The following is a 115,343-nucleotide window of genomic DNA, read 5'->3' as shown; positions in this document are numbered from 1 at the left end:
CAGGCGCGCACCGCGGTTGAGCAGGCGCTGGGTCGAGGCGTCCAGGTCGGAGGCGAACTGCGCGAACGCCGCCATCTCGCGATACTGGGCCAGCTCCAGCTTGATCTTGCCCGCGACCTTCTTCATCGCCTTGGTCTGGGCCGAGGAGCCCACTCGGCTCACCGACAGGCCGACGTTCACCGCCGGGCGGATGCCCTGGTAGAACAGGTCGGTCTCGAGGAAGATCTGGCCGTCCGTGATCGAGATCACGTTGGTCGGGATGTAGGCGGACACGTCGTTCGCCTGGGTCTCGACGATCGGCAGCGCGGTGAGCGAGCCGAGACCGCTGGCCTCGCCCAGCTTCGCCGCACGCTCGAGCAGGCGCGAATGGAGGTAGAACACGTCGCCAGGATAGGCCTCGCGGCCCGGCGGGCGGCGCAGCAGCAGCGACATCTGGCGGTACGCAGTGGCCTGCTTGGACAGGTCGTCATACACGATCACGGCGTGCATGCCGTTGTCGCGGAAATACTCACCCATCGTGCAGCCGGTGTACGGCGCCAGGAACTGCATCGGCGCGGGCTCGGACGCGGTGGCGGCCACCACGATCGAGTATTCCATGGCACCAAAGTCGGTCAGCGTCTTGACCAGCTTCGCCACGGTGGAGCGCTTCTGGCCGACCGCCACGTAGATGCAGAACAGCTTCTTCGTGTCGTCGCCGCCGGCGGCCTCGTTGGTGGCCTTCTGGTTGATGAAGGTGTCGACAGCGATGGCCGACTTGCCGGTCTGGCGGTCGCCGATGATCAGCTCGCGCTGGCCACGGCCGATCGGGATCAGCGCATCGACGGCCTTCAGGCCGGTCTGCATCGGCTCATGGACGCCCTTGCGCGGGATGATGCCCGGCGCCTTCACCTCGACCAGGCGACGCTCGGTCGACTGGATCGGGCCCTTGCCGTCGATCGGGTTGCCGAGACCGTCGACCACGCGGCCGAGCAGGCCCTTGCCGACCGGCACGTCCACGATCGCGTTGGTGCGCTTGACGACGTCGCCCTCGCGGATGGCGCTGTCGTTGCCGAAGATCACGACGCCGACATTGTCCTCTTCGAGGTTCAGCGCCATGCCCTTGATGCCGTTCGGGAACTCGACCATCTCGCCGGCCTGGACGTCGTCCAGCCCGTAGACGCGGGCGATGCCGTCACCCACCGAGAGGACCTGGCCGACCTCGGCCGTCTCTGCCTCGGCGCCGAAGTTCGCGATCTGGTCCTTCAGGATCGCCGAAATCTCAGCGGCACGGATGTCCATCAGCCCAACCCTCTCATCGCGACGTCAAGTTGCTGAAGCTTGCGCTTCAAGGATGCATCCACCTGGCGGGAACCCACGGTGACCACCAGCCCGCCGATGAGCGAGGGGTCGACCTTGGTGTCCAGCCGGACTTTCTTGCCGGAATACGCGGTGACCGCGTCCGTGAGCGCTGCGAGCTGCTTCTGGTCGAGCGGCTGGGCCGAGGCGACCTCGGCGGTCACCTCGCCACGCTGCTCGGCCAGGCGCGCCCGGAACGAGCTCACAATCGAGGGCAGCGCGAACAGCCGGCGCTTGGCGGCGAGCACCCCCAGGAACTTCCGGGTGATCTCGCTCAGGTCCAGTTCGTCAGCGACCGCCGAGACGGCGCTGGCATGCTGTTCGCGAGTAACGACCGGGCTCGCGATCAGACGCGCGAGGTCCGGACTTTCGGCGATGGCACGGTCGAGCTTGTCCAGGTCGGTCCCGACCTGATCAAGCGCACCCTGCTCGCTCGCCAGCTCGAACATCGCCTGCGCGTAACGCGCAGCCAATCCCGAACTCGTGGCTGTTCTGGCAGACAAACGGAACCCCGTCTTCGGCTAAGGCGGCACGCGTATTGCGTCGGCATCCAGCCGCCCGACTTTCGGCGGTGCGGCGGATAACACGACCGTGTGAGCCCTGCAAGCGACCCCCCGCCGCCCGCACGCATCCTGATCGGATTCGACGCAGGCGGGAAGCCCGATGAGCGCGATCGGGCGGGCAGGGAATCACACTGCCTGTCGTGGAACAGGCCCGGCCCATGCGGATCGGGCCCCTTGCCGGCTCAGGGGGCCAGGACCGGCCCCGAGTCCAGCACGAAGTCGCTCTTCGTCACCGAGGTCACGCCGTACAGGGTCAGGGTATGGCCGGAGCCCACCAGGTCCGGCGCCACCGCATTGCCGAAATCGATCACCAGCGACCCGCGGGCGGCCATGCCGTCCGGCTGGACATCGCGAAGCTCCACCCAGTCGTCCGCTTCGGTGAGGCTGCCGTCGTGGTTGCTGTCGAGCCGGGCGAACACCTCGTAGCTGTCCAGCCGGGCCGACGGATCACCTTCGGATACGGCCGCATAGAGCTTGTCCTCGCCGCGGGTGAAATCGAGCGCGATCGTGTGCCCGGAGATGAAGGACAGCTCGGAGGGATCCTCCGGAATCTCGACCAGCATGTCGAACCGGTCGTTGCCGGCCCCGCCCGTCAGGAGGTCGGTGCCGGCATCGCCGAACAGGATGTCGTCGCCCTCGCCGCCCAGGATGCGGTCGTCGCCTGCACTGCCGGACAGGTTGTCGTTGCCGGCTCCCCCCTCGATGAGGTCGTTGCCGGCACTTCCGCCGATGAAGTCGTTGCCGCCGAGCCCGAAGATCTCCAGCCCCTGCCCTAGCACCACGTTGGCTGGCCCCGCATCGTCGCCCGTGACGGCGGTCGCGGTGATGACGTCGCCCGCCCGGCTCCCATAGAAGCGTTCGATCGAGACGAGCTGGTCCTTGCCGTCGCCGTCGAAGACCTCGCCGGCGAACAGGTCGGCCACGAGCATCTCGCGACCATCGGAGTAGTCGACCGTGTCGATCCCGTCGCCGCCGTCGAGCCGGTCGTCGCCGGCATCGCCCTCGAGCAGGTCGTCGCCGGCCCCACCCTGTAGGATGTCGTTGCCGTCGCCGCCCAGCAGGAGGTCGTCGCCGTCGCCGCCCAGCAGGCGGTCATGGCCGGCGTCGCCGGACAGGCCGTCGTCGCCCTCGTTGCCCTGGAGATAGTCGTTGCCGATCCCGCCGAACACGAAGTCGTCGCCGCCGAAGCCGAACAGGGCCAGGCCGCGGCCGGGCTCGACATTGGCCCCCACTTCCCCTTCCTCGCCGGCACCGGTGATCACGTCGCCCGCAGCGCCCCCATAGAAGCGCTCGATCGAGGACAGCTGGTCGATGCCGTGCGCCGTGACGACCGCGCCGGTGAACAGGTTGGCGAACAGGCCGACCGTCTCGTCCGAATAGTTCGCCGTATCGACCCCGGCACCGCCGTCGAGCCGGTCCGAGCCGGCACCGCCATGCAGCAGATCGTTGCCGGCACCACCCTTGAGCCGGTCGTCGCCGGTACCGCCATAGAGCCGGTCCCGGCCCGTCCCGCCCAGCAGGCGGTCGGCACTGCCGCGGCCGAACAGCAGATCATCCCCGCCGAACCCATAGATGCCGTCGGGCGAGTTGGTCCCCGACAGCCGGTTGTTGCCGGCATCGCCCCTGATCGTAGCCAATGATCGTCTCCATCACCGTCGACTGATTCGACAGAACAGGAAACGCAAGCACCGCATTCTTGTTTACCTGCGGTTCTCCGCAGGTTTGTACAGCTGCGCAAATGAATTTCCGGTTCTATAGCGGCAGGCTGCATCGCTATTTCCGGATGGTCAATGGAAACGCAGTAACCGCATCAATGCAGAGATCCCGCAGCCGGCTGCCCGGGATGCGCCGCAGCGGCCGGTGCCGGATCGTCAGAGGAAGTCGTAGGGGTCGACGTCGATCGTGAGCTGGATGGCCGACGGCAGGCGGACCGTACCGGTCCACAGGCGCAGATAGTCCGGCAGGTCGACGTCCAGCCGCGCGCGCACCAGCAGCCGCTCGCGCCAGCGCCCGCGCAGCAAGGCGATCGGCGCCGGTGCCGGCCCCAGCACCCGGACCCCCGGGTCGACCGGTGCCGCCAGCGCCAGGTGCCGGGCGGCGGTCTGCACGTCGACCTGGCGCGCACCCGACAGGATCAAGGAGGCCAGCCGGCCGAACGGTGGCAGCAGGCCGTCCTCGCGCTCGGCGATCTCGGCGGCGACGAACCGGTCGCGGTCGCCGGACGCGAGCGCGCGCATCACCGGGTGGCCCGGCAGGTGGGTCTGGATCAGGACCCGGCCGGGCTTGTCCGCGCGGCCCGCGCGGCCGGAAACCTGGTAGAGCAGCTGGAACGAGCGCTCCGCGGCGCGCAGGTCGCCGCCGCCCAGGCCCAGATCGCCATCGACCACGCCCACCAGGGTCAGGTCCGGGAAATGGTGGCCCTTGGCGACCATCTGGGTGCCGATCAGGATGTCGACCTCGCGCCGCTCCACCGCCCCCACGATCGCCGCGGCCTGCCCTGCCGTGGTGGCGGTGTCGCTGGTGAGCAGTGCGGTGCGCGCCTTGGGGAACAGGTGGCGCACCTCGTCCGCGATCCGCTCCACGCCCGGCCCGGACAAAGCCAGCGCATCGGTCGTGCCGCATTCCGGGCAATGGTCTGGCTCCGGCATCGAGAAGCCGCAATGGTGGCATTGCAGGCGCCGGCGCAGCCGGTGGGCGGTGAGCCAAGCCGAGCAGTTCGGGCAACGGAACCGGTGGCCGCAGGCCCGGCACAGCGACAAGGGCGCATAGCCGCGCCGGTTCAGGAACAGGAGCGCCTGCTCGCCGCGCTCCAGCGTCGCCTCCAGCTCGCCGACCACGCGGGGGGCGAGGAAGCCGGCACCCCGGCGCGGCCTGGCCGAGCGCAGGTCGACGATGTCGACCTTGGGTGCCGGCGCGCTGCCATGCCGCTCGGGCAGCACCAGCCGGTGGATCCGGTCGGGGCCGGTGCTGCCCGTCGCCACCACCGTCTCCAGCGACGGCGTGGCCGAGGCCAGCACGACCGGGCAGTTCTCGAAGCGCGCCCGGGCGATCGCCGCGTCGCGTGCCTGATAGGTTACGCCGTCGTCCTGCTTGAACGAGGGATCGTGCTCCTCGTCGACCACGATCAGCCCGACATCCTGCAGCGGCAGCCAAAGCGCGGAGCGGGCGCCCACCACCAGCGGGACCTTGCCCTCGATCGCCGCGCGCCAGATCTTGCGCCGCCTGGCCGAGCCGACATCGGCATGCCAGGCGACCGGGGGTACGCCGAAGGTGCGGGTGAAGCGGGCCGACCACTGGCTGGTGAGCGCGATCTCGGGCAGCAGCACCAGCGCCTGCCGGCCGGCCCGGATGCAGGCGGCGATCGCCGCGAAATAGACCTCGGTCTTGCCAGCACCCGGGACCCCGTCCAGGAGGAAGGTCGCATGGCGGCGCTCCTGCACCGCCTCCTCCAGCCGCCGGGCAGCACTGGCCTGACCCTCGTTCAGCTCGACCCCGATCCGGGCGGGATCGGGTACCGGCCAGCGCTCCTCGACCACATGGGTCTCGGGCAGGAGTGCGCCCGTATCGATCAGCTTCTTCACGACCGCACTGGACACCCCGGCGGCCCTGGCGAGGTCCGCAGGGGCCAGCGGCTCCGCGGCCGCCGCGGCCAGCACCTGGTGCTGCTTGGGTGTGAGCCGCCGTGCCTGCGCGTCCTCGGCCGGCCGGTACAGGTCGACGGTGCGCGGCTCCTCCAGGGCGGCATGGGTCGAAAGGGCCAGCTTAAGCACCTGGCCGCGCGGGCTGACCGTTTCGCGCGCCACGTGATCGACCAGGCGGCGCAGCGGCAGGGGCAGTGGCGGGACCGGCAGGAGCGGGCCCAGCGGCCGCAGCCGGCCGGGATCGACCGGGCGCTCGGGCCTGGTGTCCCAGACCACGCCCGGCAGGACCTGGCGGCCGAACGGCACGGCCACCACCTGGCCCGGCTCCGGCCGGGGCCGGCCGTCGGGCAGGAGATAGTCGAACGGTCCGTCGAGCGGTGCGGTCACCACCACGGACACGGTCGCGAAGGAATCGGCAAAGAGGTCGGGAGTCATGCGCCCGCCTAACATAGGTATCCTGCGCGCGCCGTGCTACCGCATCGCCTCATGCTGCACGGAACCGACGATCTCGACGACGCCCTGCGCGCCTGGCTCGTCGAGCTGGCCAAGGAGCGGCGCTTCTCGCCGCAGACCGTGGCCTATTATGGCGACGAGCTGCGCCGGCTGTGTGCGTTCCTGGCAAGGCATCTGGGCGAGCGGCCCTCGCTCGCCAGCCTGATGGCGCTGCGCCCCGCCGACTTTCGCGCCTGGCTGGCCGACCGGCAGGCCCAGGGACTGTCGCGCGGCTATGTGATGCGCGGCGTGGCGGCGGTGCGCTCGTTCTTCCGCTGGCTGGACCGCCGCCGGGGCCTGCACAACCCTGCTTTGTTCGCCCTGCGCACGCCCGCCGTGCCGCGCCGGCTGCCCCGCCCGCTCACCGTGGAGCAGGCGGGCGAGCTCACCGCCATGCTGGGCGACGGTGCGGAGCCCTTCGTGGCGCGGCGCGACCTGGCGCTGCTCCTGCTCCTGTGGGGCTGCGGGCTGCGCATCGGCGAGGCGCTGGGCCTGACCCGCTCCGCCATCCCGGCGGATGCCGCTTCCCTGCGCAGCCTGCGGGTGCTGGGCAAGGGCGGGCGGGTGCGCGACGTGCCGGTGCTGCCGGTCGTGGCCCAGGCCCTGGCCGACTATCTCGCCGCCTGCCCCTTCCCCCAGGAGCCCGGCTCGCCTTTGTTCCTGGGCGTGCGCGGCGGGCCCATGGCCGCCGATTCCGTCCGGCGGCGCATCCGCCATGCCCGCAGCATCCTGAACCTGCCCGACACCGCGACCCCGCATGCGCTGCGCCACAGCTTCGCCACCCATCTCCTGGAGAACGGTGCGGACCTGCGCTCCATCCAGGAGCTGCTGGGCCATGCCAGCCTGTCCACCACCCAGAAATACACCCAGGTCGACCAGGAACGGCTGTACCAGCTCTATGGCGCCGCCCATCCCCGCGCCTGACCGCCGGGACCGGGCACGGTCCGCGCTGCGCATGTCCGGTTTGCGTTGTGCATCCCGCCTTCCTAGGGTCGGCCCGTTCCTTGTCCGGCCGAACCAGAACGATCGATGCGCCTGCGTGCCGTCCTCCTGATCCTGGCCGCGGCGGCGGCACTGCTCGGCGCGCTGGCAGGCGGGTTCTATTTCCTGTCCGACCCGGAGCGGATCCGCCAGCAGGCCGAGGCGTCGCTGGCAGCCGTGCTCGACCGGCCGGTCCGGCTGGAGGGCCGGATCGGGCTGAGCTTCCTGCCGGCACCCCGGGCGGTGATCACCGAGCCCAGCCTGGTGGCGGAGGGCGCCACGCTGGCCCGGGCCGACCGCATCGACCTGGCCCTGTCGCCGCTCCGGCTCCTGACCGGGCAGCCACCGGTGCAGGCGCTCACCGCGGTCCGCCCGGAGCTGGCCGCACCCGTGGCGGTCCAGGACCTGCTGCACCTGGCGGACAGCGGCGAGACCGGCACGATCGAGGTGGCTGATGGCCGTCTGGCCATCCTGGTGGCACCGGGCACGCCGCCGCTGGAGCTGGCCGCGCTGGCGCTCGACCGCCGGGAGGACGCGGACGGCATCGTGCGGCTCACCCTCGCTGCCGAAACGGCCGACGGCCCGCTCGCCCTGGACGGGACCTTGCGGCGCGCGGACAGCAGCGGCGCCGTGCCCGCCGAGCTGGAGCTGCGCTTGGGGACAAGCCGGATCGCGTGGCAGGGCTTGCTCGCCGTGGGGCGGCTGTTCGGCCGGCTGGAGGTCGAGGCGGCGGGCAGGCTGCCAGCCTGGCTCGGCCAGTGGGCAGCGCTCGGGCCCGATGCGCCGTGGCGGGGCGAGAGCCGCGTGGACCATGGCACTGCCGGCTTGAAGCTCACCGATCTGGCCGCCTCGTCGGGCAGCACCACGCTGGCCGGCACGTTCGAGCTCCGCCATGCCGAGCAGGCCGGCGAGCTGCGCCTGGATCTGCGCGACGCGACGCTGGCCGCACCGGACCTGGACCGGCTGGCGGCGGGGACCAGCCTGTTCGGCGGCAACCGGATCGAGGTGAAGCTCACCGGCCACGGGCTCGACCTGCGCGGCGTGGCGCTGCCGGCCGTGGACGTGGCTGGCCGCGTCCTGCCGGACGGCCAGATCGAGATCGACCGGCTGGCGGCCTCGGTCGGCGCCGACGGGGCGTTGCGGCTGGAGCGGGCGCGCTTCGCGCCAAGCGAGGAGCTGGCGGGTACGATGAGCCTCGACCTGCCGACCGCCATGCCGGTGCTGGGGCAGCTGGGTGTCCTGCCGGACTGGCTGCCGCCGGACCGCCCGGCGGGGCTGCTGGTCGAGGGCGAGCTGCACTGGCAGCCCGGCAGCTGGGCGCTCGAGCAGGCGACGCTGCAGGCCGACCAGAGCCGGTTCGCCGGCAGAATCGGCCTTGCCGCCGATGCGCTCACCCTCGCCGGCGAGATCGACCGGCTCGACCTGGCGCAATGGCTTGCCGAGCCCTCCGAGCCCTTGGACCTGCTCCGCCACCTGCCGGACGGGGAGCTCGACCTGCGGATCGGCCGGCTGTCGCGGGGCGATGCCTGGATCACCGACGTGGCGCTCGAGGCGCGCTGCCAAAACGGCCGCCTGACAGTCGCCGAGGCGTCGGCCGGCGACCGGGCCGAGCTGCACGCGACGCTCGCCGGCACGCTCGATCTCTCCGGCCAGACGCTCGACATGGTGCTGGGGCTGAGCGCGCTCAGGCCCCAGCGGATCGCCTCGGTGCTGGACTGGGACCTGCCCTGGCTGGGCCGCCTGCCGGGGCTGGAGGGCGCCCTGTCGCTGCAGGGGCCGTTCGACCGGCTGGAGCTGGCGCTGGACCTGGCCGGCGACGGGCGGAGCATCACCGCCAGCGGCACGCTCGGCCAGGGCGACCAGGTGGCGGCGACCGCGCTGGAGGTCCAGGCCCGGGCACCCGATCTCGCTGCCCTCCTGGCCGAGCTGGCGCTCCTGCCGATCGAGCCGCGTGCCCTGGGCGGCGCAGTGGCGACCGATGCCCGGATCGGCCGCAGCGAGGACGGGCGCTGGCAGGGCAGGATCGAGCTTTCGGCCGGGCCGCTGCGTGCCCATGGCCAGCTCGGCCTGCGCACCGGCAGCGAGGTGCCGCGCCTCGCCGGGCAGCTGGCGCTGGCCGTGGCCCCGGGCTCGCTCGCCGGGCTCTACGACTTCCTGTCCACCGCCCTGTCCTTCGCGCCGGGCTCGCCGCTCCGCTGGCCGGGCGCCTGGCCGGCCATGGACCTCCGCTGGCACTGGCTGTTCGGGGCCGAGCTCGACCTCACGCTGCGCCAGCTCGCCGATCCGGAGGGCCAAGGGCTTGGCCGGGTGCGCCTGGCGGAAGGGCGGCTCGACCTGGAACGGCTGGACCTGCCCCTGCCGCAAGGTGGCCGGCTGCGGGGCGACCTCGCCCTGGACGGCCGCGGGCTGGTACCGCTCATGGAGCTGGACCTGGCACTGGACGATGCCGACAGCGCGGCACTGGGCGGCCTGCTCGGGATCGACCGGGCACCCCGGGCGAGGCTCGCCGCCGAGGCCAGCCTCACGGGCCAGGGCAGCTCCGTGCGCGCGATCGTGGCGGATCTCGCCGGCGAGCTGCGCCTGGCGATCGGGCCGGGCACGCTGCCACCGGCGGTCGGCAGCGATGCGCCGCCCTTCGCGTTCGCCGGCATCCACGGCGCGCTCACGGCCAGGCGCGGCATCCTGGAAAGCAGCCCGCCCCATCTGGCAATCGACCTGCCGGACCGGTCGCGCCGCTACCTGACGGCACGGCTCGACCTGCCGGTCTGGTTCCTCGACGCGACGCTGCCGCCGGATGGCGATCTGCCCGGCTGGCACCTGCTGGGGCCGCCCGGGCAGGTGCAGGCGCTGCCGCTCAGTCCGATGGGCCCAGCATCAGCTCAGGGCGAACCAGCCGGTCGAACTCCTCTTCCGTCAGGAGACCCAGCGCCAGCGCCGACTCCTTGAGGGTCGTGCCCTCCTTGTGCGCTTTCTTGGCGACTTTGGCGGCGTTGTCGTAGCCGATCTTCGGATTCAGCGCCGTGACCAGCATCAGGCTCTCGTTCATGATCTGGGCCAGCCGCTCGCGGTTGGCCTCGATCCCGACCACGCAGTTGTCGGTGAACGAGCGGCAGCCGTCCGCGATCAGCCGGATCGACTGCAGCACGTTGTAGATGATCACCGGCTTGAACACGTTCAGCTCGAAATGGCCGTTCGAGCCGCCGACCGAGGCCGCGACGTGGTTGCCCATCACCTGGGCGCAGACCATGGTCAGCGCCTCGGACTGGGTCGGGTTGACCTTGCCCGGCATGATCGAGCTGCCGGGCTCGTTCTCGGGCAGGGAGATCTCCCCTAAGCCGCAGCGCGGGCCGGAGCCCAGCAGGCGGACGTCGTTGGCGATCTTCATCAGCGAGACCGCCAGCGTGTTGAGCGCACCCGACAGCTCGACCATGGCGTCGTGCGAGGCCAGCGCCTCGAACTTGTTGGGGGCGGTCACGAACGGCAGGCCGGTGATGGTCGCCACCTCCTCGGCGAAGCCCTCGGCAAAGCCTTTCTTGGCATTCAGCCCGGTGCCGACCGCGGTGCCGCCCTGCGCCAGGTACCAGACCCGCGGCAGGGCCGCCTTCACCCGCTCGATGCCGTACGCGATCTGGCAGGCATAGCCGCCGAACTCCTGGCCGAGCGTCATCGGCGTCGCATCCTGCAGATGGGTGCGGCCGATCTTGATGATGTCCTGGAACTCGTCGGCCTTGGCGGCCAGGGCCGCGTGCAGATGCTCCAGCGCCGGGATCAGCTCCCGGACCGCCTGCTCGCCCGCCGCGATGTGCATGGCGGTGGGGAAGGTGTCGTTGGAGGACTGGCCGCGGTTGCAATGGTCGTTCGGATGGACCGGCGACTTGCCGCCCTTGCTGCCGTTGAGCAGCTCGTTGGCGCGGCTGGCGATCACCTCGTTGGCGTTCATGTTCGACTGGGTGCCCGAGCCGGTCTGCCAGACCACCAGCGGGAACTCGTCGACCAGCTTGAGGTCGGCCACCTCCTGGGCGGCCGCCGCGATGGCGTCGCCGAGCTTGGGGTCGAGCTGGCCCAGCCGCACGTTCACCCGTGCTGCGGCGAGCTTGACGATCCCGAGTGCCCGGACCAGCGGGGCCGGCATCCGCTCGCCGCCGATCCGGAAGTTCTGCAGGGAACGCTGGGTTTGGGCACCCCAGTGCCGGTCCGCCGGAACCTCGATCGGCCCGAACGTGTCGCTCTCGACCCGGACCTCTTTGGCAACACTCATCACAAACGCTCCTGCGCCCCATGTTTGCGGCTCAGGTCGCGGCTTTCGGGCCATCCGTCAACGGTCGGGTAGGTCGGGACACGCTGTGCGGGTGCCGGGAGCTGCTTGCCGGGTCAGCCCGAGAAACGGGGTTGCGACGTCGAGAACAGTCAGCGCTTGCGGAAGCGGTCCAGGGAGACGATCTGGGCGCCGCCGGATGCCGCCTCGTCGGCGGGCTCGGCCACATCGTCGCCGGCGGCGCGATCGCGGACCGGTGCCTCCCGGTCGCGGCCGGCCAGGAGCGGTACAGTCTCGGCGAGATTCTCCTCGGCGGGCGGCTCGATCGTGAACTGCAGGCCGAACTCGACACCCGGGTCGGCGAACACCTTGAGGGCGGCGAACGGGATGACGATGCGCTGCGGCTGGTTGTTGAAGCTGAGCGTGACCGCCACCGCCTCGTCGTCGACCTGCAGGTCCCAGTACTGGTGCTGGAGGACGATGGTCATCTCGGTCGGATAGCGCTCGCGTAAGGAAGCGGCGAGACCCACGCCCGGATGGTCGGTGCGGAAGGTGATGTAGAAATGATGCGGCTGCGGCAGGCCTTCACGGGCAACGCGGGACAGCACGTCGCGCACGACGCCGCGCAGGGCCTGTTCGACCAGCTGGCCGTATTGGATGCTGTCCTTGCTCATCTCGACCTTGAAGCCGCACCAGGACCGGAGAAACCCGGAAGAAGTCGTTTGAAGTGGGGGGGCTTCTGTTGCCCGGCGCCCCCCCGAACCGCGCTTACCTAATGATTAGGCAGCGAGGGCCAGACGGCTATTGTCGTTGGCACTTGTGTTTTAGCCCGATAACGGCGGTACCATGCCGGGCAAAAATCACACCCTTACTACGCACGTCGATCCTAATTCGCCCCCGCGAGCGCCGCGGCCTGCCTCGAGCTCCAGGCCGGCCGCGGCGATGTTTGGTGGAGGCGCCGGGCTCTGCCCCCGGGTCCGTAACGCCTATGCCGTGTGATGTTTATCGCCATAGTCGGCTCGCGCCGACGCCTCGAATATAGGAGCGAACCCGTCCGGATGGAAGGGTGCGGTGCAGCGATATCCGCAGGTCATGCTTCCCATGATGCAGAGCAGGCCGGCCTTCCCTTGTGTCGGGCGGGAGGTCTAAACGCGCGGCACCGGGATCGTGCCCGTTGCGCGGCCCCGTTTGAACGACGCTGCGCATCCATTCCTGCCGGAGGCCATGATGCGGTTGAATGAGCGCCAGTCGGCGGAGATCGAGGAGCTGCGCCAGGCCCAGCCGACGGCGACCCGGCGGCCGGTGGCCCCGGCGCTCGAGGAGATCCTGTTCCAGGCGCTGCCGGTGCTCGACCACGGCTTCGTGCGGGTGGTCGATTATATGGGTGACGACGCGGCGGTCGTGCAAGCGGCCCGGGTCTCCTACGGCAAGGGCACCCGCAAGGTCTCCGACGACCGCGGCCTGATCCGCTATCTCATGCGCCACCGCCACACCTCGCCGTTCGAGATGTGCGAGATCAAGCTGCACGTGAAGCTGCCGATCTTCATCGCCCGGCAGTGGATCCGCCATCGCACCGCCGCCGTGAACGAATATTCGGCGCGCTACTCGGTCCTGGACGACGAACTGTACCTGCCCGAGCCGGAAGGCGTGGCGGCCCAGGCCGTGAACAACCGGCAGGGCCGCGGCGGCGCGCTCGATCCGGACGCCGCGGAGGCGGTGCGCCAGGCGATCCGGGACAGCGGCGAGGCGGCGTTCCGCTGCTACCATGAGCTGCTCAACGCGGATGCGGAAGGGCAGCCGCTCGATCCCGAGCGCAGCGGCGTGGCGCGCGAGCTGGCCCGGGTGGTGCTGCCGCTCTCCACCTATACGCAGTGGTACTGGAAGACCGACCTCCACAACCTGCTGCATTTCGTGGCGCTGCGACTTGATCCCCATGCCCAGGCGGAGATCCGGGCCTATGCGCAGGTGATCGCGGAGATCGTCCAGCGCTGGGTCCCGATCACCTTCGAGGCGTTCACCGACTACCGCCTCAATGCCATGGAACTGTCGGGTCCGGCCCTGGCGATACTGCGCCGGATGCTTGGTGGCGAGAAAGTGACAGTCGAGGACAGCGGCCTTTCCCCGCGCGAATGGCGGGAACTGATGGATGCCCTGGCTGTTTGACACGCACAAAGCAGCAAAATTGTGCTCTCCGTCCGTCAGGACGTTGCTTCGTTGTCGCAACCGGTCCAGAAAAGCGGGGACGAACAGGGTGTTACCGATCTATTTAACGCCAGAGCCCTTATGCTGCACCCCGCTCACGGCGCCTGCGGCGTCCGAGGCGTTAGGAAATTTTTGCTACGGACGAACGCGCGGAGGTATCATGAAATCCAAGATCCGCCAGATCGCCGGGGTTGGAATGCTTGCGCTCCTGACCGGGTGCTCGGCCTTCACCTCGACCTCTGGCCTGAACGAGTTGAAGCAGACCAGCGCAAGCGGTGATGCATTCACCCAGGCACTCTTCCAGGAGTATTCGGCGCTCTCGCAGTCGGAGTACGATCAGTACGACTGGCGTGATTCGCTGTTCTACACCGAGCGCGCCAAGATGGCCGCGTCCGGCACGGCGCCCGAGCCGACCCCGATCAGCGCGCGCAACCTGCCGGCGGACATGGTCGGCACGCTGACCGAGGCCCGTTCCACCCTGGTGAGCACGCTCGGCACCGAGGAGGCCCAGGCCGATCCGGCTACCGCCGCCAAGGCGCAGGCCAGCTTCGACTGCTGGATGGAGCAGCAGGAAGAGAACTTCCAGATCGAGGACATCGCGACCTGCCGCAAGGGCTTCGAGGACGCCATCGCCGCGCTGACGCCGGTGGAAGAGGTCGAGGTCATCTCGATTTCCTCCGACGTGCTCTTCGACTTCGACCGCGCGGTCGTGAAGGAGGAGTTCAAGCCGCAGCTCGACGCGATCGCCGCTGAGCTGGTGGCGGACACCAACAAGCGCCTGCTCGTCTGGGGCCACACCGACACGGTCGGCACCGAAGAGTACAACATGGGCCTGTCGGTGCGTCGCGCCGAGGCGGTCGCGGCCTATCTGGAAGGCCAGGGCGTCGATGTCTCGCGCCTGACGATCCAGGGCTTCGGCGAGACCAAGCTGGCCGTGCCGACCGGCGACCAGGTGCCCGAGCCGCGCAACCGGCGCGTGGAAGTGCGCCAGCGCTGATCGTCTCGACGGACGGAACGACCCCGTCTGGCGATCTTGGAGAACCCGCGCGGCAACGCGCGGGTTTTTCTTTTGCCCCGGCTGAACGACATGAACCCGGCCAACCGCGACTACGCGCTGGAGCTCGCACGCGCTGCAGCCGGCGCCATCCTGTTCGCCTTCCCGCTCCTGATGACGATGGAGATGTGGTGGCTGGGCTTCGGCATGGACCGGCTCCGCCTGGCCCTGTTCGTCAGCCTGGGCCTTCTGCTGCTCATCGGCCTGTCCACGCGGGTCGGCTTCGGTGCGGACACGGGCTGGCGCGACGATCTTCTCGATGCGTTTTCCGCCTATCTGGTGGGCGTGCTGGTGAGCCTCGGCCTGCTCGTCCTGTTCGGCGTGCTCGATCCGGCCATGTCGGTGGGCGAATGGGTCGGCAAGCTGGCGGTCCAGTCGATCCCAGCCGGAATCGGTGCGATCCTGGCCCGGGCGCAGTTCGCGGCACCGCCCGAGGAGGGGCAGGAGGACCAGCCACCGGCCAGCTACGGGGCCGAGCTGTTCGTGATGCTGGCGGGTGCCGTCTATGTCGCCTTCAACGTGGCGCCGACCGACGAGATCCAGCTCATCGCGCACCTCGTCACGCCCTGGCACGCGATCCTGCTGGCCCTCGTCTCCGTCCTCCTGCTCCATCTGCTGGTCTATGCGCTGGGCTTTACCGGCCAGGAGGCATGGCCGAAGGACACGGGCTTCTTCACCGTGTTCTTCCGCTTCAGCCTGGCGGGCTACGGCCTGTCCCTCGCGGTCAGCTTCTACATCCTGTGGACCTTCGGCCGGACCGACCTCACCGGGCTGGCCGAGGTGCTCACCATGACGGTGATCCTGGGCTTCCCGTCCGCCCTCGGCGCCGCCACGGCGCGCCTGATCGTATGAGCGGAGCATGAGCAGCAAACAGCCGGACCGGAACGAGGCGGATCACGCCAGGCCCCATCCGTCCACGCCCCTTCTCGAATGGATCGCCGCCGGCCTGGGTGCCGCGGTCGCGATCTTCATCGTCGGCTATCTGGCCTGGGATGGGCTGACGAGTGCGGATGCACCGGCCGACCTGGTGGTCCGGGTGGACGCGGTCGAGGCCGCTACCGAAGGCTTCCGGGTCGACCTGACCGTCACCAACCTGGGCGGCGAGACGGCGGCCGAAGCCAGGATCGCGGTGACCGCCGCCAGCGACGGGGAGCAGGAAGCCGGAGAGATCACCTTCGACTACGTGCCCGGCCATTCCAGCCGGCGCGGCTCGCTGCTGTTCCAGAACCGCCCGGACCCGGCGGCGCTGGCCGCGCGCGTCCTGGGCTACCGCGAGCCCTAAGCCTTCAGCGCAGGGCGAAGATGATCGGTGCCGCGACGTCGCGATGGGCACCGGTCATCATCTCCGGCGGGGGCGGCGGTAACGGGCTGACGCGCTCCACCACCGCCACGGCCTCCTCGTCCAGCACCTCGGTGCCGGAACTGTCGATCAGGCGGACCCCCAGCACGTCGCCGTTCCGGTTGACCCGGAACAGGATGGTGGCAGTCCCCTCCTTGCGGCGCATCTGGGCTGCCCGGGGATAGCGCAGCGCCCGCTGGAACTTGCCCAGCACGGCACCCTGCCAGCTCGGCGGGGCGCTGGCGAGCGACACGGCCTGCTGGCTGTTGTGCGAGGAATCCGGTGCCGCCGCGGTCACGGACTTGTTGGGCTGCGGGGGTGCCGGCCTGGGCGGCTCCTTCGTCACCCGCTCGACCTGCTCGACCGGCTTGTCGGGCGGCGGCGGGCGGCGGGTCGGCGGCTTGGGCTTGCTGCGCGGCGGCGGCGGGGCGACCACGGGAGGCGGCGGCTCGGGCAGCACCACCTCCGCGGGCTCCGGCAGGTCCAGCGCCAGCTCCGACACTTCCGGCGGCAGCTCCACCGGGGGCGGCTCGGGCAGCTCGATGTCCAGCTCGGTGACCGGCTCCGGCAGCTCGATCGGCGCAGGCTCGGCCAGGTCGATCTCCAGCTCGCTGATCGGGTCGGGCAACTCCACCGGGGCCGGCTCCGGCAGCGGCAACTCGTTCAGGATCTCCTCGACGTTGGGCGAAGCCGGCAGCGGCGCCAGGTCGATCATCACCGCGGCGGGCGGCTCGCCCGGAATCTCCACCGGCCGGCGCCAGTTCAGCGCCACCAGCGCCACCCCGCCATGCAGCGCCGCCACCACCAGGAAGGCGGCGACCCAGCGCCGCAGGTCGCCCGCCCCCCCGCCCTCGGAAATCTCGTAGGGAAGCACTGCCGCGCTCACTGAGTGGGCACCACCTCGAGGCCGACCAGCCCGACCTTCAGGTAGCCCGAGGCCCGCATCAGGTTCATCACGGCCATCACCTCGCCATAGGGCACGCCCTCGTCGGCGCGGATGAAGATCCGCTGCTCCTTGTCGCCCGAGGTGGCCCGGTCCAGGCCGCTGCCGAGGGCGGCCCGGTCGATCTGGTCGCTGTTGATCGCGACCGAGAGGTCCTTTTGCAGCGACACGAAGACCGGCGCTTCCGGCCGGGGCGACGCCTTGGCATTGGCGGGCGGCAGGTCCACCGCGATGTCCGCGGTCGCGAGCGGGGCTGCCACCATGAAGATGATCAGGAGGACCAGCACCACGTCGATGAACGGCGTGACGTTGATGTCATGGTTGTCGCCGAGATCGTCGCCGTCGTCGAGCTTCGCTGCCATTGCCACTCACTCCGCTGCGCGGGCATAGCCGCGGCCACGTGCACCGCGGCGATCGAGGTCGCGCGACACGAGGCGCATCACCTCGGCCGACATGTCGCCGACCAGGGCGCGGTAGCCGGAAATCTGCCGGGCGAAATGGTTGTAGACGACCACGGCCGGGATCGCGGCCACCAGGCCGATCGCCGTGGCGAGCAACGCCTCGGCGATGCCCGGCGCCACCACGGCGAGATTGGTGGTCTGGGATTCCGAGATGCCGATGAAGCTGTTCATGATCCCCCAGACGGTGCCGAACAGGCCGACGAACGGTGCGGTCGAGCCGATGGTCGCGAGCACGCCGGTGCCGCGGATCATCCGCCGGCCGACCGCCGCCTCGATCCGGTCGAGCCGCGACGCCACGCGCTCCTTGATGCCGGCCTTGCCGTCGCTGGCGGCTTCCAGGTCCTCCGACATCTGCAGCTCGGTCTCCGCGGCAGAGAGCAGGCTGCCGGCCACCAGGTCGTCGCTGGCCACGCCTGCCAGCGCCTCGCCCAGGTCGGGTGCCCGGGCCAGCCGCGCGGCCGCCCGCCTGGCCCGGCGCCTGGCCATCGCCAGCTCCAGGAACTTGGCGAGGCAGATCGTCCAGGTGACCACGGAGGCGAAGGCGAGCCCGACCATGACCGCCTTGACCACCAGGTCGGCGGCCATGAACATGCCCCAGGGCGACAGGTCGTGGGGCAGGGTGGCCGATGCGGCGCCGAGCTGCTCCTGCTCCAGGTCGAGGATGCCCATGCCGTCGCCCAGGCCCGGCACGATCGGCCGCTCGGCCGCCGTCCCGTCGGGCAGGGCGGGTTCGCGCGCGGGCGAGGCCTGGTCCTGGCCGCCGACCTCGGCAGGGCCGGCACCCGCCACGCCGGCGGTTCCGGCCGCAGGGGCCGGTGGCGGCTCCTGAGCGTGAGCCGTCCCGGCAAGCACGGAGACCAGGGCGAGGACCATCATCGGATACCGGAGGCCCGGAAGATCCAGCCGTGCAGCCACCGTATCACGAACCATGAACCGCTCTCTAGTTTAGAACCACTTTACTTTGTCTCTACCCCTCGGATCTCTGGCATGAGCTGAGCGGGCGGCAAGACTCGCGCATCGTCTACGACTCCGCGCAGCGCATGTCTTCCACCAATTTGAGCAGGCCTGTCTGGCCCATGCATGACCGGCGCCCGAAAATACGAGAGGCACCCGGGCCGAGCCCGGGCGCCTCCCAAGAAAACCCGACGCTGCGTTGCGCTTCAGCTCCGGGCGTCGTCCGCGAAGATGTCGCGGTCCTTGGTTTCCGGCACGAACAGCACGCCGATGACGACCGTGGCCGCCGCGATGATGATCGGGTACCAGAGCCCGAAATAGATATCACCGCGCCAGGCAATCATCGCGAACGCCGTGGCCGGCAGCAGGCCGCCGAACCAGCCGTTGCCGATATGGTAGGGCAGCGACATGGCGGTGTAGCGGATGCGGGTCGGGAACAGCTCGACCAGGGCGGCGGCGATCGGGCCGTAGACCATGGTCACGTAGATGACCAGGACCGTCAGGATCAGCACCACCATGAAGGTCCGCCCGTCGAAGATGTCGAACGGGTGGTCGAGCTTCACGATGTTCGGATCACCGGGTGCCGGATAACCCTGCGCGACCAAGGCCGCGGTGACATCGGCGGTGAACTGTTCGCCCAGTGCTGCCGCATCGGCCCCGGCCCGCTCGGCGTCGAAGGCCTGGATGGTCTGGTCGCCGATCTTGACCGAGGCGATCGTCCCGGGCGGTGCGGCCTCGACCGTGTAGTTCACCGCGTTCCTGGCGAGCAGCGCCTTGGCGATGTCGCAGGAGGTGGTGAACTTGGCGGTGCCGACCGGGTTGAACTGGAAGGAGCAGCGGGCCGGATCGGCGACCACGGTGACCGGGGCCGAGGCCTGCGCCGCGGCCAGGGTCGGGTTGGCCGTCTGCGTCAGCATCTTGAACAGCGGGAAGTAGGTCAGCGCTGCGAGCAGGCAGCCGAGCAGGATGATCGGCTTGCGCCCGACCTTGTCCGACAGCCAGCCGAAGAACACGAAGCCTACGGTGCCGATCAGGAGCGACCAGGCGATCAGCAGGTTGGCTGAATAGCCGTCGACCTTGAGGATGCTCTGCAAGAAGAACAGCGCGTAGAACTGGCCGGTGTACCAGACCACGGCCTGGCCGGCGGTAAGGCCGAACAGCGCGATGATCGCGAACTTGGCGTAGCGCCACTGGCCGAACGCCTCGGAGAGCGGTGCCTTGGATCCGGTGCCCTCTTCCTTCATCCGCTTGAACGCCGGGCTCTCCTGGAGCTGCATCCGGATCCAGACCGAGATGCCGAGCAGCACGACCGAGATCAGGAACGGGATGCGCCAGCCCCAGTCGGCGAACGCTTCCTCGCCGAGCATCGAGCGGACCATGAGGATGACCAGGAGCGAGAGGAACAGGCCGAGCGTCGCGGTGGTCTGGATCCAGGACGTGTAGAAGCCGCGCCTTCCCTGCGGCGCGTGCTCCGCCACATAGGTGGCGGCACCGCCATACTCACCGCCCAGCGCCAGGCCCTGCAGGAGGCGCAGGATGATCAGGATGGTGGGTGCCAGCAGGCCGATGCTGTCGGCCGTGGGCAGGATGCCGACCAGGAAGGTCGAGACGCCCATGATCAGGATGGTGATCAGGAAGGTGTACTTGCGCCCGACCAGGTCGCCCAGCCGGCCGAACACCAGTGCGCCGAATGGCCGGACCAGGAAGCCCGCGGCAAACGCCAGCAGCGCGAAGATGTTGCGTGTAGTCTCGTCGAACTGGGTGAAGAACTTGGCGCCGATGATGACCGCCAACGAACCGTAGAGATAGAAGTCGTACCACTCGAAGACCGTACCTGCCGAAGAGGCAAAGATCACCTTGCGTTCTTCCGCCGTCATCGGCCGGGTCTTGCTGCCCATTCCGGGACGACCGGCTACTGAAGCCATGGTCTTGATTCCCTGATCGACCGGATTCGCCGGCGACAGCCTGCCTGCCGACATTTCCATGGCCGGCGGGATCGATCAGCGGCGGAACTGCCGGCCTTATGGGCCCGATCCTGCTCGATCCCGTTTCCCTGATCTCCCTCCGGTGCCCCGGGAGCCCAGGCTCCCGCCGGCACACCGCCTTCCGCCGCGGTGGCACAACGCTAGCCTCATATACGAGGCTTCGGTAGCGGCCAGCAGGTGCATCCGTGGCGCGAAATCGATCTAGCGAACTGCGGCACGGTGGATTTGGCGGGATCGCCACAGGTGGCGTCAGACATGGACGTTGCCGAATGCCATCTCGCCCTGGCTTTCCGGCCGGCGCAGGGAAGCCACCGCTATCCAGGCGTAGAACCCGGCCACGACCAGCATCACGATCCAGCCCGGGACCGGGCCGATCGCAGCATTGCCCAGCCATTCGCCGAACGACTGCACCAGGCGCAACCGCACGCTGTCCTCGGGCGGGGCGGTGGTGCTGGTCTTCACCAGCCAGGCGAGCAGCAGGATCAGGAACATCCAGCAGTAGTTACGACGCAGCCGGCGCGCCATCGCCCGGCGCAGGTCGATCAGGAACAGCGGCCGGCGCAGGTCCTCGCCCAGCGCGCGCACCCAGTCGTCGCTGGTGTCGGGGGCGGGCGCGAACACCTGGGCGAAATAGTTGCGCTCCATGCGGCGCACCCGGTTGCGGTACACGTCGAAGAACCGGTAGCGGCGCGCCTCGATCACCAGGAGCAGCAGCACCAGCAGCATGGCGAACAGGAGCACGCCGTGATGGGCGGTGGGCGTGGACAGGGACACGGACAAGAGGGCTGCCACCACCGTGATCGCCCAGTTGGTGGTCCGGTCGATCCGGTCGCGCCAGCCGGCCATGCGGGCGATCTCGGCGCGGTGGAAATGCGCCAGGACGGTGATGAACTCGTTCGGCGTGCCGGGGAACACCGGCGCCTGAACGGCCGGAGTGAGGTTGCGCTGGCTGCCGTCGAGCATCTTCCCGCCTTCCCTGGTTCGGGTCGGTCAGGAGCAACACGGCACGCCCGGCTCGGCCCGGTTGCTGCATCAACGCTGTGGGGGCGGTTCCGGTTGCAGCGGGCCAGCGCGACTGGTGGGCCCGGCAGGATTTGAACCCGCGACCAAGCCGTTATGAGCGGCCCGCTCTAACCCCTGAGCTACAGGCCCCACCGGGCGGCGGTGATAACGTCGTCCCCCGGTCCTGGCAATCGATGCCGGTCCGGCGGCAGTTCCGCCCGGCTATGGCCTGGTCACCACCAGCTCGTCACCTTCGCGGGTAATCTCGATCACCTCGCTCTCGGCGCCGACTTCCCTGGGCGCGGACAGGAGGACGCTCTGGCCAGGCGTGAGCACCGCCTCGAAGCGGATCGGACGCTCGGTGCCCTTGGTGAGCGTGACGACGACACGGAAGCCCTCGGGTTCGACCGTGTAATAGCCGCTGCCCGATACGACGCCGATATTGATACTGCCGCCCTGAATCGGCTTCGGATGGGTGGTTGCCGCCTGGGCGGAGCCGGAGAGGACGAGGACGGTCGCGGCCACGGTCAGGTACCGACGAATTCCCATGGTGAAGAACCTCCACTAGCCGGTTGCCCCATCCGGACATGCAGCGGACGGCACTGGAACGGCCAGAACGGGATCTCACATCTGGCTGTCCGAGCATCCTCCGGGGAAGACGAAGCTCGCGTCCGAGGGGATGGACTGCAGGAACAGATAGGCTGCACCCAGGGAATGGCGATGCTCCGTCGACGGCGAAGCACCGGCACGCGCCAGGACAGGCGGAGCGTTTTGTTATCCGGAGCCCGGGATGTGCGTCTTCTGGCCGTCTGCCTGGGCGCAGGTCCGCTTCGCTTCAAGGCAGTGGGGAGAGATGTTCAGGGAATGATGGTCAATGCGCAGAGACGGGGCCCATTGATCAACTCGACACCCACGGAATAGAAGCCGCCAAACTGTTTTTCAGAATGGATGAACGGCCAAATGGCCTACTGGCGCCCGATGCAACAACGCGATTTGGCCGACATCACAGCAGTCGCAGACGCCGTGCATCCCGATCTTCTCGAGGAACAGGATGTCCTGGAGGAACGTCTGCGCTTATTTCCTGACGGCTGCTTCGTCCTCGAGGAGGAGGGCGCAGTCGTCGGTTATGCCGTGGCGCACCCGATCCGCCCGTCTGGGCCGCCAAAGCTCAATACGCTCCTGGGTGAGATCCCCGCCGATGCCCTGGAGTTCTACATTCACGACGTCGCACTTCTTCCGCACCTGCGCGGCAGTGGCCTAGCGCGCCAGGGCATCGAGAAACTCCTGAGCGTCGCGGAGAACTACGCGTCCGTGGTGCTCATCTCGGTGTACGGGACTGCCGGCTTCTGGTCGCGCTTCGGCTTCGCGCCCAGCCAGAGGGTTCCGAAGGAAACGCTCTCTGCGTATGGCGAGGGTGCCATCTTCATGGAAAAGCAGGCGACTTAGCGCCTTTTGAAGAAACCGCTCCGCCGGAAGCCCCTCGAGGCAGCGTCAGCCTCGAGGGGAGCCCGACCGAGGCTCAGGTATCCAGGAACGAGCGCAGCTTGCGCGACCGGGACGGGTGCTTGAGCTTGCGCAGCGCCTTGGCCTCGATCTGGCGGATACGCTCGCGGGTCACGCTGAACTGCTGGCCGACCTCTTCCAGCGTGTGGTCGGTGTTCATGCCGATGCCGAAGCGCATGCGCAGCACGCGCTCCTCACGCGGGGTGAGCGTGGCCAGGACCCGGGTGGTCGACTCGCGCAGGTTCGAGAGCGTCGCGGCCTCCAGCGGCTGGACCGCGTTCTTGTCCTCGATGAAGTCGCCGAGATGCGAATCCTCCTCGTCGCCGATCGGCGTTTCGAGGGAGATCGGCTCCTTGGCGATCTTGAGGACCTTGCGGACCTTGTCGAGCGGCATGTTCAGCTTGATCGCGAGCTCTTCCGGCGTGGGCTCGCGGCCGAACTCGTGCAGCATCTGGCGGGACGCACGGACCAGCTTGTTGATCGTCTCGATCATGTGGACCGGGATGCGGATGGTCCGGGCCTGATCGGCGATCGAGCGGGTGATCGCCTGCCGGATCCACCAGGTCGCATAGGTCGAGAACTTGTAACCGCGCCGGTACTCGAACTTGTCCACTGCCTTCATCAGGCCGATATTGCCCTCCTGGATCAGGTCCAGGAACTGCAGGCCGCGGTTCGTGTACTTCTTGGCGATGGAGATCACGAGGCGCAGGTTGGCCTCGACCATCTCCTTCTTGGCGCGGCTGGCATCGCGCTCGCCCTTCTGCACCAGGCTGACGATGCGGCGGAACTCGCCGATCTGCAGGCCGGTCTCGTCCGCGATCGCCGCGATGTCGCCACGCAGCGCGATCACCTCGTCGCGGTGACGGGTGACGAAGTCCTGCCAGTACTTGTCCTTGAGCGTTGCGAGGTTGTCGAGCCAGTCCGGGTCGAGCTCATGGTTCTGGTAGGCGACGATGAACTTCTCGCGGCTGACCTTGGAGGACAGCGCCAGGCGCAGGAGCTTGCCTTCCAGGGACTGGAGCAGCTTGTTCATGTCGTTGAGCTGGGCGACCAGCGCTTCCACCTTGAGCGGGTGGAGCTGGATGACCGCCATGGCCTCGACCATCTCCCGGCGCGACAGCTCGTACTCGGCCTGGAGCTGGCGGGTCACCGGGCGATTGGCCTGGATCAATGCCAGCCGCTCCTCCTGGAGCTGACGGAGCTGCATGTAGCGCTCGGCGATGGCGTCGAAGGTCTCCAGCACCGTGTCGCGCAGCTTGGCCTCGAGCATCGAGAGCGACATCGCGTCGTCCTCGTCCTCCTCGGTCTCGCTGCCGGCAGCCTCGGGCGCCTGGGCCTCCTCGTCCTCATCGTCCTCGCCGGCCGGCGCCGCCCGGCCATTGGCCGCCGGCTGCTCCCCGGCCGTTCCCTCGGCGGCCGCGGCCTCGTCCGGGGACGGTCCGCCCTCGTAGGTGGCCTCCAGGTCGATGATGTCGCGCAGCGGCACGCGGCCCTCGCGGATCGCGTCACGCCAGCCGATCACCGCGCGCATGGTGAGCGGGCTCTCGCACAAGGCCTCCAGGACCATGTTGCGGCCGGCCTCGATGCGCTTGGCGATCTCGATCTCGCCCTCGCGCGACAGGAGCTCGATCGAGCCCATCTCGCGCAGGTACATGCGGACCGGGTCGTCGGTTCGGCCGAGTTCCTCCTGCTCGCCCTCCTCGGCGTCGTCCTTGTCGGACTCCTCGTCCTTGTCGGCCGCCTGCTGGTCGTTGAGCTCGAGATTCTCCTCACCGTCGGCCCGGGCGCGGGCGTCGCCGTCCTCAGCCTCCTCGCGCACCACCGACACGCCGCGCGACTCCAGATAGGCGATCATCTCGTCCATCTGTTCCGGCGTAGCGCTGGCGGGCAGGCCGTTGTTCAGCTGGTCGTAGGAGATCGAGCCCTTCTCGCGCGCGGTCTGCACGAGCTTGCGCAGGGCGGGATTAGCCTGGAGCAGCTGCTCCACCCCCGTCCTGACGATGGTCTTGGCCGCTGGCTTGGCCTTGCTCGACGACATCGCCACCTTGATGGGCTGGCTCTTCGCCATGCGGGAAACCTCCTGTCGCGGCCGGTCCAAGCCGCTAAGCCGGAATTGCCAATGTCCGCCCGGTTGCGCGCCGAGCGGAGAAAGATGCTACTGTTGCGAAAATGGCACGAGGGACAGGGGAAAGGGCACGCGGCGTCAGTCGCCGACGTCACCATCGGGTTCCAACGAACTCGCGAACGCTGCGCGCGCACGTGCCCGCAGCATTCTCTTCCCACGTAGTCTGGCCCACTGCTCGAGGACCAGTTCGTCCGACGTCGCCTGGCGCTGGTGATTACCAGAGGACCGATCACGCAGGATGCGGTCAGCAAGATCGCCCAAGCCTGACAGTGCCAGATGGTGGGACAGTGCCCGGCCGTCAAGCTCCGCAGCAGGGTCCTCGTCCAGGGAAAGTGCATACCACTCGAGCATGTGGCTCACGAGCCGCTGGTGGTCGGGAACCTTCCACCCGAAGTCGGCAATTTCCTCCTCGAGCGAGCGCAAATGCCGGGGCTCGGCCAGCACCGGCGCCAGCAGCGCCTGCTCCAGCCGCTCCCGGTCGTCGAACGGCCGCAAACTGCTGCCGGCGACCTGGGCCGTGGCGGGCTGACGGCGCTGCACCGTGCGGAACGGCATCAGGATGTCGAGCCTGCGGCGGAACTCGGTCACGTACTGGCGCTGCAGCTCGGGATCGCCGATCCGGCGCAGCCGCTCGATGCAGTCGCGGCGCAACGCAGCGCGCCGCTCGGGCGTATCGATCGGCCGTCCCTCGATGCCCACCGACCACAGGAAGTCGACCAGCGGCACCGCACCGTCCAGCACCCGCTGGATGGCAGCCGGCCCCTCGCCACGCAGCAGGTCGTCCGGGTCCTTGCCGGGCGGCAGGAAGGCCACGCGCAGCGACCGGTCCGGCGAAAGATGGGGCAAGGCCCGTTCCGCGGCGCGATCGGCCGCGCGCCTGCCGGCGTCGTCGCCATCGAAGCACAGGACGGGCTCGGGCGAGAGCTTCCACAGGCGCTGGAGCTGCCGCTCGCCCAGTGCCGTGCCGAGCGGCGCCACCGCGAACGGCAGGCCCGCCTCATGCATGGCGATCACGTCGACATAACCCTCGACCACCACGACGCGGCGCGCCTGCCGCGCCGGCGCCAGGGCGAGGTCCAGGCCGTAGAGCAGCTCGCCCTTGTGGAAGAGCGGCGTTTCCGCCGTGTTCAGGTATTTCGGCTTGGCATCGCCGAACGCCCGGCCGCCGAACCCCACCACCCTTCCGCGCTCGTCGCGGATCGGGAACATCAGGCGGTTGCGGAACCGGTCATAGGGCCGGCGGCCGCCCTCCTCGTCGATCAGGACCAGCCCTGCCTCGGCGAGCTTGGCCACCGACAGGCCGCGGGCACTGAGCGCTTCCTGGAGTGCCTGGCCGCTGCCGGGCGCATAGCCCAGGCCGAAGCGCCGGACCTGCTCGGCTGCCAGCTTGCGGCCGGCGAGATAGGCACGCGCTTCCCGGCCCGCCGCAGCGTCGAGCTGGGCTGCGAACCACTCGGCCGCAGCCTGGTTGACCGTATAGAGGTCCTGGTCGACGCGCGGGCCCTGCCCTCCCTCGCGCCGCGGCGCCAGGATGCCGGTCAGTTCCTCCAGCCGCTGCAGGGCGTCGGCGAACTCCAGGTTCTCGACGCGCATGACGAAGTCGATGGCATTGCCGTGCGCGCCGCAGCCGAAGCAGTGGAAGAAGCCCTTGTCCTCCACGACGCTGAAGGACGGGCTCTTCTCCTTGTGGAACGGGCAGAGCCCCTGCCACTCGCGCCCCTTGCGCACCAGGCGGACATGGCGGCCCACGATCTCGACCAGCGGCAGGCGCGCCTTGAACTCGTCCAGGTTCGGCCGTGGCGCCCCGCTCAAGCCCGCGTCCTCCGGAAGATGTGCCCGCTCAGTGCAGCCGCTGCTGCAAGAGCAGCTTCGCCCGGCCGAAGTCCATCCGTCCAGCGAACTGAGCCTTGAGCTCCGTCAGGACCCGGCCCAGGTCCTTCACCTTCTGGGCGCCGGTGCGTGCCAGCGCGGCATCGACCGCCGCGAGCGTGGCCTCCTCGTCCATGACCGGTGGCAGGAAGCGGGAGATGACCTCGATCTCCTCCTCCTCCTGCCGCGCCAGCTCGAGCTGGCCCTGCTCCTCGTAGCGCGGGATCTGCTCGCGCCGCTGCTGGATCATGGCGGCGAGCATGCGCTCGACCTCCTGGTCCGGGACCTGCTCCGACCGGCCCGATTCCTTGTCGCAGCTGCGCCGCTCGTTCAGCGCGCACCGGACCAGGCGGAGCGTGCGCACGGCCGGCTCGTCATTCCCGGCGACCGCCTCCCGCAAGGCGGCCTCTACCTTCTCACGCAGCACTGAACCACACTCCAATGGCCAAACGCCCGCACGCCGCGAACGGTTCGCAGCGGACAGGCATCGGCGGGCGGCAGTTATCCCTCCGATGAACGGGTTTCAAGGGGCGGCGTTTCCGGCGACGGCCCGCCACCTCCGGTACCGGCGCATCCGGTGTCGATCGGGGAGCCAGCCGCCTTGACCGGCGGGTGAGCCGGTGGCAGAAGCGGCGGGGTCGTGACGCATGTCACGGCCGCCGTTCCGCACGTCCGCCGTTCAGGCGGGCATGTGCCTCATTCCGGAAGGCGCGCCATGACCAACTCGGGCTCCAAGCCTACCGCCGCCCTGGCGCTCGCCGACGGCACCGTGTTTCTCGGACGAGGTCACGGCGCTGCCGGCATCCGCACCGCCGAGATCGTGTTCAACACCGCGATCACCGGCTACCAGGAGATTCTGACCGATCCGTCCTATGCCGGGCAGATCGTCACCTTCACCTTTCCGCATGTCGGCAATGTCGGCGTGAATGCCCAGGACAGCGAGGCGATGACGCCGCACGCCGTCGGTGCGGTGTTCCGCGCCCTGCCGACGCCGCCGTCGAACTGGCGGGCCGAGCAGTCGCTGGAGACCTGGCTGGCCGACCACGGGCTCGGCGCCATCTCGGGCGTCGACACCAGGCGGCTGACCCGGCGCCTGCGCGAGGCGGGCAGCCAGAACGCGGCGCTGCAGGTGGCACCTGATGGCCAGATCGACATCGAGGCGCTGAAGGCGGCGGCTGCCGCCGCCCCGCCCATGGTCGGCCAGGACCTCGCCACCGAGGTTTCGGCCACCCAGCGCTATGGCTGGGACCAGGGCGGGTGGGATCTCCAGGGCTACCGGCCGGGCAAGGGCGACGGCCCGCACATCGTGGCGGTCGACTACGGCATCAAGAGCAACATCCTGCGCTCGCTGGCCGAGGAGGGCTGCCGGATCACCGTGGTCCCGGCGACCACCACCGCCCAGGAGATCCTGGCGCTGGAGCCGGACGGGGTGCTGCTGGGCAACGGGCCGGGCGACCCGGCCGCCACCGGCGAGCATGCGGTGCCGGTGATCCAGGAGGTGGTGGCATCCGACCTGCCGGTGTTCGGCATCTGCCTGGGCCACCAGTTGCTGGGCCTGGCGCTGGGTGCCCGCACGATGAAGATGCCGCACGGCCATCACGGCGCCAACCATCCGGTCAAGGACCACACCACCGGGCGGGTCGAGATCACCTCGCAGAACCACGGCTTCGCCATCGACGAAGCGGGTCTGCCCGAGGGCGTGACGATCACCCACCGCTCCCTGTTCGATGGCACCATCCAGGGCATCGCCCTGGAGGGCAAGCCGGTCTTCTCGGTGCAGTATCATCCCGAGGCATCGCCCGGTCCGGCCGACAGCCACTATCTGTTCCAGCGATTCGTCGAGGCGATCCGCGCGCGCCGCGCCGCCTGACCTGCCGCCACCCCGCCTTGCCCAGAATGCCGAGCCGCCGAGCCTGACCCATGCCCAAACGTACCGACATCAAGTCGATCCTGGTGATCGGCGCCGGCCCGATCGTGATCGGCCAAGCTTCCGAGTTCGACTATTCCGGCACCCAGGCCTGCAAGGCGCTGCGCCGCGAGGGCTACCGGATCGTCCTGGTCAATTCGAACCCGGCGACGATCATGACCGACCCGGAAACGGCGGACGCGACCTATGTCGAGCCGATCACGCCGGCCTTCGTCGAGAAGATCATCGCCAAGGAGCGGCCCGACGCCCTGCTGCCCACCATGGGCGGGCAGACCGCGCTGAACACCGCCAAGGCGCTGGCGGAAAGCGGGGTGCTCGACAAGTACGGCGTGGAGCTGATCGGCGCCAAGCTGCCGGCGATCGACAAGGCCGAGGACCGGGCGCTGTTCCGCGAGGCGATGATCAAGATCGGCCTCGACATGCCGAAATCGGTGGTCGTGCGCACGATGGAGCAGGCGCGCGAGGCGCTGGACCTGACCGGCCTGCCGGCGATCATCCGCCCCTCCTTCACGCTGGGTGGCACCGGCGGCGGCATCGCCTACAACAAGGAAGAGTTCGAGCGGATCGTGGCGTCCGGCCTGGACGCCTCGCCGATCACCGAGGTCCTGGTCGAGGAATCGGTGCTAGGCTGGAAGGAGTATGAGATGGAGGTGGTCCGCGATCACGCGGACAACTGCATCATCATCTGCTCCATCGAGAACGTCGATCCGATGGGCGTGCATACCGGCGACAGCATCACGGTGGCCCCTGCCCTCACGCTGACCGACAAGGAATATCAGCGGATGCGCTCCGCCTCGATCGCGGTGCTGCGCGAGGTGGGCGTCGACACGGGCGGCTCCAACGTCCAGTTCGCGATCGACCCTGCCAGCGGCCGCATGGTCGTGATCGAGATGAACCCGCGCGTGTCACGCTCCTCGGCGCTGGCGTCGAAGGCGACCGGCTTCCCCATCGCCAAGGTCGCGGCCCTGCTGGCCGTGGGCTACACGCTGGACGAGATCCAGAACGACATCACCAAGGTCACGCCGGCCAGCTTCGAGCCGTCGATCGACTATGTCGTGACCAAGATCCCGCGCTTCACCTTCGAGAAGTTCCCGGAGACCGAGCCGCTGCTCTCCACCGCGATGAAGTCGGTGGGCGAGGTGATGGCGATCGGCCGGACCTTCCAGGAAAGCGTGCAGAAGGCCCTGCGTGGCCTGGAGACCGGGCTGTCCGGCTTCGACGAGATCGAGCTCACCGAGGGTGCCGAGCCTCGGGAAGTGCTGGTCGAGATGCTGGGCCAGCCGACCCCGGACAGGTTCCGCGTGACCGCCCAGGCCATGCGCGAGGGGATGAGCGTCGAGGAGATCCAGCGGATCACCCGGTTCGACCCCTGGTTCCTGCGTCAGGTCGAGGAGATCGTCCAGGCCGAGGCGCGGATCCGGGCCGAAGGGTTGCCGCAGGACCGCGAGAGCCTGCATGCGCTCAAGAGCATGGGCTTCTCGGACAAGCGGCTGGGCAAGCTCACCGGCCTGGACGAGGCGGCGGTGCGCGCACGCCGGCATGCGCTGAAGGTCCATCCGGTGTTCAAGCGGATCGACACCTGCGCTGCCGAGTTCGAATCGCAGACCCCCTACATGTACTCGACCTACGAGGCGCCGGCGTTCGGCGAGGACGAGGCCGAGGACGAGAGCCGCCCGTCGGACCGGACCAAGGTCATCATCCTGGGCGGCGGCCCCAACCGGATCGGCCAGGGCATCGAGTTCGACTATTGCTGCGTGCATGCCGCGTTCGGGCTGAAGGACGCCGGCTTCGAGACGGTGATGGTCAACTGCAACCCGGAAACGGTCTCGACCGACCCGGACACGTCCGACCGGCTTTATTTTGAGCCGCTCACCGCCGAGGACGTGCTGGAGATCTGCGCCAAGGAAGCGAGCAACGGCAAGCTGCTCGGCTGCATCGTCCAGCTGGGCGGCCAGACCCCGCTCAAGCTCAGCCACCATCTGGAGAAGGCCGGCATCCCGATCCTGGGCACGCCGGTCGATTCGATCGACCTCGCCGAGGACCGCGAGCGCTTCCAGGGCCTCTTGCAGCAGCTAGGCCTGAAGCAGCCGGAGAACGCGACGGCCGCCAGTGCCGAGGAGGCCGTGCAGAAGGCCAACGCGCTGGGCTACCCGGTGATGCTGCGCCCCTCCTACGTGCTGGGTGGACGGGCGATGCGGATCGTCCATGACGAGATCGAGGCCCGGGCCTTCGCCAAGGAAGCGGCGGCGGTGTCCGAGCAGGGTGCGGTCCTGGTCGACCGCTATCTTTCCGACGCAATCGAGGTCGATGTCGACGTGATCGCGGACGGCGACGCCAGCGTGGTCGCGGGGGTGATGGAGCATATCGAGGAGGCGGGCGTCCATTCGGGCGACAGCGCCTGCTCGCTGCCGCCCTACTCGCTGCCCGACGAGGTGGTGGCCGAGATCGAGCGGCAGGCCAAGGCCCTGGCCAAGGCCCTGAACGTGCGCGGCCTGATGAACGTGCAGTTCGCGGTCAAGGGCCGGGTCGTCTACATCCTGGAGGTCAACCCGCGCGCCTCGCGCACCGTGCCGTTCGTCGCCAAGGCGATCGGCAAGCAGCTCGCCAAGATGGCGGCGCGGATCATGGCGGGCGAGCCGCTGGGGAGCTTCGACCTGGACATCCGCCGGCAGGACCATGTCGCGGTCAAGGAGGCGGTGTTCCCGTTCGCGCGCTTCCCGGGCGTCGACCTGATCCTCGGGCCGGAGATGAAGTCCACCGGCGAGGTGATGGGCCTGGACCATGATTTCGGCCGGGCCTTCCTGAAGGGGCAGATCGCGGCCGGCCAGGAGCTGCCGCGCAGCGGTGCGGTATTCCTGTCGGTCCGCGACCAGGACAAGCCGGCCGCGGTCGAGATCGGCCGGCGCCTGGTGGAGCTGGGCTACGGCCTGCTCGCCACCCGCGGGACGGCGCAGGTGCTGCGCCAGGCGGACGTGGCGGTCCAGGAGATCAACAAGGTCCATGAAGGCCGGCCGCACATCGTCGACCGGATCAAGGACAAGGGCGTGGTGCTGATGATCAACACCACCGACGGGCGCCAAGCGGTCAAGGACAGCTACTCCTTGCGCCGCGAGGCGCTGATGAATCGCGTGCCCTACACCACCACCATCGCGGGGGCTCGAGCGGTGGTGCAGGCGCTGGGAGCGCTCACCTCGGGCGATCTTGCGGTGGCCCCCCTGCAAGCCTATTTTGAGCTATCCCGAGCCGACGATGTGGTGTCCCAAGGCGCGCGCGGAGCGTGAATCCTGCTTCCCGAGAGTTGACTGAATGCTGAACAAGATCCCGATGACTCCCATGGGTCACACGAGGCTGGAGGCAGAGCTCAAGCGCCTGAAGACCGTCGAGCGGCCGGCGGTCATTCGCGCGATCGCCGAGGCGCGCGAGCACGGTGACCTCTCCGAGAACGCCGAATACCACGCGGCGCGCGAGCGGCAGGGCTTCATCGAAGGCCGGGTCATGGAGCTGGAGGACAAGCTGTCCCGCGCGGAGGTGATCGACATCGCCACCCAGTCGGGCAGCAAGGTGATGTTCGGCGCCACGGTGAAGCTGGTCGACGAGGAAACCGACGAGGAAACCAGCTACCAGATCGTCGGCCCCGACGAGGCGGAGATCCAGCAGGGGCTGCTCTCGATCGCCTCGCCGCTGGCCCAGGCGCTGCTCGGCAAGGAGAGCGGCGAGACCGTGGAAGTCTCCACGCCCCGTGGCACCCGCTATTTCGAGATCCTCGAAGTACGGTTCGGCTAACTAGAAGGAGCAAACCTGGTGGCGGCTGTCTCGCCGGTCGTCTGGGGGCTGCTGGACGACCGGCCCGGTCACGCCACGCAGGTTCTCGGCATCGGTGACGCCCTGCCCTGGCCCATGGTGGAAAAGCCCATGGGCTTCGGCTGGCTGTCGCGCCTGGACGTGCGGGTGCTGGGTGCGAGCGCGCTCGGGCTCAACCGGGCGGCGCGCGCGCGCCTGGTGCCGCCGTGGCCCGACCTCCTGATCACCTGCGGGCGGCGCTGCCTGCCGGTGGCACGCTGGATCAAGCGGCAGGCGGGCGGGCGCACCCGGATCGTCCATGTCATGCGCCCGGCGGTGGCGACCGACATCGACCTCCTGGTGCTGCCCTATCACGACCGCAAGCTCACCAACGAGGAGGCCGAGGTCATCCGGGTGACGGGCGCGCCGCACCGGGTGAATGAAGCGCGGCTGGCCGAGGCGCGGGCGCGTTTCGCGCCCCGGTTCGCGCACCTGCCGACGCCCCGGATCGCGGTGCTGGCCGGCGGCCCGGCCCGTCATGTGCGCTACCGGCGTGACTGGGCCAGGGATCTCGGCCAGCGGGCCGCAGCACTGGCACAGAGCATGGGCGGCTCGCTGATGGTGACCACCAGCCGGCGGACCGGCAGCGCCGCCACGGCCGAACTGGCCGCGACGCTGAAGCTGCCGCACCTGATGTGGAAGCCCGACGATCCCGAGGACAATCCTTATCTGGGCATGCTGGCGCTGGCCGATGCGGTCGTGGTCAGCGTCGATTCGGTCTCGATGATGAGCGAGGCCTGCGCCACCGGCGTGCCGGTCCATGTCTATGGCGGCGACCGGCTGGTCGGCCACAAGCTCAAGATGCTGGTGGCCAGGCTGTTCAAGGAAGGGCGGATCGTGGCGCTCGGCGACCCGTTCGACCACGAGCCGCCTCCCCCGCTGGACGCTGCCGCCGAGGTGGCCCGCGTCGTCATGGAGCGTGCGGAACTGTGGTTCCCGATGGTGAGCCGTGTTAATGCCGCGATGTCGGAGGCGAAATGAACGAGCGTCATGCACAGGTGCTGGTGATGGGCGGCGGCCCTGCCGGGTACACCGCGGCCATCTATGCGGCCCGTGCAAACCTCAAGCCCGTGCTCATTCAGGGCATGCAGCCGGGCGGCCAGCTCTCGATCACCACCGATGTCGAGAACTATCCGGGCTTCGCCGAGGCCATTCAGGGCCCCTGGCTGATGGAGCAGATGTCGGCGCAGGCCGAGAACTGTGGCACCGAGCTGGTGTTCGACCTGGTCACCGACGTCGACCTGTCGGTCCGACCGTTCCGGCTCACGCTGGACGGCGGCAGCATCTTCACCTGTGACGCGCTGATCGTCACGACCGGTGCCCAGGCGCGCTGGCTCGGCATCGATGCGGAGCAGCGCTTCATGGGTCATGGCGTCTCGGCCTGCGCCACCTGCGACGGCTTCTTCTTCCGCGGCAAGCGCGTCGTGGTGGTGGGCGGCGGCAACACGGCGGTCGAGGAGGCCCTCTACCTGGCTGGCCTTGCCGCCCATGTCACGCTGGTGCACCGGCGCAACCAGTTGCGCGCCGAGAAGATCCTGCAGGACCGGCTGTTCGCCCGGCCGAACGTCGAGGTGATCTGGGATTCGATCGTGACCGACCTGGTCGGCACGCACGACCCCAAGGGGGTGACCGGCGTCGTCCTCGCTTCCACGAAGGACGGCTCCCAGCGGCACATCCCCGCCGACGGGCTGTTCGTGGCGATCGGCCATGACCCAGCCACCGGCCTGTTCCGCGGCAAGCTCGCCATGGACGAGGAAGGCTATCTGCTCACCGAGCGCGGCCGTACCTTCACCTCGGTGGATGGCGTGTTCGCCGCAGGCGACGTCCAGGACAAGATCTACCGCCAGGCCGTGACCGCAGCCGGCTCGGGCTGCATGGCGGCGCTGGATGCGGAGCGCTGGCTGACCGCCCGGGGAATGCACTGACGCCATGCCGCCCAAGAGCAGCCAGGACAAGGACTTCTTCCGCAGCGAAGGGCCCGACTGGGACCGGATCCGGATCTTCCACTCGGTGGCCGAGGCCGGGAGCTTCACCCGGGCGGCGGACCGGCTGGGCCTGTCCCAGTCGGCGATCAGCCGGCAGATCAGCGCGCTGGAAGAGGAACTGGGTGCGGCGGTGTTCCACCGCCACGCCCGCGGCCTGGTCCTGACCGAGCAGGGCGACATCCTGCTGGAAACCGCGCGCGAGATCGCGCGCAAGATGGCGATGACGGTGTCCGCCCTGCAGGAGCGGCGCGACGAGCCGGCCGGCCATCTGCGCCTCACCACCACGGTGGGCATCGGCACGGTCTGGCTCACCCACCATCTGCCGGCCTTCCTGGACGCCTATCCGGACATCACCATCTCGCTGATGGTGACCGACGAGGACCTGGACCTCGGCATGCGCCAGGCCGACGTGGCACTGCGCCTGACCAGGCCCACCCAGGGCGACCTAGTCCAGCGCAAGCTGATGACCTCGCACACCCATATCTATGCGGCACCGGGCTATCTCGCGCGGCACGGCCTGCCCGAGAAGGCGGACGACCTCGACCGGCACCGACTGATCGTCTACGGCGAGGAAGCGCCGGTGCCGTCGCTCAACTGGATCCTGCAGGCCGGCCGGGACGACGAGGTCCAGGGGCCGATGCGGCGGCCGACCCTGTCCGTCAACCATGTCTACGGCATGCTGCGCGCCGCCGAGGCGGGTCTCGGCCTCGCCTCCCTGCCGGATTATCTGGGCGCGCCCAGCAAGAACCTGGTCCGGGTGCTGCCCGACCTCGAGGGCCCGGTGTTCACCTGCTACTTCGTTTATCCGGAGGAGCTGCGCGCCTCCAAGCGGGTGACGGTGTTCCGCGATTTCCTTCTGGAGAAGGTCGCCGAGCAACCGGTCTGGTGAGGCGGGTGCTGATATTTTGATCACAGATGGCGGTCGGCATGCGTCGCATGCAGATCACCCATCGCGAAGCGGCCTAGGCAAGCGACCCGATCGCTATTATCTTCCGCAATGCAACAACGCACCGCCTGGGATGCGCTGCTGCCCAGTAGGTCGAGCTTAGCTCTCTGCTGGATGGATCCGGCCATGCCGGGTCCGACCGAACTTCGGTTCGTTCCCAGGCATTTAGCCTCCCTGATCTACTCGGCCGGGTCGCAAGACCCGGCCACTTTTTTATTCGGGATAACGTCCGACTTTATCGATGGCCTGAACGCGGTCGTCAAGCAGTACGTGGCGGTTCCGGCAACTTCTTGTGCAGTCTCTGCGGTGCGAAATTTTATTGCTGCAATGCAGCGAAATATTCGCCGTGATCACCGTGAATTCCTGGTGCAGTGCAGCAACGCCATGTCGATTTGCCTGGGCGATCCTTTTCCAGGAAATTCTCCTTCTGCGCGAAATAGCTATTTATATAGTTCTTCCCCTCCCAGCCCCGCATACAGCCCGGCGACCTGCTCGGCATAACCGTTGAACAGGCGGGTCGGCACCGAGCTGAAGTCGCCAAGCGGCCGCTCATAGGCTTGGCTCCAGCGCGGATGGGGCACCTCAGGGTTGACGTTGGCCCAGAAGCCGTACTCGGACGGGCCTAGTTCCTCCCAATAGCTGACCGGCCGCTCGTCGGTCAGCGTGATCCGCCGGATCGACTTGATCGACTTGAACCCGTACTTCCAGGGGGTCACCAACCGGATCGGCGCACCGTTCTGCTTCTTGAGCGGCTTGCCGTACATGCCGGTCGCGATGAAGGCGAGCTCGTTGGCCGCCTCGGCCACGGTCAGGCCTTCCACATAGGGCCAGGGATACCAGGCCTGCGCCTGCTCGGGCGCCTCCTCCGGGTTCAGGAAGGTCTCGAAGCGGACATACTGGGCGCTGCCCAGCGGGCGGGCCAGGTCGAGCAGGGCTTTCAACGGGAAGCCGCTCCAGGGCACGTCCATCGACCACGCCTCGACGCAGCGATGGCGGTAAAGCCGTTCCTCGATCGGCAGCCGCCGTACGATCGCCTCCAGGTCGAGCTCCTGGGGTGCCTCGACCATGCCGTCGATCGTGACCTGCCACGGCCGGATGGTCAGGGCCTGCGCCGCATCGACGATGTACTTGCTGCCGCCGAACTCGTAGAAATTGTTGTAGGTCGTGGCGATGCTCTCGTCGGTGAGCGGCCGGTCGAGCACATAGGCGGGGTTGCGGCTGCCCGGGTAGAGCTCGGGTGCTATCAGCTCCTCGGCCGCGCGCGACCGGCCGGGCAGCACGGCCAGCGCACTGCCCAGGCCTAGGCCGGCCAGCAGCCGCCGCCGGTTCAGCACCAGGTGCTCGTCGGTCACCCGGTGGTCGATCACGTCCCAGATCCTGCGCGAACGGGTCAGCATGGCGATCCTCCTCCTCTACCTCTGAGGTTACGCCGGCCAGCCGTTTTCCGTCACGCGATCACGCGTGTGTGAACGAAAGATCCTTGGGAAAGCCCACCGGCGTGTTGCGGCCGGACTGGGCGCGCTCGCCCATCCAGCCGGTGCAGTCCTCGCGCCGCTGGCGGCTGCCGGTCTGCCAGGTGAAGCCCTTGGCCGGATCGATCGTGGCGATGTCCGCGACCAGGGCGGAGTGCAGCTTCATGAGCTGCACGCCCTTGCCGCGGCCCAGCACCTTGAGCTGGTCCAGCGGGAACACCAGGAGGCGGCGATGGCTGCCGAGCACCGCCAAGTGGTCGCCGGTGACCGGCACGACCTTGACCAGCTGGTCGCCGGCATCCAGGTCGACCACCTGCTTGCCGGCCTTGGTCGCCGCGACGATTGCGCTCTCCTCGACCACGAAGCCGCGCCCGCGTGCGGTCGCGACTACGAGGCGCCCGTCGGGGCGATGCACCGCCGCATCGACGATCGGCACACCCTTGGCGATGTCGACGAACAGGGACAAGGGCTCGCCGGTGCCACGCCCGCCGGGCAGGCGGTCCACCGGCACGGTGAACATCCGCCCGTCGGCAGCGAACACCAGCAGGCGGTCGCTCGACTGCGCTTCCAGGGCGAAGCGCGGCCCGTCGCCCTCCTTGTATTTCTGCTCGGAGAGATCGAGCTGGTGGCCGCGCGCGGTGCGGATCCAGTTGTGCTCGGAAAGGAGGATCGTCACCGGCACGCGCTCGACCTGCGCCTCGAAGCGCTCCGGCTCGATCACCGGGGCGGTGCCGAACTGGGTGCGGCGCGGGTCGGCGAACTGCTTGCGGCTGGCCTTGACCTCGTCGGCCAGCGCCTTGCGGCGCAGCTTCGGGTCGCTCAGGAGCTTGACCAGCTTGGCCTTCTCCGCCTCGAGCTGGTCATGCTCGCGGCGCAGTTCCATCTCCTCCAGCTTGCGCAGGTTGCGCAGGCGCAGGTTCAGGATCGCCTCGGCCTGGGTCTCGGACAGCTCGAAGGTCCGCATCAGCACGGGCTTGGGCTCGTCCTCCTCGCGGATGATCCGGATCACCTCGTCGATGTCGAGGAAGGCCTTGAGATAGCCTTCCAGAAGGTGCAGCCGGTCGTCGATCTTGCGCAGGCGGAAGGCGGAGCGGCGCTCCAGCACCACCATGCGATGGTCCAGCCAGGACTGCAGCGCCTCGCCCAACCCCATCACCCGGGGCGTGCCGGTGGCGTCCAGCACGTTCAGGTTCAAGGACAGCCGGACCTCCAGGTCGGTGGCACGGAAGAGCTGCTCCATGAGCAGCTCCGGCTCGACCGTGCGGGCGCGCGGCACCAGGACGATGCGGATCTGGTCGGTCGACTCGTCGCGCAGGTCGGCCAGCAGCGGCAGCTTCTTGGCGATGAGCTGCTCGGCGATGTCCTCGATCAGCCGGCTCTTCTGCACCTGGTAGGGGATCTGGTCGACGATGATCCGGTACTGCCCGAGCGGCAACTGCTCGACCTGGTAGCTGGCGCGCAGCCGGAAGCCGCCGCGGCCGGTGGCATAGGCCTGCTGGATGGCGGCCGGGCTCTCGGTCATGATCCCGCCGGTCGGCAGGTCCGGCCCCGGCACGAACCGCATCAGCTCCGATGCGGTCGGCAGCGGTGCCTCGGCCGGCCGGCCCAGCATGAACAGGAGCGCGTCACACAGCTCGCCGACATTGTGCGGCAGGATCGAGGTGGCCATGCCGACCGCGATGCCGGTGGCGCCGTTGGCCAGGAGGTTGGGCACGGCGGCCGGCAGGATCACCGGCTCCTCCTCCGAGCCGTCATAGGTCGGCCGGAAGTCCACCGTGTCCTGGTCGATCCCGTCCAACAGCGCCATGGCGTACTTGGTGAGCCGGCTCTCGGTGTAGCGCATCGCCGCCGGGTTATCGCCGTCGATGTTGCCGAAATTCCCCTGCCCTTCCACGAGCGGGTAGCGCTGCGCGAAGTCCTGGGCGAGCCGGACCAGCGCGTCATAGACGGACTGGTCGCCGTGCGGGTGGAACTTGCCGATCACGTCGCCGACCACGCGGGCGCATTTCTTGTAGCCGCCGGCCGGATCCAGGCGGAGCTGGAGCATGGCGTAGAGCAGGCGCCGCTGCACCGGCTTCAGCCCGTCGCGGACGTCGGGGAGCGAGCGGGAGGTGATGGTCGACAGGGCGTAGGCCAGGTAGCGCTCGGACAGGGCCTGGGCGAGCGGCACCGATTCGATCTGTTCGGGCTGGGCAGCGGAGCGGGTCATGAATCTCGCGGTCTCGTCAGGGGAGCGGGCTTCGCCCGGTCGGCTAGTGGGGGCTCAGTCGGCAGGTTGGGTCGGTGCGTCGGGTGCCGGTGGGCCCAGCAGGTCCAGGAGGCGCAGCCGCGCCTGGGGTGGCGGCCGGTTCACCGCATCGAACAGGCGCTGGTCCAAAAAATGCCCGGTGAGGCGCAGCCCGTCCACCACCTCCGCCCGGTCAGGACGGCTGCCGTCCAGGAGGAAACGGGGCAGCTTCAGGAGCCGGGGCGCCCAGTCGCCCGCCGCCGTTTCCGCTACTGCGGCGCCGGTGCGCGGCGAGACATAGGTCAGGCCCTCGGTGGCGCCGGACACCGCACAGCGGTCCAGCGCCAGGCCGAACCCGGCCTCGGCCAGCAGCACCAGCTCGAAGCGGACATAATCGGCGAGCCAGGCCTCGTCCTCGCCGAGCGCATCGATCAGGCGCAAGGTGGCGGCATAGAGCACCGGGTGCGGGTCGCGCTCGGCCATGGCCGCATCCAGCAGCGCCATCGCCGCGCTGAGGCCGGCCAGTTCCAGCGGCGCATCCAGCAAGTCGGCGGCGTGGAGGCGGATCGGCTCGCCCTTCAGGCTGCCCAGATGCTCCGCGGTGCGGGCGTGCCAGACCAGGTCCAGCCGGTTGCCGGGCTGCCAGAGATGGGCCTGGGCGCGCGAGCCGCCGCCCTGGACCAAGCCGGCATGGCGGCCATGCTCGAAGGTGAAGGCGTTGACCACGAGGCTGCCCTCGCCGTGCCGGCGGCGGCTCAGGACGAAGCCCTCGTCATGCCATTCCACGTGCCAAGCCCGCCCTCAGCCCCGGTTCTCCAGCCCCATCTCGCGATAGCGCTCAGGGTCGTCGGTCCATTCCCGGACCTTCACGAACAGGAACAGATGGACCCGCGCATCCAGAAGCTTGGTCAGTTCCTCGCGCGCCGCCTGGCCGATCGCCTTGATCCTGGAGCCGCCCTTGCCCAGCACGATCGCCTTCTGGCTGTCGCGCAGCACGTAGATCACCTGGTCGATCCGGACCTCCTTGCCGTCCGGGCTCTCCAGATACTGCTCGGTCTCGACCGTGACGCTGTAGGGCAGCTCGTCCTGGAGCTGCAGGAACAGCTTCTCGCGGGTGATCTCCGCGGCCAGCGCCCGGTCCGACAGGTCGGAAAGCTGGTCGTCGGGATAGAGCCACGCCCCTTCGGGCAGGGCATCGGCCACCGCGGCCAGGAGATCCTCGCAGCCATTGCCGGTCAGTGCCGAGACGATGAAGGTCCGCTCGAACGGCAGGATCGCATTGGCCTCGGCGATCTGCGGCAGGGCGCGGTCGGGGCGGACCATGTCGATCTTGTTGATCACCAGCCAGACCCGCCGGTGCCGGCCGGCCAGCCCTTCCAGCACCGCCCGGGACTGCGCGTTCAGGCCCTTCGCGACGTCCAGCACGAACAGCACGAGGTCGGCATCGTCCACCCCGTCCCAGGCGGCCCGCACCATCGCCCGCTCCAGCGGGCGCTTGGGGTCGCCGAAGATGCCGGGCGTGTCGACGAACAGGACCTGCGCCTGGCCCACCATGGTGATGCCGATCACCCGGCGCCGCGTGGTCTGCGCCTTGGGCGTGACGATCGAGACCTTGTGGCCGACCAGATGGTTCAGGAGGGTCGACTTGCCGGCGTTCGGCGCACCCGCCAGGGCGACGAAGCCGCAGGAGGTTGCAGGCGTATCGGTGGGGGCGGTCATGGCGAATGGGTGCTCACGCGTTCCAGGAGAAGCTGGGCGGCGGCCTGCTCGGCCGCACGCTTGGAATTGCCCGAGGCGATGGCCACCCCGGTATCGGGCAGGCTGGCGCTGACCTGGAAGGTCGGCGCATGCGGCGGCCCCTCGGTCGACACCACCTGGTAGGTCGGGCGCTCCAGGCCGCGCCCCTGCGCCCATTCCTGCAGGGCGGTCTTCGGGTCGCGGCTGGGCAGGCCCGCCTGCGCCACCAAAGGCTGCCAGTGCCGCCGCACGAAGGCTTCCGCCGGCGCCCAGCCGCCATCCAGGTAGATGGCGCCGATCAGCGCCTCCACCGTGTCGGCCAGGATCGCCGGGTTGTCGCGCCCGCCGCCGTCCTCCTCGCTCTTGGCCACCACCAGCCACTCGCCCACGCCGAGCTTGCGGGCGATCTCGGCGATGGTCTCGCGCCGGACCAGCCCGTCCTGGCGCAGCGCCAGCGTGCCCTCAGGGTCGTCGCGGAAGCGCTCGATCAGCATGTGCGCGACCATCAGGCCCAGCACGCGGTCGCCCAGGAACTCCAGCCGCTCGTTGGAGCGGCGCGCCTTGCGCCGGGGTCCGGCCCGCCGCACCGCACTCGCATGGGTGAGCGCCTCCTCCAACAGGCTGCGCTCGCGAAAGCCATGGGCCAGTGCCGCCTCGATCTCGTCGATGGCGACCCGGCCCCGCCTATGCTCCTGGTTCAACGGATCGTGGTGAGCAGCCGATCGAAGCGGGTCGCGAAGGGCCATGCCCAGGGCTCCAGGAATCCGGCGGAACCATCCGTGGAAAAGAACAGGATCTCGGCCCGGCCGACGAGGTTCTCCAACGGAACATAGCCCAGACTCGGATCACGACTATCCTGCGAATTGTCTCGATTGTCACCCATCATGAACACATGCCCGTCCGGCACCTGGAACTCCTGGGTGTCGTCCATCGGGCCGTCCGGATAGCGGTCCAGGATGTTGTGGACCCGCCCGCCCGGCAGGGTCTCGCGGTACATGGCGACGCTGCCCTCGTGCAGGTCGCTGAACGTGCCGGCCGGCTCCTGCGGCACTTCCTCGCCATTGATGAACAGGCGGCCGCCGCGCATCTGCACCCGGTCGCCCGGCAGCCCGATTACCCGCTTGATATAGTCGACATTCTCGCCCGGCCGCTTGAACACCGCGACGTCGCCGCGCTCGGGCAGGCTGCCGAAGACGCGCCCCTCGAACGGCACGATGCCCCAGGGGAACGACCAGCGGCTGTAGCCGTAGGCGTATTTGCTGACGAACAGATAGTCGCCCACCAGCAGGGTCGGCTTCATCGAGCCCGACGGGATGTTGAACGGCTCGAACAGGAAGGTGCGCACCACCAACGCGATCAGGATCGCGTAGATCAGGGTCTTGACGGTTTCCCAGGTGGAGGAGGACTTGCGCTTCTCGAGCGCGACGTGATCGGGCATCGGTCGACCGGATGGTGGCCAGGGAAGGTCGTGAGGTTGCCAGGGAACGGTCCACCAGTCGCAACCGACGAACCACGCAAACCTGGGCGCAGCACTGGAAGAACCGACACGCTAGGATAAAGCAAGCGGTTTTGCCATCGCGGGGGTCACGCTTGCGCGCCTGGAGGCAGCGGTACGGCGGAGATCAGCACGATCGCATGGGCGATCGGCGGCTCGTCGCTGAGCGTCAGGTCGAGCTGGGCCCGGTAGCCGGGCGGGGTCAGGCTGGCCAGCCGGGCCGCTGCCCGGCCGCTCAGCCGGACCACCGGCCGACCGCCCGGCTCGTTCTCCACCCCGATCTCCTGCCAGGACACGCCCTCGGCGAGGCCGGTGCCCAGCGCCTTGGCGACCGCCTCCTTGGCGGCATAGCGCTTGGCATAGGTCTCGACCCGGCGCAGCCGACCCTCCGCCGTGGCGCGCTCGGCGTCGGTGAAGCAGCGCCGGATGAACCGCTCGCCGAACCGCTCCAGCGCCGCCTCGATCCGGCGGATGTCGATCAGGTCGCTGCCGAGGCCCAGGATCACGGCCGTCGCCCGCTCAGGCCCGGATGCCGCGGGCCTCGTCCATCAGGCGGCGCATCTCGCCGAGCGAGCCGTGCCAGCCGCGGAAGATCGCCTCGCCCACCAGGAAATGGCCGATATTGAGCTCGACCATCGCCGGGATGCGCGCGATCGGATTGACTGTGGCATAGTCCAGCCCGTGGCCGGCATGGCATTCCAGGCCGAGCTCGGTGGTGAGCTTGGCCGCCGCCTCGATCCGCTCCAGCTCCCTGGCCCGGCCGGCATCGTCCGCGTCGCAATAGGCGCCGGTATGGATCTCGACGATGTCGGCGCCGACCTTCGCGGCGGCCATGAGCTGCCGCGGGTCGGCATCGACGAACAGCGAGACCCGGATGCCGGCCTCCTTCAGCTTGGCCACGAACGGCGCGATCCGCTCTTCCTGGCCGACCACCGCCAGCCCGTGCTCGGTGGTGCGCTCCTCACGCCGCTCGGGCACCAGGCAGCAGGCATGCGGCAGGACGCGCAGCGCGATCGCCAGCATCTCGTCGGTGACGCCCATCTCGAGGTTGAGCGGCAGGTCGATCTCGTTCTTGAGCCGGTCGATGTCCGCGTCGCGGATGTGGCGGCGATCCTCGCGCAGATGGGCGGTGATCCCGTCGCCGCCGGCCTCCTTGACCATGGCCGCGGCTCGCACCGGGCAGGGATGCGCCCCGCCGCGGGCGTTCCTGACCGTCGCCACGTGGTCCACGTTGATACCCAGCCGCAACCGCCGCGCCATGATCCACTCCGTCACCTTGCCAGCCATGCTTTAGTCCCTGGCACGGCCAGGGGCTAGGCGGGAGGGTTCGGCTGGCGCCCGGTGCCGGTCCATGACAGCCGCTAGACCGGCCGCGCCTGCGCCGCCGTCAGGCCCGCGCTGTGGCCGGCCCTCAGGGCCAGCGCGATGGCACGGGCGAGCGCTGCCTGGTCGAAGGGCTTGCCGAGCCGCGGAAAGTCGCCGTCGGGCTCGGCGGGCGGCGCGTAGCCGCTGGCGATCAGCACCGGCAGCGCCGGCTGCTCGGCACGGAGGATCCGGGCCAGCTCGAGGCCGGTCATGCCCGGCATCGCCTGATCGGTGATCAGGAGGTCGACCTGCTGGCCGGAGCGAAGGAGTTCCAGCGCCTCGACCGCGGATGGCCGCTCCAGCACGGCGTGGCCCAGATCCTCCAGCATGGCGACCGTGTTCATCAGCACGAGCGAGTCGTCGTCCACGGTCAACACGGTCAGCCGGCCGACCTGCGCCGTCGCCGCGGCTGGGGCCGGGGCCGGCCGCCTTGCATGCTCCGGCGCAGCGCTGGCCGGCAGCCAGAGTTCCGCCACGGTCCCTTCGCCCACCGTGCTGCGCAGGAACAGCCGGCCGCCCGACTGCGCCGCCAGGCCCTGCACCATGGGCAGGCCCAGCCCGGTGCCCTTGCCGAGCCCCTTGGTGGTGAAGAACGGCTCCAGCGCGCGATCGAGCGTCGGCGCGTCCATCCCCTGGCCCGTGTCGGACAGGACCAGGCAGAGATAGCTGCCGGGCAGGAGCCCGTCCGCCGCCCCGTCCGCCACCTGCCGCTCGGCGGCCGTGATGGTCAGCCTGCCCCCGGCGGGCATGGCGTCGCGCGCGTTGAGCGCCAGGTTGAGCAGCGCCAGCTCGAGCTGGTTGGCGTCCACATGGGCGCGCGGCAGGCCCGGGGGAAAGCGGGTTGCGACCGTGATCATCGGGCCCAGCGAGCGCTCCAGCAGGTCGGCCATGCCGCCCACCAGGGCCGGCACGTCGACCGGCTCAGGCTTCAGGTCCTGCCGCCGCGCGAACGCCAGCAGACGCTGGGTGAGCGCGGCACCGCGCCTGGCCCCCTCGAACGCGCCCTCCACCAGGCACCTGGCCTTGGGATCGTCCGGCAGGCGCTTGCGCAGCAGGTCCAGGTTGCCGATCACCACGGCCAGGATGTTGTTGAAGTCGTGGGCGATCCCGCCGGTGAGCTGACCGATCGCCTCGATCTTCTGCGCCTGGCGCAGGGCCTCCTCGGCGCGCCGGTGCTCGGTCACGTCGGTGAGGCCGCCCAGCACCCGCAGGAACCCGCCCTCCCCGTCCCGTTCCAGCCGGGCGGAGGAGAGGACGTCCAGGACCTTGCCGGACCTGGTGACGATCCGGTGCTCGACGTCGGCCACCTCCCCCTGCCGGAGCAGGGCCGGCCAGTCCTCGCGGATCGCCCGGCGCGCCGATGCGGCCGTCATGAAGTCGACCAGCGGCCGCCCGACGATCTCGGCCCGGTCATAGCCGATCAGGTCCAGGCAGGCATCGCTGACCTGCTCGACCCGGCCCGACCGGTCCAGCGAGTAGAGCGGCAGCGGCGTGCGCCGGTAGAGCTGCCGGAAGCGCTCCTCGCTCTGGCGCAGGGCCGCGGCCTCGCGCTCGGCCAGATGGGCGAAGCGGCGATCGAACATGGCGGCGATCAGCGCCAGGAACAGGATCAGGAAGGCGGCCGCCGCCACGGCCACGGCCAGGGTCGGCTGGTCGAAGCCCCCTGCCGCCGGCGGGACCGCCTCGCCGTGATGCATGACGAAGGTGACGCCGGCCATGCCGGCATAGTGCATCCCGGAGATCGCCACGCCCATCACCAGGGCGGCGGCCAGCCGCCTGGGGAAACGGTTGGTCCTGGTGGTGAGCCACAGTGCTGCCGAAGCGGCACCGATCGCGATCAGCACCGATGCCGCCACCCAGTAGGGATCGTAGCGGATCCCGGCGTCCATCTTCATCGCCGCCATGCCGACATAGTGCATCGCGACGATGCCCAGCCCCATGAGCAGGCCGGCAGCCGGCAACAGCACCGCCGAGCGGGCGAACAGGCCCATGAGGCCGAAGCTCATGCCGGTCGCGACGATCGGGACGAGCAGCGAGACCAGGGTCAGCCCGACATCGTAGTCGGCCTGCATCCCGGGCATGCGGTAGGCCAGCATCGCCACGAAATGCATGGCCCAGATGCCGCCGCCCATGGCCAGTGCCGCGGTCGCCAGCCAGGCGAGCCGTGCCCAGCCGGCGGATGCCCGGATCCGGCTGGCGAGGTCGAGCGCGGTATAGGCGGCAGCGGCCGCGATCAGGATCGAGAGTGCTACGAGCGCATGGTGATGGCTGCCGACGACGATCATGCCCAGTTCTTCTGCCACGCCGGCCCCGACATCCTCGGCATGACGCACGAGTGGCCCAGGCTCGTCACTGCTGCCAGACGGGCCGGCCCGGATCAATAGGCAGGTCCGGCCATGTCAGGAGCACGGGCCCGTCGCCCGTCAGCCGCGCCTGGGCGCGTGGCGGCGGAACGCCAGCGCCTCGGCGATCTGCGGCTTGCGCACCACCTCGCTGCCGTCCAGGTCGGCGACCGTGCGCGCCACTCGCACGACCCGGTGCCAGCTCCGCGCGGTCAGGTGCAGATGCTTGGCGGCCCGCTCCAGGAGCTGGCGGGCCGGCGGGTCCAAAGGTGCGATCTCGTCCAGGAGTTCGCCCTCGGCCTCGGCATTGGTGCGCAGTTCCGGACGGCCGGCCTTCGCGAACCGCTCGGACTGGATCTCCCGCGCCGCCGCGACCCTGGCCGCCACCCTGGCGCTGTCCTCGGCGGGCGCCGGCAGAAGCAGATCGGCCGGCGAGACTGCCGGCACCTCGACCACCAGGTCGATCCGGTCGAACAGCGGCCCGGAGATCCGGCCGAGATAATCGTCCGCGCAGCGGGGTGCCTTGGCGCATTGCAGCTCGCGCGTGCCGAGATGGCCGCAGCGGCACGGGTTCATCGCGGCGATGAGCTGGAAGCGCGCCGGGTAGGTGGCATGGGCCGCTGCGCGTGACACGGTGATCTGGCCGGTCTCGAGCGGCTGGCGCAGCGCGTCCAGCACGTTGCGCTGGAACTCCGGCAGCTCGTCCAGGAACAGCACGCCCTTGTGGGCCAGGCTGATCTCGCCCGGCCGGGCATTGCTGCCGCCGCCCACCAGGGCCGCCATCGAGCTGCCATGGTGCGGGCTGCGGAACGGCCGGCGCCTTGTCAGCCGGCCGCCCTCCAGCCGGCCGGCGATGGACGCGATCATGCTGACCTCCAGCACCTCGGCCGGATCGAGCGGCGGCAGGAGGCCCGGCAGCCTTGCCGCCAGCATCGACTTGCCGGAGCCCGGCGGCCCGCTCATCAGCAGGTGGTGGTGCCCGGCCGCGGCGATCTCGATGGCGCGCTTGGCGGTCTCCTGGCCCTTCACGTCCTTCAGGTCGGGATAGGCGCCGCCTTCACTGGCGAGTGCCGGCTCGGGCGGCGGGAGGCGGTGCAGGCCGCGCAGATGGTTGATGAGCGAGGCGAGCGAGGGGGCGGCCACCACCTCGATCTCGCTGGCGAGCCAGGCCGCCTCGCCGCCGCTATCGCCCGGGCAGATCATGGCGAGGCGCCGCTCGCTCGCCGCCAGGGCCGCCGGCAGCACGCCCTGGACCGGGCGGATGGCGCCATCCAGGGCCAGTTCGCCCAGCACCAGATGCTGCTCGAGCGACGCCGGCGGCAGCAGGCCCAGCACCACCAGCAGGCCCAGCGCGATCGGCAGGTCGAAATGGCTGCCTTCCTTGGCGAGGTCGGCCGGCGCCAGGTTGATCACGATCCGCTTGGGCGGCAGCGAGATGCCGAGCGTGCCGAGGGCGCCGCGCACCCGCTCGCGGCTCTCCGCCAGCGCCTTGTCGGGCAGGCCCACCAGGGTGAAGGCCGGCAGCCCGCTGGCCAATTGCACCTCCACGTCGACGTCGCGCACTTCCAGCCCCGCGAACGCCACGGTCCGTACCCGTGCCATGGTGGCGGTCGGCGCCATCGACATCTCCCTCCGACAGGCCGGCAGGAATGGCACGAACCAGGGCATCATTTCCATCAAAGATTGATTGTTGCGGCTTCAAACCCTGATTACGGTTGTGCAGCCGGGTAGCTGATGTCCGCATGAGAATGGTCCCACGGCCGGGCTCTGGATCAGGAAGAACAGGAGCGATGATGCTAGGCGAGCAGAACCGGATGGCTGGCGCCTCCGCCCTGGGCCGCACCAGCGTGACCCACCCCCTGCAGATCGCGGAAGTGCGGGCGAAGGACGGGTACGGCCGCATCGGGATCACCTTCTGTCCCGGCAAGAAGCAGGCCCATGCCTTCACCGGCTCCTGGGACCGGGACCTGTGCGTCGATCTCGATGCGGTCCGGCAATGGGGGCCGGTGCTGGTGGTGACGCTGATCGAGCAGCACGAGCTGGACAGCCTGCAGGTCCCCACCCTGGAGGAGGAGGTGCGGCGCCGGCACATGGACTGGCTGCACCTGCCGATCCCCGACTATGGCGTGCCGCCCGAGGCGTTCGAGCGCCGGTGGAACGAGGTCGGCGAAGGCATTCGCGCCCGGCTCCGCGACGGGTTCGATGTCCTGGTGCATTGCAAGGGCGGGCTCGGCCGGGCAGGGACGATCACGGCTCGCCTGCTGGTCGAGTGCGGCATGCCGCCGGACCAGGCGATCCGGACCGTCCGCAAGGTGCGCCCTGGCGCCATCGAGACCGGCGGCCAGGAGGACCATGTTCGGCGGCAGGTCGAGATCTCGGAGCGGAAGCCGGCCACGGACCCGGATGCTATCCGCGACCGCGCCCATGGCGCGCTGCTGGGCCTGGCCGTGGGCGATGCGGTCGGCACCACGCTGGAGTTCAAGCCCCGCGACAGCTACCCGCCCATCACCGACATGGTCGGGGGCGGGCCGTTCCGCCGCAAGCCGGGTGGCTGGACCGACGACACCGCCATGGCGCTGGCCCTGGCGGAAAGCTTGGTCGCCCATCCCGGGCTGGACGAGCGCGACCTGATGGCCCGCTTCACCGACTGGTACCGGAACGGCGCCTATTCCTGCGTGGGCGTGTGCGACGACATCGGCATCACCACCAGCCAGGCATTGGCAAGGTGGGAGCGGACCGGCGAGCCGCTAGCCGGCTCGACCGACCCGCAGCAGGCCGGCAACGGCTCGCTGATGCGGCTGGCGCCGGTGGCGCTGCGCTGGTGGCATGACCGGGCGAAGCTGCGCGACGTGGCCGCCCGCCAGAGCCGCACCACACACGGTGCTCCCGAGGCCGTCGATGCCTGCATCGTCTATGCCGAGATGCTGGCCGACGCGATCGCCGGCCGGCTGCGGTCCCGGGTGCTGCACCGGCCGGCGACTGCGCTTGCCGGGAACATCGCGGCGATCGCCGCCGGCTCCTGGCGCGGCAAGCGTCGCGGCGACATCCAGGCCACCGGCTATGTGGCCCATGCCCTGGAAGCATCGCTCTGGTGCATCGGCCGGACCGGCGACTTCCGCTCGGCCGTGCTGACCGCGGCCAATCTCGGCCAGGACGCCGACACCACCGCGGCGATCACCGGCCAGCTCGCCGGAGCCCTGTATGGTGCGTCCGGCATCCCGGCTCCGTGGCGGGAGCGGGTCGCCTGGGCGGAGCGCATCCACGACCTGGCAGACCGGCTCATCACCTTTCCCTGAAGTCCTGAGCGCCGGGGCCGGCCAAGGCACCCCTACGCCGCCGAGGTTGCGAACCAGAGGCGCATCCCCGATCCTGCCGCCAGAGCACCTGGAGGAGACGAGCAGGAGTGGATGCGACCGCCGCCGATTATCTGGCGGGCCTCAATGCGGAACAGCGGCAGGCGGTCCTGCATGGCACGGGTAGCCAGGATTCCGCCTCTGCCCTCCTGGTGATCGCCGGTGCCGGCTCCGGCAAGACCGACACGCTGGCGCATCGCGTGGCCCACCTGATGGTCCAGCGCGTTCCCCCTGAGCGCATCCTTCTCCTGACCTTCTCCCGGCGGGCCGCTTCCGAGATGGTCCGGCGCGCGGAGCGGATCTGCGCCAGGGTGCTGGGCCTGAGCGGGCCGTCCCACGCGCTGCGGCTGGGCTGGGCCGGCACGTTTCACGGCATCGGCGCCCGCCTCCTGCGTGCGCACGCCACCTCTTTGGGCCTGGACCCGTCCTTCACCATCCTGGACCGGGAGGACGCGGCCGACCTGATGAACCTGGTGCGCCACGAGCAGGGCCTGTCCCAGAAGGAGCGCCGCTTCCCGGCCAAGGCCACCTGCCTCGCCATCTATTCCCGCTGCGTGAATGCCGAGGCACCGCTGGACGTGGTGCTGGCCGAGCATTTCCCCTGGTGCAGCGGCTGGGAGCGCGAGCTGCGCGCCCTGTTCGGCGCCTATGTCGCCGCCAAGCAGCGCCAAAACACGCTCGATTACGACGACCTGCTGCTCTATTGGGCCGCCGCCATGGCCGAGCCCGGCCTGGCGGACACGATCGGCAGCCGGTTCGATCAGGTGCTGGTCGACGAGTACCAGGACACCAACCGCCTGCAGGCCACCATCCTCCATGCGTTGAAGCCCGGCGGCTCCGGCCTGACCGTGGTGGGCGACGACGCCCAGTCGATCTATGGCTTCCGTGCCGCCACCGTGCGCAACATCCTGGACTTTCCGGCCCGCTGCACACCGGCTGCCGCCGTGGTCACGCTGGCGCAGAACTATCGCTCCAGCCAGCCGATCCTGGCCGCGGCCAACGGCGTGATCGACCTCGCTGCCGAGCGCTTCACCAAGAATTTGTGGACAGAGCGCCGGGGCGGCACGCCGCCGCGCCTGGTCACGGTGCCGGACGAGGCGGACCAGGCCGGCTATATCGCGACGGAGGTCCTGGAGAATCGGGAGCGGGGCATCCGGCTTCGCCAGCAGGCCGTCCTGTTCCGCACCGCGCACCATAGCGGGGCGCTGGAGGTCGAGCTCACCCGCCGCGACATCCCGTTCGTGAAGTTCGGCGGGCTGAAGTTCCTGGACAGCGCGCACGTCAAGGACCTGCTGGCGCTCCTCCGCTTCGTCGAGAACCCGAAGGACCGTATGGCCGGCCTGCGCGTGCTCCTGCTGCTGCCGGGCATCGGCCCCGCCGCCGCGGAGCGCCTGCTGGAACGACTCGCGGCATCGGAAAGGCTGGCGGACCTGCCCGCACCCGCCAGGGCCGGCGCCGCCTGGGCGGAGTTCGTCGCGACCGTGCAGGAACTGCGCCACGCGGCCTGGCCAGCCGCACTGGACCAGGCCCGCCAATGGTACGTGCCGCATCTGGAGCGCATCCACGAGGATGCCGCGGCCCGGGCAGCCGACCTCGCCCAGCTCGCCCAGATCGCTGCCGGCTACCCGTCGCGCGAGCGGTTCCTCACCGAGCTGACCCTGCATCCGCCCGATGCGGTCAGCGATCAGGCCGGCGTGCCCCTGCTGGACGAGGACTATCTGGTTCTGTCCACGATCCATTCGGCCAAGGGCCAGGAATGGCAGGCCGTGTTCGTGCTGAACGTGGTGGACGGCTGCATCCCCTCGGACCTCGGCACGGGCAGCCCGGACGAGATCGAGGAGGAACGGCGGCTGCTCTATGTTGCGATGACCCGGGCGCGCGACGAGCTGCATCTCGTGGTACCGCAGCGCTTCTTCACCCATGGCCAGAACGCCCGCGGCGACCGCCACGTCCATGCCGGGCGCAGCCGCTTCCTGCCGGACGAGCTCCTGCCGCTGTTCGAGCAGGCCGTCTGGCCGCAGGTGGTTGCGGAGCCGGCGGCAGCCGGGCAGCCGGCCGCGCGGGTGGATCTCGCAGCCCGGATGCGCGGCATGTGGGCTGCCGGCTGAGCTGCCGGCGGCGGTGCTAGCCATGTGACGAAACAGTGACGCGACCTGCGGGAACCCTCTTGACGCTCCCCATAGTGGATGACATCCATCATCGCACAGGCAGGTAAGCAGCCATCGAGACGTCTGGAGTCGATCATCCAGGCGAAGCGAGTATCGCGCCCGAACAGTCCGCGTTCTCGAAGACGACGGAAGCAGTGCCGCCAGGAGCCGTTGGCCACCTCAGAGTGGATCATCGCCCGCAACTCTCGCCCGTGCGGAGCCCGAGCGCATGCAACGTTCGCCGATCGAGCCGTCCCTCTGGTACGCGACGGCACCCGCGGCCCCGCCGACCGAGCCGATCGATGGCGAGGTCACCGCCGATGTCTGCGTGATCGGGGCCGGCTATACCGGGCTGTCGACCGCCCTGCATTTGGCCGAGCAGGGCGTGCGGGTGGTGGTGCTGGAAGCGAAAGAGGTCGGCTTCGGCTGCTCCGGGCGCAATGCCGGCCATTGCACCCCGACCTTCCACTTCTACTCGATCCCGACCGTGCGCAAGATGCTGGGCCCGGTCTATGGCGAGCGGCTGGTCGAGCGGCAGACCAACGGCGCCAACCTCGCCTTCGACATCATCCGCCGCTACGGGATCGACTGCGAGGCGGTGCAGAACGGCTACCTGATGGTGGCGCATGCCCCGTCGCGCGTGAAGGTTCTGGAGGAGAAGCAGCGGACCTATGCTTCCGCCGGCAAGGTCACCCATCTGCTCGACAAGGCCGAGACCGAGCGGCTGACTGGCTCGCCGCGCTATTACGGCGCTTGGCTGCACCCCGAGGGTGGCCATCTCAATCCCCTGGCCTATGCCCGCGGTCTAGCCGGGGCGGTGATCTCGCAGGGCGGGACCGTCCATACCCGCTCGCCGGTGACGGGCATCGAGCCGGCCGGGACGCGCTGGCGGGTGGTGACGCCCACGGGTGCGGTCACCGCGGACAAGGTGGTGTGCGGCACCGGCGCCTATACCGACGACTACTGGCCGGGTCTGAACAAGACCTTCACCACCATGCCGGTGATGATCCTCGCCACGCAGCCACTTTCCGACAATGTCCGCAAGACGATCGCGCCGGAAAACCACACGGTCGTCGAAACGCGCGACGACCCGATGATCTACAAATACAACAAGGAAGGCCGTTTGGTGACTTCGGTCTTCGTCGAGGGCAAGCGCGGTGGAGATCTTGAATACACCAAGAAGCTCACCGCCGACAAGCTGAAGTGGATGCTGCCGCAGCTCGACGAGGTGGATTTCGAATACGCCTGGACCGGCGACCTCGACATGCAGCCCAAGACCTTCCCGCGCCTGTTCGAGCTGGCGCCGGGCGTGGTCGCGTCGCTGGGCTATTCCGGCCGGGGCGTGCCGACCGGCACGATGATGGGCACGGTTCTCTCGGAATGGGCGATGGGGATGCCCAAGGAGGACCTGACGCTGCCGCTGGAGCCGATGACGGCCTCGCCCTTCTGGATGAAGTTCGTCCCCTACCTCTTCCTTTCCGCCACCCGCGCCCGCGACCAGTGGGTCGCGAAGCGCGAGGGCGTGAACCCGCCGGCCTATTGATGGCCAGGAACGGGCGGCCGGAGCCGCGCACGATCGGCTATTCGGACGTGTCGCTCGACATCCTGGGCGGCCTGCTCAGCTTCTACGCGCGCAGCATGGCGATCGCGCTGAACCGGGACTACGACCAGGCCATCAGCGAAGTCGAGCTGGCCCATGGCCATGGCAAGGTGTCGGTCCTGCTGATGACCCATGCCAACCCGGGCATCCGGCCCTCCGTGATCGCCCATTTCGCCCAGAAGGACCGCTCGGCGATGGCCAAGCTCATCGACCAGATGAAGCGGCAGGGCCTGGTCGAGCAGAGGGTCGATTCCGGCGAGCGCCGGGCGCACGAGCTCTATCTCACGCCCCGGGGCGAGGAGCTGGTGGTGCAGGTGCGCACGATCGTCCAGGAGCAGTCGGACCGGTTCTTCGCCGTGCTGGACAGGCAGGACCGGGCCGATCTCCTGCGCATCCTGATGACTCTCTACGAGCGGCACGTGACGCCGCTGCCCGCCAACGTCCCGGACAGGAAGGCCACCACATGATCGACCGTCGCGTCGCCCTCGTCTCCGGCGCCAATCGCGGCATCGGCGCCGCCATCGCGCAGGAACTCCTGGCCCGTGACTGGGTGGTCTCGATCGGCGTGCGCCGGCCGGACAGCGTGCCGGGCGAGCTGAAGGAGCAGTGCCACCTCCAGGCCTACGACGCCGCCGACCGGACGAGCGAGGCCGCCTGGGTCCAGGCGGTGGCCGAGCGCTTTGGCCGGATCGATGCGATCGTCGCCAATGCCGGGCTCATGATCCCCAAGAGTGCCATCGAGGCGGAGGACGAGGATCTCGACGCCATGCTCGAGGTCAACGTGAAGGCGCCGCTGCGCCTGGCCCGCGCGGCCTGGCCGCAACTGGTGGCCTGCGGCCGTGGCCGGATCGTGACCATCTCCTCTTTGTCCGGCAAGCGGGTGAAGGCGGTACGCTCCGGCGCCTACTCGGTCAGCAAGTTCGCGGCGCTCGGCCTTTCCCACGCCCTGCGCCATGCCGGCTGGGAGCAGGGCGTGCGCGCCATCGCGATCTGCCCGGGCCTGGTCGCGACCGACATGGCGTTCGGCATCAGCGACAAGGCGCCCGCCGATATGACCGACCCCAGGGATGTGGCGCGGATCGTAGCGTTCGCGCTGGACCTGCCGAACACGGCGAGCGTGTCGGAGATCCCGATCAATTCCTCGCTCGACGAATCCTACTGAGCGAGTCCCGAGCGTCCCGGCCCGCGCGGGAATGGCACAGGCGACCGGCAGCAACCCAGCTTCGAGTAACCACGTGATCACTCAAGTCACCCCGCATCGTGGCCCGGTCGTCGACCCGGTCGATTCCAACGACAAGCTGCCCGAAGAGGTGGACGTCGTGGTGATCGGCGGCGGCATCATCGGCGTGTCGACCGCCATGTTCCTGGCCGAGCGCGGCGTCTCGGTCGCCTTATGCGAGAAGGGCCACATCGCCGGCGAGCAGTCGAGCCGCAACTGGGGCTGGGTCCGCAAGATGGGCCGTGACCCCCGCGAGATCCCGCTCATCATCGAATCGCTCAAGATCTGGCAGACGCTGAACCAGAAGACCGAGGCCGAGACCGGCTTCAAGGTCACCGGCATCATGTATGCCGCGCGCGACCAGGCCGAGATGGCCAAGCACGAGGAATGGCTGCAGTACTCGCAGCCCTACCAGCTCGACACCAAGGCGATCGGCAAGGCCGAGTTCGAGAAGCTGATGCCGGGCTCGGACGGCGGCTTTCATGGCGCGCTCTACACCGCGTCCGATGCCCGTGCCGAGCCGCAGAAGGCGGGGCCCGCGATCGCCCGCTATGCTCAGCGGCTGGGTGCCCATATCTTCACCAACTGCGCGGTGCGCACGGTGGAGCGGCAGGGCGGCAAGGTGTCGGGCGTGGTCACCGAGAAGGGCCGGATCCGCTGCAGCCAGGTGGTGCTGGCCGGTGGTGCATGGTCCGGCCTGTTCCTGGGCAATCTCGGCATCCGCCTGCCGCAGCTCACCGTGATCAACTCGGTGATGCGCACCGCTCCGCTGGAGGGTGCCCCCGAAGTGGCGCTCTGGGAGCGGGACTATGCGTTCCGCAAGCGCATGGATGGAGGCTACACGATCGCGGACGGGGCGACCAACGTCCACGAGCTGGTGCCGAACAGCTTCCGCTACCTGAAGGACTTCCTGCCGGCGGTCCGCATGGAGTGGCGCTCCTACGGGCTGCAGCTCAACTCGCGCTTCGGCCTGGAGGCGAGCTGGCCCAAGACCTGGACCGGCGACGAAGTCACGCCGTTCGAGAAGATCCGGGTGAACGACCCGGCCCCGGTGGAGAAGGTCACCAAGAAGGCGCTGGCCCGCCTGCGCCAGCGCTTCCCGGCCTTCGCCAACGCGAAGATCGAGCAGTCCTGGGCGGGGCGGATCGACGTCACCCCGGACATCGTGCCGGTGATCTCCCATGTCGATGCGCTGCCGGGCCTCCTGATCGCCACCGGCTTCTCCGGTCACGGCTTCGGAATCGGCCCGGGTGCTGGCAAGCTGATCGCGGACATGGTGATGGGCAAGGACCCGGTCGTCGACCCGACCGAGTTCCGCCTGGCACGCTTCTTGGACGGCAGCACCCCCAGACCGATGGGGCATGCCTAACATTTTGGGAAAGGCGACCGCCGCAAACGGCGGCGCCCCGGCTTTTTCGGCCGACTTGCGAAGGGGGAAACGTCTGATGGATGACACGATGTCGAAGCAGGGCAGCCTGATGCGCCCGAACCGGCGCCGGCTGATGGCGATGGGCTTGAGCGGCGGTGCTGCCGTCTGGATGGGGCCGAAGCTCGGCTGGGTCGGCACGGCCGAGGCCGCCACGCCGCCGGAGAAGCCGACCGGCCAGGCGGTGATCGGCATGTCCCAGGAGCCGACCGTCTTCAATCCGCTGATGCTGCACATCGAGGTCGACGAGGGCGTCTACTTCAACCTGTTCAGCCCGCTCTGGCGGCCAGGCCCGGACGGCAACCTGATCCCTGACCTGGCCACCGAGATCCCGAGCGTCGCCAATGGCGGCATCTCCGAGGACGGGCTGACCTGGACCATCAGGCTCAGGGACAACGTCAAGTGGCATGACGGCACGCCGTTCTCGGCCGAGGACGTCAAGTACACGATCGAGCTGATCAACAACCCGGACTTCCGGGCCGGCCGCCGCGCCGGGCACGAGCTGGTGCGCGACATCCAGGTGGTGAGCCCGACCGAGCTCACCTGGAAGATGGCGGAGCCCTACGCGCCCTACCCGGCGATCCTGTCCTGGACCTTCATCGTGCCCAAGCACATCCTGGAGAAGGAGGCCGACCCGAACACCGCGGCGTTCAACAACGCGCCGATCGGCACCGGCGCCTTCAAGTGGGTCGAGCGCGTGCCGGGCGACCACATCACCCTGGAAGCCCATCAGGACTTCCACGGCGACGGTCCGTATCTGGAACGGATCATCTTCAAGTACATCCCCGACATGACGGTGCTGTACACCCAGTTCCAGACCGGTGCGGTCGACTATACCGGCATCCAGGGCATCACCCCGGACAAGTACGAGGAAGGCAAGGCCCTGGAAGGCCGGGTCGTCCAGACCGTGCCGCAGCCCTTCATCGAGAACATCGCCTTCAATACCGGCCTACCGGTGTTCCAGGACCGGGCGGTGCGCGAGGCGCTGCTCTACGGCATGGACAAGCAGAGCATCATCGAGGCGATCTATTACGGCCTGCCCACCCCCACCGAATCCTTCCTGCCCAGCCAGTCCTGGGCCTACAACCCCGACCTGCCGCAGCACGAGTACAACCCCGAGAAGGCCAGGCAGATCCTGGAGGAGGCCGGCTGGGTCGACAGTGGCGACGGGATCCGGGCCAAGGACGGCGTGCGCCTGGAGTTCACCAACTCGACCACGGCGGGCAACACCACGCGCGAGCAGGCGCAGCAGTTCCTCCAGCAGAACTGGCTGGAGATCGGTGCCAAGATGAACATCAGCAACCTGCCGCCCGCGGTGATGTGGGGCGAGTACTGGATGATGTCGAAGTTCGAGACCGCCATGGTCGGCATCGGCTTCGGCATCGGCCCGGACCCGGACGCCACCGACTTCCTGCACAGCAAGTCGATCGGCGCCAAGGGCGGCGCCGGGCAGAACACCACCCAGTTCTCCAACCCCGAGGCCGACAAGCTGCTGGAGGAAGGTGCCGCCGTCACCGACCAGGAGCAGCGCGCCGAGATCTACAAGAAGCTCCAGGAGGTCACCCGCCGGGAGCTGCCCTACCTGCCGATCTTCCAGTACGCGATGGTCCAGGGCATCAAGGCCGGCCTGGAGAACTTCAAGCCGAACTTCGCGGTCCAGGAGAACTGCTGGAACGCCAACGAGTGGTACTTCTCGAGCTGACGCCGGGAAGCTGATCGCGCGGACCGGGGGCGCCTGGCGCCTGTTCCATCCGGATCGGGCCGATCCGGATGAAGGGAACAGGCCCCAGCCATCAATCCCCGAGTGATCTCTTGCCCGGTCAGGTGGCACCACCTGATCGAGGATCGCTCCGGGGCCCCGGTCCCAACGCATTTTCTTGAAGAAGGGGCCGCCGATGGGCCGCTATCTGCTCGGCAGGCTGGGCCAGAACCTGGTGCTGCTCTGGCTGGTGTCGATGATCGGGTTCGGGGTGCTCTACTTGGCACCGGGCGGGCCTTTGTCGCAGTTCGCGCTGGTGCCGGGCATGTCCCAGGAAGACATCGCGCGCATTGCCGCCCAGATGGGCCTCGATCGGCCCCTGCCCGTGCAGTACTGGGAATGGTTCACCCGGCTGCTGACCGGCGACTGGGGCCGCTCCTACCGTGACTCCCAGCCGGTCCTCCACGTGATCGGCTCGCATCTGTGGGCCACGCTGGAGCTGATGATCGCCGCGATCCTGATCGCCGTGCTGCTGGGCGGCTGGATCGGCGTGATGGGGGCGATCCGCCGCTATTCCTTCTTCGACTATCTGGCGACCATCGGCGCCATGGTCGCCCTGTCGATCCCGACCTTCTGGTTCGGCCTGGTCACCATCTACATCTTCTCGGTCAAGCTCGGCTGGCTGCCGCCGGGCAATCGCTACACGGTCGGCGACGGCTCGTTCTGGAACTACCTGCACCACCTGATCGCACCCGCCCTGGTGCTGGCCCTGGTCGAGGTGGCGATCTGGAGCCGCTACATGCGCGCGGCGATGCTGGACGTGATCAACCAGGACTTCGTCCGCACCGCGCGTGCCAAGGGCCTGCCGGAGCGGCAGATCCTGTTCCGCCACGCGCTGCGCAACGCGCTGATCCCGATGATCACCCTGGCGGGCCTGCAGATGCCGACGCTCTTGGGTGGCGCGCTGGTCACCGAGACCGTGTTTACCTGGCCCGGCATGGGCCGCCTGTTCCTGGATAGCCTGGGCTACCGCGACTATCCGGTGGTGATGGGCATCCTGATGTTCACCGCGGTGATGGTGCTGCTCGGCAACCTGCTGGCCGACCTGCTCTGCGCGGTGGCCGACCCCCGCATCCGACTGGACTGACCGCCATGGCCCAAGTCGCTGCCGCCGCCATCGAGCCGGTCGTCCTGCCCCCGCCGACCCGCCACCGGGCATTGCGCCGTTTCCTGCGCCACCGCTTGGCCGTGTTCGGCCTGGTCACCATCGTGCTGCTGGTCCTGCTCTCGGCGTTCGGCCCCTACCTGGTGCCCTACGACCAGCTCTTCATCGACATCCGCAACCGCTTCGCCCCGCCGTTCGTCAGCGCGCACATCTTTGGCACCGATCCCCTGGGGCGAGACCATGCCGCAAGGCTGTTCAACGCCGGTCGGATCTCGCTGACCGTGGGCTTCCTCGCCATGATGATCTCGATCGTGATCGGGACGGTGGTGGGGGCGGTGGCCGGCTTCTACGGGCGCTGGGTGGGTGCCGTGCTGATGCGGATCGTGGATGCGATCCTGTGCTTCCCCTCGGTGTTCCTGCTCCTCGCACTGGCGGCGTTCATCAAGCCGAACGTGCTCACCATCACGCTGATCATCGCCGCCACGAGCTGGATGGAGGTGGCGCGCGTGGTCCAGAACCAGATCCGATCCTTGCGCGAGCGGGACTTCACCGTGGCGGCGGAGATGATCGGCGCCTCGGACACGGCGATCATCTTCCGCGAGCTCCTGCCCAACGTGATCGGCCCGATCGTGGTCGCGGCCACGCTCACCGTGGCCCGGGCGATCCTGATGGAATCCTATATCAGCTTCCTCGGCTACGGCATCCAGCCGCCCATGGCGAGCTGGGGCAACATGCTGAACAACGCCCAGCAATACCTGACCTCGGCCCCCTGGCTCGCCATCTTCCCGGGCGTGATGATCACGCTGGCGGTGGCCAGCTTCAACTTCGTGGGCGACGGCCTGCGCGATGCGCTGGACGACCGGCTGGATGCGCAGTGACCGCTGTCGGAACCTTTCAAGTCTTTGAGAAAGGCCGCTTCCTCGGGTTCGTTCGTGCAGATTGCGTTACGTGAAGAACCCGAGGAGGGCTGCATGACCATCGACCGGCGATCCTAGCACATCCTGGCCGGGATGCATCGCCCCAAGGGCACGCCTCCCAGGTCAGATGCTGTCGAGTGCCGGCGGCGTGCTGCCGGCCCAGGCCGCCTCGAAGCGGGTCGCGGCCGCCTTCGCCATCTCGGCATCGCCCAGCGTCTCGTGGGCCTGGCGCAGGGCTTCCAGCGCGTAGGCGTTGTTCGGCGCCTCTTCGAGGGCCGCCGTCAGCGCGTCGATCGCCTCCTTCGGCCGGCCAGCCTCCAGCAGGGCCGCACCCAGGGACTGGCGGACCGGGTAGTACCAGTAGGGCGGCTCCATGTAGGCCAAGCCGTCCTGGAGTGCTGTGGCTTCCTCCAGACTCGCCACCGCGTCGCCCGCCCTGCCCTCGGCCCGGGCGATCCGGCTGTCCAGCACGAGCTGGGCGATGCGCATCACCGTGCCCGCCGGCACCATCTGCGCCTCGATCTCGGCGAAGTCGTTGGCCTCGTCGAGGGCGACGAGCGCCGCCAGCTCCGCGCGGGCCAGGGCCAGATCGCCCTGGCGGACCGCCGCGGCACCCCGGGCGAAGCGCCAGGCACCATCGACCCAAGGCATGTCGCCGCTGGGCTCGGGCTCGGCCAGCACTGCCGCCGGGTCCATGAAGTCGGCCTGGGCGAAATAGGGCGCCTGCTTGATCGCCTGGACGACGCCGAACTGCCGGGCCAAGTCATCGGACAGGATCGTGCCGAGCTTGTCCGCGGCCGAAAGCGCCGCCTGGCCGTCGCCGGCGCGCGCGGCCGAGACCAGCACAAAGTGGACGTTGTGCGGGTAATAGACGTAGCGGTACATGCCGGCCGATGGCGCCTTGGCGAACAGCGCCTCGTCCACCTGCACCGCGACCTTGTTGGCCTCCAGGGAATCCAGGTAGCGGCCGACCCGGTAGTAGATATGCGCCGGCATGTGGACGAGATGGCCGGCCGACGGGGCCTGGGCCGCCAGACGCTCGGCATAAGCCTCGGCCCGCTCCGGCGTGGTCGAGGCCTCCACCGTGTGGATGTAGAGATGGATCGCGGCGGCGTGGTCCGGGTTGCGCGCCAGCACCCGCTCCAGGGCCGCCACCTGCTCGGCGGTGCGGCCCTTGGGCGTCGCCTTGTCGGCCTGCCAATAGTCCCAGGGCTGCAGGTTCATGAGCGAATCCGCGAACAGGACCTGGACCTCGTCATCGTCCGGAAAGCGGGCGGCCAGTTCCGCCATGGCGTCGGCATAGGCCCGGTCCAGCGCCTTGCGGTCGGCGGCGGGATCCGGCGCGTAGCGCTTGGCCAGCGCGTCGATCAGGCCACGCTCGAGCTCGCTGGCACCTTCGGCCAGATATTTCGCCTGCGCGATCGCGGCGAATGCCGGGGACACCGCCTCGGGCGGCATCGGCGCGTTGATGTTGGGGCCCCAGGCGAACGCCTCGCCCCAGTAGCACATGGCGCAGCCGGGATCGGAGAGCTGCGCGTTGCGGAACGCGGCGATGGCGTCCTCGTGGTCGAAACCCCAGCTCAGCCGCAGCCCCTGGTCGAACCAGCGCTGGGTCCGCTCGTTCGTCGTGCTCAGGCGGATCGTGGAATTGCCGAAGCCCTCGCCCAGCGGCAGCTCGCCGGAGGCCGCTTCCTCCCGGTCGGCCTCGGTCGCCGCCTGGAGCAGGCCGTAGCCGGGCTTGAAGCCCTCGGTGCGGAAGGCCGGCAGGTCGACGGCCGCCAGGGCGGCATGGAACGCGCTGCCGCTGCGGCAAAGCCCGGCCGAGAGGCCGGGCAATGGCTCCCAGGCCGTGGCGGTGGCGGCCAGGGCCGTGGCGGGGGCAAGTAGGACGCAGCTGGCGAGCAGCGCCGCCCGGCGCCGCAAGGTCCGGGCGCTCGAGGCGCAACGTGGCATCAACCCTCTCCATTCCAATTCTGGAGAATAGCGCATTATAGCTTGAGGGGCAGTGCGCTAGCAAACTTGCCCTGATGCACCAGTGATCTTTGTCACCATTTCCGGAATGCTTGGGCTCGTCGGATTTCCGGCGCAGCCTGTTCAGGACTCAGCCGGGATGCGCCGCCGCTCCGCCCGGGTCCGCGCCCATTCGCGCCGCCAGACATAGAGGCCGGAGCCCACCAGCACCGCCGCACCCGCCCAGGTGAAGGCGTCGGGCAGGCGGTCATAGACCAGCCAGCCCAGGACCACCGCGACCATGAGCTGGGTGTAGGTGAAGGGGGCGATCACCGCCGCCGGCCCATGGCGGTGCGCCATGATCACCAGGAGATGGCCGAGGCCGCCAAAGCAGCCGATCAGGAGGAACATGGCGAGGTGCCAGCCAGTGGCCGGGATCTCGGCCACGAAGAACATGGCCGGCAGGCTGGCCACCGAGCCGACCACGGCCGTGAAGAAGAAGCTCACCTCGTGCGGGTCGACCCGCGAGGTGATCCGGGTGAGGGTCAGGTAGAAGGCGGAGATCGCCGCGGACGCCAGCATCACCAGCGCCATGGGGTCGAACTCGCCGACGCCCGGGCGCAGCACCAGCAGTACACCGCAGAAGCCCACCGCCAGTGCCATCAGGCGGCGCCAGCCGACCCGCTCGCCCAGGACGGGAATGGCGAACAGGGTGACGAACAGGGGCGCCGTCATGGCGATGGTGGCGGCCGTGGCCAGCGGCAGATATTTCAGCGCGGTCACGGCGCACACCGTGGCCATGGCGATAAGCGCCGAGCGGCCGAGCTGCAGCCCGGGTCGTGCGGAGCGCCACGGCAGCGGGCCGCGATGGAGGAACGGCACCACCGTCGCGATCAGCAGATGGCTGGTGTAGCGCGCCCAGACGATCTGCAGCGGGTGGTAGCCGGCCTCGCCCAGGAGCTTGGCGATCGTGTCCTGGATGGCGAACATCGACACGCCTGCCATGAGCAGCAGGACGGCCAATGGGGTACCGCTGAGACGCAACGACCTGTTCCTTCCCGGTCACCCCTCCCGGAGTGCCGCGGCCAAGCGCTATCATCTTCGGGTGAACCGGCGAAGGGGAGGAAACGATGGGCGACCATGCGCCAAAGCTGCGCTTCTGTCTGATCGGGGCGGGCCGGATCGGCCGGCTGCATGCCGAGAACGTGGCGGCCCACCCGAACGCGCGCCTGAGCGCGGTGGTGGACCAGGATGCCGATGCCGCCGCGGCACTGGCCGAGCGCTACGAGGCGATGGCCTCGACCACGCCGATCGACGTGATCACCTCGCAGGCGATCGACGCGGTGATCGTGGCCTCGCCCTCCTCGGCGCATTTCCTCTACGTCCACGAGGCGCTGGCGGCGGGCAAGCCGACCTTATGCGAGAAGCCGCTGGCGGCCGACCCGGAGGACGCCCGCACCCTGGCGGCGCTGGCGCGGGACAGCGGCATCGTCACCATGACCGGCTTCAACCGCCGCTTCGACGCCAACCACGCGCGCCTGCAGGAGCGGCTGGCGGCGGGCGAAATCGGCCGGCCGGAGCTGGTCTGCATCACCAGCCGCGACCCCGAGCCGCCGCGCTACGACTATCTGGCGAACGAGCCGGGTGCCCTGTTCACCGAGACCATGGTGCACGACCTGGACATGGCGCGCTGGCTGCTCGGCGAGGAGCCGGTGAAGGTCGCGGCGTTCGCCGCCAATCTGGTCGAGCCGCGCTTTGCCGCCCTGAAGGAGGTCGACACCGCCGTGGCGATCCTGACCACCGCCAGCGGCAGGATGGCCCGGATCGACAATAGCTGGGGCTCAGCCTACGGCTACGACCAGCGGATCGAGGTGCTCGGCCGGGGCGGGATGCTCCAGTCCGGCAACGTCCAGCGCACCACGGTCAGCCTGCACAATGGCAGCGGCCCGCAACAGGACCCCGTCCCCTATTTCTTCCTGGACCGCTACCGGGAGTCCTACCGGGCCGAGCTGGACCACTTCATCGCCGCGGTCTCGGGCAGGACAAGGATTCTGGTGGATGCCCATGACGGCTGGCGGGCGACGCTGCTCGCGAACTGCGTGCTGGAGGCGGCGCGCAGCGGGCGGGTGATCGAGGTGCCGCCCGCCTGACGTTGCAGCTTGGTTACAGGCGGTCCATTTTCTTCGATGACATCCCGGCTGCGTCAGCAGCGGCACTCGCCGGCGGCGTCGCCCGACCTGAGTTTATCCAAAAATCGATCGATAGCCCCCTGGCGTTCTTCGCGATCATTTCAGGGATCAGGTTCATGGCAGTGCTTATCGGTACGATTGACCCCGACCGCCTCGAAGGCGGTGCGGCAGCGGACGTGATTACCGGGCTGGCGGGTGACGACTGGCTGACCGGTGCGGGCGGCAACGACCGCATCGAGGGCGGCGACGGCCAGGACGTCCTCAGCGGCGATGATGGCGACGACTATGTCCTGGGCGGGCGGGACAATGACCAGTTGAGCGGTTGGGCCGGCGACGACCTGCTCCATGGTGGTGCCGGGCAGGACCAATTGTTCGGCGGGCTGGGCGACGACCACCTGCTCGGTGCCGATGGGCGCGACACGCTGGTCGGGCAGAACGGCAACGACCGGCTGGAGGGTGGTGGCGGCGACGATATGCTCAGCGGCGGGTCGGGCAACGACGTGCTGAGCGGTGGGGGTGGGCGGGACATCTTCTCGTTCCACGTGACGCCCGGCACCGAGCTCGACTTCCAGGAGACCGAGATCGGCCAGGACATCGCGGTGGACTTCGTGCGCGGCCAGGACCTGCTGCAGCTCTGGCAGACCAGGGAGGGCGAGAGCGGTCCCGTCACCGTCGGCAAGTCGTTCGCCGACCTCGACACGAACGGCAACGGCGTGCTGGACGACGGCGACGCGCTGGTCACGATCCAGAACGCGACCCTGGACGGCGTGACCAGGGCCTCCACCGTGCTGGACATGGCGAGCGCCTGGGACCTGGGCCCGGCCGGCAGCCAGACGGTGACGATCTTCGGCGTGACCGACCTCGGCGAGGACGACATCTGGGGCTTTGGCGAGGACCCGTTCATCGGCGTGATTCTGTCGGGCACCTCCGGGCCGGACGAGCTCACGGGCGGTGCCAAGAACGACTTCCTCGACGGCGTTGCCGGCGACGACATATTGCGCGGCCTGGGCAGTGATGACGGGCTGAGCGGCGACCTGGGCGACGATCGGCTGGAGGGCGGCGACGGCACCGACAGCCTGGCGGGCGGCCACGGCGACGACGTCCTCTTCGGTGGCGCCGGCGACGATCGGTTGGAGGGCAGCCCGTCCTTCAGCGTGGAGGATTCCGTCCGGCTGGAGGGCACGGACAACGACTACCTGAACGGCGGGGCGGGCGACGACCAGCTCCACGGCAGCTTCGGCCGCGACGTGCTCACCGGCGGCCAGGGGCGCGACATCTTCGGGGTGGAAGGCGTGGGTCTGCTCCAGGCCGATGGATCCAAGCCGCCCATGGACGTGCTGGTGACCGACTTCGTGCGTGGCGAGGACCTGCTCGACAACCGGACCCTGAACTTCGACCAGCTCGACTTCAACGGCGACGGCCAGGTCAAGGGCAGCGATGCCTACGTCACCCTCCAGCAGGTCACCTACAACGACGAGACCAAGCTCTCGCTGGTGATCAACCTGCGGGCCGAGGGCGCCACCACCGCCAGCGGCAAGCTCACTCTGTTCGGCGTGCTGGGGCTGGATGCCGCGGACTTCGCCGGGCGCAGCCTGCCGGACGCGTGAGGGGGTGAGAGATGGCGAACATCATCGGTACGCTCGATCCGGACCTGCTGGCGGGCACCAACGCGGCGGATGTCCTGGTGGGCCTAGCCGGGGACGACCGGATCAACGGTATCGACGGCGATGACCGGCTGGACGGCGGCGACGGGGAGGACGTGCTCTCCGGCGACGCGGGCAACGACTATGTCCTGGGCGGTCGTGACCACGACATGCTGACAGGAGCGGAGGGTGACGACCTGCTGCATGGCGGCAGCGGCAACGATCAGCTCCGCGGCGAGGAGGGCGACGACCGGCTCCTTGGTGCCGATGGCCGGGACGTGCTGGCCGGCCAGAACGGCAACGACCAGTTGTTTGGTGGCGGCGGCCGCGACTTCCTGAGCGGCGGGTCGGGCAACGACCTGCTCACCGGCGGCGGCGACGCCGACGTCTTCTCGTTCAACGTGACGCCCGGCCTCAGCTACGAGTTCCAGGAAACGGAGATCGGCCACGACATCGCGGCGGATTTCGTCCACGGCCAGGACATCATCCACCTGGCCAACACGACCGAGCCGGACGGGCCCTTCACCACCTGGAAGGACTTCGCGGACCTGGACAGCAACGGCAACCGGGTGCTGGACGAGGACGATGCATTCGTCTCGATCAGGGACGTCACCCTGGACGGCGTGACCCGCGCCTCCACCGTGCTCGACATGGCGGGCATCTGGGACCTGGGCAGCCCCGGCAGCCAGACCGTCACGATCTACGGGGTCACCGATCTCGGGGAAGGCGACATCCGGGACTTCGACAAGCCGCCAGCCGAGGGGATCCTGCTCCACGGCGGGCCGGGTGCGGACATGCTCACCGGAACGCCCAGGGACGACTTCATCACCGGGGAAGGCGGTGACGACGTGCTGCGGGGTCTTGCGGGGGACGACGAGCTGCTGGGTAACGATGGGGACGACCGGCTGGAGGGCGGGGACGGCTTCGATCACCTGCGTGGCGGGCAAGGCGACGACCTGCTGTTCGGCGGGGCCGGCGACGATCTGCTGCGGGGCGACCTGCGCTCCGGCGAGATCGACGTCTTCACCGAATCGTTCGACGACTACGTGAACGGCGGGGCGGGCGACGACCGGATCCATGGCAGCTTCGGCCATGACGTGCTGGTCGGCGGCCAGGGCCGGGACGTGTTCGGCGTGGAGGAAGTGGGCCGCGGCTTTCGCGACGGCAGCAAACCGGTGATGGACGTGCTGGTGACCGACTTCGTGCGCGGGGAGGATGCGCTCGACGACGGGACGATCTCCTTCGACCGCTACGACTTCAACGGCGACGGCCAGATCAAGGGCAGCGATGCCTATGTCACCCTCCAGCAGGTCACCTACAACGGCGAGACCAAGGTCTCGCTGGTGATCAACCTGCGGGCAGAGGACGCGACCGTGGCCAGCGGCAAGCTCACCCTGTTCGGCGTGCTGGGCCTGGATGCCGCCGACTTTGCCGGGCGCAGCATGTCGGAAGCCTGAGGGTCGTCGGGCCGGGCAGCGGGCTTGCGGGGTGCTGCGCAGCCATGGACGCTGGGGTGCGTCCGCAAGGGGCGCTTTCTCCACAGGGCAGCGGACCGGCATGACGATCAGGACGAAGATCATCGTCTTCCAGCTGTTCTTCGTGGGCCTGCTGCTGATGCTGGCGGGGGTGGTGTATCTGGCGGTGCAGCGGGCCGACCGGTTCACGGAGCGGGTGCAGCACGCCCACCGCCAGCTGGTCACGATCACCGCGCTCTCGCTCCATGCCAACCAGTACTCGGAGCAGATCGCCGAGATGCTGCTGTTCGGCGAGGAAGGCCGGGCGGACCTGGAGGAGGCGCGGCGCCAGGTCGAGCGCAGCTTCCAGGCCCTGGAGGGGATCATCCGGTCGGAGGGGGACCGGCTGAGCGGTGCGCAGCGTGCGGAGGAACTGGAGGAGCTGCGCGTCGTGGCCGAGATGCGGGCGATCGATGCCCGGATGCACGAGACCGCCCTGGAGCTGCTCGAGCTGCAGATGCAGGGCCGGGGCGACGAGGCCCGGCGGCGCTACCGGGCCGAGATCGAGGACGATCTCGACAACCGGCTCCAGGAACTGGTCGATCTCGCGATCGCGGATGAGCGCGGCGAGGTCGAACGGATCGAGAGCGAGACGGATGCGCTCGCCCGCGAGATGACGGTGATCGTCGGCAGCGCCCTCCTCCTGGGCCTGCTGGTCGGCATCGGTGCGGTCGCCCTCCTGAGCCGGGCCCTGTCCCGGCCGATCGCCCGCCTGGCCGAGGGGGCCGCCGCGATCGGCGGTGGCCGGCTCGACCATCGCATCGCCGTGGAGGGCCGGGACGAGCTGGCGCTGCTTTCGGATCACTTCAACCGGATGGTGGAGCAGCTGCAGCGTCAAAGGCGGGAACTCCTGGAGCAGCAGGCCCTTCTGTCGGAGAAGGTCGGCGAGCGTACGGCCGAGCTGGCGGATGCCAACCGGCGGCTGGAGGACGCCAACCGGCGCCTGAAGGACCTGGACCGGCTGCGCATGCTGTTTTTGGCGGATGTCAGCCACGAGCTGCGCACGCCGCTCACCGTGCTGCGCGGCGAGGCCGAGGTGACGCTGCGCAGCCAGGCGAACACGCCGGAGGATTATCGGGAAACGCTCGTGCGGATCGTCGAGCAGGCGCAGGGCATGAGCCGGCTGGTCGACGACCTCCTGTTCCTGACCCGCACGGAAGCCGATTCGATCCGGTTCCAGATGCGGCCGGTGGTCCTGCAGGACGTGCTGGCGGAAGCGGTGGACGAGGCGCAAGTCCTGGCGGAAGCGCACGGCCGCCGGCTGGAGCGGCGCCTTGCCGACCAGCCGCTCGTCGTGCAGGCGGACGGGCAGCGGCTGAAGCAGACCATGCTCATCGCCATCGACAATGCCCTGAAATATTCCCATGCCGGGACCGAGGTGACGGTGGCCCTCCATGCGGCGGGCGAGGATGCCGTGGCCACGATCCGCAACCAGGGCGACCCGGTGCCGCCCGAGGACCTGCCCTATGTCTTCGACCGCTTCTATCGCGGCCGCCAGGACCAGCTGAAGACCGGCGGCAGCGGGCTCGGCCTCTCGATCGCCAGGTGGATCGTCGAGAAGCATGGCGGCCGGATCGCCCTTGCCAGCGGCCCGGACGGGATCACCCGGCTGGAGATCCGCCTGAAGCTGGCGGCGTGAGGCCGCTCAATCGTCCGAGATCGTGTAGCCGAACCCGCGCACGGTCCTGATCAGCGCCTTCGGCTCATCGGTGTCGATCTTCTGGCGGAGGTAGCGGATATAGACGTCGACCACCTTGGAACCGGGGTCGAAGCTGTATTCCCAGACCCGGCTGAGGATCCGGGCACGGCTGAGGACGGTGCCGGCATTCTCCATGAGATAGGCCAGCAGGGTGAATTCCCTGGGCGTGAGCTGGATCTCGCGTTCGCCGCGCCTGGCCTTGCGCGCGGCAGGGTCCAGGACGAGGTCGCCCACCCGGAGCACGGGCTCGGTCGGCTCCTGGCTTCGCCCGGCCCGCCGCAGCAGGGCGCCGATCCGGGCCAGCAACTCATCGAAGGCGAACGGCTTGGCCAGATAGTCGTCCGCCCCGGCATGGAGGCCCGAGACCTTGTCCTGCAACCCGTCCTTGGCGGTCAGCATCAGGATCGGGCGGTCGTAGCGCTCGCTGCGGAGGGTCCGGCAGATCTCCACGCCGCCCAGGCCGGGCAGCATGCGGTCGAGCACCAGCAGCGCGTGCTCGCCGGCCCGGGCCAGGGCCAGCGCGTCCCGGCCGTCGCCCACCACGTCGACCGTGTAGCCCTCGGCTTCCAGCCCGCGCCGGATGAAGCGGGCGATCCGCGGGTCGTCCTCGATCAGGAGCACCTTCACCAATCAACAGTTCTCCAGGCCAGCTGCTTCTCACCGTATCCTAACCCGGCTCTTCCCGATATCTAACCAAGCTTCACCTGAACCATAACCACCGGCGGGCCATGTACAGGCGGCCCCTGGAACTCGAAATTTACTTTCATCGGAGAATGCTGATGTCGATGGTCCGGTCTTCCCTGCTCGTGGCCGGCATGTCCTGCGCGATGCTGATGGGGTTGGCAGCACCAGCCAGCAGCGAGGAGCGTGTCTGTGTCGGGACGATCGGTGCCGTAAAGGTCGATAATCTCCGGGTCCCGTCCGGCGCCACCTGCCGCCTGACCGGCACGCGCGTGGAAGGCAATATCGTTGTGCAGCGCTTCGGCACGCTGGTGGCCGCCGGCACCCTGGTGGACGGCAACGTGCAGGGCGAAGGCGCCCGGTCGGTGTCCTTCTATAACGGGCTGGTCGGCGGCTCCGTCCAGCTCAAGCAGGGCGGCGCGGTACTGGTCCTCGACAATTTTGTCGACGGCAACATCCAGCTCGAATCCAACCGGAACACCCAGCGGATCGTGCGCAACAGCGTGGGCGGCGACATCCAGGCCTTCCAGAACATCGGCGGTGTCGACGTCCGCCACAACAAGGCCAAGGGCAACCTGCAGTGCAAGGCGAACAGCCCCGTCTCGGTCGGCGGCGCCAACGTCGTGGGTGGCAACAAGGAGGATCAGTGCCGGGCGCTCTGACGCGGGCCGGCTGATCGCGGCGCCGTCACCGGCGCCGCCTCTCCTCGGTTCCTGCCCTTGCCGCCGCGGCCCCGAAGCCCGGGCGGCCTAGCCGATCACGTCCAGCGGCAGGCTGGACACGCCGTCCAGGGCGATTACCGAGCTGCCGATCGGCAGGTCGTGGTACCAGGCGATCGCCAGGTCGATGAACATGGTGCCGTCGACCACCGCCACGCCGCGGTCGGCCGCGTCGATCACCCCGTCGCCATTGCTGTCCAGGTTCGGCACGTTGCCGGGATCCATGGCGTCGAGGTAGGCGGTGATGTTGAGCGGGCCGTCCTCGAACACGTCATAGTCGAGGACCCGGTGCACGCCGAACGGCATGCCTTCGCCGAACGCCACGAATTCCAGGCTGTCGGCACCGCTGCCCAGCGAGATCGTGGCGGCCCCGCCGGCGACATAGACATAGTCGTCGCCGCTGCCGGCCAGGACCTGCCCGGTGCTGCCGTCCGCGATCACGAAGTCGTCGCCGGGCCCCGCGTCCACATGATCCGCCCCGCCGAAGGACTGGACCGTGTCGTCGCCGAGCCCGCCCATGAGGATGTCGTCCTCGGGCGTGCCCTGGATCAGGTCGTCGAGCGAGGTGACCGTACCGAGTACGCCCTCGTCGTGCGGCCCGTCCGATACTTGGCTGCCCAGGTCGGCCAGCCCCTGCTCGTAGCCCCATTCGTGGCTGCCGAGGTCGATCGTGTCGCCGTGCGTACTGGTCACCGGTCGCATTCCTTCATGCCGACCTGATCGTTCCTGGCGAGAGCCGGATCGCGCAGCGCCAGGACCTCAGAACATGCTGGCGGGAGCCGGGTTTCATCTTTGGCTGGAAATATCGCCAGCATCTTCTTGATATACCAGCGGCTGCCGGCCTCCCCTGCCCTCCATGCCGGGCGGAGGCCCCATGAAGGTCACCGTTGCGTTCCGCCGTTCGACGCGGCACCTCTGCCGGCCAGGAATCGACATCGACGCGCGCTCTTAAGGAACCCCTTCGCATGAACGGCATGCTGACGCTGGACCAGCTCGAGGAACTCGTGGCGTCCGGCGAGATAGACACGGTGGTGGTGGCGTTCACCGACATGCAGGGGCGCCTGATCGGCAAGCGCGCGACCGGCCGGTTCTTCCTGGATAGCGTGGTCAAGGAATGGCACGCCTGCGACTACCTGCTGGCGGTCGACATGGAGATGGAGCCGGTGCCCGGCTTCAAGGCCGCCTCCTGGGACAAGGGCTATGGCGACTTCGTCATCAAGCCGGACTTGGCCACGCTGCGCCGCATCCCCTGGCTGGACGCGACCGCGCTCTGCCTGGGCGACGTGGTCGACCATCACGGCGAGGAGCTGCCGCACAGCCCGCGCGCGATCCTGAAGAAGCAGCTCGCCCGCCTGTCCAAGCGGGGCATGATGGCCAAGATGGCGTCGGAGCTGGAATTCTACGCCTTCGACGACGATTTCCGCACCGCGCGCGAGAAGCGCTACCACGATGTCCAGACCGCTGGCTGGTATATCGAGGACTACCACATCTTCGAGGGCACCAAGCGCGAGAAGCTGCTGCGCGCGATCCGCAACGGCATCGATGCCGCCGGCATCCCCGTCCAGGAAAGCAAGGGCGAGTGGGGGCCGGGCCAGGAGGAGCTGAACCTGGTCTATGCCGAGGCGCTGGAAATGGCCGACCGGCATGTGATCTTCAAGAACGGTGCCAAGGAGATCGCCTGGCAGCACGGCAAGGCCATCACCTTCATGGCCAAGTGGAAGAAGGACCTGGCCGGCAGCTCCTGCCACATCCACGCCTCGCTCTGGGACAAGGAAGCGGACAAGCCGCTGTTCGCCGACAAGGACGACAGGAACGGCTTTTCCAAGCTGTTCCAGAACTATCTGGCGGGCCTGCTCGACGCGGGTGGCGACGCGACCCTGCTGCTCGCCCCCAACATCAACAGCTACAAGCGCTTCGTCGCCGGCAGCTTCGCGCCGACCAACCTGGTCTGGAGCCGCGACAACCGCACCGCGGGCTTCCGGGTGCTGGGCTCGGGCGGCGCCTCCCTGCGCGTCGAATGCCGGGTGCCGGGTGCCGACGTGAACCCCTATCTGGCCTATGCCGGCCTGCTGGCGGCCGGCCTCCACGGGGTCGAGCAGGGGCTGGAACTGCCCGATGCCTTCTCGGGCGACGCCTACCAGTCCGGCGACGTGCCGGCCGTGCCGCACACGCTGCGCGAGGCCATCGAGCGGTTCGACCGCTCCGAGGTGATGCGCGCGGGCCTTGGGGACGAGGTGGTCGATCACTATGTGCATGCGGCACGCTGGGAGCAGGCCGAGTACGACCGGTCCGTGACCGACTGGGAGCTGATCCGCTACTTCGAGCGCGGCTGACCCGTTCGGGCAACGGCCCCTGCCCCCGGCCGTTGCCATCTGTCCGGAACCTTTCCAAAAAGGCCCGGGCCACGGGAGATCGCCATGCACATGCCGCCGCCGGACGAGGGCATCCTTGCGCGCCGCGAGGAGATCGTGGCCGCCCTGCGCGCGATCGTCCCGGGCGAGGGCGTGATCGCCGACCAGGTGGGCCTGCGCCCCTATGAGTGCGACGCGCTCTCGGCCTACCGGGCCGTGCCGATCGCGGTGGTGCTGCCGAGCACGGTGGAAGAGGTGTCGGCGGTGCTGGCCTGGTGCCATCGCGAGAAGGTGAAGGTGGTGCCGCGCGGTGCCGGGACCTCGCTCTCGGGCGGCTCCCTGCCGCTGGTCGACGGCATCGTGCTGGGCATGGGCAAGTTCAACCGGATCCTCGACATCGACTTCGAGAACCGGACGGTGACCGCCCAGCCGGGTGTGACCAATCTCGGCATCACCAAGGCGGTGGAGCATGCCGGCTTCTATTATGCGCCGGACCCCTCCTCGCAGATCGCCTGCTCGATCGGCGGCAACATCGCCGAGAACTCGGGCGGGGTGCACTGCCTGAAATACGGGCTCACCACCAACAACGTGCTGGGCATCGAGATGGTGCTGCCCACCGGCGAGATCGTGCGCCTGGGCGGCAAGCATCTGGATTCCGAGGGCTATGACCTCCTGGGCCTGATGACCGGCTCGGAGGGGCTGCTGGGCGTGGTCACGGAAGTGACCGTGCGCATCCTGCAGAAGCCCCCCGTGGCGCGGGCCGTGCTCATGGGCTTCCCGACCTCCGAGCAGGGCGGCGACACGGTGGCCTCGATCATCGGGGCCGGGATCATCCCGGGCGGGCTGGAGATGATGGACCGGCCGGCGATCCAGGCGGCCGAGGACTTCCTCCATGCCGGCTACCCGCTGGACGTCGAGGCGCTCTTGATCTGCGAGCTGGACGGGCCCGAGGTCGAGGTGAACCACCTGATCGAGACGGTGGCCGGCATTGCGCGCCAGCACGGCGCCACCACGATCCGGGTCAGTCAGAGCGAGGAGGAGCGCCTGCTGTTCTGGGCCGGGCGCAAGGCGGCCTTCCCGGCCGTGGGGCGGATCTCGCCGGACTATTACTGCATGGACGGGACGATCCCGCGCGCGCGTCTCGCCGAGGTGCTGGCCGGGATGCAGGAGATGTCGAAGCGCTACGGGCTGCGCGTCGCCAACGTCTTCCATGCCGGCGACGGCAATCTGCATCCGCTGATCCTGTTCGACGCGAACAAGCCGGACGAGTTGCAGAAGGCCGAGGCGTTCGGTAGCGACATCCTGAAGCTCTGCGTGGAGGTGGGCGGCGTGCTCACCGGCGAGCATGGCGTGGGCGTGGAGAAGCGCGACCTGATGCCGACCATGTTCACCGAGGCGGACCTGAACCAGCAGATCCGGGTGAAGTGCGCCTTCGACCCCGAGCAGATCCTGAACCCGGGCAAGGTCTTCCCCAAGCTGCACCGCTGTGCGGAGATGGGCCGCCTCCACGTGTCCGGGGGACGGATCCCGTTCGCCGACCTGCCCCGCTTCTGACCGCGGAATATTTGCCTGATGGAACTCCTGTTGCCGCAGAGCCTGGCCGAGGCGGCCGACATGGTGGCCGCCGCCCTTGTGGAAGAGCGGCCGCTTTCCGTGCTGGGCCAGGGCGGCAAGCTCGGGCTGGGCCAGCCCGCAGCACAGCCGACCGGCCTCTCGACCCGCAGGCTCTCGGGCATCACGCTCTATGAGCCGGGCGAGCTGGTCCTGTCCTGCGGGGCAGGCACGCCGCTCGCCGAGATCGAGGCGACGCTGGCCGAGCGCCAGCAGCAGCTGGCCTTCGAGCCGCCGGATGCCTCGGCCTGGTATGGTGCCGCACCGGGCCAGGCGACGATGGGCGGGGTGTTCGCCACCAACCTGGCGGGTCCCCGGCGCTTCAAGGCCGGTGCCCCGCGCGACCATCTCCTGGGCGTGCAGTGCGTCACCGGGCGGGGCGAGGCGATCAAGACCGGCGGGCGGGTGGTCAAGAACGTCACCGGCTATGACCTGTGCAAGCTGCTGTCCGGCTCGTTCGGCACGCTGGCAGTGATGGGGCACGTAACCTTCAAGGTGCTGCCGGCGCCCGAATTTACCCAGACGCTCGCGATCTTCGGCGAGGACCTGGCGGATCTGGCGGCACGCATGCGCAAGGCAGCGGGCACCGCGTTCGAGATCTCCGGGGCGGCCCTGCTGCCGGCGGGTGCTGCCGGACGGAGCGGGGTCGGCGCGCTGCGCGAGCACGGGGGTGCGGTGGCGCTGCTGCGGGTGGAGGGGGTGCGGCCATCGGTCGAGGACCGGATGCAGGGCCTGGTCGGCGAGGTGGTGGGCAGGAGCCTGCCGCACCTCGTGCTGGCCGAGGAGAGCATCGAGCTCTGGCAGCGTATCCGCGACCTGCGCGTGCTGCCGGACCGGCCGGTCCTGTGGCGGCTGTCGGTGGCGCCCACCGAGGGGGTGGCCGCCGCCAAAGCGCTGTCCGGCCTCGGGGCAGACCTTTTCCTCGACCAGGTGGGTGGCCAGATATTCGCCGTGATGGATGATCCCAGGGCGGCGGAGGTTCGTGCCCTGGTGGCGGGCGGCGGTCATGCGACGCTGCTGCGCGCATCCGACGAGTTCCGCAGCACCATCCCGGTGTTCCAGCCGCAGCCGGCCCCGCTGGCTGCTTTGGCCGCCCGGGTCAAGAACGCCTTCGATCCCCGACAGATTCTCGAGCCCGGCCGGATGACGCTGGCCGCCTGAGGTACCGATCGTGCAGACCAGCTTTACCCTGGCGCAGCTCGCCGACCCGAAGATCAAGGAAGCGGAGCAGATCCTGCGCACCTGCGTGCATTGCGGGTTCTGCACCGCCACCTGCCCGACCTATGTGCTGCGCGGCGACGAGCTCGATTCGCCGCGCGGGCGGATCTACCTGATCAAGGACATGCTGGAGAACGGCCGGGACGCGGACGAGCGCACCGTGCGCCATATCGACCGCTGCCTGTCCTGCCTGTCCTGCATGACCACCTGCCCGTCCGGCGTCGACTACATGCATCTGGTCGACCATGCCCGGGCGCATATCGAGAAGACCTATGAGCGGCCGGCGGCCGACCGCTGGCAGCGTTGGATGCTGGCCAAGGTCCTCCCCCGGCCGAACCTGTTCCGGCTGGCGCTGATGGGTGCGGGGGCCGGGCGGCCGTTCGCCCGCGCCCTGCCTCGGCGCCTGAAGGCGATGCTGAAGCTCGCACCCAGGCGCGCCCATGGGCCGTCGCCGATGGACCGGCCGGGCGTCGTGCCGGCGGTGGGCCAGAAGCGCGCCCGGGTGGCGCTGCTCCAGGGCTGTGCCCAGCGCGTGCTCGATCCGGCGATCAACGAGGCGACCATCCGGCTGCTGACCCGGATGGGCTGCGAGGTGGTGCTGGCCAAGGACGCCGTGTGCTGCGGCGCGCTGACCCTGCACATGGGCCAGGACCGGGACGGCAAGGCCGCGGCCCGGCGCACGATCGAGGCCTGGAGCCGGGAGCTGGACGGCAATGGGCTGGACGCGGTGGTGATCAACGCGTCGGGCTGCGGCACGACCGTGAAGGACTATGGCCACCTGTTCCAGCACGAGCATGATCATGTCCTGGCCGAGCGGGCCGGGAAGATCGCGGCGCTGGCGCTGGACGTCACCGAGCTGGTCGACCGGCTGGGCCTGCCGGAGCCGGTATCCTTGCCCGAACAGAAGGTCGCCTATCACTCCGCCTGCTCGATGCAGCATGGGCAGAAGATCAAGACGCTGCCGCAGAAGCTGCTGCGCCAGATGGGCTTCACCGTGGTCGAGCCCGCCGAGAGCCATATCTGCTGCGGCTCGGCCGGCACCTACAACATCCTCCAGCCGGAGCTGGCCGACCAGCTCAAGGAACGCAAGGTCGGCCATCTCGAGAAGCTGGCGCCGGACATGATCGCCACCGGCAATATCGGCTGCATGACCCAGATCGGCAGCGGCACCGCCATCCCGATCGTGCACACGGTGGAACTGCTGGACTGGGCGACCGGCGGCCCGGTGCCGGACAAGCTGCGCATTCCGGCGCAAGCCGCTTGATGCCGGAGGACGCGAGGGGCTAGTCCATGAGGTGTAGCGGGCCGCACCGGCTCCTGCGCGTCGCTTCACCTCCCGGCCTGGCGAATGCTTCGACTGCATCATTTCCCGCTCTGCCCCTATTCGCGCAAGATCAGGCTGCTGCTGCGCGAGAAGGGTCTCCGCTTCGAGGAAGTCGAAGTCGAGCCCTGGAAGCAGGTGGACGCGCTGTTCGAGCTGAACCCGGCACTCGAAGTCCCGGTATTGCAGGACGAGGACCTGACGATCTGCGACAGCCGGGCGATCGCCGACTTTCTCGAAGAATCGAAGCCTGAGCACAACTTCCTGGGCGCGTCCCTGGAGCGGCGCAACGAGACGCGCCGACTGGTTGCCTGGTTCGACGACAAGTTCGCGCGGGAAGTGACGGACCTCCTCTGGCGCGAGAAACTGATCAAGCGGCTGAAGCGGATCGGCACGCCGAACTCGGACAACATGCGGGCCGGTGCCGCCAACCTGAAGGTGCATCTGGCGTACCTGAGCGAGCTGTTCTCCGACCGGCGCTGGCTGGCCGGGGACGACCTCACCCTGGCGGACATGGCCGCGGCGGCCCACCTGTCGGTCCTGGACTATCTGGGTGACGTCCCCTGGCAGAACTTCCCGCTGGCGAAGGAATGGTACGGCAAGATGAAGTCGCGGCCGAGCTTCCGCCCGCTGCTCGCCGACCGGCTGCCGGCGATGAAGCCGCCGCTGCACTACGACGACCTGGACTTCTGAACCCGGAGCGGGTCCGCGCCGAGATCCTGGCGCGTGCCATGAGCGAAGGCATCTCGGTGGTGCGGGTCACCTCGGCCGACCTGCCGCCCCTGCATGGCCAGCGCTTCGACCAGGCGATCGCCGAGGGGCGCCATGGCGAGATGCGCTGGCTCGCCGAGAAGGCCGACCGGCGGCAGAGCCCGAAGGCGATCTGGCCGGACGCCAAGAGCGTGCTGGTCTGCGGGCTCAACTACGGGCCGGACAGCGATCCGCGCGCCACGCTCGGCATGGGCAATACGGCCACCATCTCGGTCTATGCGCGCAACCGTGACTATCACGATGTATTCAAGGGTGCCCTGAAGCGGACCGGCCAGTGGCTGGCCAGCCGCTATGGTGCCGGGGTGAAGGTGTTCGTGGACACCGCACCGGTGCTGGAGAAGCCGCTGGCGCAGCAGGCCGGGCTCGGCTGGCAGGGCAAGCATACCAACCTGGTCAGCCGCTCCTTCGGTTCCTGGCTGTTCCTGGGCGAGATCTTCACCACGCTGGACCTGCCGCCGGACCCGCCGGAGTTCGATCACTGCGGCAGTTGCCGGCGCTGCCTGGACGCCTGCCCGACCGGGGCGATCGATGCGCCCTATAGGCTCGATGCCCGGCGCTGCATCAGCTATCTCACCATCGAGCATGGCGGGCCGATCCGCCGCGACCTGCGGCCGCTCATGGGCAACCGGATCTATGGCTGCGACGACTGCCTGGCCGCCTGCCCGTGGAACCGGTTCGCCAAAGCGGGCCAGGAGCTGAAGCTGCAGGCGCGGGACGATCTGCGGGCACCGAAGCTGCGGGAACTGGCCGGGCTGGACGATCCGGGCTTCCGCGCGCTGTTCTCCGGATCGCCGATCAAGCGGATCGGCCGCGACCGGTTCGTGCGCAACGTCCTGATCGCCATCGGCAACAGCGGCGAGCGGGGCTTCCTGGACGTGGTGGCGACCCTGCTGGACGACACCGCACCGGTGGTCCGGGGTGCCGCGGTCTGGGCGTTGCGGCGGCTGGCCGAGCCGGCGCAGGCAGCGGCGGAGCGGGCGCGTCGCCTGCCGGGCGAAGCGGATGCGACGGTGCGGGCGGAGTGGACGGAGGCGATGGATTGAGCAAGCGGCTGTTCTGCTTCGGGCTGGGGTATACGGCTGAGGTGCTGGCAAGGCGGCTGGCAGGTCAGGGCTGGCGGATCGCCGGCACCACGCGCGATCCCGCCAAGGCCGAGGAACTGCGCCGGCTGGGCTGGGAGATGCACCTGTTCAGCCGCGCCGAGCCGCTGGACGATCCGGCGGCGGCACTCGCCGGCACGACCCATCTGCTCCACTCGATCATCCCGGACGAGGCGGGCGACCCGGTGGCCGACCGGCATCTCGCCGACCTGCGCGCCCTGCCCTCGCTCCAATGGTTCGGCTGGCTCGGCACCACCGCCGTCTATGGCGACCGCGGCGGGGAGTGGGTCGACGAAGAGGCCGAGCTCAGCCCCACGGTGGCCCGGGCGCGCCGCCGGCTGGAGGCGGAGCGGACCTGGCTGGCGAGCGGGCTGCCCGTCCATCTGTTCCGCCTGGCGGGGATCTATGGGCCCGGCCGCAACCAGCTCCGCGACGTGCTGGACGGCACGGCGCGGCGGATCGTGAAGCCGGGTCAGGTGTTCTCGCGCATCCATGTCGAGGACATCGCGACCGTGCTGGAGGCCTCAATGGCCAGGCCCCGGCCGGGGGCGGTCTACAATGTCTGTGACGACGAGCCGGCCCCGCCCCAGGACGTGGTGGCGTTCGCGGCGGAGCTGCTGGGCGTCCAGCCGCCGCCCGAGCTGGACTATGCCACGGCGGAGCTCTCGCCGATGGCGCGCAGCTTCTATGCGGACAATCGCCGGGTCCGGAACGACCGGATCAAGCGGGAGCTGGGGGTGGAGCTGGCCTATCCCGGCTATCGGGAGGGGTTGCGGGCGCTGCTGCCCGTGGAGCGCAGGCGCGCCTGAACGATCGTCAGGCCGGGACCAGGCCGTGGCGGAGCATGATCTCCCGCAGCCTGGCCGGATCCGGCCCGCCCGGGCGGGCGACTGCCTCGGCCATCTCCTCGAAATAGCGCCGTCCGATCGAGCCCGGCGTCAGCACGACCAGGGCACGGGCCGTCGTGCCGTGCAGGTTCTCATGCTGGTGGACGCTGCCGCGTGGGACCAGCACGGCCTGACCCGGGCCGACCTCCTGGCTGCGGCCGTCGACGGTCGTGGTGAGCGTGCCCTCCAGCCCGTAGACCGCCTCGTCGACATCCCGGTGGTAGTGGGGTGCTGGCACCCGGGCGTCCGGCGGGACCACGAACTCGAACATCACCAGATTGCCTGCGCCATCCGTCTCATCGACGAGGAAACGCAACTCCAGCGCGCCGATCCGTACCGTCCTGTCGCTACGGTCTTCCATCCTCCAGCCTCCGGATCATAAAGTCTCTTTACAACCATTTTCGTAAAGTGACTTTACACGATGTCAATCGCAGATCGCCCGCCCTATGTGGGCGCGCTGCTGCGGCTGTGCCTGGGACAGGTGCGCGGCCGGATGCTGGCGGCGATCCGTGCGGCCGGCTTCACCGATCTCCAGGACGCCCATCTGGCGATCTTCTCCTATCCCCTGCCGGATGGGACGAAGCCTTCGGAGCTGGCGCGCCGGATCGGGATGTCGCGGCAGGCGACCAACCACCTGATCGCCCAGCTCGAGGCGCTGGGCTATGTGGAGCGGCGAGCACCAGAGGGCAGCAGCCGGCGCCTCGTCCACCTCACCGGGCGCGGCTGGCAGGTCGGCCGGGTGATCATCGCCTGCCTGCAGCAGATCCAGGCGGACTGGGCCCTGCAGGTCGGGCCGGAGCGCTTCGCGAATTTCCTGGACGTGCTGCGGCTGCTGGCAGCCGAGGAGTCCGGCCCGGCTCAGACCAGCGGCCGCCCCTCCACCTGAGCCAGCACCCGGTCCAGGGCAGCGCCGATCCGGCGCAGGTCTTCGGGCCGGGACAGGCGGTGGTCGCCGTCCTTGATCAGCTCGACCGTGACCGCGCGGCTGGTCAGGTTGGCGGCGAGCGAGACCGCGGTCATCCACGGCACGTCCGGGTCCTCCTGGCCCTGGAGCAGGTGGACCGGGCCGTCGAAGCGGATCGGCTCCCGCATCAGCAGGTGGCGCTCGCCATCCTCCAGCAGGTGGCGGGTGATCGGCAGCGGGTCGCCGTAGGGGGAAGGCTCGTAGAAGACGCCGTCGCGTTCCAGGGCGGCCTTCTGTTCCTCGGTCAGTGCCGGGCGCATCAGATCCTCGGTGAAGTCGGGCGCGGCCGCGATCCCGACCAGGCCCGCGACCTTGTCCGGCCGGGCGCGGGCGGCCAGCAGCATCAGCCAGCCGCCCATGCTGGAGCCGACCAGCACCACCTTGCCCTCGACCAGCCGGTCCAGCACCAGCAGCGTGTCGTCCAGCCAGTCGGACAGGCAGAGATCCTCGAACCGGCCGTCCGAGACGCCGTGGCCGCGATAGTCGAAGCGGGTATAGGGCCGGCCCTGCCTGGTCACATGGGCCTCGAGCGCCACGGCCTTGCTGCCCTCCATGTCGGAGCGGAAGCCCGACAGGAACACGACCTCGGGGCCCTGGCCCGGTGTGCGCCGGTAGTGGATCGCGGTGTCGTTCTCGCGCGTCAGTCGATCCGAAATCATCATCTGCCCGTCATCGCTTGGCTTCGTCCTGGTCCTTTGCCACGCTAGCACCGGTCCGACGGGCGGTCGAAGCATCGCCTTCCCCTTCACTTCCTTGCGGGTCTCGATGGCGACGTTGCTGCAGGTGCTGCCTGCGCTGGAAAGGGGCGGTGTCGAGCGCGGGACCGTGGATCTCGCCCGGTTCCTGAAGCGGGCCGGGCACCAGCCGCTGGTGGCCAGCGCCGGCGGCGGCCTGGTGGCCGAGCTGGAGGCGGACGGCATCACCCATCTGGCCCTGCCGCTCGCGAGCAAGAATCCGCTCACCATCTGGCAGAACGCCGCCCGGCTGGGCGAGCTGATGCGGCAGCATGGGGTGGAGCTGGTCCATGCCCGCTCGCGCGCCCCCGCCTGGAGTGCGCGGATCGCCTGCCGGCGCACGGGCACGCCGTTCGTCACCACCGTCCATGCCGTCTATGGCGGCTACGACTACCGGCTGAAGCGGCGCTACAACGCGGTGATGGCCTCCGGCGACCGGGTCATCGCGATCTCCGACTATGTCGCCGAGCATGTCTGCGAGGTGTACGGGATCGGGCCCGACGTGCTGCGCACCATCTATCGCGGCGTGGAGGTCGGGGAGTTCGATCCGGCTTCCGTGTCCCCTGAGCGCATCGCGAAGCTGCAGGCACAGTTCCAGGTGCCGCCCGGCCGCCAGATCGTGCTGCTGCCCGGGCGGATCACCCGTATCAAGGGTCATTTCCTGGTGGCAGAGGCGGTGGCGCGGATCGCGCGCGACGACTTCGTCGTCCTGTTCGTGGGGCCGGACACGCCCGGCAGCTCCTATTCCGCGGAGCTGCACGCGAAGATCCAGGCCCTGGGGCTGGCCGGGCGCGTCCGGCTGGTGGGCGGCACCGGCGACATGGCGGCGGCCCTGGTGCTCGCCGACCTGGTGCTGGCCCCGTCGATCGGGCCCGAAGCGTTCGGCCGGGTGTCGGTGGAGGCGCAGGCGATGGGCAAGCCGGTGATCGCGGCCGACATCGGGGGGCTCGGGGAAACATTGCTGCCAGCCACCACCGGCTGGCTGGTCCCGCCGGGCGATGCGGCGGCACTGGCGGACGCCATGGACCTGGCCCTGGCGATGCCGGCCGAGACACGGGCGAGGATGGGCGAGCAGGCCAGGGCCTGGGTGCGGGAGCACTTCACGGCGGAGCGCATGTGCCGGCAGACCCTGGCGGTCTATGCCGAGCTGCTGGAAGGGCGGGCCTGATGGCGGGCGTCCTCGTCATCAAGCATGGTGCCTTGGGCGACGTGGTGCTGGCCACCGGGGCGATGCAGGCGATCGTCCGGCATCATCCGGGCGAGCGCATCAGCCTGCTCACCACCGCACCCTATGCCAGGCTGCTGGAGCCGTCCGGCTGGTTCGCCGAGCTGATCGTCGATGAGCGGCCGACGCTCTGGACACCGCTCAAGCTGGCGGGACTGATGCGGCGCCTGGCGCGGCAGCGCTTCTCGATGGTCTACGACCTGCAGACCTCCCGGCGGACCGCCCTTTATTACTCGCTCTGGCCAAGGCCGAAGCCGCGCTGGTCGGGCATCGCCAAGGGCTGCTCGCACCCGGACCACCAGCCGGACCGCGAGCGGATCCACACCGTGGCGCGCCTGACAGGCCAGCTCGCCCAGGCCGGGATCGCGGACGTGCCGCCGCCCAGGGTCGATTTCCTGGACGGCGAGGTGGGCCACCTCCTGCCGGACGGCGACTTCGCCCTGCTGGTGCCGGGCTGCGCGCCGCACCGGCCGGACAAGCGCTGGCCGGCCCGCCACTATGGCGAGCTTGCCACCTACCTGCTGGCGCTGGGCATCCGGCCGCTGCTGATCGGCACGGCGGCCGAGGCCGATGCGATCCGCACCATCAAGGAGGAATGCCCGGCGGCGATCGATCTGGGCGGGCGCACCAGCTTCGGCCAGATCGCAGCACTGGCCCGCCGTGCCCTGTTCGCGGTGGGCAATGATACCGGGCCCATGCATCTGATCGCGGCAGCCCCCTGCCCGGTGCTTACCCTGTTCTCCGGCGCGTCCACGCCGTTGCGCAGTGCGCCCGGCTGGCCGGACGAGCCCTGGCTGCAGCGCGAGCCGCTCACGGCACTCGGCGTGGACGAGGTTGCGGCAGCCCTGCCACGTATCGCCACGGCTTGACATCGAAGCTGGCATGTACCCATGCCGTTCGCCCGGTGCGCTGCCCATCTAAGCGACAGGTGGCAGATTCGCGCCGGAGCGGAAGGCAAGGTTCTCGACGATGAGCATGATGGCGGATTCGAACGTGCACGCGGAGCGCCGCGGGGTGGTGATCACCCTGCCGGACGGGGCCACGCGCAGCTTCGAGACTCCGCCGACCGGGACGGAGGTGGCCGCATCGATCGCCAGGAGCCTGGCCAAGAAGGCGCTGGCGATCGAGGTCGATGGCGAGCTGCGCGACCTGGCACGGCCGATCGAGCAGGACGCGAAGATCCGGATCATCACGGCGGGCGACCCCGAGGCCGGGCCGCTCCTGCGCCACGACACGGCGCACGTGATGGCCGAGGCGGTCCAGGACCTGTTCCCCGGCACCCAGGTGACGATCGGGCCGTCCATCGAGAACGGCTTCTATTACGACTTTCACCGCGAACAGCCGTTCACGCCGGACGACCTGGTCGCGATCGAGCAGCGGATGGCCGAGATCGTGAAGGCCGATCGGCCGTTCACGCGCACCGAGGTCAGCCGCGAGGAAGCGCGTGCCCGGTTCGAGAAGCTGGGCGAGAAGTTCAAGCTGGAGCTGCTGGATGCGATTCCGGCCGACCAGCCGGTGACGCTGTATAATCAGGGCGACTGGTTCGACCTGTGCCGTGGCCCGCACGGGCCCTCCACCGGCCGGATCGGCGCGTTCAAGCTGACCAAGGTGGCCGGCGCCTACTGGCGGGGTGATGCGAAGAACCCGCAGCTCCAGCGGATCTACGGGATCGGCTTCCCGACCAGGGAGGCGCTGGACGCCCATCTCCACCAGCTGGAAGAGGCGGAGAAGCGCGACCATCGGCGGCTCGGTCGGGAGATGGACCTGTTCCATGTCCAGGAAGAGGCGGTGGGCTCGGTGTTCTGGCATCCCAAGGGCTGGCAGCTCTGGCGGACGGTCGAGAACTACATGCGCCGCCGCCTGGAGGCCGCCGATTATCGCGAGGTGCGCACGCCGCAGCTGATCGACCGGGTGCTCTGGGAGGCGTCGGGGCACTGGGACAAGTTCGGCCAGAACATGTTCACGATCGAGAACGAGGACCGGGTCCTGGCGCTCAAGCCGATGAACTGCCCGGGCCACGTCCAGATCTTCCGCCAGCACCAGCACAGCTATCGCGACCTGCCGCTGCGCATGGCCGAGTTCGGCGCCTGCCACCGCAACGAGCCGTCCGGCGCCCTGCACGGCATCATGCGGGTGCGCGCGTTCACCCAGGACGACGCGCACATCTTCTGCGAGCCCGCGCAGATCAACGCCGAGACGGTGGCTTTCCTGGACCTGCTGCGCTCGGTCTATGCCGATTTCGGCTTCACCGACATCAAGGTGAAGTTCAGCGACCGGCCGCCCTTGCGCGCCGGCTCCGACGAGGTCTGGGACCAGGCGGAGCAGGCGCTGTGGGACGCGGTCAACGCGGCCAAGCTGGAATGCACGCTCAATCCGGGCGAAGGTGCCTTCTACGGGCCGAAGCTGGAGTTCGTGCTGCGCGACGCGATCGGCCGCGACTGGCAGTGCGGCACGCTCCAGGTCGATTTCGTCCTTCCGGAACGGCTGGACGCTACCTATATCGGCAGTGATGGCCACAAGCACCGGCCGGTCATGCTGCATCGGGCGATCCTGGGCTCGATGGAGCGCTTCCTCGGCATCCTGATCGAGGAGCATGCCGGCAAGCTGCCGATGTGGCTGGCACCCTTGCAGGTGGTGGTGGCCACGATCACCAACGAGGCGGACGCCTATGCTGACCGGGTCGGCGAGGCGTTCCGGCTGGCCGGCATCCAGGTCGAGGTCGACAAGGGTGCCGACAAGATCGGCTACAAGATCCGCCAGCACTCGCTGCGCAAGGTCCCCTGGATCATCGCGGTCGGTGCCAAGGAGGCGGAAGGGACTTCGGTCAGCCTGCGGCGGCTGGGATCGCAGGCCCAGGAGATTCTGGCGCTTGACGCGGCCATCGCGTTGTGCCAGCGAGAGTCGATGCCGCCCGACATCGCGCACACGGCAAGTGCGGCGTGAGCGGGCGAACAGTTAGCAACTACGGAGCAGCAAGAACCGGATGAGCAACGCTCGGGAAGAGTACGCGATCAACTATCAGATCGAATCGCGCGAGGTCCGCCTCGTTGGCGAAGATGGCGAGATGATCGGGGTCGTACCCTTGCGCGAGGCACTCGCGCGAGCGGAGGACGCTGGTCTCGATCTGGTGGAAGTGTCGCCCACCGCGCGGCCGCCGGTCTGCAAGATCCTCGACTATGGCAAGTTCAAGTACGAGGCGCAGAAGAAGGCCAACGAGGCTCGCAAGAAGCAGAAGGTGATCGAGGTCAAGGAGATCAAGCTCCGGCCCGGCATCGACGAGAACGACTACAGCATCAAGATGCGCAAGGTGCGCGAGTTCCTGACCGAGGGCGACAAGGTCAAGGTGACCATGCGGTTCCGCGGCCGCGAGATGGCGCACCAGCATCTGGGCATGGACGTGCTCACCAAGGTCCGCGACGAGGTGCTCGACCTCGGCAAGGTCGAGCAGATGCCGCGCCTGGAAGGCCGGCAGATGGTCATGGTGATGGCGCCACTCAAGTGAGCGGCTGACGCCGAGGCAGCGCAGATCGAACAGGGCCGGCCGGGGTGACCCGGGCCGGCCTTTTTCATGGCCGCTTCGGCAAGGGCGGTGCTCCGTCGGACTTGATCCGGCGCAGCACCATGTTCGAGCGGATGTCGGCGATCATCGGCAAGGTGAGCAGCTGCTCGGTCAGCAGGCGCTCATAGGCGGCGAGGTCGGCCACCACGACCTCCGCCAGGAAGTCGGCCTCGCCTGAGACCATGTGGCAGGCCACCACCTCGGGGATCGCCGCCAGGGTCTCCTGCAGCGTCGCGGCCGCCGCGCGGGAGTGGCGGACGACCTTGATCGCCACGAACACGGTGAGGCCGAGGCCGACCGCCTCCCGATCCAGGATCGCCCGGTAGCCCTGGATCACCCCGGCCTCCTCCAGGCGTCGCACCCGGCGCAGGCACGGCGAGGGCGACAGCGCCACCCGGTCGGCCAGGTCGACATTGCTGATCCGGCCGTCCGCCTGGAGCACCGCCAGGATGCGGTGGTCAGCATCGTCCAGTTCAGGCATGTTTCACCTCCCATGGAGTACTCCGCGCAATATTCTGCCGATCATGTGCCGTCACCCGGCCGAAGTTCGCAAGGACCTGTCGCGGGTAGCGGTGGCATGATCGCCTTCGTGGTCGAGACGACATGGAGGCTCGTCATGTACGCACGCATCTGGCGCGGCTGGACCCGCGCGGCGCAGGCGGACTCTTATGAGGAACTGCTGCGCTCGGAGGTCTTCCCCGGCATCCGAGCCCACTGCCCCGAAGGGCTGGAGCGGATCGACCTGCTCCGCCGGGACGAGGGGGAGGAGGTCGGCTTCGTCACGGTCATGTGGTTCAGCGACAGGACGGCGCTGGAGGCGTTCGCCGGGCCGGATGGCGAGGCCGCCTATGTGCCGGCGGCGGCCCGGCAGATCCTCGCCCGGTTCGACGAGCGGGCCGACCACTACCTGGTCCGCCACCAGGACGGATGATCGGCTGGCCTCAGGGCGGCAGGCCGAAGACTGCACAGGGTTCCGCGATGCCGCGCAGCCGGTGCCGGCCCAGCGGGATCGATGGGTAGCTGGTTTCTGCCGCGAACGCGCCGGAGAGCAGCACCGGCTGGCCGAGTGGGCGGCACAGGCCCTCCAGCCGGCTGACCAGGTTCACCGGCGGGCCGATCGCCGTGAAATCCAGCCGGTCGGCGGTACCAATATTGCCCCACAGCATCTCGCCGACATGGAGGGCAGTGCCGAACGGCAAGGGCGGCAGGCCGTTTGCGGCACGGCTGTGATCGAGATGGTCCATGCCGGCGCGTGCGGCAGCCACCGCGCGCATCGCCGCATCGCAGGCGGCAGGAGCGTCACGCTGGCCGATCGGGAAGATCGCCAGGATGCCGTCGCCGATGAACTTCAGGACCTCGCCGCCAAACGCGTGGACCGCACCGGCGATGCGGTCGAACCAGGCATCCAGCGTGGCGATCACCTCGGATGGCGCGCTGGTCTCCGAGAGCTCGGTGAAGCCGCGCAGGTCGGCATAGAGCAGGGCCGCCTGGATGATCTCGCCGGGCTCGCGCCGCAGCCGGCCGGCCAGCACCCGCGCCGCACTGCGCTTGCCGAGATAGGTCTCCAGCAGCACGGCCTGGGTCGCGCGTGCGGCCAGCACGGCCAGCGGTGCCACGGCGAAGCGGGCCACCTCCCGCAGGAGCCGCAACTCGGCCGGACGCAATGGGTGGCTCGTCGCCCAGCCGAGCCGTGCGGTGGCGCCGACGGGAGCTTCATGGACTTGGCCCAGACCCGCCAGCCATTCCTGCCCGGCATCGGCGGGCACGAACTGACCCGGCCCGGCGGGGCTGAAGCCCAACCCCTCGATGACCATGCCGGTGTCTGCCCGCCACAGCCAGCTATGCTGCGCGATGATCGGGTGCGTCGGCAGCTCGGTGAGGGCACCGCCGGCCAGCGGCAGGCCGCCGGCCAGGAGCTTGGCGCCGAGCGTGGCCAGGAAGCGGTCGGCGCCGGCCATGCCGGTCGCCTCGTCGACCAGGAAGGAAAGGGCCGGTGGGAGTCGCATCGTCCGGATCATGCTATGGCAGTCGGTACTGCGGTGAAACTGCCGGAAGAGGCTGGCGATGCCCGAGACGCTCTGCACCGAGATCGAGATCGCGGCCCCGCAGGCGACCGTGTTCGCCTTCCTCACCGATCCCGACAGGATCCGCCGCTGGATCGGCCCTGCCACCGTCGATCCCCGTCCCGGCGGGATCTTTCTCGTCAGCGTGGCCGACAAGCACGCCGCCCGCGGCGAGTTCATCGAGGTCGTGCCGGTCCACCGGCTGGTCTACAGCTTCGGCTGGGAAGCACGCCCGGACGTGCCGCCCGGGTCGAGCCGGATCGAGATCGACCTGGTCGAGCGGGGTGATGGTACGCTGGTGCGCTTAACGCATTCCGGGCTGCCGAACGCGCAGGAGCGGGCCGGCCACGAGAAGGGCTGGAACCATTATCTGCACCGGTTGGCGGTGGCCGCTGCCGGCGGCGATCCGGGGCCGGATTTCCCGCCCGGCTGAGGCAGCGATCCGGGGCATGACCAGCGGGAATGGCCGAGGCCGCTGGCCGCGTCCCCGTTCGGGGCGCTATCGTGGCGCCGTTCACCATCCGGAGCAGAGAAGCGTCGATGAACATCGCCGAGCGGCTGGCGGCCCTGCGTGCCCGCCTGAAGGAACTGGGCGTGGACGGGTTCTGGATGCCGCGCACGGACGAGCACGGCTCGGAATATCTGCCGCCGCATGCCGAGCGGGTCGCCTGGCTCACCGGCTTCACCGGCTCGGCCGGGGTGGTGTTCGTGCTGCCCGGGACCGCGGCGGTGCTCAGCGATGGCCGCTATACCGTGCAGCTGGAGCGCGAGCTCGACCCGGCGCTGTTCGAGCGCGGCAACAGCGTGGAAACCCCGCCCTCGACCTGGCTGTCCCGCCGGGTCGAGGCGGGCATGCGGATCGGCTACGACCCCCGCCTGGTGCGCAAGCCCGAGAAGGCGGCGATGGCGAAGAAGCTGGATGCCGCCGGTGCCGAGCTGGTGGCGCTCGATGCCAACCCGATCGACCTGATCTGGACCGACCGCCCCGCGCGCCCGGCCGAGCCGGTCACGGCGCATCCCGTGGCCTATGCCGGCGAGGAAGCCGAAGCCAAGACCGAACGGATGGGGACGGCGGTCGGCAAGGCCGGCGCCGACCAGCTGCTGATCACCGCACCCGAATCGATCGCCTGGCTGCTGAACATCCGTGGCGCGGACGTGCCCTTCAATCCCCTGCCGCTGGGCTTCGCCCTGCTGGGTAGCGATGGCCATGTGCGGCTGTTCACCGACCGGGCCAAGCTCGCCGGGCTGGACTTCGGCAACCGCGTGGCCGTGGAGCCGTACGAGGCGTTCGAGCCGGCCCTGGCGGAGCTGGGAGCCCGCGGCCTGCGCCTCCTGGCGGACCCGGCCTATTCGGCAGTGGGCTTCGCCGACCGTTTTGCCAAGGCCGGCGGCAAGCTGGTCGAGGGCGAGGACCCGATCCCGCTGGCGCGCGCCATCAAGAACCCCACCGAAGTGAAGGGCGCCTTCGCGGCCCAGCAGCGCGACGGGGCGGCGATGAGCCGGTTCCTGTGCTGGCTTTCGACCGAGGCGGTGGCGGCAGGCGTCGACGAGGTGGCGGCCGCGGGCAGGCTGCGCGCGATCCGCGCCGAGGATCCACTGTTCCGGGGCCTGAGCTTCGAGACGATCAGTGCCTATGGGCCGAATGCCGCGCAGCCGCACTACCGGACGACGGCCGAGACCAACCTGAAGCTGACGCCGGGCAACGTCTATCTGGTCGACAGCGGCGGCCAGTATCTGGACGGCACCACCGACGTCACCCGCACGATCGGGCTGGGCACGGTGGCCGAGGCGATCCGCGTCCAGTTCACCCTGGTGCTCAAGGGCATGATCGCGGTCTCGGAGGCCGTCTTCCCGGAGGGCACGACCGGCGCGCAGCTCGACACGCTGGCGCGCCTGGCGCTGTGGCGGCACGGCCATGACTTCGACCACGGCACCGGCCACGGGGTCGGCAGCTATCTCTGCGTCCATGAGGGGCCGGCCCGGATCTCCAAGGGGCAGAGTTCGGTCAAGCTGCAGCCGGGCATGATCCTGTCCGACGAGCCCGGCCACTATGTCGCCGGCAGCCACGGCATCCGCACCGAGAACCTGCTGGTGGTGGAGCCGGCACCCACCCCGGAGGGCGGCGAGCGCAAGCTCCTGCGCTTCGCGACGCTGACGCTGGCGCCGATCGACCGGCGGCTGATCGTGCCCGAGCTGCTGAACGGCGAGGAGCGGGAGTGGCTGGACCGCTACCACGCCCGGGTGTTGGCCGAGATCGGGCCATTGGTGGACGAGCGGACCAGGACCTGGCTGGCCGAGGCCTGCCAGCCCTTGTGAGGTAGAGAAGCCGTCTCAGGCCCGACCGAGCAGGCGGCGCATCCCGTGGACGGCCCGGTCGATCGTCCGTTCGGCGATCCCTTCCGCCCTGGTGATCAGGCCGCCGAAGCGCGGCCAGCGCCGGTGGACATATTGCAGCGCGCGGTTGGCCCAGGGCGCGTGGCGGCTCAGCACGATCAGGCCCACGAAGATGAACAGGAAACCCTGCAGGATCGGCAGGAACAGGCCGAGAAAGCCCAGCAACAGGAAGCCGTAGCCGATCGAAAGGGCCGCGATGCGGGTCATGGGCGATCGGCCATCTGAAGGCTCCAGCCGAAGGGTTGCCGGTGCGCCGCGCGCCCGGTCCTGCCGGGAAACGGCAGGACCATCAGATAGGCGGGATCGGGCCCGGCGGAAGATGCCTCATCGCCTCGTGAAGCGGCTTTGCCACAGGCCCGGATTCTTCAGGCCGCGGCACCTGAAGAATCCGGAGCGCCTGGAGACCCTTCCTAGTTGAACGTGTGCAGTTCCAGCTTCAGGCTGCCGTCGTCCTGCTTGTCGAAGACATGGGTGGCGATGCCCTGGAAGGTGGTGGCGGCCCCGGCCTGGTCCTTGCCCTGCGCACTCCAGCGGGCCGCGACCACGACCTGGTCGTCATCCTCCATGATCCGGATCGGCTCCAGCTTGTGCCCGGTCACCCCGCTGCCGATCACGCCCGTGAAGAACTGCTCGATGCCGCCCGTCCCCTCGATGACGTCGTGCGTGGGCGGCAGCAGCATGGCGTCGTCGGCATAAAAACCGGCCACGGCCTTCGCGTCACCCTGGTTGAACGCGGCGTCCCATGCCTCATAGGCAGACTTCACCTGCCCTTCGGAAGTCTCGGCATCGGCCGCCAGCGGCAGCAGGGAAGTGGCCGCCGCAATTGCGGCCAGCATGATTTGCGTTCTCATCTCATCCCCTCTCAATACGGAGAGGATCCACCATATCATGATATCGCCTTTCGCACGAGTTGTACAAGGCGATGTTGTCCGAGTCGTAATAATGCCGGGCTCGGCGGCTAGGTGCCGCTGGTCATCTCCAGGAACTGCTGCTCGGAGAGGGTCTGCACGCCCAGTGCCTGGGCCTTGGCGGCCTTGGAGCCGGCATCCGCGCCCACCACCAGGTAATCGGTGTTCTTCGACACCGAGGCACCGACCTTGGCGCCGAATCGCTCGGCCCGCGCCTTGGCCTCGGCGCGCCCCAGCGTTTCCAGCGTGCCGGTGAAGATCACCACCTTGCCGGAGAGCGGGCTCTGGATCACCCGGGGCCGGGCGGCATCGGTGATGGTGAGCTCGGCCGCCAGCGCGTCGACCGCCGCCACGTTGTGCGGCTCGGCGAAGAAGGCGGTGAGCGCGCCGATGAGCGCACTGCCGACCCGGTCGACATTGTCCAGATGGGCCAGCTCGTCCGGGTCGCCGGCGGCGAGCTTCAGCATGCCCTCCCGCCAGGCGGGGTAGCTGCCATAGGCGCGGGCCAGCAGCCGGGCATTGACTTCGCCGGTGAAGCGGATGCCCAGGCCCAGGATGAAGCGATCGAGCGGGATGGTACGCCTGGCCTCGATCGAGCGGACCAGGTTCTCGATCTTGCGCTTGCCCCAGCCCTCCAGCGTACCCAGCTTCGCCAGCCGTTCCGGATCGCGAGCCAGCACGAACAGGTCGGCCGGCGCGCGCAGCAGCCCGGCCTCGATCAGTTGCGGGACCTGCTTCTTGCCCAGCCCCTCGATGTCGAAGGCGTCGCGCCCCACCAGGAGCTGGAGCCGGCCGGCCACCTGGGCAGCACAGATCAGGCCGCCCGTGCAGCGCCGCACCGCCTCGCCTTCCAGCCGCACCGCATGGCTGGCGCAGATCGGGCAGGTGTCCGGGAAGACATAGGCCGGGCCGCGCCCGGGGCGGTCCGGGTCGACCACCTCGACGATCTGCGGGATCACGTCGCCGGCGCGCTGGATCAGCACCCGGTCGCCCACGCGAATGTCCTTGGCCTGGATGAAGTCCTCGTTGTGCAGGGTGGCGCGCGCCACGGTCACCCCGCCGACATTGACCGGCTCCAGTTCGGCCACCGGCGTCAGTGCCCCGGTACGGCCGACCTGGATCGTGATCTCGCGGACCGTGGTCTGGGCCTGCTCGGCCTTGAACTTGTGGGCGATCGCCCAGCGGGGGGCGCGGCCGACGAAGCCCAGCCGCTCCTGCAGCGCGATGTCGTCGATCTTGTCGACCACGCCGTCGATCTCGTAGGCGAGACCCTGCCGCTGCCGGCCGATCTCGGCCTGGTGCGCCACCAGCTCGTCGGCGGTGCGACAGATCCGGGTGAGCGGGTTGACGACGAAGCCCCAGCCGCGCAGCCGCTCCAGAAAGGCGGAGTAGCGCCCGGTGACCGGTGGGTCCGCCTCGCCCCAGCCATAGGCGAAGAAGCGCAGGGGGCGCCTGGCGGTGATCTTGCTGTCGAGCTGGCGCAGCGAGCCGGCCGCGGCGTTGCGCGGGTTGGCGAAGGGGAGCTGGCCGGCTTCCTCCTGCTCCTCGTTCAGCCGGGCAAAGGCGGGCCGCTCCATGTAGACCTCGCCGCGCACCTCGATCACCGGCGGGGCCTCGCCGTGCAGCCGGGTCGGCACGTCCTTGATCGTGCGCACGTTGGCGGTGACGTCCTCGCCGGTGGTGCCGTCGCCGCGGGTGGCGGCGCGCACCAGATAGCCGTCCTCGTACCGCAGCGAGCAGGACAGGCCGTCGATCTTGGGCTCGCAGACATAGTCGTCCTGGACGTCGTCCGGACGCTTGAGGAAGCGGCGCACGCGAGCCACGAACTCGTGGATCTCCTCCGGGGCCATGGCGTTGTCGAGCGAGAGCATCGGCACGCGGTGGACGACCTTGCCGAACGCCGCCACCGGGGCGGCCCCCACCCGGTGACTCGGGCTGTCCGGCCGGACGAGCGCCGGGAAGCGTGCCTCGATCGCCTGGTTGCGCCGGCGCAGCTCGTCATACTGCGCATCGGTCAGGCTCGGCCGGTCCTGCTGGTAGTATTCGCGGTCGGCCTGCGCGATCGCTTCGGCTAGGCGCGCCAACTCGGCACGGGCGGCCGCCTCGTCCAGGGCGTCGACATCGGTCATCGGGCTGCCCCGTGACGCACTGGCCTCGTCTGCGATGCTGGATGATCCCGACGCAACCGACACCTCACCCTCTCCGATAGACCCTGGCCACCAGCTGGAGGCCCTCGACCATGCCCCGGTCGATCTGCAGGTACTTGCCCTGGCTGGTCCTGCGGGCATGCCTGATGAACAGATCCGCCGGAAGCTCGAACAGGTCGCATACGCCGCCCTGCCGGTCCCAGAAGCCGGCATGGAGATAGTGGAAGCGCCCGAGCAGGCCCGGCAAGACGTTGATCCGATCGCCCAGCCCCCTGGCGCTCTTGATGAGCACCCGCGTGCCGTCGGGCAGGCAGTAGATGTTCGCCGGCTCCCCGACGATCCTGGTGGCACCGAGCTGCCCTGCCAGGAACGCGGCCGCCTCCTTGCCGAACGCCGCCGCCGCTGCCCCCGAAGCCCGATCCTGCCCGCCGGTCCTGGACTGGGCCGGGATGGCAAGCTGCTGACGCGCCAGCCGCTCCAGCGCGGCACTGCGGGAGCCGTTGGTGTATCGCGCCGCGAACCGGTCCAGCCCGGCCAGCACCTCGTCGCCGAGACGGCAGGTCACGATCGTGGACATGGCCGGTTCCAGGAACAGCAGCCGTATACGGCTGCATGACGTAGGCGAACGCAGGTTGCAGCCGTATACGGCTCCTGGCGGTGCCACACGCAGATCGCTGTTCCGAGAGAGGCGGAACCGGGCGGGCTGTCCTGGTCGCGCAGGCGCCGGCTCAGGTGACGGCGTCCTGGATCAGGCTGTCGGCCGCGGCCCGGGCGGCGTCGGTGACCTGGGCACCGGCCAGCATCCGTGCCACCTCGTCGCGGCGCTCCTCGCCTTCCAGCGCTTCCACGGTCACCCGGGTGCGGTCCTCGTCCTGCAGCTTCACCACCCGCAGATGGCTCTGCGCCCTGGCCGCCACCTGCGGCGCATGGGTCACCACCAGCACCTGGCGCTCCTCGGCGAGGCGGGCCAGGCGCTCGCCGATCGCATCGGCGGTGGCGCCGCCCGTGCCGGCGTCGATCTCGTCGAACACCAGGGTCTCGACCGGGGTCAGCCGGGCCAGCACGACCTTGAGCGCCAGCATGAAGCGGGCCAGCTCGCCGCCGGACGCGATCTTGCCGATCGGCCCGAATGGCTGGCCGGGATTGGTGCGCACCTCGAAGGCGACCCGCTCCGCCCCGTGCTCGCCATAGGCTTCCGGCTCCAGCGGGGCGAGCGCCACGCGCAGGGTGGCACGCTCCAGCTTGAGCGGCGCCAGCTCGGCCGCGACCGCGTCGGCCAGCATGCCGGCCGCACGCTGCCGGGCCGCGCTCAACGCCTCGACCGCCGCCAGGAACCGGCGGTGCAGGGTTTCGGTTTCGGCCTCCAGCCGGGCGATGTCGGCAGCCCCGGTCTCGATCCGCGCCAAGGCCGCCACGAACTCGTCGCGCAGCCCTTCCAGCTCCTCCGTGCCGACGCGGTGCTTGCGGGCAAGGGCGCGCAGTGCGAACAGCCGCTCCTCGACCTCGTCCAGCCGGCCCTCGGCATGGACCAGCTCGCGCAGCCGCTCGCCGGTGGCGCGCTCGACATCGGCCAGCTCGGAGGCGGCCCGCTCCAGCCCGTCCACGATCTGCTCCAGGCTGGGATCGTCGATCCCGGAGCGGTCGAGCTTGCGCTGGGTCGTGGCCAGCCGCTCGGCGGCGTCGGCCAGGCCCTTGGCGGCTTCGTCGAACAGGGCGATCTGCCGGTCGCGGGTCTGCAGGCGCTGGCGCTCGGCGGCCAGTTCCTCCTCCTCGCCGGGTACCGGCCCGAACTTCTCCAGCTCGGCCAGATGGGCGCGCAGCCGCTCCTCCTCGGCGGCCGCCTGCTCGACCGCCCGCCGCCGCTCGTCGAGCCGCCCCTTCAGGTCGCGCCAGGCCGCCCAGGCGGTCCGGACCGCCTCCGCCTCGCTCTCATGGCCGCCGAACGCGTCCAGGAGGCTGCGATGGCGCGCCGGGTCGGCCAGGCCGCGCTGCTCGAACTGTCCGTGCACCTCGACCAGGTCGCGGCCGACCCGCTCCAGCGTGCCGATCGCCACCGGCTCGTCCTCGATGAAGGCGCGCGAGCGGCCATCGGCGAACACGACCCGGCGCAGGCTGATCTCCTCGCCCACCGTGATGCCCTGCTCGGCCAGGTGCTGGCGCGCCGGATGGTGCGGGGACAGGCCGAAGATCGCGGTGACCGAGCCCTGCTGGCTGCCGACCCGGACCTGGCCGCGCTCGGCCCGGGCACCGGTGGCGAGGCCCAGGCAGCCCAGCAGGATCGACTTGCCCGCCCCGGTCTCGCCGGTGAGCGTGGTGAGGCCCCGCCCGAACTCCAGGTCGAGCCGGTCCAGGAGCAGCAGGTCGCGGACGTTCAGGCTGAGCAGCATGAACCGGCCACGTGGTTCAGAACAGGTTCGACAGCCATGAGCCGCTGTCCTCCGCTGGCGCCAGGTCCTGGCCTTCCAGGAGGGCATAGGACCGTTCGTACCAGATAGATCCCGGATAGTTGTAGCCAAGCACGGCGGCGGCCGCCTGGGCTTCCTTGCGCACGCCCAGCGCCAGATAGCTCTCGGTCAGCCGGAACAGGGCTTCCGGCACGTGCGAGGTGGTCTGGTAGTTCTCGACCACGTTGCGGAAGCGGTTGATCGCACCGACATACTGCTTGCGGTTCTCGTAGTAGCGCCCGATCTCCATCTCCTTGCCGGCCAGATGGTCGCGGATCAGGTCGAGCTTCAGCGTGGCGTCGCGGGCATAGTCGCTTTCCGGGTAGCGGCGGACCATGTCCTCGAACGCGTCCATGGCGCGCTGGGTCATCTCCTGGTCGCGGCCGACATCGCTGATCTGCTCGTAGTAGCACAGGCCGATCAGGTAGTAGGCGTACGGCGTCGCCTCGTCGCCCGGGTGGAGGTCGATGAAGCGCTCGGCGGCGCCGATGGCCTCGTCATAGGAACTGCCCTCGTAATAGGCATAGGCCGCCTCGACCTGGGCGCGCTTGGCCAGCTCGGAATAGGGATGCTGGCGCTCGACCTCCTCGAATGCGGCGGCCGCCCGGTTCCAGCTCCCTTCCGCCATCAGGTCCTGGGCTTCGCCGTAGAGTTGCTCTGCCGGCTTGTCCGGCTCGACCAGGGTCTGGTCGGCCTCCCCCCCGCCGCAGGCCGCCAATGCCAGGATCAGGGCCGCAGCACCGGTCCGCAGGAGGTGCCGCAACCGGATGCCGGGGGCGCGGTCGCGAGGGTCGATCAGCGGCATTCCTTGTAGCCCGTTCCACCTGGGGTTATGATCAGCGCTTGTCGGCAGGACCTTAGCCGAGCCGGATGGCGCAAGCCAGATGGGCCGGTTCGGCGGCCGGAGGGCTGGCTGATGGATCGCGAGACGCTGATCGAGCGCAAGATCGGGGAACGGCTGCGCCGGCGCCGGATCGAGCTCGGCCTGACCCAGGAACAGGTGGGCCAGGTGATCGGCGTGTCCTACCAGCAGATCCAGAAATTCGAGCGCGGCGCCAACCGGGTGAGTGCCGCGCGGCTGATCCTGATCGCCGAGCGGTTGCGCACCGACATCCAGTGGCTGTGCGGCATGGTCGACCTGCACCCGCCCAGCACGACCGTGGCGGCCAAGGGCTCGCCCGAGGCCGGTCCGGCCGAGCTGCCGTTCAGCCAGATCGAGGATCCGGCCGTCCGCGCCGCCTTGAGCGGGCTGGTGCGCGCGGTGGTGGAGCGGCCAGGGGCCGCCCGCTAGCAGCGCCTGGACGAGTTCTGCGTGCGGCAGCGCCTGCCTGACTCCGTCGCCCGCACGGTCGATCATTATCTGGTTCTGCTCGACCGGCATGCTGCCCCCAGGCCGCACGGCCTCTATCTGGTGGGCTCGCTGGCGCTCGGCGACTACCAGGAAGGCCGAAGCGACATCGACTTCGTGGCCCTGATGCCGGCCCTGCCCACGCCCGAGGGGCTGGACCGGCTGGAGCGGGTCCATGCGGAACTGGCAGAACCCGGAATGCCGCCCTTCGACGGCTGCTACCTGGACGTGGCGCAGCTTGGGGCCACTCCCACCCACCCGCTGACGGTCCCCTTCAGCCTCGATGGCCGGCTGCGCCGGGCAGAGGTCTGCTTCGATGCCAACCCGGTCACCTGGTTCTGCCTGGCCCGTCACGGCGTGGCACTGCTGGGGCCGGCCCCTGCCGAACTCCCTATCGGCCTCGACCAAGCGGGGCTGCGCCGGTTCCTCGCGGGCAATCTGGAGAGCTACTGGCGTGGCTGGATCGCGCGCGGCAGGCAGGCTTTGGCGGGCAAGGGTGCTGGCGAGCCGGTGGCGGCCGGCACGGTCGCCTGGGGCGTGCTCGGGATCGCCCGGATCGACTGCACGCTGCGGACCGGCCGGATCGTCAGCAAATCGGCGGCGGGAAGCTGGGGGCTCGAGGCCTACCCGGCCTGCTGGCGGGACGTGCTGGAGACGGCGCTGGCGGCAAGGCAGGGCCGGATCGACGAGCTTCCGGCAGCGGCGGCGGGGCGTGCGCTGGACTTCATGCAGGTCGCCCTCGATATGGCGTTGCCGGAGAGCCGGGGGTGACGGCCGGAGGCGTTCAGGCGCTGCCGTCGAGCAGGTCCACCAGTTGCGCCCACTCGGCACGTGCCGGGGCGGTCCGGGCACCGGCCAGGTCGAACACCGCCAAGCCCTGCGCTGCCAACTCCTCGTAGATCGCCCGGTCGGCCAGCCGCGCCGCTACCGGCAGTTCCAGGCTCCGGGCATAGGCGTCCAGCCGGACGGTGGCGCGGGCACGCGGGCGCAGGCGGTTGAGCACCAGCACCACCGCCTTCCTGCCCTTGCGCACCGATTTCTGCTTGCCGAGCTTGCCCAGGAACCGCTCGGTCCCGGCCTGGTCGAACAGGGAGGGCTGGACCGGCACCACCACGAGGTCGGATTCGTCCAGCAGGTCCTCGATCTCGCTGCCGTCCAGGTTGGCCGGGGCGTCGACCACCAGCCGCTCCACACCCGGCGGCACCGCGCCCAGCTTCCTGGTCCAGTCCAGCGCCCGGATCGGGGCGGCACTGGCCGGACGCCGCTCCAGCCAGCCCAGGCTGGAGCGCTGGCGGTCGGCATCGGCGAGCGCGGTGACCCGTCTCCTGGCGGCCAGGGCCGCAGCCAGGCCGGTGGCGATCGTCGACTTGCCCACCCCGCCCTTGCCGTTGCCGACCAGGATGCGGATCAAGCCGTGCCCCCCCAGAACGGCTCCGCCCGCTTGAAGGCACGCCAGGCGTCGATCAGCTCCGGCTCGTCGGCGACCGCGGCATGGGCATGCCAGCCGGCGACCATGCCGGCACCCTTGGCGGCCGCCTGGCGCGTGGCGGCAGGCAAGCCGGCATCGCCGAGCAGCCGGTCGACCAGGGCACCGGCGACGAAGGCGTCGTTGAACCGGCCCATATGGTCCTGGAGCTGCGAGAGCCGCTTGTTGTAGGGCTTCACCCGGTCGGGATCGAACAGGTCCGCCACTGCATCGGCGGCATAGCGCAGCTTCTTCAGGGCGATCCGCACCTCGTGCCGCTCGTCCGGCGCCAGGCCGGCAAAGTGCCGGCCGCGGCGGCGCACCTTGCGCAATGCCTTGTCCAGCAGGGCAGCGGCAGCCTGCGTGGCGGGCATGGCGAGCTGGTCGGCACCGGCCGCATCCGCGCCCACCCGCCAGCCGCGCATCGCCAGCCAGGCGGACAGGCGCAGGAGGGTCCGGCCATAGTCGCGGCTCGCCACCATGGCGTGGGCCTCGTCATAGGCCCTGGCCCGGGCGGAGGTGGCCAGCTCGTGGAGGGCCGACAGCGACGGCTCCCCGGCCCTGGCCGCCAGCACCGGTGCGAGCAGTTCCGCCTCGAACACGTCGAGGTCACGGGCCGGGCCCAGCGCCTTGACCACCGTGCGCAGCTCGCCGGACAGGGACTTGCGCTGGGCCGGCGGGATCAGGTCCTTGAACACGGTCAGCAAGGAGCGCAGCCGGCGCAGGGCCACCCGCATCTGGTGGATGCCCTCGGGATCGCGCCCGTCCAGCACCGCCGCCTCGTTGCCGACCCACTGGCGCAGGGCGGCGCCGAAGGCCGCGACCATCACCGTCTCGATATTGGCGTCGGCCGCCAGTTCCGGCCGCTCGGCCTTGACCGGCTGCGGCACCAGGCGGTCGTGCAACCGCACGCCGCGCTGCCACTTGCTCTGGGTGACGAAGCGCACCGGTGCGAGCTCCGCACAGCGCAGCGCCAGCGCATACAGGCAGGCCGGGTCGCCCTCGACCAACTCCAGCTCCAGCTCGCTCACTTCCTCGGCGCGGCCGTCCGCCTCGATCCGGCCCTGGTCGAGCGCCAGGTTCACCACGGCACTGCGGCCATGCTCGTCGGTCCAGCCGAGGTCGACCGTCTCGCGGCGGATGTCGGTGCGCACGATCGCGACCAGCTCCCGGCCGGTGGCGGCCTGGACGAGATCGGCCAGCTCGGGATCGGTGAAGCGGGCAGGCTCGGGCGCCTCGCCTGCTACCTGCACCTCCCACTCGTCGCGCGCCAGGAGGACGCCGTCGCCGGTGGGCTCGCGCTTCACCGCCTGGACCCAGCGCCGCCCTTCCTTGCGCACCCGGAGGCTCATGCCGAGCTCGCGGCGCAGCGTGCCTTCCGGGGTGTCGTAATAGGTGGCCGCCAGCCGCCGGCGGGTGGGCCGGCCCTTCAGGCCGTCCGCCACGGCGGGATCGACCAGGAGCTTGCGCAGGTCCTCGGCCCTGCCCTCGAGCTTCAGCTCGCGCTCGACGCCCATGCTCGCCCCTGGCTCCCATTGTGAACCAGAGATCTCATTGCAGAAAATTTCAGGTCAATCTACCGCGGGCGGCCACGTCGACCAGCCGTTCCACCCGGTCGCCGCGGATGAGCGCCACCTGGTCGTAGAGGTTGCTGACCGGGCAGGCATGGTTCGGCAGGACCCGCACCCGGTCGCCGACCTTCGGCCGCGGACCCTCGACCTGGCTCAGGTCGACATGGCCGTGCTCCTCGGACAGGCCGTGGATCACCGCATCGGGATACTCCATGATCCGGCCGTAGCCGTTCAGCCCGTGCAGGTCGGCGGTGAGCGCCTTGGAGCCGGCATCGAGGATCGCGCGGTCGGGGGTCGGGCGGGACACCACCGTGGTCAGCACGGTCAGGGCGCAGTCGTCCAGCCCGATGCAGCCGGCGCGCATCTGCATCCGGTCGCCGTAGATATAGGTGCCGGGCCGGTGCTCGGTGACCGGGCCCTGCTCGTTGGCGGTCCACATGTCGGGGCTGCCGCCCGAGGACAGGATCGGCGCCTCGATGCCCAGTTCCTTCAGCCGGGCCACGGTCTCGTTGAAGAAGCGGACCACGTTCGGCTGGCCGCCCGGCGGCGGATAGGTCAGCAGGCCGGCAAAGCGCAGGCCCGGCGTGGCGGCGATGTGCCGGGCGAGCTCCACGGTCTCCTCGACGGTCTGGGTGCCGTTGCGCTTGGCCCCCGTGTCGCACTCGACCAGCATCTCGACGCTCATGTCCGCCTGGGCGAACGCCCGGCCGATCGGGTCGGACACCTCGCGGCTGTCGGCGATCAGGATCAGGCGGATCCGCTTAGCCAGGGCCACCGCGCGTGTGAGCTTGCGCTCGCCCACCAGGTTGAACGGGATCAGGATGTCGTCGATCCCGGCATCGGCCATCACCTCGGCCTCGCCCAGCTTCTGGCAGGCGATGCCGCGGGCACCCAGCTCGACCTGCAGCCGTGCCAGCTCGACCAGCTTGTGGGTCTTGATGTGCGGCCGGTTGGCGAACCCGTGCCGGTCGCAGAAGGCCTGCCAGCGCTTCAGGTTGGCCTCGACCCGGTCCAGGTCGACCAGGGCGATGGGCGTGTCGAGTTCGTCCAGCTTCATCATCTCGTCCAGGAGGGCCGGCAGGAGTAACGGCTCAGGGTCCGCCGGATTCTAGGTCCGGCGGCGATTCAGGCAACGGCGGTGCAACATCATTCGGCTCGTCCGACGGGGGCTCGTCGGAAGAGGGTTCGTCGGCCGCAACATCGGCACGCACGAGTTCCAGCTCCAGCTCCAGCGCCCGGATGCGGTCCGGCACGCTGGCCGGGTCGATCGGTGCGCGGCTGGCCAGATCACGCTCGTGCTCCAGCGCGCGGGCCTCGGCCGTCAGCTGTGCGGACAGGGCCAGTTCGTGCTCGGCGATGGCGGCGTCGCGCTCGATCTCTGCGGCAAGCGCGCGCTGCACCGCAGCGTCATGCTCCTGCCGCAGCCGGTCCAGCTCGGCCGCCTGGTCGGGTGCCGCCTCGGTCAGTGCAGACAGCCGCCGCTCCAGGCTCTCGACCGCGGCGGCGAGCTCCGCCCGCTTCTCCCGGCTTTCCGCCAGGGCCGCGCGCAACGCCAGGATCTCGTCGTCCCCGCCATGCTCCGTCGCCAGCGCCGGGACCAGGCCGGAGGATGCGGTGGCCGTCGCGCCGGAGGGGCCGAGCCGGTCCCAGACGACGATCACGGCCAGCAGCAGGGTCAGGAGCACCAGCCCCAGGGCGGCCGATGCCAGGCGGATCTGGGCGGTACGGGTGAAGGTGGCGTAGCGGCCGCGGCCCGACCGGTCACGCGTGTAGAAATGACGATCGACGAACCAGCCCCGCAGCACGCACGCTCCCCGCTCCGGCGGCCATCCGGAAAGAATGGCCGGCGTGCGCATGCTCTATCACGTCGAAACGGAGGCTGCATCGCCACCAGGGCGCGCAGGTTTGGGCCAAGTTGTCGCTGCCCGGGGCCGGCCTCAGGCGGAGGCGGCGACCGGCTGGGCAGCGGCGTGCTGCGCGTCGTCCAGGCCCTGCTCGGCGTCGAGATCCTCGACATAGCGCCAGGCCGAGCGGTCGGCCAGGAGTGCGCGGATCAGCTTCACATGGAGGGCATGGCCGGCCCGGTGCCCGGTCCAGCGGCCGACGATCGGCGCACCCGCCAGATAGGTGTCGCCCACCGCATCCAGCAGCTTGTGCCGGACGAACTCGTCGGGAAAGCGCAGCCCGCCCGGGTTCAGCACGCCTTCGGGGCCCACCACCACCGCATTGTCGAGCGAGCCGCCCCGGGCCAAGCCCATGGCGCGCAACTGCTCGATGTCGGCGGCAAAGCCGAAGGTCCGCGCCGGCCCGAGGACGCGCGCGAGGCGGCCGGGCTCGAACGGCAGAGACAGGGACTGGGTGCCGACCGCGGGGTGGGCGAAGTCGATCGAAGCGGAGAAGCTGGTGAAGGGGGCCGGATCCAGCCGGGCGAACTTGCCGGCGGCTTCCACCACCACCGGCTTGATCACCTCGATCCGCCGGAGCGGCCGGTCCTGCTCACGCACGCCGGCACATTCCAGGAGGAACAGGAACGGCGCGGCGCTGCCGTCCATGATCGGCACTTCCGGGCCGTCCAGCTCGACCGTGACATTGTCGATCTCGGCCAGCGCCAGGGCCGCCATCAGATGCTCGATCGTGGCGACCTTGACATCGTCGGGCCCGACCAGGGCGGTGCACATGGTGGTGTCGCCGACGCGGTCGGCCACGGCCGGGATCACCGGGCGGCCGGGCAGGTCGGTGCGGACGAACATGATCCCGGTATCGGGCGCGGCCGGCAGCAGGTTCAGGGAAACCTTGCGGCCACCATGCAGGCCGATGCCGACGCAACCGATCCGGTGCGCGATCGTACGCTGCGCCCGTGCGCTGCGGCTGGCCCGGACCCCCAGGTCCTGGTTGCCGACTTCATCACGCTGGCTGCCTGCGATGATCACTAACTTTGCTCCGCTCTCGACGATCCGGGTGCCATCCCGGCAGGCTCCGACCCTGGTTCAGGGCCGGCCCCGCCGGATCAGGCAGCACCGGGCACCATCGAGATAAGCAGAGGTGACCCTCGCCGCCACTCACAGTTGGTTACCGATTATTACAGCACCCAGCTTCAAGGGGCGTGGCAGCCGGTAGCCTCAAGTCCTTGTGCGGTCACGACGAAGGAAGGCAGGGATCTCGGCGACCGGGTCGCCGCCCGCAGCGCTGTTGGAGCCGGACTGCTCCCAGCGCAGATGGGCGTTGTCGCCCCGCTGCTCGCCGCCCTGCGCCTCACCACCGAAGCCCAGGCCCTTGCTCATCTTGCTGAACAGGTTGCTCAGCCGGTCCTCCGCACGGCCGAGGCCGGACAGGTTGCGGGGCCGCCCGATGGCATGCTGGTCGGCACCGGCCGTCTCGTACTCGCGCTCGGCCTGCTCATAGCCGGCATCGGGCTCGGCAGCGGCGGGCGGCGCATAGGCGTCGGCCCGCTCAGGCTCCGCCTCGGCACCGGCACCGCCGCGTACCGTCATCGCCCGGATATGGGCGTCCACCGCCTGGGCGGTGGTGGGCGCGGGCTGGGGGGTGGCGCGGAGCGTCGGGTAGGCCTGGGCGATCCCGCGGGGAGCCTGGGGCTGGAAGCGCAGCGGCGAGGCGGCCGGGGCGGTGCTGCCGGCGGCGGCTTCATGCGCACCCGGCTGCACACGGCGCTTGCGCTCCTGCATGGCGATGCCGGTGGCGACCACCGAGACGCGGATCTTGCCCTGCATCGATTCGTCGAAGGTCGAGCCGAAGATGATGTTGGCGTCGGTGTCGACCTCCTCGCGGATCCGGTTGGCCGCGGCATCGACCTCGAACAGCGTCATGTCCGGGCCGCCGGTGATGTTGATGAGGACGCCGCGCGCCCCCTTCATCGACACCTCGTCGAGCAGCGGGTTGGAGATCGCCGATTCGGCGGCCTCGATGGCGCGGCGCTCGCCCTCGCTCTCGCCGGTACCCATCATCGCCTTGCCCATCTCGGACATGACGGTGCGGATGTCGGCGAAGTCCAGGTTGACCAGGCCCGGCATGACGATCAGGTCGGTGACCCCGCGCACGCCCATGTGCAGCACCTGGTCGGCCATCTGGAAGGCCTCGGTGAAGGTGGTGCGCTCGTTGGCGATGCGGAACAGGTTCTGGTTGGGGATCACGATCAGCGTGTCGACCCACTGCTCCAGTTCCTCGATGCCGCTCTCGGCCAGGCGGGCACGGTAGCCGCCCTCGAACTGGAAGGGCTTGGTGACCACGCCGACGGTCAGGATGCCCTGCTCCTTGACGGCCTTGGCGATGACCGGGGCCGCACCCGTGCCGGTGCCGCCGCCCATGCCGGCGGTGATGAACACCATGTGGCTGCCGGACAGCGCGTCGATGATCTCGTTGCGCGCCTCTTCCGCGGCGGCCCGGCCGATCTCGGGGCGAGCGCCCGCACCCAGGCCGTGGGTCACGGTGTTGCCGAGCTGGATCTTGCGATCGGTGAGGCAGCGGTCCAGCGCCTGGGCGTCGGTGTTGCAGGCGACGAACTCCACCCCCTCGAGATGGGCGGTGATCATGTTGTTGACGGCATTGCCACCGGCGCCGCCGACCCCGACCACGCTGATCCTGGGCTTCAGGTCATGGGCCACCGGCATGGTCAAGTTGATCGTCATCTGGTCCTCCACCCCTCCCGTCCTCTCGCGCAGGCACGGGGGCACCACTGTTCGTCTGCCATCACGTCCGGCCCGCCCCCCTCAGGCGCTCCGGTCCGTCCAACCCCTAGAAATTCTCACGCAGCCACTTGCGGAACCGCGACCAGCCCCGGCCGATCGGGCTTCCGGAAGCCTCGCCGCGCCAACCCTGGCCACCGTCCTCGCCCCGGCACAAGGCCAGTGCGCCATTGGCAGCACTGGCGCAGGGCTCGCACTCGAACACTTCCCCCGACCGGATCCGGTCGGGCCGGCCGAAGCGCACGGGCAGGCCGAACATCTCGTCGACCAGCTCGACCAGCCCCTCGATCCGCGACGCACCGCCGGTCAGCACCAGGCCAGACGGCGGCATGGTCCGGAACAGCTCGGCATGCTCCTTCAGCCGGGAGCGGACCAGCTCCAGGATCTCCTCGACGCGCGGCCGGGCGATCTCGGTCAGGCGGGAGCGGGCGACCTCGCCGGACGGCCAGCCGTCCGGGTCGCCCACATGCGGCACCGCGATCCGCTGGTCGGCATCACCATGGCGCGCCTGCACGCTGGTGTAGAGCGACTTGATCCGCTCGGCATGAGTGCGCTGGGTGGCGAGGCCATGAGCCAGGTCGGCGGTGATGTGCTCGCCGCCATAGGGTACCGAGGCGAGCAGGGCCAGGCGGCCGCCAAAGAAATGGGCGACGCAGGACACGCCGGCGCCCAGGTCCAGCACCAGCACGCCGCGCTCGCGCTCCTCCTGGGTGGTGACCGACCAGCCGGACGCATAGCCCGCGGCAACGACGCTGGCCACGTCCAGGTGGCAGCCGTCCAGGCAGGCGCGGAGCTGCGCCACGTGGCGGCTGTCGATGCTGACCGCATGAGCCAGCACCTGCAGGCTCTCGCCGCGCATGCCCGTGGGGTCCCGGAGCGGCCGGCTGCCGTCGATCGAGACTTCCAGCGGCACCAGATGGAGGATCGAGCGGCCGGGCCGGTCGAGCTGGCGCCTGGCGGCATCCAGTGCGCGGGCCATGTCGGAGCGGTCGACCGCGCGCCCGAAGAGCGGGACCTCGACCCGGCCATGGCTGGACAGCGGGCTGCCGCCGCTGGTGACCACCGCCACGTCGCGCAGTTCCTCGCCGGCCGCCTGCTCCGCCTCGTGCACCACCGCGGCGATGCCCAATTCGGCATCGTCGCCGTCCACGATCTCGCCGCTGCGCATCCCGTCCGCGGCCTGGTAGCCCTTGCCGCACAGCTCGAAGCCGCCCGAGCGGCGCGCCCGGACGATCCAGCAGCCGAACTTGCTGGTGCCGACGTCGACCACCGCGCGGATCCGGCTGTTCTGGCCCTGGTCGAAGCCGCCCGCGGGCAGAGGGTGGCGGTCGAGGGTGACGGCCATCAGGCACCCTCCCCGCTGCCGGCGGTGACCCGCGGGTCGGCCCGCACCACCACGCCGCCGGTCGCCCGCATGTCCAGGGCCACGATCGCCTTGTCGAGCAGGCCGCTGCCGGCCTGCACGCGCGCCAGCTTGTGCCAGGCACCCGCCGCATCGTCCTCCGGCAGCCGCACCTCGATCCTCCCGTCGATCCACACGTTCCAGCGGCGGTCACCCACCCGGTAGGCGCCCGACACCCGGCTGTAGAGCGAAGGCTCGGAGCGGACCAGGGCCAGCAGCTCGCCGGCATGGCGCTGGGCGCCCTCGCCGGCCACAGTCGGCAGGTCGGCGAACGGCCGCAGGTCGGCGACCTTGACCGGCTGGCCGTCTTCGTCGATCAGCACCAGCCTCCGCCCGTCCGCCTCGGCGAGCGCCAGCGGGGCCCGCTCCTCCAGGCTGACATGCAAGGTGTCCGGAAGCCGACGATGGACGGAGGCGGACTTCACCCAGGGAAGCTCCTCTATACGTTCACGAACCTGATCGATATCAACCACAAGTATATTGGAGCCGCGGAGGTCATCAAGGACCGTCCTCAATTCATCCACAGAAGTCCGCACTCTCCCGTCACTGGAAAGTTTCTGCACAATCAGGCCAGACGCGGCACTTGCCGAGCGCCAGCTCCCCTCGAGCGCGGCCAGCAGCGGGCCGACATGGGTTTTTCCATAAGTTATCCACAGGGCGGGCAAGGCCCCGCCGAGGGTGAACGCGACCGCCACCGTGATCAGCAGCGGGCGCAGCCAGCGCGGCCGGCGCCGGGCGCGGCGCAGGGTACGGATCCGGACAGCGGTGCGGCTCAGGTGTCGCATCGGGCACTCTCCAGCAGGCGCTGCACCAGTTCACCAAACGGGATCCCGCAGGCGGCCGCCTGCTCCGGCAGGAGCGAGAGCGGCGTCATCCCGGGCTGGGTGTTGATTTCCAGCAGATGGAGACCATCCGTGCCCGGCTGGTCCGGATCCCAGCGGAAGTCGCAGCGGCTCGTCCCGCGGCAGCCCAAGGCCTGATGGGCCCGCAGCGACCAGTCGAGCGCGCAGGCATACACTTCAGGCGGCAGATCGGCCGGCACGACATGGTCGGCGAAACCGGAAGTGTATTTCGCGCGATAGTCGTAGAACCCGTCGCGCGGCACGATCTCGGTGACCGCCAGTGCCCGGTCGTCGAGCACGCCGCAGGTCAGCTCGCGGCCCCGGACATAGGCCTCGACCATCAGCCGCTGCCCGGGATCGACGTCATTGCGCCGGGCGAGTGCGGCGATGTCGCCGTCCGGGGCGATCAGCACGCCCACCGAGCTGCCCTCGCAGGCGGGCTTCACCACGATCGGGCCAGGAATCGGCGCGCCGTGCTCGACCAGCTCGGCATAGCTGGTCTCCACTCCTTCCGGGCAGCGCAGCCCGACCGCCCGGAACACCCGCTTGGCCTGCGGCTTGTCCATTGCCAGGGCAGACGCCAGCACGCCGGAATGGGTGTAGGGGATGCCCAAGAGGTCGAGCAGGCCCGGAACACGGCCATCCTCGCCGAACCGGCCGTGCAGGGCGTTGAAGCAGACATCGGGCCGCAGCTCGACCAGCCGCTCGACCAGCCGGTCGGCGGCGTCGATCCGGACCGTCCGGAACCCGGCCGCGTCCAAAGCGTCGGCACAGGCCTTGCCCGACACGAGGCTGACCTCGCGCTCGGCCGACCGCCCGCCCAGCAGGACGGCGACCGTCTTGGCCTTCCAGCGGCTCATGGCCCCTCCTCCCCGACCCGCACGATCTCCCAGGCCAGTGCCACCCCGCTTTGCGCCAGGACACGCTGCCGGACGATCTCGCCCAGTTCCTCGACCTCTTTGGCCGAAGCACCGCCGCGGTTGATCAGGAAATTGCAGTGCTTGTCCGAGACCATCGCCTGGCCGTGCGCCAGGCCGCGGCAGCCGGCCTCGTCCACGAGCTGCCAGGCCCGGCCCGCCTCGGGATTCTTGAACGTGCTGCCGCCGGTCGCGACCCGGAAGGGCTGGGCCGCCTCGCGCTCGGCCCGGATCCGGTCCATGCGCGCGAGGATCGCCGCCGGGTCGTCCGGCTGGAGGCCGAACGCAGCGCGGAGCACGATCGCCCCCTCGGGCAGGCTCGAGCGCCGGTAGGACAGGCCGAGTTCGGTCTTCGCCAGCCGGCGGATCCTGCCGTCGCGCCCGACGATCTCCGCCCAGAGCAGGCGCTCGGCGGTCTCGCCGCCGAAGGCGCCGGCGTTCATGCGCACCGCCCCGCCGATCGTGCCGGGAATGCCGATCATGAACTCGATGCCGGCGAGACCCGCGCGCTGGGCGGCGCGCGCCACGTTCTGGTCGAGGGCACCGGCGCCGGCCACCAGCGTGGTCCCTTCGGCCACCACCCTGGCGAGCGGCCCGCCCAGCCGCACCACCACGCCGCGGATGCCACCGTCGCGCACCAGCAGGTTCGAGCCCACGCCTACCGGCAGCACCGGCACCTCGGGCGGCAATGCCCGCAGGAAGGCCGCCAGGTCGTCCCCGTCGGCGGGGTTGAACAGGACGTCCGCCGGGCCGCCGACCCGCAGCCAGGTCAGCCCGCTCAACGCCACGTCCCGGCGCAACTCGCCCTGCACCATGGGTAGCTGGTCGCGCCAGTCGACCATCAGGCGGCCTCGGCCAAGGCAGCCATCTCGGCCGGGAGCGCATTGGCCCAGCCGGTGATCGTGCCGGCCCCCAGGCACACCACTAGGTCGCCCGGCTCGGTGATCGAGCGCACCAGATCGGCCAGCCCGTCCGGCCCCTCGATCGGCCGGCAGTCGCGATGGCCGCGGGCCTGGATGCCGGCCACCAGCCGATCCCGGTCCGCCCCCTCGATCGGCGCCTCGCCGGCGGCATAGACCGGGGTGATCAGCACGGTGTCGGCATCGTGCAGGCAGCCGCAGAACTCGTCGAACAGCGAGGCCAGCCGCGAGTAGCGGTGCGGCTGGACGATCGCGACCACCCGGCCTTTGGTCGCCTGGCGCGCGGTCGCCAGCACCGCGCGGATCTCGACCGGATGGTGGCCGTAATCGTCGACCACCGTCACCCCGTTGACCTTGCCCGTGATGGTGAAGCGGCGCTTGACCCCGCCAAAGGAGCTGAGCGCCTTGCGGGTCGCGGCATGGTCGATGCCGAGCTCCTCGGCGATCGCGATCACCGCCAGCGCGTTCTGGACGTTGTGCCGGCCGGGCATCGCCAGGAACATGCCGTCGAGCTGGAGCGGTCGGCCGCCCCGCCGGGTCACCGTCACGTCGAAGGTCGAGCCGCCGGGCTCGATGGACAGGCTGGTCGCGCGCACGTCGGCCTGCGGGCTGAAGCCGTAGGTGACCACCCGGCGGTCGGTGATCCGGGCGATCAGCGCCTGGACCTCGGGATGGTCCAGGCAGAGTGCTGCGAAACCGTAGAACGGCAGCCGCTCGACGAAGCTGTAATAGGCGTCGCGCACCGCCTCGAACGTCCCGTAATGCTCCATGTGCTCGGGATCGATGTTGGTCACCACGCCGATCGTGGCCGGCAGGCGCAGGAAGCTGCCGTCGCTCTCGTCGCTCTCCACCACCATCCAGTCGCCGGCACCGACCCGGGCATTGGTGCCGTAGGCGTTGATGATGCCGCCGTTCACCACGGTGGGGTCGAGGCCGGCGGCATCCAGCAATGCCGCCACCAGCGAGGTGGTGGTGGTCTTGCCGTGTGTGCCGGCGATCGCGATCGCCGATTTGAGGCGCATCAGCTCGCCCAGCATGTCGGCCCGGCGCACCACCGGCAGGCGCCGGGCTCGCGCCTCGATCATTTCCGGGTTGTCAGCTCTCACGGCGGAGCTGAACACGACGACGGCCGCCTCGCCCAGATTCGCTGCCCGATGGCCGATCGCCACGCGGATGCCCTGCTCCTGCAGCCGGCGCACATTGGCGCTGGCTGACTGGTCGGAGCCCTGCACGCGATAGCCCAGGTGATGGAGCACGTCCGCGATGCCGGACATGCCGATCCCGCCAATCCCGATGAAATGGATGATGCCTACATCCTGCGGCAGGAACTTCACGGTCTTGGCTCCGCAACGGAAAGTACCAGGTCGGCGAGCGCCTGCGTCGCATCCGGTCGCGCGATCGACCGGGTGGCCCTGGCCATCCCGTCGAGCAGCACCGGATTGTTCACCAACGAGGTGATGGCGTCTGCGAGCGTTTCCGGCGACGCGGCCAGTTCGCGCAGGGTCACCGCCCCGCCCGCCTCGGCGACCCGCATGGCGTTGGCGTACTGGTGGTCGTCGGCGGCATGGGCATAGGGCACATAGAGCGCCGGGCGGCCGCAGGCGGTGACCTCGGCCACGGTGGAAGCACCGCTGCGCGCGATCACGAGGTCGCAGCCGGCGAGCCTCCTCGGCATGTCGTCGAAGAAGCTCGCGATCTCGGCCTGGATGCCCAGTTCGCCATAGCGCGCCCGGACATGGTCCAGGTCCTCGGGCCTGGCCTGCTGCACCATGGCGAGGCGCTGGCGCAGCTCGGCCGGCAGCAGGGCCAGTGCCTCGGGCAGCACGGTGGAGAAGACCCGCGCCCCCTGCGAGCCGCCCAGCACCAGGATCCGCAGGCGCCCGTCCGGATCGGGGACGGCAGGCGCGGCCTGAAACCCGCTGCGCAAGGGATTGCCGGTGACCAGCGTGCGCTCGGAGAGCGGCGGGGCGTGCTCGGTGCGGGCAAAGCTCAGCGCCAGCCGCTGGGCGAACCTGGCCAACGCCCGGTTGGCCTTGCCCAGCACCGCGTTCTGCTCGTGGACCACCAGCGGGCGGCCGAGCAGCCGGGCCGCGAGCGCCGGCGGGAAGGAGGCATAGCCGCCAAAGCAGGCCGCCACCGAGGGCCGCCAGCGGCGCAGGAGGCGCAGGCACTGGAGGAGGCCCTGGGCCACGCCCAGGCCGCGGCCGACCGCACCCAGGCCCGGCCGAGCCGCCGCCACCACATGGACGTCGTAAGTGCCCTTCACCCAGCGCCGGCCGCGCTCGTCCACCACCAGCGCCACCTGATGGCCGCGGCGGACGATCTCGTCGGCCAGCGCCAGGGCCGGGAACATGTGCCCGCCCGTGCCACCCGAGGCGATCACCACGAGGCCGGTCATCGCACCAGTTCCAGCCGGGCGCCGCGGCGGGTCAGCGCCAGGAGGAGGCCCATGCTCAGCCCGAACGCCAGGAGCGAGCTGCCGCCATAGGAGATGAACGGCAGGGTCATCCCCTTGGTCGGCATCAGGTTCAGGTTGACCGCCATGTTGATGAAGGCCTGCAGGCCGAACTGGGCGGCGAGCCCGCCGGCCGCCAGCAGGCAGAAGCGGTCATGGAGGCCCGAAACCCGGCGCAGCGCGCGGGACAGGAGGAAGAAGAACAGCCCGACCAGCGCCAGGCAGGTGATCACCCCGAACTCCTCGGCGGTGGCGGCGAAGATGAAGTCGGAATGGGCGTCGGGAAGCTGGAACTTCACCACTCCCTCGCCCGGGCCCCGGCCGAACAGGCCGCCAGAGGCCACCGCGTTCATCGCCTTGTCGACCTGGTAGACCTCCTGCGAGGGATCCATGAAGCCGTCCACCCGCTGGGTGAAGTGCGGGTAGAACAGATAGGCGCCCCACAGGCCGGCGATGCCGGCACCGGCGGCTGCCGTGATCCAGCCCCAGCCGAGCCCGGCCAGGAAGAGCTGGATGCCGAACACCGCGGCCACCACGAAGGCCATGCCGATGTCGGGCTGGCGGGCCAGCATCGCCAGGGCCAGGCAGACCGGCAGGAGCGAGGGCCACAGGCCGCGCAGGCCCTGGCTGCGGGCGAGCAGCCAGGCGACCACGACCGCGAGGGTGGGCTTCACGAACTCGGAGGGCTGCAGGCGGAAGCTGCCGAAGTCGAGCCAGCGATGGGCGCCCTTGACCTCCGGCCCGAACGGGGTGAGCGCGGTCAGCCCGATGAACACGGCCAGGAGGAACAGGGAGAGCCGCAGCACGCCGCGCGGCGAGAGCATGGAGGCGCACAGCATCAGGCCGATCGACGCCGCCAGGAAGACGGCCTGGCGCTCGACGAAATAGGTGGCGGGGTTGTTGTTGCGGATCGCGACCGGGCCGCTGGCCGCGAACACCAGGATCAGGCCGATCACGGCCAGGATCGCGAAGCCCAGCATCAGGACGCGGTCGACCGTCCACCACCAGGACCCGAGGACGCTGCGATCGCTGCGCGCGACGACGATCATGCCGCCCTACCCTTTCACGAGGTCGCGGAAGCGCTCGCCCCGCGCCTCGTAGTCCCTGAACTGGTCGAAGCTGGCGCAGGCGGGCGCCAGCAGCACGGTGGTGCCGGGCGTGGCGAGCTCGCGTGCCGCCGCGACCGCCTCGTCCAGCGTGCCGAGCTTGCGGCAGTCCACCAGGCCGCCCAGATCCTCGGCGATCGCGTCGGCCGCCTCGCCGATCAGGAGGGCTGCCCGGACATTGGCCATGGCGGGTGCGAGGCTGCGAAAGCCGCCGGGCTTGGGCCGCCCCCCGGCGATCCAGACGACCTGGTCGAAGGCACCGAGGCTGCGCCCGGCGGCATCGGGGTTGGTCGCCTTGCTGTCGTTGACCCAGCGCACGCCGTTCTCGAGGGCCACCTGCTCCATGCGGTGCGGCAGGCCCGGGAAGTCGAACATCCGCTCCGCCACCAGCCTGGGCGCGAGGCCGCCCAGGGCCCGGACCGCGGCATAGGCGGCAGCGGCGTTCTGGTGGTTGTGCCGGCCACGCAGCGTGGTGGCCTGGCTCAGGTCGGCCACGAAGCGCGAGGTCTTGTCGCTGGCGTCGATCAGCCGACCTTCGACCACGCCCACGCCGCCGCCCGGCATCTCCCCGCCCGAGACCGGCACGATCCGGTGGGTACCCTGCCCTGCCAGGCGCGCCAGGACCTGCCGGCTTTCCTGATCGTCCACGCCGATGGCGGCGGTGGCATGGTCGCGCCCGTGGCGGAACAGCTTCTCCTTGGCCCGGACATAGCCGGCGAGGTCGCCGTGCCGGTCCAGATGGTCGGGCGAGATGTTGGTCCAGACCGCAATGTCGATCGGCAGGTCCTGGATCAGGTCGAGCTGGTAGGAGGACAGCTCCAGCACCACCACCGCGTCGGCAGGCCCCAGATCCATGTCCAGGACCGGCACGCCGATATTGCCGCCCATGACCGCGGCCCGGCCGGAGCCGGTCAGGATGTGATGGATCAGTGCGGTGGTGGTCGACTTGCCGTTGGTGCCGGTGACACCCACCACCCGCCGCTCGCCCAGCCGTCCGGCCAGCAGGTCCAGGTCGGCGATGCGCGGCACCCCGGCCTCGGCAGCGGCCCGGACCACCGGGTGCGGTGCCGGATGGGTGAGCGGCACGCCGGGGCTCACCACCAGGGCGGCCAGCCCCGAGATCGCGCCGGCCTCGCCCGGTACCGCACCCAGCGCCACGGCACGGCCGATCTGAGCCGGGTCGTCGTCGAAGGCGACCACCCGCCGGGCCCGCCCCGCCAGTGCCCGGACGGCGGCCAGGCCGCTGCGCCCCAGGCCCAGCACGCCCACGTCAGCTCCGGCGATCCGTTCCATCCAGCCCATCTCGGCTCACCTCAGCTTGAGGGTGGAGAGGCCTACCAGGGCCAGGATCGAGGCGATGATCCAGAAGCGGATCACGATCGTCGATTCCTGCCAGCCCAGCTTCTCGAAGTGGTGGTGCAGCGGCGCCATCCGGAACACCCGCCGCCCCGTCATCTTGAAGCTGGCAACCTGCACGATCACCGACACCGCCTCCAGCACGAACAGGCCGCCGATCACCATCAGCACCAGTTCGTGCTTCACGATCACAGCGGTGACGCCGAGAGCGCCGCCGGCGGAGAGCGAGCCGGTGTCGCCCATGAACACCATGGCCGGCGGGGCGTTGAACCAGAGGAAGCCCATGGACGCGCCGACCAGCGCCGCCAGGAACACGGTGATCTCGCCCGCACCCGCGACGTGCGGGATGCCCAGATAGTTGGCGAAGATCACGTTGCCGCCGAGATAGGCGATCATGCCGAAGCAGCCGGCCGCGATCATCACCGGCACGATCGCGAGCCCGTCCAGCCCGTCGGTCAGGTTCACCGCGTTGGAGCTGCCCATCATCACCAGGGTGGCGAAGGCCGGGAACAGGAAGCCCAGCGGGATGAAGGCGTCCTTGAAGAAGGGCAGCGCCACCGAGGTGGCCCCCGGCCCGTCCACGACCAGCACGAGGTAGAGGGCCACGATCAGCCCGATCAGCGCCTGGGCCAGGAGCTTCATCCGCCCGGACAGGCCCTTGCTGTTGCGCTTGGTGAGCTTGAGATAGTCGTCGCCGAAGCCGATCAGGCCGTAGCCCAGCGTCACGAACAGGACGCACCAGGTATAGCCGTTGGACAGGTCGGCCCAGAGCAGGGTGGACAGGCTGAGCGCCAGCAGGATCAGCACGCCGCCCATGGTGGGCGTGCCCTTCTTGGTGAGGAGATGGCTTTCCGGCCCGTCCAGGCGGATCGGCTGGCCGCCCGGCTGCTTGCTCTTCAGCCAGCGGATCACCTTGGGGCCTAGCCAGAAGCTGAGCAGGAGTGCCGTCATCACCGCCCCGCCGGCACGAAACGTGATGTAGCGGAACACGTTGAGGACGTTCACCGTCTCCGAAAGGGGCACCAGCAGGTGGTAGAGCATCAGCCCTGCCCCCCTGCCGCGAGCCCGTCGACGATCACCCGCATCCGACTTCCCAATGAACCCTTGACCAGCACCACGTCGCCGTCCCGCAGCTCGTGCTGAAGCAGCGGCAGGAGCTCGGCGCTGGTGGGTGCGTGATGGACCGCGATCCCGCAGGCCAGCCGCCCGGCCAGACTCGCCATGGCCGGGCCGCACAGATAGGCCGCCTCGACGCCGGCTGCCGCCAGATCGGGGGCCAGCCCGGCATGGAGCGGCTCGGCCTGCGCACCCAGCTCCAGCATGTCGCCCAGCACCGCGACCTTGCGGCCGGGCTGGCGCGCCAGCACGTCCAGGGCCGCCCGCATCGAGGCCGGGTTGGCGTTGTAGCTTTCGTCCAGCAGCAGGACGGCGGCACCACCCGGCAGCCGGAGCGGCCGGCGCACGCCCCTCCCCTCGACCGGGCGGACCAGCGCCATCCGGCCGGCCACTGCCTCGGGGTCGAGACCCAGCGCCGTCGCCACGGCGAGCCAGCCCAGGCTGTTCTCGACCTGGTGGGCGCCGGGCAGGTCCAGGCGCCAGCGAA

99 protein-coding genes, 1 tRNA gene and 1 other RNA gene (2 of these 101 cut by a window edge) are annotated in these 115,343 nt (G+C 69.6%); 44 read left to right on the top strand and 57 right to left on the bottom strand.

Going from position 1 to position 115,343, the window contains the following annotated elements; translation table 11 throughout:
* The 4 genes from atpA to HLA95_RS00740 form a co-directional block, all read right to left on the bottom strand.
* Positions 1–1,278 carry the 5' portion of a F0F1 ATP synthase subunit alpha gene (gene atpA / locus HLA95_RS00755; RefSeq protein WP_191059517.1) on the bottom strand. 258 nt of this gene lie to the left of the window's left edge, so the window shows 1,278 of its 1,536 coding nt (coding positions 1–1,278); its start codon is at positions 1,276–1,278; its stop codon lies beyond the left edge, outside the window.
* Positions 1,278–1,838 carry a F0F1 ATP synthase subunit delta gene (locus HLA95_RS00750; RefSeq protein ID WP_191059516.1) on the bottom strand — a complete coding sequence of 187 codons (561 nt, stop codon included), beginning with the start codon at positions 1,836–1,838 and terminating at the stop codon, positions 1,278–1,280. The genes atpA and HLA95_RS00750 overlap by 1 nt, the downstream gene beginning before the upstream one ends.
* 242 nt (positions 1,839–2,080) lie before the next feature.
* Entirely contained in the window at positions 2,081–3,535 is a 1,455-nt protein-coding gene (locus HLA95_RS28795) for a calcium-binding protein (protein ID WP_191059515.1), read from the bottom strand.
* A gap of 234 nt (positions 3,536–3,769) precedes the next feature.
* Positions 3,770–5,974 (bottom strand): primosomal protein N', encoded by a 2,205-nt coding sequence (locus tag HLA95_RS00740; protein ID WP_255591160.1) that lies wholly within the window; start codon positions 5,972–5,974, stop codon positions 3,770–3,772.
* A gap of 51 nt (positions 5,975–6,025) precedes the next feature.
* Here HLA95_RS00740 and HLA95_RS00735 point away from each other — a divergent pair, with 51 nt between their 5' ends.
* Both HLA95_RS00735 and HLA95_RS00730 read left to right on the top strand, forming a co-directional pair.
* Complete coding sequence (locus HLA95_RS00735; RefSeq protein ID WP_222182045.1) at positions 6,026–6,955, top strand: tyrosine recombinase XerC; 930 nt, start codon at positions 6,026–6,028, stop codon at positions 6,953–6,955.
* A gap of 105 nt (positions 6,956–7,060) precedes the next feature.
* Positions 7,061–9,958, top strand: coding sequence for an AsmA family protein (locus HLA95_RS00730; protein ID WP_222182042.1), 2,898 nt, complete (start codon positions 7,061–7,063; stop codon positions 9,956–9,958).
* Here the strand turns inward: HLA95_RS00730 and fumC are convergent.
* From fumC to ssrA, 3 genes are all read right to left on the bottom strand, one after another.
* A complete protein-coding gene (gene fumC, locus HLA95_RS00725) occupies positions 9,867–11,270 on the bottom strand; it encodes a class II fumarate hydratase (RefSeq protein WP_191060236.1) in 1,404 nt (467 codons plus the stop codon). The genes HLA95_RS00730 and fumC overlap by 92 nt on opposite strands.
* Positions 11,271–11,419: 149 nt before the next feature.
* Positions 11,420–11,941, bottom strand: a complete 522-nt coding sequence (locus tag HLA95_RS00720) for an SspB family protein (protein WP_191060235.1) — start codon at positions 11,939–11,941, stop codon at positions 11,420–11,422.
* A 52-nt stretch (positions 11,942–11,993) separates the two neighbouring features.
* Positions 11,994–12,335: a transfer-messenger RNA gene (ssrA, locus tag HLA95_RS00715) on the bottom strand.
* Between the two features lie 159 nt (positions 12,336–12,494).
* On the opposite strand from ssrA, the gene thyX reads away from it, so the two are divergent.
* From thyX to HLA95_RS00695, 4 genes are all read left to right on the top strand, one after another.
* Positions 12,495–13,430 carry an FAD-dependent thymidylate synthase gene (gene thyX / locus HLA95_RS00710; protein ID WP_191060237.1) on the top strand — a complete coding sequence of 312 codons (936 nt, stop codon included), beginning with the start codon at positions 12,495–12,497 and terminating at the stop codon, positions 13,428–13,430.
* Between the two features lie 199 nt (positions 13,431–13,629).
* A complete protein-coding gene (locus HLA95_RS00705) occupies positions 13,630–14,466 on the top strand; it encodes an OmpA family protein (RefSeq protein ID WP_191060234.1) in 837 nt (278 codons plus the stop codon).
* 90 nt (positions 14,467–14,556) lie between these two features.
* Entirely contained in the window at positions 14,557–15,375 is an 819-nt protein-coding gene (locus tag HLA95_RS00700) for a TIGR02587 family membrane protein (protein ID WP_191060233.1), read from the top strand.
* Positions 15,376–15,382: 7 nt separating this feature from the next.
* Positions 15,383–15,805 (top strand): hypothetical protein, encoded by a 423-nt coding sequence (locus tag HLA95_RS00695; protein WP_191060232.1) that lies wholly within the window; start codon positions 15,383–15,385, stop codon positions 15,803–15,805.
* Between the two features lie 4 nt (positions 15,806–15,809).
* Here HLA95_RS00695 and HLA95_RS00690 read toward each other — a convergent pair whose 3' ends face one another.
* The 7 genes from HLA95_RS00690 to HLA95_RS00660 all read right to left on the bottom strand — a co-directional run bounded on the left by HLA95_RS00690 (position 15,810) and on the right by HLA95_RS00660 (position 21,756).
* Positions 15,810–16,748, bottom strand: a complete 939-nt coding sequence (locus tag HLA95_RS00690; protein WP_222182040.1) for an energy transducer TonB family protein — start codon at positions 16,746–16,748, stop codon at positions 15,810–15,812.
* On the bottom strand, positions 16,745–17,167 hold the full coding sequence (exbD, locus tag HLA95_RS00685) for a TonB system transport protein ExbD (protein ID WP_222182038.1): 423 nt from the start codon (positions 17,165–17,167) through the stop codon (positions 16,745–16,747). Before exbD ends, HLA95_RS00690 begins: the two co-directional genes overlap by 4 nt.
* A gap of 6 nt (positions 17,168–17,173) precedes the next feature.
* The gene (exbB, locus tag HLA95_RS00680) at positions 17,174–18,196 is read right to left on the bottom strand and encodes a tonB-system energizer ExbB (protein WP_306422207.1); all 1,023 of its coding nucleotides are present in this window, start codon (positions 18,194–18,196) and stop codon (positions 17,174–17,176) included.
* A gap of 230 nt (positions 18,197–18,426) precedes the next feature.
* Entirely contained in the window at positions 18,427–20,097 is a 1,671-nt protein-coding gene (locus HLA95_RS00675; RefSeq protein ID WP_191060371.1) for an MFS transporter, read from the bottom strand.
* A gap of 357 nt (positions 20,098–20,454) precedes the next feature.
* Positions 20,455–21,168: a DUF2270 domain-containing protein gene (locus HLA95_RS00670; RefSeq protein ID WP_191060370.1), complete on the bottom strand. Its 714-nt coding sequence runs from the start codon at positions 21,166–21,168 to the stop codon at positions 20,455–20,457.
* Between the two features lie 113 nt (positions 21,169–21,281).
* A tRNA-Ile gene (locus HLA95_RS00665) sits at positions 21,282–21,357 on the bottom strand.
* 72 nt (positions 21,358–21,429) lie between these two features.
* A complete protein-coding gene (locus tag HLA95_RS00660) occupies positions 21,430–21,756 on the bottom strand; it encodes a hypothetical protein (RefSeq protein ID WP_191060369.1) in 327 nt (108 codons plus the stop codon).
* A gap of 411 nt (positions 21,757–22,167) precedes the next feature.
* Here HLA95_RS00660 and HLA95_RS00655 point away from each other — a divergent pair, with 411 nt between their 5' ends.
* Positions 22,168–22,653: a GNAT family N-acetyltransferase gene (locus HLA95_RS00655; protein WP_191060368.1), complete on the top strand. Its 486-nt coding sequence runs from the start codon at positions 22,168–22,170 to the stop codon at positions 22,651–22,653.
* A 73-nt stretch (positions 22,654–22,726) separates the two neighbouring features.
* Here the strand turns inward: HLA95_RS00655 and rpoD are convergent, their stop codons facing one another.
* The 3 genes from rpoD to HLA95_RS00640 form a co-directional block, all read right to left on the bottom strand.
* Complete coding sequence (gene rpoD, locus HLA95_RS00650) at positions 22,727–24,778, bottom strand: RNA polymerase sigma factor RpoD (protein ID WP_255591145.1); 2,052 nt, start codon at positions 24,776–24,778, stop codon at positions 22,727–22,729.
* 135 nt (positions 24,779–24,913) lie between these two features.
* Complete coding sequence (gene dnaG, locus HLA95_RS00645) at positions 24,914–26,647, bottom strand: DNA primase (RefSeq protein WP_191059494.1); 1,734 nt, start codon at positions 26,645–26,647, stop codon at positions 24,914–24,916.
* Between the two features lie 28 nt (positions 26,648–26,675).
* A complete protein-coding gene (locus HLA95_RS00640) occupies positions 26,676–27,131 on the bottom strand; it encodes a GatB/YqeY domain-containing protein (protein ID WP_191059493.1) in 456 nt (151 codons plus the stop codon).
* 288 nt (positions 27,132–27,419) lie between these two features.
* Here HLA95_RS00640 and carA point away from each other — a divergent pair, with 288 nt between their 5' ends.
* From carA to HLA95_RS00610, 6 genes are read left to right on the top strand one after another with little or no spacing between them, the layout of a single operon-like run.
* Positions 27,420–28,574, top strand: coding sequence for a glutamine-hydrolyzing carbamoyl-phosphate synthase small subunit (gene carA / locus HLA95_RS00635; RefSeq protein ID WP_191059492.1), 1,155 nt, complete (start codon positions 27,420–27,422; stop codon positions 28,572–28,574).
* Between the two features lie 50 nt (positions 28,575–28,624).
* A complete protein-coding gene (gene carB / locus HLA95_RS00630) occupies positions 28,625–31,912 on the top strand; it encodes a carbamoyl-phosphate synthase large subunit (RefSeq protein ID WP_191059491.1) in 3,288 nt (1,095 codons plus the stop codon).
* Between the two features lie 28 nt (positions 31,913–31,940).
* Positions 31,941–32,414: a transcription elongation factor GreA gene (greA, locus tag HLA95_RS00625; protein WP_159710534.1), complete on the top strand. Its 474-nt coding sequence runs from the start codon at positions 31,941–31,943 to the stop codon at positions 32,412–32,414.
* An 18-nt stretch (positions 32,415–32,432) separates the two neighbouring features.
* The gene (locus HLA95_RS00620) at positions 32,433–33,452 is read left to right on the top strand and encodes a mitochondrial fission ELM1 family protein (RefSeq protein WP_222182033.1); all 1,020 of its coding nucleotides are present in this window, start codon (positions 32,433–32,435) and stop codon (positions 33,450–33,452) included.
* The gene (gene trxB / locus HLA95_RS00615; protein ID WP_191058858.1) at positions 33,449–34,396 is read left to right on the top strand and encodes a thioredoxin-disulfide reductase; all 948 of its coding nucleotides are present in this window, start codon (positions 33,449–33,451) and stop codon (positions 34,394–34,396) included. Before HLA95_RS00620 ends, trxB begins: the two co-directional genes overlap by 4 nt.
* Before the next feature lie 4 nt (positions 34,397–34,400).
* A complete protein-coding gene (locus HLA95_RS00610; protein ID WP_191058857.1) occupies positions 34,401–35,345 on the top strand; it encodes a LysR family transcriptional regulator in 945 nt (314 codons plus the stop codon).
* Positions 35,346–35,842: 497 nt separating this feature from the next.
* Here HLA95_RS00610 and msrP read toward each other — a convergent pair whose 3' ends face one another.
* The 10 genes from msrP to HLA95_RS00560 form a co-directional block, all read right to left on the bottom strand.
* Positions 35,843–36,799: a protein-methionine-sulfoxide reductase catalytic subunit MsrP gene (gene msrP, locus HLA95_RS00605; protein ID WP_191058856.1), complete on the bottom strand. Its 957-nt coding sequence runs from the start codon at positions 36,797–36,799 to the stop codon at positions 35,843–35,845.
* Positions 36,800–36,857: 58 nt separating this feature from the next.
* Positions 36,858–39,083 (bottom strand): DNA topoisomerase IV subunit A, encoded by a 2,226-nt coding sequence (gene parC / locus HLA95_RS00600; RefSeq protein ID WP_191058855.1) that lies wholly within the window; start codon positions 39,081–39,083, stop codon positions 36,858–36,860.
* A 54-nt stretch (positions 39,084–39,137) separates the two neighbouring features.
* Positions 39,138–39,887, bottom strand: a complete 750-nt coding sequence (recO, locus tag HLA95_RS00595) for a DNA repair protein RecO (RefSeq protein ID WP_191058854.1) — start codon at positions 39,885–39,887, stop codon at positions 39,138–39,140.
* A gap of 15 nt (positions 39,888–39,902) precedes the next feature.
* Positions 39,903–40,820 (bottom strand): GTPase Era, encoded by a 918-nt coding sequence (gene era / locus HLA95_RS00590; RefSeq protein WP_191058853.1) that lies wholly within the window; start codon positions 40,818–40,820, stop codon positions 39,903–39,905.
* Entirely contained in the window at positions 40,817–41,539 is a 723-nt protein-coding gene (gene rnc / locus HLA95_RS00585) for a ribonuclease III (protein WP_223861434.1), read from the bottom strand. The genes era and rnc overlap by 4 nt, the downstream gene beginning before the upstream one ends.
* The gene (gene lepB / locus HLA95_RS00580) at positions 41,536–42,276 is read right to left on the bottom strand and encodes a signal peptidase I (RefSeq protein ID WP_191058851.1); all 741 of its coding nucleotides are present in this window, start codon (positions 42,274–42,276) and stop codon (positions 41,536–41,538) included. Before lepB ends, rnc begins: the two co-directional genes overlap by 4 nt.
* Positions 42,277–42,422: 146 nt before the next feature.
* Positions 42,423–42,839 carry a holo-ACP synthase gene (gene acpS / locus HLA95_RS00575; protein WP_191058850.1) on the bottom strand — a complete coding sequence of 139 codons (417 nt, stop codon included), beginning with the start codon at positions 42,837–42,839 and terminating at the stop codon, positions 42,423–42,425.
* Between the two features lie 13 nt (positions 42,840–42,852).
* Positions 42,853–43,593 carry a pyridoxine 5'-phosphate synthase gene (locus tag HLA95_RS00570; RefSeq protein WP_191058849.1) on the bottom strand — a complete coding sequence of 247 codons (741 nt, stop codon included), beginning with the start codon at positions 43,591–43,593 and terminating at the stop codon, positions 42,853–42,855.
* A gap of 101 nt (positions 43,594–43,694) precedes the next feature.
* Entirely contained in the window at positions 43,695–46,031 is a 2,337-nt protein-coding gene (locus HLA95_RS00565) for an MHYT domain-containing protein (RefSeq protein WP_222182031.1), read from the bottom strand.
* A 90-nt stretch (positions 46,032–46,121) separates the two neighbouring features.
* A complete protein-coding gene (locus HLA95_RS00560) occupies positions 46,122–47,660 on the bottom strand; it encodes a YifB family Mg chelatase-like AAA ATPase (protein ID WP_255591124.1) in 1,539 nt (512 codons plus the stop codon).
* Between the two features lie 170 nt (positions 47,661–47,830).
* Between HLA95_RS00560 and HLA95_RS00555 the strand changes: the two genes are divergently transcribed.
* The 9 genes from HLA95_RS00555 to HLA95_RS00515 all read left to right on the top strand — a co-directional run bounded on the left by HLA95_RS00555 (position 47,831) and on the right by HLA95_RS00515 (position 59,527).
* On the top strand, positions 47,831–49,336 hold the full coding sequence (locus HLA95_RS00555; RefSeq protein ID WP_222182029.1) for an ADP-ribosylglycohydrolase family protein: 1,506 nt from the start codon (positions 47,831–47,833) through the stop codon (positions 49,334–49,336).
* 107 nt (positions 49,337–49,443) lie between these two features.
* A complete protein-coding gene (locus HLA95_RS00550; RefSeq protein ID WP_191061049.1) occupies positions 49,444–51,501 on the top strand; it encodes an ATP-dependent helicase in 2,058 nt (685 codons plus the stop codon).
* A 268-nt stretch (positions 51,502–51,769) separates the two neighbouring features.
* Positions 51,770–53,083: an NAD(P)/FAD-dependent oxidoreductase gene (locus HLA95_RS00545; protein ID WP_191059091.1), complete on the top strand. Its 1,314-nt coding sequence runs from the start codon at positions 51,770–51,772 to the stop codon at positions 53,081–53,083.
* Positions 53,083–53,607: a MarR family winged helix-turn-helix transcriptional regulator gene (locus tag HLA95_RS00540; protein WP_191059090.1), complete on the top strand. Its 525-nt coding sequence runs from the start codon at positions 53,083–53,085 to the stop codon at positions 53,605–53,607. Before HLA95_RS00545 ends, HLA95_RS00540 begins: the two co-directional genes overlap by 1 nt.
* The gene (locus HLA95_RS00535; RefSeq protein WP_191059089.1) at positions 53,604–54,302 is read left to right on the top strand and encodes an SDR family NAD(P)-dependent oxidoreductase; all 699 of its coding nucleotides are present in this window, start codon (positions 53,604–53,606) and stop codon (positions 54,300–54,302) included. Before HLA95_RS00540 ends, HLA95_RS00535 begins: the two co-directional genes overlap by 4 nt.
* Positions 54,303–54,375: 73 nt before the next feature.
* A complete protein-coding gene (locus HLA95_RS00530; protein WP_370467457.1) occupies positions 54,376–55,728 on the top strand; it encodes an NAD(P)/FAD-dependent oxidoreductase in 1,353 nt (450 codons plus the stop codon).
* An 88-nt stretch (positions 55,729–55,816) separates the two neighbouring features.
* The gene (locus HLA95_RS00525; protein ID WP_370467466.1) at positions 55,817–57,487 is read left to right on the top strand and encodes a peptide ABC transporter substrate-binding protein; all 1,671 of its coding nucleotides are present in this window, start codon (positions 55,817–55,819) and stop codon (positions 57,485–57,487) included.
* Positions 57,488–57,680: 193 nt separating this feature from the next.
* Complete coding sequence (locus tag HLA95_RS00520; protein ID WP_191059086.1) at positions 57,681–58,631, top strand: ABC transporter permease; 951 nt, start codon at positions 57,681–57,683, stop codon at positions 58,629–58,631.
* 5 nt (positions 58,632–58,636) lie between these two features.
* Positions 58,637–59,527, top strand: coding sequence for an ABC transporter permease (locus HLA95_RS00515; protein WP_191059085.1), 891 nt, complete (start codon positions 58,637–58,639; stop codon positions 59,525–59,527).
* A gap of 162 nt (positions 59,528–59,689) precedes the next feature.
* Here the strand turns inward: HLA95_RS00515 and HLA95_RS00510 are convergent, their stop codons facing one another.
* Together HLA95_RS00510 and HLA95_RS00505 are read right to left on the bottom strand one after the other, a co-directional pair.
* Positions 59,690–61,519 carry a tetratricopeptide repeat protein gene (locus tag HLA95_RS00510; RefSeq protein ID WP_222182027.1) on the bottom strand — a complete coding sequence of 610 codons (1,830 nt, stop codon included), beginning with the start codon at positions 61,517–61,519 and terminating at the stop codon, positions 59,690–59,692.
* Positions 61,520–61,660: 141 nt separating this feature from the next.
* Complete coding sequence (locus HLA95_RS00505; RefSeq protein WP_191058280.1) at positions 61,661–62,560, bottom strand: DMT family transporter; 900 nt, start codon at positions 62,558–62,560, stop codon at positions 61,661–61,663.
* 86 nt (positions 62,561–62,646) lie between these two features.
* Here HLA95_RS00505 and HLA95_RS00500 point away from each other — a divergent pair, with 86 nt between their 5' ends.
* The 4 genes from HLA95_RS00500 (at position 62,647) to HLA95_RS00485 (ending at position 68,501) form a co-directional block, all read left to right on the top strand.
* The gene (locus HLA95_RS00500; RefSeq protein WP_191058279.1) at positions 62,647–63,666 is read left to right on the top strand and encodes a Gfo/Idh/MocA family oxidoreductase; all 1,020 of its coding nucleotides are present in this window, start codon (positions 62,647–62,649) and stop codon (positions 63,664–63,666) included.
* 155 nt (positions 63,667–63,821) lie between these two features.
* Positions 63,822–65,312, top strand: a complete 1,491-nt coding sequence (locus tag HLA95_RS00495; protein ID WP_191058278.1) for a calcium-binding protein — start codon at positions 63,822–63,824, stop codon at positions 65,310–65,312.
* An 11-nt stretch (positions 65,313–65,323) separates the two neighbouring features.
* Positions 65,324–66,805 carry a calcium-binding protein gene (locus HLA95_RS00490; RefSeq protein ID WP_191058277.1) on the top strand — a complete coding sequence of 494 codons (1,482 nt, stop codon included), beginning with the start codon at positions 65,324–65,326 and terminating at the stop codon, positions 66,803–66,805.
* A gap of 100 nt (positions 66,806–66,905) precedes the next feature.
* Positions 66,906–68,501: a sensor histidine kinase gene (locus HLA95_RS00485; protein WP_191058276.1), complete on the top strand. Its 1,596-nt coding sequence runs from the start codon at positions 66,906–66,908 to the stop codon at positions 68,499–68,501.
* A gap of 6 nt (positions 68,502–68,507) precedes the next feature.
* On the opposite strand, the gene HLA95_RS00480 is transcribed toward HLA95_RS00485, so the two are convergent.
* Positions 68,508–69,188: a response regulator transcription factor gene (locus HLA95_RS00480; protein WP_191058282.1), complete on the bottom strand. Its 681-nt coding sequence runs from the start codon at positions 69,186–69,188 to the stop codon at positions 68,508–68,510.
* A 152-nt stretch (positions 69,189–69,340) separates the two neighbouring features.
* On the opposite strand from HLA95_RS00480, the gene HLA95_RS00475 reads away from it, so the two are divergent.
* On the top strand, positions 69,341–69,904 hold the full coding sequence (locus tag HLA95_RS00475) for a hypothetical protein (RefSeq protein ID WP_222182025.1): 564 nt from the start codon (positions 69,341–69,343) through the stop codon (positions 69,902–69,904).
* 87 nt (positions 69,905–69,991) lie between these two features.
* Here HLA95_RS00475 and HLA95_RS00470 read toward each other — a convergent pair whose 3' ends face one another.
* Complete coding sequence (locus HLA95_RS00470) at positions 69,992–70,654, bottom strand: calcium-binding protein (RefSeq protein ID WP_191058275.1); 663 nt, start codon at positions 70,652–70,654, stop codon at positions 69,992–69,994.
* 272 nt (positions 70,655–70,926) lie between these two features.
* Between HLA95_RS00470 and HLA95_RS00465 the strand changes: the two genes are divergently transcribed.
* The 7 genes from HLA95_RS00465 to HLA95_RS00435 all read left to right on the top strand — a co-directional run bounded on the left by HLA95_RS00465 (position 70,927) and on the right by HLA95_RS00435 (position 79,142).
* A complete protein-coding gene (locus tag HLA95_RS00465; protein ID WP_191058274.1) occupies positions 70,927–72,294 on the top strand; it encodes a glutamine synthetase family protein in 1,368 nt (455 codons plus the stop codon).
* Positions 72,295–72,378: 84 nt separating this feature from the next.
* Positions 72,379–73,866 (top strand): FAD-linked oxidase C-terminal domain-containing protein, encoded by a 1,488-nt coding sequence (locus HLA95_RS00460; protein ID WP_191058273.1) that lies wholly within the window; start codon positions 72,379–72,381, stop codon positions 73,864–73,866.
* An 18-nt stretch (positions 73,867–73,884) separates the two neighbouring features.
* On the top strand, positions 73,885–75,084 hold the full coding sequence (locus HLA95_RS00455) for an FAD-binding protein (RefSeq protein WP_191058272.1): 1,200 nt from the start codon (positions 73,885–73,887) through the stop codon (positions 75,082–75,084).
* 10 nt (positions 75,085–75,094) lie between these two features.
* Positions 75,095–76,405, top strand: a complete 1,311-nt coding sequence (gene glcF, locus HLA95_RS00450) for a glycolate oxidase subunit GlcF (RefSeq protein WP_222182023.1) — start codon at positions 75,095–75,097, stop codon at positions 76,403–76,405.
* Positions 76,406–76,489: 84 nt separating this feature from the next.
* The gene (locus tag HLA95_RS00445) at positions 76,490–77,155 is read left to right on the top strand and encodes a glutathione S-transferase family protein (protein WP_222182021.1); all 666 of its coding nucleotides are present in this window, start codon (positions 76,490–76,492) and stop codon (positions 77,153–77,155) included.
* Positions 77,156–77,193: 38 nt separating this feature from the next.
* Entirely contained in the window at positions 77,194–78,276 is a 1,083-nt protein-coding gene (gene queG, locus HLA95_RS00440; RefSeq protein WP_222182019.1) for a tRNA epoxyqueuosine(34) reductase QueG, read from the top strand.
* Entirely contained in the window at positions 78,273–79,142 is an 870-nt protein-coding gene (locus tag HLA95_RS00435; protein WP_191061010.1) for an SDR family oxidoreductase, read from the top strand. Before queG ends, HLA95_RS00435 begins: the two co-directional genes overlap by 4 nt.
* Positions 79,143–79,149: 7 nt before the next feature.
* Here the strand turns inward: HLA95_RS00435 and HLA95_RS00430 are convergent, their stop codons facing one another.
* Positions 79,150–79,581, bottom strand: coding sequence for a cupin domain-containing protein (locus tag HLA95_RS00430; RefSeq protein WP_191061009.1), 432 nt, complete (start codon positions 79,579–79,581; stop codon positions 79,150–79,152).
* A 60-nt stretch (positions 79,582–79,641) separates the two neighbouring features.
* On the opposite strand from HLA95_RS00430, the gene HLA95_RS00425 reads away from it, so the two are divergent.
* Positions 79,642–80,106, top strand: coding sequence for a MarR family winged helix-turn-helix transcriptional regulator (locus HLA95_RS00425; protein ID WP_191061008.1), 465 nt, complete (start codon positions 79,642–79,644; stop codon positions 80,104–80,106).
* On the opposite strand, the gene HLA95_RS00420 is transcribed toward HLA95_RS00425, so the two are convergent.
* Entirely contained in the window at positions 80,079–80,846 is a 768-nt protein-coding gene (locus HLA95_RS00420) for an alpha/beta fold hydrolase (RefSeq protein WP_191061007.1), read from the bottom strand. The genes HLA95_RS00425 and HLA95_RS00420 overlap by 28 nt on opposite strands.
* Before the next feature lie 103 nt (positions 80,847–80,949).
* Between HLA95_RS00420 and HLA95_RS00415 the strand changes: the two genes are divergently transcribed.
* The 4 genes from HLA95_RS00415 to infC all read left to right on the top strand — a co-directional run bounded on the left by HLA95_RS00415 (position 80,950) and on the right by infC (position 85,645).
* Positions 80,950–82,086, top strand: a complete 1,137-nt coding sequence (locus tag HLA95_RS00415; RefSeq protein WP_191061006.1) for a glycosyltransferase family 4 protein — start codon at positions 80,950–80,952, stop codon at positions 82,084–82,086.
* Complete coding sequence (locus HLA95_RS00410; protein ID WP_222182017.1) at positions 82,086–83,012, top strand: glycosyltransferase family 9 protein; 927 nt, start codon at positions 82,086–82,088, stop codon at positions 83,010–83,012. The genes HLA95_RS00415 and HLA95_RS00410 overlap by 1 nt, the downstream gene beginning before the upstream one ends.
* Positions 83,013–83,121: 109 nt before the next feature.
* Entirely contained in the window at positions 83,122–85,086 is a 1,965-nt protein-coding gene (gene thrS, locus HLA95_RS00405) for a threonine--tRNA ligase (protein WP_191058652.1), read from the top strand.
* A 40-nt stretch (positions 85,087–85,126) separates the two neighbouring features.
* Entirely contained in the window at positions 85,127–85,645 is a 519-nt protein-coding gene (gene infC, locus HLA95_RS00400) for a translation initiation factor IF-3 (protein WP_191058653.1), read from the top strand.
* A 64-nt stretch (positions 85,646–85,709) separates the two neighbouring features.
* On the opposite strand, the gene HLA95_RS00395 is transcribed toward infC, so the two are convergent.
* The gene (locus HLA95_RS00395) at positions 85,710–86,183 is read right to left on the bottom strand and encodes an Lrp/AsnC family transcriptional regulator (protein WP_191058654.1); all 474 of its coding nucleotides are present in this window, start codon (positions 86,181–86,183) and stop codon (positions 85,710–85,712) included.
* A gap of 135 nt (positions 86,184–86,318) precedes the next feature.
* Between HLA95_RS00395 and HLA95_RS00390 the strand changes: the two genes are divergently transcribed.
* Positions 86,319–86,633 carry an antibiotic biosynthesis monooxygenase gene (locus HLA95_RS00390; protein WP_191058655.1) on the top strand — a complete coding sequence of 105 codons (315 nt, stop codon included), beginning with the start codon at positions 86,319–86,321 and terminating at the stop codon, positions 86,631–86,633.
* Positions 86,634–86,643: 10 nt separating this feature from the next.
* On the opposite strand, the gene HLA95_RS00385 is transcribed toward HLA95_RS00390, so the two are convergent.
* The gene (locus tag HLA95_RS00385) at positions 86,644–87,708 is read right to left on the bottom strand and encodes an adenylate/guanylate cyclase domain-containing protein (protein ID WP_191058656.1); all 1,065 of its coding nucleotides are present in this window, start codon (positions 87,706–87,708) and stop codon (positions 86,644–86,646) included.
* Positions 87,709–87,766: 58 nt separating this feature from the next.
* Here HLA95_RS00385 and HLA95_RS00380 point away from each other — a divergent pair, with 58 nt between their 5' ends.
* Together HLA95_RS00380 and HLA95_RS00375 are read left to right on the top strand one after the other, a co-directional pair.
* Positions 87,767–88,198, top strand: coding sequence for an SRPBCC family protein (locus tag HLA95_RS00380; protein WP_191058657.1), 432 nt, complete (start codon positions 87,767–87,769; stop codon positions 88,196–88,198).
* A gap of 107 nt (positions 88,199–88,305) precedes the next feature.
* Positions 88,306–90,081 carry an aminopeptidase P family protein gene (locus HLA95_RS00375; RefSeq protein WP_191058658.1) on the top strand — a complete coding sequence of 592 codons (1,776 nt, stop codon included), beginning with the start codon at positions 88,306–88,308 and terminating at the stop codon, positions 90,079–90,081.
* A gap of 15 nt (positions 90,082–90,096) precedes the next feature.
* Here HLA95_RS00375 and HLA95_RS00370 read toward each other — a convergent pair whose 3' ends face one another.
* The 6 genes from HLA95_RS00370 to HLA95_RS00345 all read right to left on the bottom strand — a co-directional run bounded on the left by HLA95_RS00370 (position 90,097) and on the right by HLA95_RS00345 (position 96,463).
* Positions 90,097–90,366, bottom strand: coding sequence for a PGPGW domain-containing protein (locus HLA95_RS00370; RefSeq protein ID WP_191058659.1), 270 nt, complete (start codon positions 90,364–90,366; stop codon positions 90,097–90,099).
* 203 nt (positions 90,367–90,569) lie between these two features.
* Positions 90,570–90,995: a YybH family protein gene (locus tag HLA95_RS00365; RefSeq protein ID WP_222182015.1), complete on the bottom strand. Its 426-nt coding sequence runs from the start codon at positions 90,993–90,995 to the stop codon at positions 90,570–90,572.
* Positions 90,996–91,117: 122 nt separating this feature from the next.
* A complete protein-coding gene (ligA, locus tag HLA95_RS00360) occupies positions 91,118–93,196 on the bottom strand; it encodes an NAD-dependent DNA ligase LigA (protein WP_191058661.1) in 2,079 nt (692 codons plus the stop codon).
* Positions 93,197–93,260: 64 nt separating this feature from the next.
* Entirely contained in the window at positions 93,261–93,791 is a 531-nt protein-coding gene (locus HLA95_RS00355) for a hypothetical protein (RefSeq protein WP_191058662.1), read from the bottom strand.
* Between the two features lie 151 nt (positions 93,792–93,942).
* On the bottom strand, positions 93,943–95,601 hold the full coding sequence (gene recN / locus HLA95_RS00350; protein ID WP_222182012.1) for a DNA repair protein RecN: 1,659 nt from the start codon (positions 95,599–95,601) through the stop codon (positions 93,943–93,945).
* Positions 95,602–95,617: 16 nt separating this feature from the next.
* On the bottom strand, positions 95,618–96,463 hold the full coding sequence (locus tag HLA95_RS00345; protein ID WP_191061468.1) for an outer membrane protein assembly factor BamD: 846 nt from the start codon (positions 96,461–96,463) through the stop codon (positions 95,618–95,620).
* A gap of 111 nt (positions 96,464–96,574) precedes the next feature.
* Between HLA95_RS00345 and HLA95_RS00340 the strand changes: the two genes are divergently transcribed.
* Together HLA95_RS00340 and HLA95_RS00335 are read left to right on the top strand one after the other, a co-directional pair.
* A complete protein-coding gene (locus tag HLA95_RS00340; protein WP_191061467.1) occupies positions 96,575–96,949 on the top strand; it encodes a helix-turn-helix domain-containing protein in 375 nt (124 codons plus the stop codon).
* Positions 96,950–96,970: 21 nt separating this feature from the next.
* Positions 96,971–97,777: an aminoglycoside adenylyltransferase domain-containing protein gene (locus HLA95_RS00335; RefSeq protein ID WP_191061466.1), complete on the top strand. Its 807-nt coding sequence runs from the start codon at positions 96,971–96,973 to the stop codon at positions 97,775–97,777.
* Positions 97,778–97,790: 13 nt separating this feature from the next.
* On the opposite strand, the gene HLA95_RS00330 is transcribed toward HLA95_RS00335, so the two are convergent.
* The 16 genes from HLA95_RS00330 to HLA95_RS00255 all read right to left on the bottom strand — a co-directional run.
* A complete protein-coding gene (locus HLA95_RS00330) occupies positions 97,791–98,417 on the bottom strand; it encodes a nucleotide-binding protein (RefSeq protein ID WP_222182010.1) in 627 nt (208 codons plus the stop codon).
* Entirely contained in the window at positions 98,414–99,988 is a 1,575-nt protein-coding gene (locus HLA95_RS00325) for a CYTH and CHAD domain-containing protein (RefSeq protein WP_222182008.1), read from the bottom strand. The genes HLA95_RS00330 and HLA95_RS00325 overlap by 4 nt, the downstream gene beginning before the upstream one ends.
* 49 nt (positions 99,989–100,037) lie before the next feature.
* Positions 100,038–101,099: a D-TA family PLP-dependent enzyme gene (locus HLA95_RS00320; protein ID WP_191061754.1), complete on the bottom strand. Its 1,062-nt coding sequence runs from the start codon at positions 101,097–101,099 to the stop codon at positions 100,038–100,040.
* A 34-nt stretch (positions 101,100–101,133) separates the two neighbouring features.
* Positions 101,134–101,847, bottom strand: a complete 714-nt coding sequence (locus HLA95_RS00315) for a hypothetical protein (RefSeq protein WP_222182006.1) — start codon at positions 101,845–101,847, stop codon at positions 101,134–101,136.
* 132 nt (positions 101,848–101,979) lie between these two features.
* A complete protein-coding gene (gene lpxC, locus HLA95_RS00310; RefSeq protein WP_223861739.1) occupies positions 101,980–102,972 on the bottom strand; it encodes a UDP-3-O-acyl-N-acetylglucosamine deacetylase in 993 nt (330 codons plus the stop codon).
* A 189-nt stretch (positions 102,973–103,161) separates the two neighbouring features.
* Positions 103,162–104,685: a cell division protein FtsZ gene (gene ftsZ / locus HLA95_RS00305; RefSeq protein WP_222182004.1), complete on the bottom strand. Its 1,524-nt coding sequence runs from the start codon at positions 104,683–104,685 to the stop codon at positions 103,162–103,164.
* A gap of 106 nt (positions 104,686–104,791) precedes the next feature.
* Positions 104,792–106,087, bottom strand: a complete 1,296-nt coding sequence (gene ftsA / locus HLA95_RS00300) for a cell division protein FtsA (protein WP_191061761.1) — start codon at positions 106,085–106,087, stop codon at positions 104,792–104,794.
* Positions 106,087–106,929 (bottom strand): cell division protein FtsQ/DivIB, encoded by an 843-nt coding sequence (locus HLA95_RS00295; protein WP_191061933.1) that lies wholly within the window; start codon positions 106,927–106,929, stop codon positions 106,087–106,089. Before HLA95_RS00295 ends, ftsA begins: the two co-directional genes overlap by 1 nt.
* Positions 106,917–107,846: a D-alanine--D-alanine ligase gene (locus HLA95_RS00290; protein WP_191061932.1), complete on the bottom strand. Its 930-nt coding sequence runs from the start codon at positions 107,844–107,846 to the stop codon at positions 106,917–106,919. The genes HLA95_RS00295 and HLA95_RS00290 overlap by 13 nt, the downstream gene beginning before the upstream one ends.
* Positions 107,843–108,745, bottom strand: a complete 903-nt coding sequence (gene murB / locus HLA95_RS00285; protein ID WP_222182002.1) for a UDP-N-acetylmuramate dehydrogenase — start codon at positions 108,743–108,745, stop codon at positions 107,843–107,845. Before murB ends, HLA95_RS00290 begins: the two co-directional genes overlap by 4 nt.
* Positions 108,745–110,157 carry a UDP-N-acetylmuramate--L-alanine ligase gene (gene murC, locus HLA95_RS00280; RefSeq protein WP_191061808.1) on the bottom strand — a complete coding sequence of 471 codons (1,413 nt, stop codon included), beginning with the start codon at positions 110,155–110,157 and terminating at the stop codon, positions 108,745–108,747. The genes murB and murC overlap by 1 nt, the downstream gene beginning before the upstream one ends.
* Positions 110,154–111,221, bottom strand: a complete 1,068-nt coding sequence (gene murG, locus HLA95_RS00275) for an undecaprenyldiphospho-muramoylpentapeptide beta-N-acetylglucosaminyltransferase (RefSeq protein WP_222182000.1) — start codon at positions 111,219–111,221, stop codon at positions 110,154–110,156. The genes murC and murG overlap by 4 nt, the downstream gene beginning before the upstream one ends.
* A complete protein-coding gene (locus HLA95_RS00270; RefSeq protein WP_191061798.1) occupies positions 111,218–112,327 on the bottom strand; it encodes an FtsW/RodA/SpoVE family cell cycle protein in 1,110 nt (369 codons plus the stop codon). The genes murG and HLA95_RS00270 overlap by 4 nt, the downstream gene beginning before the upstream one ends.
* 6 nt (positions 112,328–112,333) lie before the next feature.
* The gene (murD, locus tag HLA95_RS00265) at positions 112,334–113,677 is read right to left on the bottom strand and encodes a UDP-N-acetylmuramoyl-L-alanine--D-glutamate ligase (RefSeq protein WP_255591102.1); all 1,344 of its coding nucleotides are present in this window, start codon (positions 113,675–113,677) and stop codon (positions 112,334–112,336) included.
* Positions 113,678–113,692: 15 nt separating this feature from the next.
* Positions 113,693–114,781, bottom strand: coding sequence for a phospho-N-acetylmuramoyl-pentapeptide-transferase (mraY, locus tag HLA95_RS00260; protein WP_191062352.1), 1,089 nt, complete (start codon positions 114,779–114,781; stop codon positions 113,693–113,695).
* A protein-coding gene (locus HLA95_RS00255; protein ID WP_222181995.1) for a UDP-N-acetylmuramoyl-tripeptide--D-alanyl-D-alanine ligase crosses the window boundary here: on the bottom strand, positions 114,781–115,343 show its 3' portion. The gene runs 826 nt beyond the window's last position; the window shows 563 of its 1,389 coding nt (coding positions 827–1,389); its start codon lies beyond the right edge, outside the window; its stop codon occupies positions 114,781–114,783. Before HLA95_RS00255 ends, mraY begins: the two co-directional genes overlap by 1 nt.

It is taken from the genome of Geminicoccus harenae, assembly GCF_019800005.1.
In the GTDB taxonomy this organism is placed as follows: domain Bacteria; phylum Pseudomonadota; class Alphaproteobacteria; order Geminicoccales; family Geminicoccaceae; genus Geminicoccus; species Geminicoccus harenae.
This window is presented reverse-complemented; position numbering and strand designations above follow the sequence as displayed.

Coding starts and splice junctions, on each gene's coding strand:
- murG (WP_222182000.1), bottom strand. CDS start 111,221: ATGACCGGCCTCGTGGTGATCGCCTCGGGTGGCACGGGCGGGCACATG.
- HLA95_RS00740 (WP_255591160.1), bottom strand. CDS start 5,974: ATGACTCCCGACCTCTTTGCCGATTCCTTCGCGACCGTGTCCGTGGTG.
- HLA95_RS00730 (WP_222182042.1), top strand. CDS start 7,061: ATGCGCCTGCGTGCCGTCCTCCTGATCCTGGCCGCGGCGGCGGCACTG.
- thyX (WP_191060237.1), top strand. CDS start 12,495: ATGCGGTTGAATGAGCGCCAGTCGGCGGAGATCGAGGAGCTGCGCCAG.
- HLA95_RS00735 (WP_222182045.1), top strand. CDS start 6,026: ATGCTGCACGGAACCGACGATCTCGACGACGCCCTGCGCGCCTGGCTC.
- HLA95_RS00495 (WP_191058278.1), top strand. CDS start 63,822: ATGGCAGTGCTTATCGGTACGATTGACCCCGACCGCCTCGAAGGCGGT.
- HLA95_RS00560 (WP_255591124.1), bottom strand. CDS start 47,660: ATGGCGCCGACCGCCACCATGGCACGGGTACGGACCGTGGCGTTCGCG.
- HLA95_RS00570 (WP_191058849.1), bottom strand. CDS start 43,593: ATGGCGCGGCGGTTGCGGCTGGGTATCAACGTGGACCACGTGGCGACG.
- HLA95_RS00365 (WP_222182015.1), bottom strand. CDS start 90,995: ATGCTGGCCGCAATTGCGGCGGCCACTTCCCTGCTGCCGCTGGCGGCC.
- HLA95_RS00355 (WP_191058662.1), bottom strand. CDS start 93,791: ATGTCCACGATCGTGACCTGCCGTCTCGGCGACGAGGTGCTGGCCGGG.
- HLA95_RS00430 (WP_191061009.1), bottom strand. CDS start 79,581: ATGGAAGACCGTAGCGACAGGACGGTACGGATCGGCGCGCTGGAGTTG.
- HLA95_RS00535 (WP_191059089.1), top strand. CDS start 53,604: ATGATCGACCGTCGCGTCGCCCTCGTCTCCGGCGCCAATCGCGGCATC.
- HLA95_RS00500 (WP_191058279.1), top strand. CDS start 62,647: ATGGGCGACCATGCGCCAAAGCTGCGCTTCTGTCTGATCGGGGCGGGC.
- HLA95_RS00325 (WP_222182008.1), bottom strand. CDS start 99,988: ATGGGCGTCGAGCGCGAGCTGAAGCTCGAGGGCAGGGCCGAGGACCTG.
- HLA95_RS00410 (WP_222182017.1), top strand. CDS start 82,086: ATGGCGGGCGTCCTCGTCATCAAGCATGGTGCCTTGGGCGACGTGGTG.
- HLA95_RS00610 (WP_191058857.1), top strand. CDS start 34,401: ATGCCGCCCAAGAGCAGCCAGGACAAGGACTTCTTCCGCAGCGAAGGG.
- HLA95_RS00455 (WP_191058272.1), top strand. CDS start 73,885: ATGGAACTCCTGTTGCCGCAGAGCCTGGCCGAGGCGGCCGACATGGTG.
- thrS (WP_191058652.1), top strand. CDS start 83,122: ATGGCGGATTCGAACGTGCACGCGGAGCGCCGCGGGGTGGTGATCACC.
- HLA95_RS00490 (WP_191058277.1), top strand. CDS start 65,324: ATGGCGAACATCATCGGTACGCTCGATCCGGACCTGCTGGCGGGCACC.
- murD (WP_255591102.1), bottom strand. CDS start 113,677: ATGGAACGGATCGCCGGAGCTGACGTGGGCGTGCTGGGCCTGGGGCGC.
- HLA95_RS00705 (WP_191060234.1), top strand. CDS start 13,630: ATGAAATCCAAGATCCGCCAGATCGCCGGGGTTGGAATGCTTGCGCTC.
- exbB (WP_306422207.1), bottom strand. CDS start 18,196: ATGGTTCGTGATACGGTGGCTGCACGGCTGGATCTTCCGGGCCTCCGG.
- ftsZ (WP_222182004.1), bottom strand. CDS start 104,685: ATGACGATCAACTTGACCATGCCGGTGGCCCATGACCTGAAGCCCAGG.
- HLA95_RS00390 (WP_191058655.1), top strand. CDS start 86,319: ATGTACGCACGCATCTGGCGCGGCTGGACCCGCGCGGCGCAGGCGGAC.
- HLA95_RS00485 (WP_191058276.1), top strand. CDS start 66,906: ATGACGATCAGGACGAAGATCATCGTCTTCCAGCTGTTCTTCGTGGGC.
- HLA95_RS00270 (WP_191061798.1), bottom strand. CDS start 112,327: ATGATCGTCGTCGCGCGCAGCGATCGCAGCGTCCTCGGGTCCTGGTGG.
- rpoD (WP_255591145.1), bottom strand. CDS start 24,778: ATGGCGAAGAGCCAGCCCATCAAGGTGGCGATGTCGTCGAGCAAGGCC.
- msrP (WP_191058856.1), bottom strand. CDS start 36,799: ATGCTGACCCGTTCGCGCAGGATCTGGGACGTGATCGACCACCGGGTG.
- HLA95_RS00540 (WP_191059090.1), top strand. CDS start 53,083: ATGGCCAGGAACGGGCGGCCGGAGCCGCGCACGATCGGCTATTCGGAC.
- HLA95_RS00370 (WP_191058659.1), bottom strand. CDS start 90,366: ATGACCCGCATCGCGGCCCTTTCGATCGGCTACGGCTTCCTGTTGCTG.
- HLA95_RS00445 (WP_222182021.1), top strand. CDS start 76,490: ATGCTTCGACTGCATCATTTCCCGCTCTGCCCCTATTCGCGCAAGATC.
- HLA95_RS00475 (WP_222182025.1), top strand. CDS start 69,341: ATGTCGATGGTCCGGTCTTCCCTGCTCGTGGCCGGCATGTCCTGCGCG.
- HLA95_RS00295 (WP_191061933.1), bottom strand. CDS start 106,929: ATGCGACACCTGAGCCGCACCGCTGTCCGGATCCGTACCCTGCGCCGC.
- HLA95_RS00395 (WP_191058654.1), bottom strand. CDS start 86,183: ATGCCTGAACTGGACGATGCTGACCACCGCATCCTGGCGGTGCTCCAG.
- HLA95_RS00695 (WP_191060232.1), top strand. CDS start 15,383: ATGAGCAGCAAACAGCCGGACCGGAACGAGGCGGATCACGCCAGGCCC.
- HLA95_RS00545 (WP_191059091.1), top strand. CDS start 51,770: ATGCAACGTTCGCCGATCGAGCCGTCCCTCTGGTACGCGACGGCACCC.
- HLA95_RS00510 (WP_222182027.1), bottom strand. CDS start 61,519: ATGCCACGTTGCGCCTCGAGCGCCCGGACCTTGCGGCGCCGGGCGGCG.
- fumC (WP_191060236.1), bottom strand. CDS start 11,270: ATGAGTGTTGCCAAAGAGGTCCGGGTCGAGAGCGACACGTTCGGGCCG.
- exbD (WP_222182038.1), bottom strand. CDS start 17,167: ATGGCAGCGAAGCTCGACGACGGCGACGATCTCGGCGACAACCATGAC.
- HLA95_RS00460 (WP_191058273.1), top strand. CDS start 72,379: ATGCACATGCCGCCGCCGGACGAGGGCATCCTTGCGCGCCGCGAGGAG.
- murB (WP_222182002.1), bottom strand. CDS start 108,745: ATGGTCGACTGGCGCGACCAGCTACCCATGGTGCAGGGCGAGTTGCGC.
- ligA (WP_191058661.1), bottom strand. CDS start 93,196: ATGACCGATGTCGACGCCCTGGACGAGGCGGCCGCCCGTGCCGAGTTG.
- ftsA (WP_191061761.1), bottom strand. CDS start 106,087: ATGGCCGTCACCCTCGACCGCCACCCTCTGCCCGCGGGCGGCTTCGAC.
- recN (WP_222182012.1), bottom strand. CDS start 95,601: ATGCTGCTCAGCCTGAACGTCCGCGACCTGCTGCTCCTGGACCGGCTC.
- HLA95_RS00720 (WP_191060235.1), bottom strand. CDS start 11,941: ATGAGCAAGGACAGCATCCAATACGGCCAGCTGGTCGAACAGGCCCTG.
- HLA95_RS00290 (WP_191061932.1), bottom strand. CDS start 107,846: ATGAGCCGCTGGAAGGCCAAGACGGTCGCCGTCCTGCTGGGCGGGCGG.
- HLA95_RS00375 (WP_191058658.1), top strand. CDS start 88,306: ATGAACATCGCCGAGCGGCTGGCGGCCCTGCGTGCCCGCCTGAAGGAA.
- queG (WP_222182019.1), top strand. CDS start 77,194: ATGAGCGAAGGCATCTCGGTGGTGCGGGTCACCTCGGCCGACCTGCCG.
- HLA95_RS00415 (WP_191061006.1), top strand. CDS start 80,950: ATGGCGACGTTGCTGCAGGTGCTGCCTGCGCTGGAAAGGGGCGGTGTC.
- HLA95_RS00320 (WP_191061754.1), bottom strand. CDS start 101,099: ATGAAGCTGGACGAACTCGACACGCCCATCGCCCTGGTCGACCTGGAC.
- HLA95_RS00385 (WP_191058656.1), bottom strand. CDS start 87,708: ATGCGACTCCCACCGGCCCTTTCCTTCCTGGTCGACGAGGCGACCGGC.
- mraY (WP_191062352.1), bottom strand. CDS start 114,781: ATGCTCTACCACCTGCTGGTGCCCCTTTCGGAGACGGTGAACGTCCTC.
- HLA95_RS00380 (WP_191058657.1), top strand. CDS start 87,767: ATGCCCGAGACGCTCTGCACCGAGATCGAGATCGCGGCCCCGCAGGCG.
- HLA95_RS00525 (WP_370467466.1), top strand. CDS start 55,817: ATGTCGAAGCAGGGCAGCCTGATGCGCCCGAACCGGCGCCGGCTGATG.
- HLA95_RS00340 (WP_191061467.1), top strand. CDS start 96,575: ATGGATCGCGAGACGCTGATCGAGCGCAAGATCGGGGAACGGCTGCGC.
- HLA95_RS00465 (WP_191058274.1), top strand. CDS start 70,927: ATGAACGGCATGCTGACGCTGGACCAGCTCGAGGAACTCGTGGCGTCC.
- HLA95_RS00345 (WP_191061468.1), bottom strand. CDS start 96,463: ATGCCGCTGATCGACCCTCGCGACCGCGCCCCCGGCATCCGGTTGCGG.
- carA (WP_191059492.1), top strand. CDS start 27,420: ATGACCAACTCGGGCTCCAAGCCTACCGCCGCCCTGGCGCTCGCCGAC.
- HLA95_RS00425 (WP_191061008.1), top strand. CDS start 79,642: ATGTCAATCGCAGATCGCCCGCCCTATGTGGGCGCGCTGCTGCGGCTG.
- era (WP_191058853.1), bottom strand. CDS start 40,820: ATGACCGCCCCCACCGATACGCCTGCAACCTCCTGCGGCTTCGTCGCC.
- infC (WP_191058653.1), top strand. CDS start 85,127: ATGAGCAACGCTCGGGAAGAGTACGCGATCAACTATCAGATCGAATCG.
- trxB (WP_191058858.1), top strand. CDS start 33,449: ATGAACGAGCGTCATGCACAGGTGCTGGTGATGGGCGGCGGCCCTGCC.
- lepB (WP_191058851.1), bottom strand. CDS start 42,276: ATGCCCGATCACGTCGCGCTCGAGAAGCGCAAGTCCTCCTCCACCTGG.
- HLA95_RS00700 (WP_191060233.1), top strand. CDS start 14,557: ATGAACCCGGCCAACCGCGACTACGCGCTGGAGCTCGCACGCGCTGCA.
- parC (WP_191058855.1), bottom strand. CDS start 39,083: ATGACCCGCTCCGCTGCCCAGCCCGAACAGATCGAATCGGTGCCGCTC.
- HLA95_RS00660 (WP_191060369.1), bottom strand. CDS start 21,756: ATGGGAATTCGTCGGTACCTGACCGTGGCCGCGACCGTCCTCGTCCTC.
- carB (WP_191059491.1), top strand. CDS start 28,625: ATGCCCAAACGTACCGACATCAAGTCGATCCTGGTGATCGGCGCCGGC.
- HLA95_RS00670 (WP_191060370.1), bottom strand. CDS start 21,168: ATGCTCGACGGCAGCCAGCGCAACCTCACTCCGGCCGTTCAGGCGCCG.
- HLA95_RS00675 (WP_191060371.1), bottom strand. CDS start 20,097: ATGACGGCGGAAGAACGCAAGGTGATCTTTGCCTCTTCGGCAGGTACG.
- HLA95_RS00555 (WP_222182029.1), top strand. CDS start 47,831: ATGATGCTAGGCGAGCAGAACCGGATGGCTGGCGCCTCCGCCCTGGGC.
- HLA95_RS00520 (WP_191059086.1), top strand. CDS start 57,681: ATGGGCCGCTATCTGCTCGGCAGGCTGGGCCAGAACCTGGTGCTGCTC.
- HLA95_RS00515 (WP_191059085.1), top strand. CDS start 58,637: ATGGCCCAAGTCGCTGCCGCCGCCATCGAGCCGGTCGTCCTGCCCCCG.
- HLA95_RS00420 (WP_191061007.1), bottom strand. CDS start 80,846: ATGATGATTTCGGATCGACTGACGCGCGAGAACGACACCGCGATCCAC.
- HLA95_RS00655 (WP_191060368.1), top strand. CDS start 22,168: ATGGCCTACTGGCGCCCGATGCAACAACGCGATTTGGCCGACATCACA.